Origin of the sequence: Soonwooa buanensis (assembly GCF_900167905.1) — a bacterium.
GTDB classification, from domain to species: Bacteria; Bacteroidota; Bacteroidia; order Flavobacteriales; family Weeksellaceae; genus Soonwooa; species Soonwooa buanensis.
This window is the reverse complement of record NZ_FUYZ01000011.1, coordinates 1-115,343: the sequence shown is the minus strand read 5'-3', so window position 1 is coordinate 115,343 and position 115,343 is coordinate 1. Positions and strand designations below refer to the sequence as shown.

Below are 115,343 nucleotides of genomic sequence, written 5' to 3'. Positions count from 1 at the left end.
CTAAAGCAATTAATTCGTTTCCTGTTATTTTCATCTTTTCTAATTTTTTTTTTGGGGCAACTTGAACTTCGTTCGTAAACTTCGATAAAAGCCTTCGCTTTTTTTCTCATTTATGCCTTCCGCTCCCAATCTTTTTTGCCTTGGCTAATCCATCCCAAAAAAAGGATTTCCGCTCAAGTCGGGCTGCAGTAATTCGACATTTATAACTTTCCTGTTAATTTGATGATGCAAAGTAAAAATCTAATTGCGCAATCTTTTTGCGTAGTAAAAAATATTTTAATTTTTTTTTGAAAAAAGTTTTCAATGAAAATATAATCTGCACAGAATTAAGAAACTATCGTTATTAATTTCTTTTATCGTATCTTTGTAACGCATTAGTAAAGAAAGCACTTGTTTTTCGTAAACTTAGAAGAGTTTATTATATTCATTACTTTCAGTTTTTCGCTGCTTTTACCAGCAACTTAAATACAAACTACGACAAACAGAAGAGAAATCTCTCGGGATTCTCGAACAATGAAGAGGTCAATTAAAGTAGGTTTTAACCGAAAATTGAACTCAAAATAACGTGTAATTTAGTAACATTAAAATAAAATTTTAAAATATTTATGGCAGATTCTTTCTCAAAAAAAGAAAACTTTAAAAAGAAACAACAGAAACAAAAAGAAAAAGCGGCACGCCGCGAAGAGCGCAAATCTGATAACAACAAAGGTAAAGCGCTTGACGAAATGTTTATGTACGTGGACGAGTTTGGTCAATTGACAAGCACGCCACCAGACCAACGTGAAAAAATTGAAATCGACCTAGACGATATTCAATTGGGCGCAGCTCCTATTGAGGTGGACGATACTGAAATCACAGGAATTATTACATTCTTGAGTGATAAAGGTTATGGTTTCATCACTGAAAACGGATCGAAAGAAAATATCTTTTTCCACATCAACAACTCGGAAGAAGAATTGAAAAAAGGTCACAAAGTAACTTACGAGAAAGAGAAATCTCCAAAAGGTTTTTCAGCAGTTAATATTAAAATTGTGAAGTAATCTTTACTTCAACTTAATATCTAAGCTTGTTTCGAAAAGAGACAAGCTTTTTTTGTACTCGAAAATTTATTGCGCATTGGAGTTGCGTAGATTGTTTAGGTTGATTATTTTTATCAGATAATTACAATTTAAAATGATTTTAGACCAGCTTAAAAACGAACCAGAAACTATTCAATTCAATGATGTTATTGAGCATATTGATGCGAATTATAATTTCACACCAACAAAATTCACAAATGGTGAAGCGCTAAACGAAGTCAATCAAAACAACGGTTCATGCAAGATTTTTAGTTTTGCTAAACTTAATAACCTTTCAAAAGATGAAACATTAAATCTGTTCGGAGATTTCTATCGCAAAGATGTTTTAGAACATCCGGAAACCGATGACCATCAAAATATCCGAAACTTTATGAAGTTCGGTTGGGACGGAATTTCCTTTGAAGGAAATGCCTTAGGACTTAAATCTTAGGTTTTAGAAATCAGAATTTCAAATCTCAAATAATAATTTTAAATCTATATGCCGTGTCTTCTAACAAAAACGCTTTAATTCGGTACAAAACCCTCGACAAATGCTTGAAAAACAAGTATAAAAAATATACGCTTGACGATTTAATCGATGAGTGTTCGGAAGCCTTGTTCGAATTTGAAGGTAAAGAATCCTTTGTTAGTAAACGTACCGTGCAATTGGATTTGCAGAATATGCGAAGCGAAAAATTTGGTTATGAAGCGCCTATTGAGGTTTACGAACGAAAATACTATCGTTACAGCGATCCCGATTACAGTATTCATAATATTTCAGTCACTGAAAGTGATTTGAAAGCGATGACCGACGCTGTGCAGATTTTGAAGCAGTTTAAGGATTTTTCGATGTTTAAGGAAATGAATGGAGTTATCCAAAAATTGGAAGATTCAATCCAAGCAACTCAACAAAAATCAATTATTCATCTCGACAAAAACGAACGTTTAAAAGGTTTAGAATACATTGATGTTTTGTATCAAGCGATTCTCAATAAGCAGGTTTTACGAATTTTGTATCAAAGTTTTACCGCTCGTGAAGCGCAAAATATGACTGTTCATCCACAATTATTGAAAGAATATAATAATCGTTGGTTTTTGATTTGCCTTCACAAAGGAAAACTTTATAATTTGGCTTTGGACAGAATGCAGGAAATTGATGTCGATGAAAATTCAACTTACATTGATTATAATTTGGATGCTGATCGCTATTTTGGAGAAGTCATTGGTGCAACAGTTTCAGAAACGCAGCGTCCACGAAATGTAGATTTTTTTGTTTCCAAAAAACATGCGCCTTATGTCAAAACAAAGCCTTTCCATCACAGTCAACAGATTTTAAATGAAGACAAAAACGGAACAATTTTTAGAATATGTGTTCAGTTGAATTTTGAGCTAGAGAGAGTGATCCTAGGAATGGGGGAGTTCTTAACTGTTCTAAAACCTTTGAAATTACGTGAAAGAATGGAAAAAACTTTAAAATTAGCTGTAAGAAATTACGATAATTAGTCTATCTTAGTAAAAATTTTCAACTTATAGAAAGCAAAAATAAATAAAAGATCATAGGTTTATCTTTTATTTTTGTAAGTATTACAATTGGCTGCTATATGCTTTTCACAGGTACAAACTATTTGAATTCGAGTATAATGATTATTGTATTGACGATTACTGTTGCAGTTTTTGTTGGTGTATTATTCGTTATAATTTCTCGTAATAACAAATCTAATCTTTCACGTTACAATTACAGAAATCAATCGGTTGTTGAAATTAAAATTCAACCTGTGCGCATCATTTTATTTGGTTCTGTCTTGGTTTTCATCGGTTGTTTTTTCAGTTTTTTATTTGTTGATTCAGTGACAAGTATGTTAGAAAACCACACTTTTTTTGATGACATTACTTTTCTAATTTTAAGTTTAATAATCACTGCAACATCACTTTATGGGCTTTATCTTGGTGTAAAACTCTTGTTACGAGCTAACAAAATCATCCAAGTTCGGTTTGATAATCAAGTTTTGTCTTATATGCCTGTTAACTATGATTTGACAGGAAAAGCTAGTGGTTGGGAAGTTTTGCGAATGTATTTCGAAGAACCTAGTAAGCAATTGAAGTTTAGTGATATTCGGACTTTAAAACTTGAGAAACCCAAATGGCGTAAGCATGTCATCCGAATATTTTTAAAAAATGGATCCAATTTTTCTTTACCTTTTCTGTATTACGATGAAAGTCAATTGGATGAACTTTACACGGCTTTAGTCTTTCGAGTGGGTAAAGTTTCTTAGATTTTCTCCGAGATTAAAGTTTTCTTTAATCCTTCCATAATACCTTTCCACAGCATGTTGAAGAACGAACGATCGGCATCTCTTTCTTTTTCGATTTGTACATTTTTGCCGCCATCTTTTGCATCGCTTTTCACTAAAACATTAACAGCTTTGCTCAAGAATTTGCGTTTTTCTCCTTTTTTGTTGAGGAAGTTAACTTTAATATTGTGATGATTTAGGAAGAAATCACCTTTAATGACATTTTTATTTCCGAAATAATCGAATTTCAAATAATTGATCTCACCGTCCAAAGTTAGGTTAAGATAAGGTCTAACAAAAAGATTGACCTCGTTGGCAGAAAGACCTTCAATTTTTCCATTGATCTTAAAATTGTCCATTTTATTTAACACATCAAAAGTCCAATTAACCTTCGTAGGAGCTGTCCCAAAAAACTTAAAACCTGCATTAACAGCCACCACGCTGGATGTTCCTTTTACTTTTCCGTTCCCGACATTTTTGATCGTTGCATTAAAAGCATCCATAAATAATTTGCCAGGTTTGTTGTTGTTAACCGCATCTTCTTCGTAAGAAACATAAGAGTTGCGAAGTTCAACAGTGTTAACAAACAAAGGAATCTTTATATTTCTCAGTTTTTCATTAAACATTGTTCTGGCACTTTTGTCTTCGGGTGGCGCTAGATCATGAAAAATGCTACATTTAACACCATCTAATACAACTTTATTTAAAAGAATTTGGTCATGATTTTCGAATAATGACACGCGATCAAAAATCTGAATACTATTCGCAGTAACATCGTATAAATCTTCTTGTTTCGAAATAACCCGAGAAAACTCTTTGCGATTATATTTCGATTTAAATGCTAAATTTTTGATGTTACTAATTTTATCATTATTTTCAAAGTTTTTAATGCGCAAAGTATAGTATTTATCAGCATCGACAAAGATTTCTCCTGTTTTAATATCATGATTAGCAATCGTAAATGCTGTCTTGGATTTTAAAGTCGTTTCATTGATTTTAAAATTGTTGAAAACCGCATTAATACTAGCAACTGAAGCTTTTTGTTGTCCTGTATTTGTTAGTTGTTTAAAGTTGGTATTATTCAGTTTTATAGCGCCAATATTTAAATTTAAATCCGAATTCTTATTTTCTGATTTTTTTGCAGATTTATTGGTTTTAGAAATCATCGCGATTTTTGCATCATCAACCGTAATTGAATTGAGATTTAAATTAATTTTTTGACCATCAAATTTTGGTTTAATATTCTGAATATTGACTTTTTTAATAAAACCTGACCAAAGATTTTGATTTGGGTTTGCACCTAGTTTCGCTAGCTGAATACTGTCTATCGCAAGGTTAGCATCTTTTGTGAAAATATGGCCAACACGCACTTCTTGGTTATTGTTTGCACGGAAATAAACTTTAGAAATATCAACATTATGCTGATCAAATTTGAAAGGAATTTTTTCTTTAACCGTGTTTTTATCAAATACAATTTTTGTAATATTAATATTGAATTTGTCAGCAGAAGCGCTCTTCGTTTTATCCGATTTTTGCACCAATAATTTCCCGTTTTTGAGATTGATATCCTTTAACGCAATTTTGAGATTCAGTTCTTTAGGATTGTCCTTTACGATCTTTTTGTTGGTTGAAGTTATCGTCAAATTTGGCTCGTCAATTAAAGTGCTTTCCGCAATTAGCGAATCACGGTTAATGTTGAGATTAGACGCCGTAAAATTTTTAGCTTTAAAATCGAAAACACTTTTCGCATTATATTCCGATGGCGATTGTGTCGGGTTAAGATGCAGATTTTGGATGGCTATTTCTTTATCAACCGTATTAACTTTATCCGCCAGAATTTGATAATAATCGTTAACCGTAACAACAAGATTTTCTGCATGAATGCTCAATTTTTTAAAACCAATCGGCAGACGCGTATTGTCATCATTATTGAGATCAATATCTTGAAGATCAACATTGATTTTGTTACCATTAAAAACCGATTTACCTTCATGATTGACAGCTTTTAGCTCACCATTTTCGATCAGTAATTCGCTGAGGAAAATGTCTGGTTTTTTGTTATTTTTTGCGGCATCTTTTTTCTTTTTTGCAAACCGAATATCCAAGTTTGGGTTTTTAATTTTAACAAGTTTCGCTTTGTAAGTTTTAGAAAACAGCGCTTTGAAAACGCCAAAATCAGCAACCTCTAATTCGCCAATAGTTCCAGATAATTGTGTAACAGCCGTATCTTTAGGATTTTTAGTTTTTATTTTAACATCGTTGATATGAAGATTTCCCGAGATTAAATCAAAATTAAATTGAGCCATATCCACATGATAAGGTGTTTTTTCGTTGACTAAATCAGGGAGCTTACTTTTTAGATAAATGTTGAGCAGAAAAGGAAAAGTTACCAAAAGTAACAATAGAACAGAAATACTTGTCAAAATTATTTTCTTTCTTTTTGATGTCTTTTTAGTTTCCATCTGCTGCGTTTTTGTTAAAGATAATTAAAATTCAAAAGCTTCAAATCGATATTGCCCATCCAGATATTTTGCAAAAATGTGATGTAAGCCGTTGGACAAGATAATTTCTGGCGCTTGGATAACAGAATTGTACCGTGCAATTTGTTCGAATTGCTTTTCGGTCAAGTTGATATTTGGCGCTTTCAATTCCACTAAAATTTGGGCTTTTGTACGATGCGTAACCAGCATATCTAGACGCTTGGTTGTAGAATTGAGTTCCAATTTTTGTTCCAAAATAAGAGATGACGCATTTTTCTTCTTAATTTTCAGAAAATAAGCAACCCAATGTTGTCGCACCCATTCTTCTGGCGTCAACACCAACCACATCTTGCGCACCGAATCATAAATAAAAAATGTATCTTTGTCTTGCTTGATTTTCAAGTCAAATTCGGTATTGAAGTTTAGTTTAGGTAGTTGCATAAAGTCTGATGAAAGATATAGAAATTGTCCTCAAAAGTATTAAAAATAAAGAGTTTTTACCAATATATTTCTTACATGGCGAAGAGCCTTATTATATTGATGTAGCGACCAAACATTTCGAAAACGATGTTTTGGAAGAAGACGAAAAAGCTTTTAACCAAACCGTTGTATACGGAAAAGACACCAATTATGGCGAGATTTTGTCCTTGGCGAGACAATATCCGATGATGGGCGACAAGCAGTTAATCATTGTTAAAGAAGCACAAGATCTCAAATTAGAAGAGTCAGAATCCGACGCTTTTTTGGCTTATCTCAATGCACCAGTTGAATCGACAATTCTCGTTTTTGCCCACAAACACAAAAAACTGGACTCTCGCAAAAAAGTTAGTAAAGAACTGACAACCAAGAAATTTTTATTCTTAAGTGATAAAATAAAAGACTCACAATTAGCCACTTGGATACAATCTGAAATTGAAAAATTCGGTTACAAAGCTGCGCCTAATGTTAGTTTCCTTTTAGCGGAATATCTTGGTAGCGACCTTTCTCGTATTGCGAACGAACTTAACAAACTGAAACTAGTTTTAAAAGAAGGCGATGTTCTCGATAACAAAATTGTTGAAGAACATATCGGCATAAGCAAAGACTACAACATCTTCGAACTTCAAAAAGCTTTAGCAACAAAAAATAAAGAACGTGCTTTTAAAATTGCTTATTATATGGGCAAAAATAAAAAGTCAAACCCAATCCAAATGTCGATTGGCGCTTTGTATAAATTCTTCTCGGATTTGGTAATGTACCATACTTTAATTGGGCAATCGCCTTCGGTTATCGCAAAAGAAATTGGCGTAAATCCTTATGCTATTCAGAATTTTGCAGAGGCAGCTCGTTTTTATCCTTTAAAATTGGCGACCAGAATTATTTCTGTTATTCGCGAAATGGATTTAAAATCAAAAGGTCTTGGCGTACGTCAAATGGAAGATGATGAAATCTATGTCGAAATGACTTTTAAGATTTTAAACATCGACCAAATCAAAATAAATTAGTTTAATAACTTGATTTTAAAGGTTTTAAATTATTTAATACTATCAAAAACTGGTTTAAAACAAAAAAGCTTCATAAATAGATAAGATTATATAAACATCAAAATCGAAAAAATTAATTAGTCAAAATTAGCTTGAACTAAAATTAATTACGATTTTTGAAACTTTAATTTTAAAAAAAAAGAGAAAAAAGATATGGAAAACATTTTAGATTGTGTTATCGTTGGGTCAGGACCTGCAGGTTACACAGCGGCAATTTACGCTGCAAGAGCTAACCTAAAACCAGAATTATTCACAGGACTTGAGCCAGGCGGACAGTTGACAACGACGACAGAAGTCGAAAACTTCCCAGGTTATCCTGATGGCGTTACTGGTCCAGAAATGATGATGCAATTGCAAAAGCAAGCAGAAAGATTTGAAACCAAAGTACATTACGAAATGATTTCGAAAGTCGACTTTGCTAAAGAAAGAGGTGGCGTACACAAGATTTCTACTGGAAGTCGCGATATCTTAGCAAAAACGGTAATCATCTCAACTGGTGCTGCTGCTAAATATCTTGGGCTTGATGATGAGAAAAAATATGCTGGTGGCGGGGTTTCGGCTTGTGCAACTTGCGACGGATTTTTCTATAGAGGAAAAGACGTTATTGTAGTAGGCGCAGGAGATACGGCTGCGGAAGAAGCAACTTACTTGTCTAAAATCTGTAATAAAGTGACGATGTTGGTTCGTAAAGATCATTTCCGTGCGTCAAAAGTAATGGTGGATCGTGTGATGTCAACACCAAATATTGAAGTTAAATTCAATCATGAATTAATTGCTATCGAAGGTGAAAACTCAATGGTAGAAAGAGCTGTAGCAATTAATAACCAAACGCAAGAACAATCAAAAATTGAAGTTCATGGTATTTTTATCGCGATTGGACACAAACCAAATACGGATGTTTTTAAAGGACAAATTAATTTGGATGAGCATGGTTACATCATCACAGAAGGTAAATCTTCTGTAACCAATTTGCCAGGCGTTTTTGCTGCAGGCGATGTACAAGATTCGCATTACAGACAAGCAATTACAGCGGCTGGTAGCGGTTGTATGGCGGCAATGGATGCAGAAAAATACATCGGCGAACTAAGTGGCGAAAATCATACTTGGGTAGAACAAGACTAATGTTAAAAAACTTAGTTTTAATATTCATAGGAGGTGGGATAGGCAGTATTTTGCGTTATCTCATCTCTTTTTTTTCTTTGAAGTTTTTCAAAACTTCTGGCTTTCCCATTGCAACTTTAGTCATTAATTTGGTTGGTTGCTTTTTGATAGGCTTATTTTCAGCTTATTTTATTAAACAAGATTCAGGACTAAAATTCTTGTTTATCACTGGGTTTTGTGGTGGTTTTACAACCTTTTCAACCTTTTCTGCGGAGAATGTCACGCTTTATCAAAACGGAAACTACATTTCCCTTATTTCTTATATTTTACTAAGTGTCATTTTAGGATTTTTTGCAGTATTAATGGGATTATCCATTGCGAAAAACTAATTTTGAAACTACAGAAAATTTATTTTTTTTAAATTATATTTTAAGCTTAAAATTTACAAAGCATTAATTTTCAATAAAGTATAACTAATTCCAAAATATTTTGTTAATCGTGGATTTTAATTTCATCAAAAAACTTAAAAAATAATTTGGTCAATATATAAAAGCTTTATATATTTGCACCACTCAAAACAACGATACCATAGCTGTTTTGGAGAGATGGCAGAGTGGTCGATTGCGGTAGTCTTGAAAACTATTGACTGTAACAGGTCCGGGGGTTCGAATCCCTCTCTCTCCGCTTACTAAAAGTCCCGAACGAAAGTTTGGGACTTTTTTTATGTCTTTTATTCAGATTTATAAATTGACAATAGTTTGTTTTCAATATAGTAATCAACATTTTATTTTGGACGCCATTTCCAGCTGTCACTAGTCGCTGCGTTGCGCCAAAGCTTTTGCCAAAACATGCAACGCGAGCTCCAACAGGCCGTTCCATCTGGGGCGCAACATTCGACTGCATTAATAATTTGAATACTTAATAAAAAACTTAAAAATAATTTGGTCAGTAAGTAAAAGCTTTATATATTTGCACCACTCAAAACAACGATACCATCGCTGTTTTGGAGAGATGGCAGAGTGGTCGATTGCGGTAGTCTTGAAAACTATTGACTGTAACAGGTCCGGGGGTTCGAATCCCTCTCTCTCCGCTTTATAACGCAAAAAACCTTGAACTGTCGTTCAAGGTTTTTTTATTTAATTCCTTTCGTTAATATTTCAATGTTTGGGGATTAATATAGTAACACTCTCCTACCCGATTTGATTTCAAAACAACAACTCAACATTATTTGTCAAAATACACTGCAATATTCCTTCTATAAACAACCAATATTGATCCGATTATAATATTAACAATCGACGTTATAAGTTCTTGTTTTGACCAAACATCTTTAAAATATGGATTTTGCAACACTGACGAATCACCAGAAAGTAAATACAAATTGGAAATCAACGAACCTAAACTAGTTATAATGAAATAAACTCCAACTGTAAAAAGTCCAAGATTCAGCAACTTCGCTGAGCTAAAATCTCCAATAACTATTTTATCATCATCAAAATTTTTATCTAACTTAAAAAAGTTAATGATGAAATCCGGCTTAGTCACTACAAATCTTAAGAAAAATAATAGAACAATAATTACCAAAACATTGATGATTACACTGTATAAGAAAGTATCCGCAGATGTAATACCAGAAGACAAGACATTTAGTATATTTTTAACAACATTAAAAAAAGTTTGGATACAAGCTGAAAATACAAAAAGTTTGATAACAATTCTAAAAAAGTCCTTCTTAGTCATTTTTTATTTTTGCGCTAAAATATGAAATTTAAAAACGAAAATTTACAAACATAGCCGTGGAGCCAATACGCTTATCTAGCCTATCGATAGCTTTCCCTTTTTTTAATTTGAATATATTACAAAAAAAAACCGAAGAACAATCTTCGGTTTCATTTATTTAAAAACTAAAAATATTATTTAGCTTTTGCGCTTTCTAAAGTTTTGTTATAAGCATCTTTAACATCACCTGCTGCTTTTTTAGTAGCATCTTTAGTGTCTTGTGCCGCTTTGTTAACATCAGCTTTAACATCTTGAGCTGCTGTTTTAAGATCAGCTTTAGCATCTTTTGCTGCTTCATTAGTTTTGTCAACAGCGTTGTTTACACCATCTTTAACATCTTGTGCTGCAGAGTTAACCGCTGCTTTTGTTTGATCCCAAGCTGTGTTAGCGTCTGCTAAAGCTTTTCTAGCAGTTTCTTCTGCTGCTTTATCACCTTTTTTGATAGCCGCATCTAGATCTGCTTGCGCTTTATCAACTTTAGCTTTAGCCTCAGTTTCGCTAAGTACAGTCGTTTCTTCAGTATGTACAACTGCTACTGTATCTGTACCACCATCTGTTGTTACTACAGTGCTATTTTCTTTTTTACATGACACAACTACAGTTAATAATACAGCTGATGCTGCGAATAAAATCTTTTTCATAGGTTTAAAATTTGATATTGTTTTTAAAGTTTAATTGTTATTTAACTGCAACTTATTAGAAAATATTGTACCAAACATAAAATTTTTAAAACTATTTTCCTAAAACTTCAACAATTGGTTGTCCAATGTTACCGCTGGGGTTTTCAATTTTTAAAAATTGAGCCAAAGTCGGTGCAATATCTGTCATATAATAAGGACGATTGCTTTCGCCGTTTTTCACTTTCCAACCCATAAACATTAACGGAATATGCGCATCGTAAGAATTCCAAACCGAGTGCGTTGTTCCTTTTTTTGCATAATAAGCCAAATAACCATCTTTGGTCACCATTTGGATATCGCCGCTTCGCTTCCAGTTATAACCATTAATAGTTCTTGTCTTGATTGGTTCTGGGATTGGCGACTCTCCTATCTCTGTCATGTCAACCGCATATAATATTTCTGGTAGCTTCTTCAAACTCGAAATAATGTATTTTTTGATGTCTTCAGAATCTAGATTTTTTTCAGAAATCAATTTATCATTGGTATAAACTTGATAATTATCTACCGCCAAAACTAAATTAGCAACACCAAATTTTTTCTCCAAATCTGCATTTAAAGATTTTTCTAAACCTTCTCCAAAGAAGCCAGTTGGCATTTTGTTCTCTTCAAGAAAACCAACAGAATGCGCGCCACCATGATCCGCAGACAAGAAAACTAAATAATTATCCTTCCCTACTTTTTTGTCCAACATTTTGAAAAAGTTTCCTAAATCCTTATCTAATCTTAAATAAGTATCTTCAACCTCGATAGAATTTGGTCCAAAAGCATGTCCAACATAATCTGTAGAGGCGATATTAATGGCTAAAAAATCGGTGATATCGTCTGCACCCAATTGATAACCGTCAACAGTTGCTTCAGCAAATTTTAATGTATAAGTATTTCCGAAAGGTGTCGTTCTCAAAACGCCTTTCTTTTTTTCGTAGTCTGTCGCTAAATTATTGTACGGAAAAACTGGTTTGGTCGCAGAGCCAAGAAGACTTTCCCAAGGTACATCATCTCTCGTACTTTCGGAGTATTGATTAATAGGCAACAAGGTATTCCAACCTTTAGAAACTAATTCGGATGCATAATTTTTAGAATTAAAATCCTTCACCCAACTTGGCAAATCTTGCATGTAATACGTACTTGTAATAAAATTACCAGTCGTCTCATCAAACCAAAAAGCACCAGTCGGATTATGTCCAGCTGGCAAAATAGATGCTCTATCTTTTAAAGAAACGCCAACAACTTTCGATTGAAAATTGGTTGCAATTCCCAATTGATCTGTAATTGTTGTGCTCCATAAATTTCTTGGAGAATGTGCTCCAATTTTGTCAGAAGTTGTACCAACACCTTTGTAATCAGCATCTGTTGTACAATAAACACTTTTCCCAGTTTCTTTATCGGTCCAATCGTTACCCGCAATACCATGAATTGACGGCACCGAACCCGTGTAGATACTTGTATGACCAATCGCAGTAACAGTCGGCAAATACGGAATCAGCACATTGTTAAAAGAATAACCTTGTTTCAACATTCTTTTGAAACCATCTTCACCAAATTTGTCGTGATAACGGTAAAGATAATCCCAACGCATTTGGTCAATTACCAGTCCTACAACCAATTTTGGACGCTCCAACTTTGTTTGAGCAGAAGATTGAAAAATTCCTAAAAATGCAATTGCAGCAGCAATTCCTACACGTTTTAACATATCATTTACTTTTAAGTGATACAAAGCTAAGTTAGATTTTTAAAACATGAAAATTAATTTATCTTAAATAAAAAAACCTTCCAAAATCATTGAAAGGTTTTCTATTATTATTTTCCGCCGCCTTGGTTTTTCTCAACATCGGTTTTGGTATTTTCTTTAACTTTTTGATTTCCGAAACGTTTGGTAATCGTTAACGAAGCGCCGTACCAATCGGAAGTATTTATGTTTCTAAATGTTCCCGCTTGACTGTAAGTCGTCCTGTCAAATACTGGTCGCAAAAAAATGTTATTTAATTGTAAACTCGTTTCTAAACCAATTTTATCAAAGATTTTGGTAACAGATAAATTATGGAATACGTTGGTTGTATTCCCAATCGAGTTCCCGTTATTGTTTCTGTAGACGCCAGCCCATCCAGAAATATTGATATTTTTATCAAACAAATTGGTGTAGGTGAAGTTAGCAGAACCAGAGAAATTGGTGATGTAATCTTTCGTATTAAGACTATTTCTGTGGTTGAAATCACTATTATCTTGGTAGTTGATACCAACTGTGACATTAACATTAAATTTATTTTTAAAGAAAGTTTGGTTAGTATTCAAGTTAACCGAATAACGCTCGGATTTTCCAAGAAAATTATTTGGAAATGATACCAACTTATTACCTTCTGGGATATAATCTGTCCAATAATCTTGATTCGTAAAACTGTAACCTAACGACAAGAAATACTTTTTGTAAACCCCGAATTTCATTGTAAAACGATGATTCGGATTCGGCACTAGATCCATATTTCCGCGATAGAAATTACCATCACTCGTTGGTAATTCAAAAGGATTAAACTCCGAATACCAAGGTCTCCAAATACTGTAATTATACGATGTTGACACATTAAAATTAGGACTTACCGTATATTTTATCAATGCATTTGGCATGAGTTTTCCGTAAGATTCATCCCTTTTGATGTCGTCATTTTCTTGATGCAACTTATAGGTCATATACTCGTAACGAAGCCCAAAACGTACATCCAATTTTTCAAAAAATTTCGTACTATAATTGACATAGACCGCATTGAGATTATCTTTGTAACTAAATCTGTTTCGCAAAATATCCGACGAATAACCGAAATAATCTATCGGCATATAATTGTTATTAAAATCGAATTTAACACCAGTTTCTAAAGTGTTATTTGTTGATCCTAAATTCTGTGTGTAATCTAATTTTACGTAATAATTTCGCATCTGCGTATCTTCAAAAACGCGCGTGTATTCTGGCGTTGCAAGATCAGATTGATTTCGCAAATAATGTCTATCGCCACGATCACCGTTGTAATTAAAACCTACATTGACATCAAAAATCCTGTTTTTTTCTTTATCATAATATTTATAAAACAAATTAGAATTCAGCACCAAATATTTCGCAGCTTCATTTTGATTAATTGAATACGTGTTAAAAGGATTTCCGTTTTTGAAAACACTTCCGACACTATTATTTTCGGAATCACTTTTATGCTGAAAATACTCGAAAATAACACCGATGTTATTTTTATCGTTTAATTCTAACTCCGAAGTCGAAGATACCGACGGCATTTTTCCATGATAGACAGATTGCATGTCGATTAATCTTTGTTCGTTATCTTGAAAAAGATTGTTCTCAGTTTTTAATGACGAAACATTAGTATTATCGTTATAACTACCTGTTATAGTTTGCGTAAAATTCTTTTTGTGATAGTTAAGATTAAGATTAGAATATTGACTATTCTTTGTATTTTGAGTATTAGTAAAAGCTACACTTCCTTTGATGCCTTCGTCTTCCCGCTTTTTAAGAACGATATTAATAACTTGTCCTGTCGTTTCGTATCTTGAAGACGGATTGGTGATCACCTCGATTTTCATCAAATTATCTGCAGGAAGTGATTTAAGATATTCTTTAAGTTCTTTTCCTGTAAAAACAGACTTTCTATCGTTGATATAGACTGTTACATTTTCACCTTCAGATTTTACAACATCATTGTTATCGATGCTCACCAAAGGCGTCATTCGAAGGACATCCCAAGTCGTATTACCTGCTAGAATAGAACTGTCCGCCACATTGAAAACCGTTCTGTCAACCTTAGTCTCAACAGTTGGTTTTTTCGCAACAATTGTTACAGCTTCTATGTTTTCTGATTTGATGGTATCTTGCTTTACTTGAGCTATGAAAAAGTTGGAACAAAGTAAAACAGCGCTGGTAATAATTAACCTCATGATTTGTTTTTTCAATAAGACAACCAGAACCACCAACTTGTTACACCGAAATTAAAAAACAGTACTAAAATATAGCTTAATGCTGAAAATCAAACTAATAAATTTATTTATGAACAAATTTTTGCAAGCAAATTCTATTTTTTAAAAGCTTAAACTCCATTAAATACCAAACACCAAATACTACAAAGTAAAACCAATCAACTTCCGCCCAAATTCCGTATCTTTGCCCACGAAAATTTAAAGAGTTTAAATAATTTAACGTACTCAATACGGAGTACAAAAGACATTTTTTATGAGTGCACCACAAGCAATCACTGAGCTGATTACTCTTGCAGACGGAAGAGAAATTACGCTTGAAACAGGAAAATTGGCGAAACAAGCCGATGGTTCTGTTGTTGTAAAATTGGGCGGAACAATGCTTCTTGCAACCGTTGTAGCCAATAAAGAAGCCAACCCTGGCGTTGACTTTTTGCCTTTAACAGTAGATTACAGAGAAAAATTCTACGCAGGTGGAAAAATCCCTGGAAACTTCTTCCGTAGAGAAGCAAGACCATCGGATCAAGAAATCTTGACGATGCGTTTGGTTGACAGAGTTTTGAGACCTTTATTCCCTGAAGATTTCCACGCAGAAGTTCAGGTAATGATTTCCCTAATTTCTTATGATGGACAAACAATTCCTGACGATTTAGCAGGTTTAGCGGCTTCTGCAGCGATCGCGATTACAGATATTCCTTTCAACGGACCAATGTCTGAAGTTAGAGTTGTAAAATTGGACGGAAAATTAGCAATCAACCCGAAATATGAAGATTTAGCAAACGCTGAATTGGATATTATGGTTGGAGCAACAAAGTCTTCTATCGTAATGGTAGAAGGAGAAATGAAAGAAATTTCTGAGCAAGAAATGTTGGAAGCTATCCAATTTGCGCACAAAGAAATCATCAATCAAATTGAAGCTCAAGAAAGATTGGCTGCAAAAGTAGCTGGTTCTTCTCCAAAAAGAGAATATTCTCACGAAACTCACGACGAAGAAATTCGTGAAAAAGTGTGGAAAGAAACTTACGATAAAGTTTATGAAGTTGCTAAAACGCCTTCTGCTAAAGAAGAAAGAGGTGAAAACTTCAAAGCAGTTCTTAACGATTTCTTGGCTCAATATACAGACGAAGAGGAATTGGCGAGAGTTACGCCTTTCGTAAAAGTTTATTACCACGATGTGGAAAAAGAAGCGATGCGTCAAATGATTTTGAACGAAAAAGTTCGTCTTGATGGTCGTGACCCACAAACGATTCGTCCAATCTGGTCAGAAATCGATTATTTGCCAGGAGCGCACGGTTCTGCAATTTTCACAAGAGGTGAAACTCAGTCTTTAACGGCGGTAACTTTAGGTTCGGTTAAAGATGCAAACATGGTAGACAGCGTTGTTACCAACCACGACGAAAAATTCTTCTTACATTATAATTTCCCACCATTCTCAACAGGTGAAGCTCGTCCATTAAGAGGAACTTCAAGAAGAGAAGTTGGTCACGGAAACTTGGCTCAAAGAGCTTTAGCAAACATGATTCCTGAAGAAAATCCTTACACAATCCGTGTGGTTTCTGATATTTTAGAATCTAATGGTTCATCATCAATGGCAACAGTTTGTGCTGGTACATTGGCTTTGATGGATGCTGGGGTTCAAATCAAAAAACCAGTTTCTGGTATTGCAATGGGATTGATTACTGATGAAAAATCAGGGAAATTCACAGTTCTTTCTGACATCTTAGGAGACGAAGATCACTTGGGTGATATGGACTTTAAAGTGACTGGAACTGCGGACGGAATCACAGCTTGTCAAATGGATATTAAAATCCAAGGTCTTTCTATGGACATCATGGAGCAGGCCTTAATGCAAGCAAAAGAAGGTAGATTACACATCTTAGGAAAAATTAAAGAAACAATCGCAGTTCCTAATGCAGACGTGAAACCTCACGCTCCGAAAATGGTGATGATGGAGATTCCTAAAGACTTCATTGGTGCGGTAATCGGACCTGGAGGAAAAATCATTCAGCAAATGCAAAAAGATACGGATACGGTTATCGCAATTGAAGAAATTGGCGAAATCGGTCGTATCGAAATTTCTGGTGTTGACAGAGAGAAAATCAACGCGGCTGTTGCGAAAATCAACGAAATCACTTTCGTTCCAGTTGTAGGTGAAGTTTACAAAGGAAAAGTGGTGAAAGTAATGGATTTCGGAGCTTTCGTAGCTATTGCAAAAGGAACAGAAGGTCTTCTTCATATTTCAGAAATCGAATGGAAGCGTTTGGATAAAGTTCCTTATGCTGAAGGCGACGAAGTTGAAGTGAAATTCATGGGTTACGATGATCGTAAGAAAATGAAACTTTCAAGAAAAGTTCTTCTTCCAAGACCTCCAAAGCCAGAACAAAAGCCAAGAACTGAAGGCGATGCTCCAAAACCAGAAGGAGACAAACCAGCAGAACAAGCTTAATCGAGCTTAACATAAATACAAAACCACCGAGATTTCGGTGGTTTTTTGGTTTAAAAAAGTTTCAAAAAAAAAGCTGAGTTTACGGAAAACCGTAAGGTAATTAAATATTGTGGAAGTAAATTTCGTGCTTGTAAACTTACAAAACAATATCTCTATGGAAAAACATCAATTAAAGCAACATTTTATAAACCTATATCTTATTGCACTGAGCGACGGTGTTTTTGATAAGGAAGAACTCGATGTAATTCTAAAAATCGCCTCGGAGAAAGGAATTACTGAAGAAGAATTTAAAAGTTTCATTACGAATCCAATAAATGTTGAAACACATGTTCCTGAAGATTTTTTATCGAAAATTAAATTATTGTACGACTTCACACGGGTAATTTTAGCTGACGGAAAAATTGATGACGATGAAAGAAAAATCTTTTTAAAACTTTGTAGTAGTTATAGTTTTAAAACAGATGAAAGCACAGAACTATTTGAATGGCTAGTTAGCTTGGCAGCGAAAAATCTTCCAACCGAAAGCATAGAAGATGAATTAGAATCTTTAATAAACTAAATCTATGACACTTACAAAACTAAAAGAATTAGTAAATACTAATTTAAGATCTAGCTCCAACAATTTCAACGATGCAACAGCAGAGATAAACAAACAGACCGAATTTAATATTGAACCGAGTAAAATTACTTATCAAGATTGGGGGTTTGAATCAGCAGGTAATCACAAAGGAAGGGAAATTCCATTTATAGGAATGCTAAATTTAGTAAGACAGCATTTTCGTAAACAGGCTTTAGAAAATGAAAATGAAACTAAAAAAGCAATTAATGATGCCCAAAATGAGCTTTCAAAGAGAGAAATGCAAATTTCCTCAAAAGAAAATGAAATTCTACAAATAAAGGATAACAAAATTTCTCTTTTTAAAGAGAAAATTGAGAACTTAAAAAAAGAGATTATCAGAATTAAAGAAAATCCTGAAGAATTACTCAAAGACAAATTGGGAAAAGTAGGGTTGATAATTGGTATTTTAATACTTTTTGCGTTAACCATTTACCTTTTTATTTTTTATAGTTCCGCAAGTTATTCTGCATTTTTCAAACAATTTACAATTGATACTAATTTAGGTACGGCAAGTTCAATATTTGATCCAAAAGCAATTGAAGTAGCTTTTCAGGAAGGTATTACTGAATTAATATTGATACTTACAATCCCATTTGTTTTCTTAGGATTAGGTTACTTGATTCATAAATTTCAAGAGAAGAAAAATTTTAAAAATTATTTCAAAATATTTGGACTCATCGTAGTCACATTTATTTTCGACTTCATACTTGCGTATGAGATTACAGAAAAAATCTATAACATCAAAAAAGAAGGTTCATTTCATGATATGCCAGATTATTCCGTTTCATTAGCGTTTCAATCTGTTAGTTTTTGGTTAATCATTTTTGCGGGTTTTGTGGTATATCTTATTTGGGGATTTGTATTTGATTTTGTAATGGAATCTTATGATAAACTAGATGTTGTAAAGCAAGCTATAAAAGCAAGAGAGACCGAAATAAAGTTATATGAAGATGATATTTTAAAAAATCAGAATACAATAGATTCAATTACAAAAGAAATTGATTCTTTAAAAATAGAATCCAAAAATTTTGAAAACATTATCAACGGAAATACCATAATTATTAATTGGGAAGGATATGAAAAAAGTATTTTTGAGTTTGTTTCTGGTTGGGGGCATTGGATGTCCGCCAATCTAATAGCTCAAAATCACATAGATTCAATTCATATCGTTGCTAAAGACTTTGTAAACAACGAAAAAATAAATACCGAACCTCAAATCGCTTAATAATGAAAAATATAATTACAGTTTTTAGTCTCCTTATATGTGCATTGCTTTTAATACAATGTGGCAAAAAAGAGGAAACAGCCACTCAAAAAAATGATGATAAAAATGTCAATAATACTGAAAAGCAATTGAATATCACCTTTCTTCTCGACCTTTCTGACCGTATCGAACCCACAAAATATCCCGAAGCACCTGAGCATTTTGAACGTGATCAAGCCATTGTTAAGGATTTTGTAGATTATTTTAAAAACGATATGGAAAAAAGAGGAGGCTATAAAGCAAAAGGAAAAATGAAAGTAATTTTTAGTCCGCAACCCAGCGATCAAAATATTAATAAAATCGCTTCAGAAATAAACATTGATTTGTCTAAAATGAAGCCACAAGAAAAAAAGAACGTCTTTACGACAATTGATCAAAAATTCTCTGGAAACCTTGCAGAGATTTATAAATTAACGCTATCTCAAAAAAATTATATTGGTTCAGACGTTTGGCGTTTTTTCAAAAACGATGTTATAGATTACGCAATTTCTGATAACCCTGATTATAGAAATATTCTGGTTATTATAACAGACGGATACTTATATCACAAAGATTCCAAATCAAATGATAAAAATAGAACCACCTATTTAACACCAGAGAGTATTACACAAAACGGGTTTAGAACAAATAACTGGAAACAGAAATTTGATGCTGGCGATTATGGTTTCATCACATCAACAAAAGATTTACAAAATTTGGAAATATTGGTTTTAGAGGTTAATCCAGAGAAAAACAGTCTAAAAGACGAAGATATTGTTAAAGCTTATTTATCCAAATGGTTTGACGAAATGGGAGTGAAAAAATATGAAATTTACAATTCGGATTTACCAGTCAATACAAAATCTAGAATTGAAAAATTCTTAAATAATTAAACCATGAAAACTCAAAAACTAATAATATCACTATCGGCACTCTCTCTATTTGTATCTTGTGCGAAGAGTGAAAGCACCAACACGTATTCAATTGCAGATTCCACAGCTATTGCGGCAACAGATTATTCAGCTATTAATTTAGCTAAAACTCCGCAAACACAAGAATTTGCAACTTACGAAGAACCCATAGTTGAAGAAAATCCCTATTTTAATAATTCTTTGCCAACAGGTGCGACACCATATTCAGAATACTATGGTAAAAATTCTAGCTGCAATAGCAATGGATGCTCACAAATTAAAGTGAAAACACCGAATAATTCAGATGTGTTGGTTACAATTAAGCAAAATGAGAAAGTAGTCCGACATGCATATATCCAAAAAGGAGATTCCTACACTTTTTCTTTTCCTAATGGGAATTATCAAGCATTTTTCTATTATGGAAAAGGTTGGGATCCTGAAAAAGAAATGAAAAATGGAGAAATTAAAGGTGGTTTTTTAGCCGATGAAAGTTTTGGTAAAGATGATGAACAATCACTTTATAATAATGTTTTAGAATATGAGCTTATTTTGCAACAAAATGGCAATTTTAGCACTAGACCAAGTAATCCAGATGAAGCATTATAATGGAAAAAATTATTAAAATTGTATTATCTATCCTTTTCATATTATGTTTAGCGAAAATGCCTTATGGATATTATGAATTGGTAAGATTTCTCGCTTTAACGGGATTTGCATTTCTAGCTTATGATGCGAAGAATAATAAGAACGAAACATTAATGATTGTTTATATTTTACTAGCAATATTGTTTCAGCCATTTTTTAAAATTGCTTTAGGTAGAACCATTTGGAATTTCGTAGATTTTATTGTTGCAGTATTTTTAGTGCTCACTTTATTTGGAAATCATAAAAACAAAAATGCCTAAAATAAAAATCCTTATTCCATTTTTTTTTTATTTTTCAGTTGCACACATCCTGAAAGCAAAGATTTTGGAAAACAAAAATTACAGCTTGAAAATGAAAAATTAATTTCATCTGAAGATGCAACTTATAAAGTAATAGGAGTAAAAGATGGTGATACTATCATTCTACTAATGGATGGAACAGAGCAAACTGTAAGATTGGAGCTTATCGATTGTCCCGAAAAAAAGCAAGCATTCGGGAGCAAGGTAAAACAATTTGCGTCTGATTTATGTTTCGGTACTAATGTTTCACTTATTTTTAACGGAAAGAAAAAATATGACGGAAAGAAAAAATATGACAGAAACAAAAGATTAATTGCCGAAGTGCTTCTTCCAAATGGAAAAATTTTGAATAAAGAATTGGTGAAAAATGGTTTGGGTTGGCATTTTAAAAAATACTCTAATGACGAAAATTATGCACAATTAGAAGTTGAAGCTCAAAACAATAAAATTGGAATTTGGAGTGAACCAAACCCAATTGCACCTTGGGATTGGAGAAAATCTAAAAAGAAATAAATATCCCAACAACTTAAAATACAAAACCACCTCAATTTGGGGTGGTTTTTTGGTTTTCCGTATCTTCGGAATAATTTAGTTTTTAAAACAGAGTCTATGAAAACCTTACTTTTCCTTCTCTCTTTCGCAAGTGTTAATGCTTGCTCATCAAATTTTAAAAATTCTCAAATAGAAAATGTTATGCAACAATCCGATATCGTTAATTTAGTTCAAAATAATAAAATTGAAGCCGTAAAATTTGCATTAGAAAAAGGTGCAAATGTCAATACCCAAAACAAAAACGGACAATCATTGTTGCTAATTGCGACGCTCAATCAACAAACCGAAATGGCGAAATTATTGGTTTCTCACAAAGCAGATGTCAATCTACAAGCCGAAAATTTAGATAGCGCTTTTCTATATGCAGGCGCGAGCGGACAAACCGAATTGGTGAAATTATTCCTCGAAAATGGTGCAAAATTCGATGTTTTTAATCGATACAACGGAACGGCTTTAATTCCAGCTTGTGAACGCGGTCATGTGGAAACCGTAAAGGTTTTGGCGACGACAAAAGGTTTTCCCATAAATCATGTGAATCGATTGGGTTGGACAGCATTAATGGAAGCGGTTGTTCTCGGAAATGGAAGCAAGAAATATCAAGAAATTATTCAGATTTTAAAAGACAATAAAGCAGATTTATCGATTCCTGATAAAGATGGAATTACCGCTCTACAACATGCGAAACAAAAGGGTTTCAAAGAGATTGTTGCCATTTTGGAATCGTAGACTACTTTAATGAAAATCCTATGCCATACAATATTGAGCTTGCAGATCGCGTTCGTGAATATCTAGCGAAAATCCCAAATCTAAACATTACAGAAAAGAAAATGTTTGGAGGTTTGGCTTTTCTGGTTGATGATAAAATGTGTGTCAATGTAAGTGGAGGAAATTTAATGCTGCGTTACAATCCGAATTTGGAGGACGAAGTTTCCGCTAAAGTTGGCTTTTTACCAATGATTATGAAGGGGAAAAAAATGGACGGATTTTGTTATGTTGAACCAGAAGGTTTTCGAAAAGTTGGCGACTTTGACTATTGGATGAAGATTAGTTTGGAATATAATAAAATAGCCAAGAAAGCAAAGAAGAAATAAAAAAATCCACCTCAAATTGAGATGGATTTCATTATAATACTAGAATTTATTATTAATCCAAACCCTTTTCCAACGCACGAATGTATTGAAAAACTTTATCACTCCAGCCGTTGATTTCCGCGGTCCAATGATTGGTTTTTATTCCATGGGTGTGCGACGAAATATCAATGATATACGACGATTGATACGGTTTTGTGTCAGGAATTTTTGCCGAACCATAATGTGCGTCGATATCTTGGCTATCAGAAATAACCACCAATCGATCCGCATCTTTTGCGTAACCTTCGTTTTTCAACCATTCGCAAAGTTGGTAGGTGAAAATTCCACCGCCGCCTAATTTCCCGAAAATATCATTGAAATGATCGAAAAGTCCAAGTCCATAACCGTTTTTCCAAACGAGATGTGCACCTTTACGTTCTGCATCGCTCCCTGCGGTGAAAACCAAGATTAAGTCTTCAAAAACATAAGTTCCTACGGCTGCCATCGCAAAAGCCAAATCCATTCTCGAAAATTTAGAATTAGAACTTGTAATTCCGCCCATACTTCCCGAAACATCAATAGCAAGAATGGTTGTTCCCGAGATTTTCTCCTGAGAAAAACAGTTTTTCATCGCTTTATCAATATCTGAAGTAAATTCTGGTGCATTTCTTTGCGCAGCCAAAAAGTTTAACGGCGTCAACCAGCCACTGTTCACTTGAGAAATCGCATTTTGAATATCTTTTCGAGAAAGATCAGCTTCAATCATATTTCTAAGATTTCGTAAAATAGCCAAAGAACCCAAACTTTTTTCAGAAATCATTCTTTCGAAGGTTTCTTTTTTGCCTGAACCTTGTGACAAAGCAACTTCCCACGTGTTTGCAGGTTTTAATTCATCATTAACTAAAGCTTTTAAAGCCGCTTCATTTTTTGCCGTCGGTTTTGGGTGAACCAAATTCACAACATCAACTAAAGATAAGTCTAAATTGCTTTTTTTATATTTTGAAATTTGATATTCATCATAGTTGTCAAACGCTTTAGCCAAGCCTTTTTTCACGGATTTCGACATTTTGTAAGAACCATTTCTCACCTTCAACATTTGCAAAAGATCCATGGTCATATCTGGTCGATTCGAAATTTTCGCAATCGCGTCTTTCACAGGCGTATCGTGAATTTCATTCGCTAAAATCAATAACCAAAGCGGTGTATGTCGCAATTTTTGCTCAAAACGACATTCCAAAGCCAATTCTACAATTTGCTCACCCGAAACTTTTGAACACAAATTTTCAATCTGCGTCATAATTTCGTCGGCAGGTTGATAGTAATTAGATTCAAATAAAAGATTGGCAAGCGTTACACGTCTTAATAACTCGTAATCTGTATATTTTCCAGCTTTTGCAGTGGTTTCGCCTGCAATTTTTCCTGTTCCGAAAATTGATTTTTTTAAGTTGAATTTTGACATTTTTTTCTTTTTTAAAATTAAAAATAAGAAGTGGTTAAATCTGAATATGGTGTTTTTTCCATTGAACGAAGTAACCAGTATCCTCACACCGCTTCCATTTTGGGAGATTGGCTGGGCTCGAACCAGCGACACACGGATTAATAATCGAAGTAACTTTACTATCACACCTCTTTGAGAAGGTTCAAACTTAATAAAGTGTTTTACGTTGCTCTACCAACTGAGCTACAATCTCCTTGTTTGATGATGCAAAGTAATTGCCTTAGTGCGCAATATATTTGCGTAGTAAATATTAATTTTAAATTTATTGAAAAAACTTTCAATTTCTCGAAAATCGTCAAAGTCTATTTTAAAATTGAATTAATCTAAAGTTTGAACGCCGCCGCCATTTACGAAAATCGTTTGCCCGCTCACCCAACTAGAAATAGGCGCTGCAAAATAAAGAACCGCGCCAGCAATATCTTCTGGCTCGCCGAGACGCTCTAAAGGGGTATGGGCTAACATTTTCTTTTCAATTTCTGGCGTAAGAACGGTAGATAAAGCATGCGTTTTTATCGCTCCAGGTCCAACGGCGTTAATTCTAATTTCTGGTCCAAAATCGAAAGCCAAATTAGCCGTCATGTGATTAATAGCGGCTTTGGAAGAGGCATAAGCGCTAATTGCAGGACTTTTATTGATACTCGCCATGGAAGTGATGTTTACGATGCTACCATATTGCGCTTTTTTCATATGCGGCGCCACCAATTGACACAAACGCCACATGGAAAAGACATTCATTTCAAACACTTTTTTGAAGTGAGACACATCAATGTCAAACGGACTTTCTTTACCAGCGCCACCGCCGCCAACATTATTTACGAGAATGTTGATGTTTCCGTACTTTTCTAAGGTTTTATCAACCAAATTCACCAAAGCTTCATCTTTCGTCACATCACAATTTAATGCAATTGAGTTACCTCCGTTATTATTGATTTCTGTTGAAACCGCTTCTGCATCTTCAGTTTTGTAATCCGAAACAACGACATTAGCACCAAAAGCTGCTAAAATAATCGCACTTGCTTTTCCAATGCCGTTTCCACCACCAGTGATAATGGCTGTTTTGCCACGAAGATCAAATAATTTTTTAGTGTCCATATTTTTAAAATTTGAAAAGATAGCGACATAAACTATGCCACCGAAGACTTATCAATCCTTAAATTTCAGTTAAATAAAATAGCAAAAATCGACCTAAATTAATAAGTCGATTTGGATAATTTGGAAAGCATTCTTATTTATAAGTACAAAAGTTACTTTATTAATTATAATTTCATACTACTAATTTGAAAATATAATAGGTAGCACCTTGTGTTTCGCTTATTGTTTTGTTGAATGTAATAACTATCAGATTTTTTATTAGCTAAAAAATACATCTACTATCTTATGTAATTCTTTTAAGAAAGATTTAAAATTTAAAAATTTTGATCAAATCATGAACAATTTTAGGCTCGTATCATTTGTAATATCACTACATATTTTCTGTTAATTTAATCAACTTTTTATATGGGAATTATAAAACTTTTCAGAAATTTGCATGATGCATCCACGAGAACTGAAAATCGAAAATTTTACTTACGATTTACCCAACGAAAATATCGCTTACAATCCTGCAAACCCTAGAGATTCATCCAAGCTTTTAGTTTACAAAAAAAACGACATCTCAACAGATATTTATCAACATATCTCGGACTATTTACCAAGTGATGCAGTTTTGGTTTTTAACGATACCAAAGTTATCAAGTCTCGATTGTTTTTCACGAACGAAACTGGCGCAACCATCGAGGTTTTTTGCCTAGAACCCTATGGCGAAAACATCAATTACGAAGATTATTTTCAGAAACAAGGAAGCGTGCTTTGGACTTGCCTTATCGGGAAAGTTGCAAAATGGAGAACACCAAAGCTTTCTAAAATTTTAGAAATTGATAATCAAAATGTAGAATTAACTGCCGAAATTATCGAAAAACTTCCCGATTCTTATGTGGTAAAATTATCGTGGTCTCCTGAAGAAATTCCGTTTGCTGATGTGGTTAATGCTGCAGGTGTTACGCCACTTCCACCCTATATCAAACGAGTTGCGGACAAAACCGATGAAGAAACTTATCAAACAGTTTACTCCGAACATGATGGATCAGTTGCCGCACCAACAGCTGGCTTACATTTCACTAAAAGGATTTTGGATGATCTTCATAGTAAAGGCATCGAAACACTTTTCACAACTTTACATGTCGGCGCAGGAACCTTCAAACCCGTGAAATCTGAAACAATGGACGAACACATCATGCATTCTGAATGTATGAATATCACTGTCGATTTTTTAGAACATCTTTTAGAAAATATTAATCGTCCCATTATTCCTGTTGGGACAACATCCATGCGAACTGTCGAAAGTATTTTTTGGATGGGAAATAAAGTGACAAACAATCCCAACATTCTCTTTGAAAACCTAAAAGTTACGCAATGGGAACCTTACGAAACCGAAATTATTAATTCTGCTGAGGTTGCTATTTCAGCATTAATTAATTGGATTAAAAAACATGAGCAAAGCCACATTTCTGTCGAGACAGAAATCATTATTGCACCAAGCTATACTTTCCGAATTGCAAAAGGTCTTATCACCAATTTTCATCAACCGCAATCTACGTTGTTACTGCTAGTTTCGGCATTAATTGGGGAGAAATGGCATGAGCTTTATGATTATGCGTTGAAGAATGATTTTAGATTTTTAAGTTACGGTGACGGTAGTCTATTGTTGCCATAATTTATTTGAAAACCGAAACTTATTTAATCCCATAAAAAAATCCTCGCAAGCTAACTTACGAGGATTTTTATTTAATAATATTTTTAAAGAGGACTCACCAAATCTAAGAACCAAGCTTTAATATCACCATCCAAATGCGGACCGATTTTTTCTTCACATTGTTTGTGATAAGCATTTAACCAATCGATTTCATCCTGCGAAAGCATATCTTTCACAATAATATCTTTAAAGAATGGGCAGAAAGTCAAAGTTTCAAAATCATAGAAAGTTCCGAAATCTGTCGCTTCAACTTCTTTAACAACAACAAGATTTTCGTGACGAATTCCGTATTTGTTTTCCAAATAGAAACCAGGCTCGTTAGAAACCACCATTCCTGGAAGCAATTCTTGCGGATTTAGATCTTTACGAATATTTTGAGGACCTTCGTGTACATTCATAAAACTACCAACACCGTGTCCAGTGCCGTGCGCATAATCTTTGCCGGCCATCCACAACGGAAGTCTCGCAATAGCATCCAATTGTACACCACGAGTACCTTTCGGGAATTTAACCATCGATAATCGGATCATGCCTTGTAACACCAAAGTCGAATCTATTTTGAACTCTTCCGACACTTCGCCAATCGCCAAAGTTCTTGTAATATCGGTTGTTCCTTCCAGATATTGACCTCCCGAATCCACCAAGATAATTCCTTTATTAGTAACGTCAAAACTTCCCTCTTTTTTCGCAGAATAATGTGGTAAAGCGGCGTTGCCTTCGTATCCGACGATACTTCCAAAACTTTCGCCGACAAAATTATCAAGACTCGCACGGAATTCTCTTAGTTTAAGTCCAATCGAATATTCTGTCATCGGTTCTTTACCAACATTGTGTGTCAACCAATATAGGAATTTCACCATCCCAACACCATCGCGTTCCATCACCGTTCTGAAACCCGCCAACTCAGCTTCGTTCTTTTGCGCTTTCATAAGATTACCCGGAACCGCAGCTTTTAATAAGCTATTATCGCTAACCAAAGTATGAATAATGGCTTGATTCGTATTTGGAGAAACCAAAACTTTTTGATTTTTTATCGATTTTAAAAATGAATAAAAATCTGCATAAGGCATCATTTTAACATTAGATGCATCCATTAGATTTTTGGCTTCATTATTAAGTTTATCTAGATCTACAAACAAAATTGCTTCATCAAGAGATAAATAAATGTAACCTAAAAATACGGGGTTAGATTGCACGTCGCTTCCTCGTAGATTAAGCGTCCATGCGACATCGTCCAAGCTAGAAATGATATGAGCAGTAGCTCCCATTTCGTCCATTTTTTGACGAATATCCGAAAGCTTGTCGGTCACAGATTTGCCAGCACGTTCCACTGGATGTACAAAAACTTCATTTTTAGAAGGCGTTCCCCTATCTGTCCAGATACTATTTAATAAAGCTAAATCTACTAAACTAATATCGGCTTTCTTTAATTGATTTTCGACCAATTCCCAGTTAGCATTAGACGTTGCAATTGCGTTAACGGCTACTTTTCCAGCTTTTGGAATTTCAGAAATAATCCAATCTACAAATTGCGGCGTACCTTCTACACCTTCCTTCATCAAATCGATTGTTGAATCTTTTAGTTCTGCATTAGCTTGTACGAAATATCGTCCATCTGTCCAAACGCCCGCTTTGTCTTTAGTAACGACTGCAAAGCCCGCCGAACCAGTAAAGCCAGTTAACCAGCTTCTCTCCTTCCATTCGTTAGGAAGATATTCGCTCATGTGAGGATCTGCGGAAAAAATAATGTACGCATCAATATTTTGCGCTTGCATTGCTTCGCGAAGCTTTGCTAATTTATCTTGTGTTGTCATAATAAGTTTTGAAAATTTCAAGAGATAAAATTAGTCAATATAAAGGACTAGACCAATTTTGAAATCTTATAAAAATGCTAAATTTTAGCACAAACTTCTTAAATCTTATAAACCAGTAAACGTCAAATAAAGTAAGTATAAATTTAATATAAGGATAATTCCGCTGATGATAATTACTAAAATTTTTAACCAAGGTTTGTTAGCAAAACGACCCATTTTTAATTTAGAATTTGTAAACATCACTAAAGGAATAACAGCAAAACTTAATTGCATTGACAAAATAATTTGGCTGAAAACCAACAATTGCGACGTTCCTCTTTCACCATAAAGAATGGCTACAATTAATGCTGGAATTACAGCAATAAGTCGCGTTATTAAACGACGAACCCAAGGTTTTAATCTGATATTAAGAAAGCCTTCCATAACGATTTGACCAGCTAAAGTCCCTGTTAATGTTGAGTTTTGTCCAGAAGCCAATAAGGCAACACCAAAGAAAATACTTGCGAAAGTTGTTCCTAAAAGCGGTGTCAAAAGTTGATACGCATCATGAATATCTGCGACACCATGATGTCCACTTGTGTGAAAAGTTGCGGCTGACAAAATCAAAATGGAAGCATTTATAAAAAACGCCAACATCAGAGAAAAGCTACTATCAATGGTCGCAAATTTAATCGCTTCTTTTTTGCCTTCTGTGGTTCTTGGATAATTTCTAGTTTGGACAATACTACTGTGTAGATAAAGGTTGTGCGGCATAACAGTCGCACCAAGAATTCCGATCGCGATATACAACATGTGAGGATTGGTTACCACTTCTTTTTGTGGAACTAAACCATGAAGAATTGGAAAAATCTCAGGTTTACTAACGATTAATTCATAAATAAAACAACCTAAAATAATAAAGATTAAACCACCGACAATACTTTCTATAATCCGAAAACCTTTGGCTTGTAAAAATAAAATGATGAAAACATCAACAACGGTGATGACGACGCCCCAAGTCAACGGAATACCAAAAAGCAAATTAAGCGCAATCGCCGTACCGATAACTTCGGCTAGATCACAAGCAGCAATTGCAATTTCGCAGAGAATCCAAAGTACAAAATTAACTGGCGGACTAAAATGATCGCGACAAGCTTGGGCTAAATCTCTTTCGGCAACGATGCCGAGCTTTAGAGATAGATGTTGCAAAACAATCGCAAAAAGGTTTGAAATCAAAATAACAGACAACAATGTATAACCGAAACTGGCGCCACCTTCGATGTCAGTAGCCCAATTTCCGGGATCCATATAACCAACAGCAATCATTAATCCTGGTCCTGTAAAAGCCAAAAGCTTCTTCCAAAAACCAGCATCCTGCGGAACTTTTATTGATGAATAGACTTCTTGAAGAGAATGTTGGTGCTTCTCTCTTCGCCAAGCTTCTTTAGATTTTTTGAACATTAAAAATATTTTGTTAGAATAATCTAACAAAATTACATAATTAATTCATTTCCACAAAAAAAGTGAAGCCAAACTCCACTTTTAAAATTATTGTTAAAACAATTATTTCAGATATTTTGTGATTTTATCACTGTTTGGTTTTGTTGTACTTACAAAACTATCGATGATATGACCATCTTCATCCAGAAGAAATTTCGTAAAATTCCACAAGATCGAAGTATTTTTAACACCATTTTCTTCCTTCTTTGTCAAGAATTTATAAATTGGCGCCATGTCATCTCCCTTCACCGAAACTTTCGCAGCCATAGGAAAAGTCACGCCATAATTCTTCTCACAAAAACTTGCGATCTCTTGATTACTTCCTGGTTCTTGACCTCCAAAATTATTAGCAGGAAAACCAACTATCACCAATTTGTCTTTATAAGTTTTATACAAAGCCTCAAGCTCTTTATATTGTGGCGTAAAACCGCATTCTGACGCCGTATTCACTATTAAAATCTTCTTCCCTTTAAAAGCCGAAAAATCAATTTTTCCACCATCCAAAGCCTCAACACTAAAGCTATATATCGACTTCGCTTGCGAATTTCCCTTCGTACAACTAAACAACCCAAATAACATAATCAATAGATATTTCATAATTTATAAAATTTTGGGCGTGCCCACTTGCCGCCATTAGGCTCGCTTCGCTCGCCCCACGCTACAAGCGGTCGGTCTCCGCGCAGTCGCTGTTTTTTGCCATTTCTAATTCCATTCAAAAAAACGAGCTCCAACAATGCGCTTCGCCCTCACGCAAATCCAGTGATAAAGATAGCTATTTCAGCAGAATATTCTACTTTGCTTTAATAATTTTGTCGAAAAGCCTCAAAAAAAACTGATCATTTATCATAACGTTAAAAACTGAAACTGACAAAAAGCTTATATAATCTAAACACGTAGTTAATGCTTGTTCCTATTGCAGGCTATTCAAAAACTGCAGTTTCTAACATAACAATTACCATTTGATCAAGTTTACCGAATTACAACTTTAAACATTTCCATAGTCCATTGCCGCAATCAGACTCACAAAACATAATTATTACTGATAATTACACTAAAAAAACGAATGTTAAAAATTTATATCATTCACTTTTTTTATATCTTAGTCACATTTAAAAAAAAGCATCATATTACATGTTGCTCGAACAAAAATTCGAATGTAAGGCTTTGCTTCATTAGTAAATCCTCCAAAATATTATTTTAATAAAATCCATTTAATAAATGAAGAAAATATCATTTCTTGTTATTCTTTTTAATTCTATTTTTATTTTTTCACAAACAACAGCAGTTATAGAATCTTATAATTCTAGTTTAAAACACGCTCATCTAAAAGGCTTTATCAACATGAAGTTAAATTACGTGGAAGATTTAAATTATGATATTAAACCTTACATCGATTCTTTATTTATAGAAAAATCAATTCCATATAAAAAGTTAACGAACATAGATTTCAATATTTTCGAAAACTTTTCACCTAAATACGGTAATGGGAAAATTGAAAAATATCTGTCACAGCTATGCGATGAAGGTAATTTTGATTCAGTTATTATAATTAAAGCATTTGGAGACAAAAATAACAAGTATAATATTCTTGCTTCTGATCTAAGTCCAGATCTTGACTTCGGAATCGTTTCTTTCGAAAATCCCAAGAATAAAATTATGTACTATAACAACATAATATTTTTGTATTATTCAAAAAAAGAAGGAAAACTTAAATATCCTATTTCTGGAAAAAAAGAGAATTTATTTTATGATTTAAATCCTATTAAGTTTGAAGATGTAGTTTTTGATGCAAGTACAAAAAATTTAATCGATGCAAATACAAAGAAAAATAGCTTTCTAATTGACCTAAAAAATAGATTAAAACTAAACTTTAATAAAATGATTGAAAGTCTAAAAGATTAGTCAACATTACTGCAATGCATTTTACAGAAAAAATTAACGAAGTCTAGAATTTGACATTTTCTCATAATTTAGAAGCTACAAAAAGAAACATAAACGCATTTGATCCAAGCCTTAAAAACCAACACCGAACTACAAAAAGCCATCTTCATCGTTTGGCAAATTTCAGGGCTTATTTCAATTCTGGTTTTATCACTTGTATTTTTCACAAATCAGGATTTCTTGCTAAGCAAAATACCGACTTGTCCATCGCAATTAGAAGGGAAAACATGTGTACTTTGTGGCTCGTCACGCGCCTTTTTCGAAATTAAAAATCTTAACTTTCAGAAGGCTTTTCAACTAAATAAAGCTAGTATTTTTATATTCTTCGGACTGTTAATTAATGCAGGACTTTTAATAACCTATCACACTAAAAATTTAAGAAAATAAATATTTATGAGAACAATTGCATTAATTCTTGGTATCCTCTCCATCTTCGGTATGTTGCTTGGTTTTATCCCATGTTTAGGCGCTTTTAACTGGATCAACATTCCGTTTGCGTTAATCGGATTAGTTGTAAGTATCGTTGCACATGGTAAAGAAGACGGCACATCAAAATCCAACGCAATGGCAGGTATTATTATGTGTTCTATTGCAATGGTTTTAGGATTTGCAAGACTTATCGTTGGCGGCGGAATATTCTAATAGTCAACCAACTAACAATAAAAAAGCAGTTTTTAATTATTTTAAAAACTGCTTTTTTATGTATGATAAATTTTTTAAGGATTTGATTTCACAATATTATATAAAATCGAATCTCTTTTGGCTTGTGGTAAATCATTTTTATAGTCAAACACCGCAGATTCCCAATCGCCATAACCAACATTTGGAAGAACAATAAACTTCTTTCCAAATTCATTTTTAAGTGTTTGTACAGCTTGAGCACGCTTTTCCTCACTTGGATGATTATCAAACAAAGACGAAAAATCTGTCAAACTATCACCTAACAACATCACGATGTCATAATTTTTTGCAACATCTTGACGACGGTTTTCCTTACTACTTTCTTTGCTTCGCAAAATCACATTTTTAGGACTTTGGATAGGAAACTTATAACGTTCTAAATTGGCAACCGTCCCAGCACGCTCGTCTTCGTTTCGGTTGGTGATATAGAAAATCTGAACACCTTTTGATGCCGCATAATTAAAGAAATCTAAAGACCCAGAAAGTGGCTTTGCAATCCCTTTTGACGTCCAATTTTTCCAACTTTGTAAGTCATAGATTTTTCCCTCTTTAGCCATTTCCACAGCATAATAAGAATTGTCCATAAAGGTTTCGTCAATGTCGGTTACAATCGCTAAAGGTTTAGCTGATTTTTTTGCTAAGGCCTCATCCAATCGGAATTGTGCAACATTATAAGCTTGTTGGCACAAGGCTTGGTATTCGGCGGCTCTCTGCTGAAAAAATGCTGCATAAAGCTTTCCATCAACTTGTAAATTTTGATAAGCTGGTTTTGTTTGTTGTGTGTATTCTACAGTCTTGTGTGTTGTTTGACAAGCACTTACTCCCAACAACATTGCGCCACCAACAATCCAATTAAAATATTTCATTTAAAAATTATTTTCCACAAAATTAAAAAGAAGAATTTGGTTCTTCTTCAAAAACTCAAAAAAATGCAAAATTTATTTCTGAAGATATTTCACCAAATACTTTGGAACATCCAGATAGCCTTCTCGGAAATAAAATCGGTGCGCCGCCTCACGCGTAAAATTACTATGCAATTCTATCCTATCACAATTTTTTTCCACCGCTAGTTTTTCACAATAATCAAGTAGTTTTTTGCCAATATTTTTACCACGTGTATTTTCGTCAACCACCAAATAACTGATTCTCGCAAAATCACCTTCCACCGCAATTTGAGGAATAAAATGCATGGAAATAAATCCCAAAACTTTTTCATTTTCTTCATAAACCAAACTATTTTCATTCTCATCTTTAAGGAATTTTGAAATTTTAGAAGACATAAAAGATTCTGTATTTGGATATCCCATTTGTGCTAAAAGTTCAGAAATTCGACTGGCGTCATTTGCTTGTACTGGTCTTATCATTTTTAAAATTTAAAGAACAATACAATTTAGCTTTTTTTGTCTTAAATAAAAAAAACATCGCCCAAGTCAAAAACTCGGGCGATGCAACAAACTATTACTTAATCTATTAATTTTTTTAATGGAAAAAATGTCTCATTCCTGTGAACATCATTGGGATTTTGTGCTCATTAGCAGCATCAATACTTTCTTGATCCTTCATACTTCCGCCAGGTTGAATAATTGCTGTAATACCTTCCTGAGCGCAGAAATCAACAACATCTCTGAAAGGGAAAAACGCGTCAGAAGCCAAAACCAAATCACCAGAGAATTTCTTTTTTGCTCTTTCAATGGCTTGTTGTGTTGCCCAAATTCTGTTAACTTGACCACCGCCAATTCCGAACGCTTGGATGCCATTTGACACAACAATTGCGTTTGACTTTACATATTTAACAACACGTTGCGAGAACAATAAAGCTTTTCTTAGTGCTTCAGTTGGTTGCGTTTCTGTAACAACTTTAATATCGTTAGAAAACTGATTATCATTGTCTTGAACCAATATTCCGCCATCAACCTTAACCCAAGTTTGCTTGTCAGAAACAGCATTTTTGATTTTGATAACGCGAAGATTTTTTTTCTTATTTAAAATTTCTAAAGCTTCTGCTGTAAAATCTGGCGCCATAACAATCTCTAAAAAAGTCTTGTTAAGCTCTTCAGCAGTTGGCGCGTCAACAGTATAATTCATCGCTACGATTCCTCCAAAAATTGAAACTGGATCGCACTCAAAAGTCTTTTGATAAGTTTCTAAAGCCGAAGTACCAATCGCAACACCACAAGGCGTCGAGTGCTTAACCGCACAACAAGCCATCTCTTCTTTAAATTCTGTAACAACCTTCCAACAAAGATCCATATCTCTCAAATTATTGAAAGACAACTCTTTACCTCCAAGTTGTTCAAAATCTTTCATCGCGCCATTTTCGATAGTCGAAACATAATAAGCAGCCGATTGGTGTGGATTTTCTCCATAACGAAGGTCAGCAACCTTTTTGTAAGAAGCATTTAGATATTGTGGATATTCTTCATCCAACAACATCTTTGCAATCGCCGCATCATAAGCAGATGTCAAGTTGAATACTTTACCAGCAAGCGTTTTTCTAGTTTCTAAAGTTGTATCACCAGAAGTTTCCATTTCTTGCTTTACCAAATCATAATCTTCAACATTGGTGATAACTGTAACGGATTTAAAGTTCTTAGCAGCAGAACGAAGCATAGAAGGTCCACCAATATCGATAAATTCAACTTTTTCGTCTAATGAAATATCTTTGTTAGCGTTTTCGAAAAATGGATAAAGATTAACAATAACCATATCGATAAGTCCGATTTCATGATCTTTAACGGTGTTCATGTGTTCTTCATTATCACGAACCGCAAGAAGTCCACCATGTACTTTTGGATGTAATGTCTTTACACGACCGTCCAACATCTCAGGAAAATCGGTCACTTCATCAATCTGAATTGGATTAAGACCTGCGTCTTTTAGATGTTTAAAAGTTCCTCCTGTAGAAATTAATTCCCAGTTGTTTTGCTCTAGAAACTTTGCAAAATCTTGCAATCCACTTTTGTCTGAAACACTAATTAATGCTCTTTTTTTCATTTCAATATTACTTTTTACAGCTATTTCAAAACTGCAGTTTACCGGTTCTTTCACCTCCGGATTTATAAATTTATTACTTTCTTCTATTTTTAATTTTACTTAAAGCTTTAATTTAATTAAAATACACTTTAACAACTAATAAACATATTGTTATACATTTTAAAATAAATTTACTTTAAATAAAATACTTACGGATTTAAGACTTTATTGATTGCTTTAGGAAAAATTTCATATTCAACAAGGTGAATCTTTTGAGCTAAACTTTCGGCAGTTTCCTTTTCATCTAATGCAACTTTTCCTTGCAAAATAATATCGCCTTCGTCAACACCAGAAGTCACATAATGAACAGTTGCACCACTCTCCTTTTCTTTAGCTTCAATAACCGCTTCGTGAACATGATGTCCCCACATTCCTTTTCCTCCAAATTTCGGCAACAACGATGGATGAATATTAATCATCTTTTTATCCCACTTCTGACAGAAATCTGATTTAAGAATTGACAGAAAACCCGCCAAAATAATCAAATCTGTATCTTTCGGAATTATCTTATCCAACTCATCAGAAAAAGCTTTTCCTCTAGGGATTAAAACATTGTCAATCTGATGTTTAGCCGCTCTTTCTAATCCAAAACATTCGCGATCAGCAACAACAAGGTTGATTTTCGCATTTTGTATCTCGTTTGCCTCAATACAATCAATAATTCTTTGCAAATTGGTACCAGAACCAGAAACTAAAATTGTAATCTTTTTCATACTTGTACAATGTATAATGTACAGTGTAAAATGTATATTAGCTCCATCTTACGTTGTACATTATACTTTTTACATGTTACAACAAAACGATTTTCTCGTTTCCTTCTGTGATTTCTCCAATTTCGTAAGCGTCATCAAGAAGTTCAAGAACTTTGTGTGCGTGATCTGCATCAACAACAACGATCATCCCAACGCCCATATTGAAAGTCCCGAACATCTCTTCTCTTGCGATGCCTCCACGTTTTTCTAATTCCAACATTATACTTGGAATTTTGATTTTTGAAGCATTAATAGTTGCACAAAGTCCATCACCAATAATCCTAGGAATATTCTCGTACAATCCGCCACCAGTAATGTGTGCGATACCATGCAAAGGCACTTCATTTAACAATTTATGAATATCTTGATAATATAATCTTGTCGGTACCAAAAGCGTTTCGTACAAAGGTTTTCCTTCAAATTCTTCTTCAAAATTTGGGAATACTTTTCTCACCAAAGAAAAACCATTAGAATGGAAACCAGAACTCGGCAAAGCGATAATTTTGTCTCCAGTTTTGATTTTTGAACCATCAATAATTTGATCTTTTTCTACGATACCCACGCAAAATCCTGCAACATCGTAATCGCCTGGTTGATACATTCCTGGCATTTCTGCAGTTTCGCCACCGATTAAGGCACATTCGTTGTCTTTACAAGCTTTCACCATTCCTAGAACAATCTCGGCAGCAATGTCAGAATCTAACTTACCACAAGCCAAATAATCTAGGAAAAATAAAGGTTTTGCACCATGACAAAGGATGTCGTTAGCACACATTGCAAAACAGTCAACACCGATAGAATCGTATTGTTTGGTATCCAAAGCCACTTTTAACTTTGTACCAACGCCATCTGTACCCGATACCAAAACTGGATTTTTATAGTTTCCAATTTCATAGAAAGCACCAAAACTTCCTAAATTATTAAGTACGTTTTTGTTATGCGTTTCTGCCACAGCAGATTTTATCTTGTCTACGGTTTTGTAACCTTCTTCTTTGTCAACGCCAGCTGACTTGTAAGTGTTGCTCATGATTCTTTTTACTTTTTAGATTGTTTTGGAAAACCAAAGACGCAAAATAGATTAAGTCTTACGCCTTTAGCTCCAGGTCGAAATCCGACAATGCCGTATTTCATTTTCACTTTTCATTTTGCCTGCAACAATTTGCTAGGACTTTCAGATTTATTTCAAACTATATTGTTTGCTAGCCAATTATCATCCAAAAAAGGACAATAAAAAAGCCGACAATCTTTCAGATTATCGGCCAGTATTTTAGTTCAGGATTTCAGAGCCCACAACTTTCCCTTTATTGGAATAATAGCTCGGCTTCAAGAAATTGGTCTGAATATTCACTTTCGTTCTTTTTGACAAAATTAAAACTTTTTGAATAAATATCCTAAACAAATTTTAATTCTACTTTTCTAAAATTGTTTCAAGTTCTTTAATTTTCACAATTTTTTCTTTTAACTCATTGATTTTATCGGCGTTAACAAGACCTTCATTTTTGTCAATATTATCTTGATAAAAAGGCACCGAAAATGTTTCAACAACATTACCACCATGGAAAGGGAATCTTTTGCTAGCCGCTTCTAACACACCTGCACCACCTCTCGCACCAGGAGAAGTTGACATTAATAACATTGGCACTTCGCTCCATACGGTTCTGTCCTTAATTCTAGAAACCCAGTCAAATACGTTTTTGAAAGCGGTTGTATAAGTCCCGTTATGTTCTGGCAACGATAACAAAATAACGTCTGAAGCATCGATTTTGTCAGCTAACTTTTGAGCTTCTGCAGGAACACCAGATTTAACTTCGATTTCATGTTTGTAGATTGGCATTTCGAAATCGTTCATATCAAAGAATTCTACTTCGTTATTTTCTCCGAATTGTTTTGCTGCATATTTAACCAAAATGCTGTTCATCGAATTTTCTGCGTTACTTCCAGAAAGTGCTAATATTTTCATTTTTTATTGTTTTAATAATTTTACTCTGCAAAGATAGAAGACTTTTGAAGCGATTACATTGATGTATCGTAAGATTTTTAGTTTTGATGCTAAAAATATCATTTAGAAAAAGTATTTTCGAACTTTAAAAAAATAAATCTCAATGAAAATTTTAGAAAGCGCTTCGCTTCCAGCTCCAGCAGGGCATTTTTCGCCTGCTATCGAACATAATGGTGTATTATACCTATCTGGTCAACTTCCGAAACATCCAGTAACGAAAGAAGTTCCTGAAGGGATTGAAGCACAAACAAAACTGTCTCTAGAAAATGTTGAAAACGTCCTAAAAGCTTTCGGACAAGATAAAACCTCGGTTATCAGAATGGTGGTTTATATTACAGATATTGCTTATTGGGCGGACGTTAATAGAGTCTACACCGAGTTTTTCGGTGATCATAAGCCAGTACGTTGTATCATCCCAATTGGTCCACTAAATGGTGGTTGCCTTATCGAAGTTGAATGTACAGCTGAGAGAGTTTAAGTTAAAGTAATAATATAGAAGCCTCAAGTAGTTAAATTATTTGAGGCTTTTATATGTATTTTTTTAAACTCGATTTATAAGATTGGAAGCATTTAAGAAGTCTATTATTGATTACTAATAAATCTTAAAAACTAAGATATCGACATTAAGTTTTAATCTATTAACATTACAATTAAGTTTAAAATAAAAACAAATGAAGTTTTTAACAATTCTTATTTTATGCCTATTACTTCTACAATGTGGCGTAAAAACCAAAGCTGTTGATAATACACCCTACGCTACTAAAATCGATACCATTACTTATTTTGACAACGTCAGAAGTCGTCCAATTCCTGTTGCAATTTATCAACCTAATAATCCAAAATTGGCTAACGGAGTTCCCATTATTTTTAGTCATGGTTATGGCGAAAATCGTGGCACAGACTATATTGACGCTTACAATTATCTTGTGGAATTTTTAGCTTCGAAAGGTTACTTTGTTGTTAGTGTTCAACATGAGTTAAAAACCGACGAACTTTTAGCAATGACCGGAAAGCTAAACGAAACCAGAATGCCAAACTGGGAAAGAGGTGTGCAAAATATACTTTTTGCTCTTAACAAAATAAAAGAAAATCATCCGCAACTTAATTATAAAAAATTGGTATTAATAGGCCATTCTAACGGTGGTGACATGACTGTATTATTTGGGCACAAATATCCTCATTTAGTTGACAAAATGATTGCAATGGACAACCGTCGAATGAAATTACCACTCACCTCGCAACCCAAAATATACACTTTACGATCAAACGATTATCCAGCAGACGAAGGCGTACTACCAACTGATGTCGAAAAGTCAAAATATAAAATGACTGTTGATTTTACTAACATCAATCACAGTAGTATGGACAATGATGCTACTGCAGAAGAGCGAGAATATTTAACACAAAAAATCCTCCAATATTTGAAGGATTAATATCTTATTCGAAATCATAACATTTACTTTTTATCCCAAAATTTAACAATCAGAAAGTTACTATTTGTATCATTTTTAACTATATTTGTTGGTATAAATAATAACAATGTCAATTTTATCAGATAACATTCGCTTTTTAAGAGCCCGACAAGAATACTCGCAGCAGAAGTTAGCAGACTCCCTGTTTATCACGCGCGTTCGATATGCAAAATACGAAGATGGAACCTCAGAGCCACCTATAGAATTGCTACTTCGGATTTCTAAATATTTCCAAATTAGTATCGATCTTTTGGTATCTGTTGATATTAGAAAATATCCTTTGGAGAAAATGCTCAACTTGCCAGACAATCGTATTTTGATCCCAATTGCAGTTGATATTGCAGGAAATAACCAAATCGAAATTATCCCTCAAAAAGCATCAATGGGTTACCTCAACGGTTATAGCGATCCAGAATATATCGAGGGTCTCCAGACCATATCTCTACCCTTTCTTAGAAACGGAAAATACCGCGCTTTCCCGGCAAGTGGCGACTCGATGCCTCCATATAAAGACGGTACCTACATCGTTGGCAAATATGTCGAAAACCTTTCCGATCTCAAAATTGATAAAACCTATGTCTTTATAACCACTAATGATGGTATACTTTATAAGCGTTTTCAGTTTAATGAGGCCAATTTCATTTGTGTTAAATCAGACAATAACTTCTACGAGCCACTACAAATCCCGCTAACGGATGTTAGAGAGATTTGGGAGTTTGCCTGTTCTATCTCTACACAAGAGTTTGATGCAGACGAGTTTTCTGGACAAAATGTTAAAGATCTCTTTTTAGAATTAAAACAAGATATTAAAGACATGAAAACGAAGTTGCCATCAAAAAAAACTGCTAAATAATAGATTGATAGTTTTTTCTTTATCTTGTAACTCAACATTCTACAACAACAATAAGCAATCCTCATGTCAAGACTCATACTACTCTTACTTTTTCTTAAAACTTCAATTGTATTGGCTTGCAGTTGTGTACCAACTTCTTTTGACCAAAACTACATAGATGCAAAATCTGTTGCAGTGGTCAAAGTTTTAGAAACCAAAAATATTGAAAGTACTGATAGTTTTCGCCGTTACATTGCTAAAGTTGAAACAATTAAAACCTATAAAGGTCTTCCAACTTCCGAAATAAGAATATCAGGTACGGTAGAATATGCTTATTCTGGGGCTTGTGAAGTTAGTGTAAAACCTGGCGAAGTGTTACTAATAATGAGTAATTCTTTAGATTATAAAGTTGGCGCATTCAGTTCTTGTAGTAGTATGTTTAGTATTGATCCTGATCTAAAATCCAAAACTAATTACAGTCTAACCTACTACACCAATTACTTTTCTGTGCTGGATAAAGTTAAAGCAATGAATCTCCCTTATGAATTCAGTCTTTGGCGTAATGGGATAATTCTAGATAAAGAAGCTAAAACAATTACCAACTATTTTAATGCTTTCAAGCTTCCCAAAAACAAAAACAGATTTGGAGTTTTCCTATTTGACTTAGATAAAAATGGTGTTACAAAAACGATTGATGTCGTTTATATGAAACAAAAAAAGCTTGATCCAAAAATAATTGAGCAAATGAAAAAAAGTATCTTGATTTACGATGAAAACGAAACTCCAGCTAATAAGAAGTATCTTGTTTTTATTGATTTTAATAAAGATTTAACCGCAGAGATTAATGGTTTCCGACAACTCCCCTAACCTGCAAAATCGTTAAGCATATCAATACTTGGCACAAAATACAAAGTCCCCGTTTTTGCCGTGCTAAAGTCTAAAATTCTGTCATAATTGCCCTTCGGCTCTCCTACAAACATCCTAGTCAACATTTCTTTAACGGTGCTAAAACTACTGGCATAAGCGATAAAGTAAGTCCCCATTTCGTTATTGGCAACATTCCCGAACGGCATATTATCGCGCACAATTTTCTTATCATCACCAACATTAGCCAAGGCCGAATGCGAGTTGCTAGGTTTAACATCGTCGGTCATTTCGATGTCTTGTTGCTTAGATCTACCAATAACTTTCTCTTGTTCTGTCACTGGCAAGGCACGCCAAGCAGACATATCGTGGATATATTTCTGTACAAAAAGATAGCTACACCCTTCATAGGCTTTATCCTCTTTACCGATAAGTCCAAAGTGTGCACGTTTCTCACCTTGCGGATTTTCGGTACCATCTACAAACCCCAAAATACTACGCCCATCCCAATATCGGAAACCATGCACTTCCTCAATACAATCTGCAACAGGTGTTAAGAAATCTGACAGAATAGTCGCCATATCAATACAATAGCTGTACATCTCACTTCGGATATGGAAATGCAGGTCGCCATCCGTCGCCACCGCCGTATGCTTCTCTCCCACTATGGCTTCAAAATCCGCTAACTCTTTGGGAGGTGGCGTTGTTAGACCAAGTCGATCCCATGCTTTTCGGCTAATCCCCATCACGATATTAGATTTAGCATTTGGGAATCTAGTAGCTGCCGAGTTGTCAAGATTAACAATCAATGCACAAATTCTTTGGAAAACCTCATCAACTTTATCACTTGTTGAGAATTTCCATACCATAAATATTGTATTCTTATTTGGTGTATCTAGGACATCTTGGGTCTGTGCACTCATGCTTTTATATTTGTAACCAAATATACTAAAACAATCGTTTTTAAACTAAATTTTCACACAATTAATTGGGACTAAATAAACTGAGTTCGGGATAAGAAAATTAACGTCAGTTCGAGTAGATTTCGCAGAAATCGTATCGAGAACTTTTTAAATATTAATGAAGACTAAACTTCTCAATACAAAATTTTTAAGATTTTTACTCTAAGTGACGACTCATATATAGAAAAGTGTTTTATCTAGAGCTGACGTTAGATAGTATTAAAACTAAGATATTAGAAGCTTGACAGATTATTTTGTCATTAAAATAAGTGTGATGTAAGGATTTTAATTAACTTCGTTCAAAGCTTAATAATTGATGCTAGAATGAACGATAAAAATAACGAACGCGTTTTCAAAATGTCATTTGCAAGTGTATATCCACACTATGTTACCAAGATTGAAAAGAAAAATCGTAGCGTCGAAGAGCTTCATCAAGTTATTTTTTGGTTAACGGGTTACAACGATGACCAACTTAAAAGCATTATAGAAGACAACATCAACTTCCGTGACTTTTTTGATAAGGCACCTCAACTTAATCTCAATGTCGGTTTGATAAAAGGTGTTATCTGCGGTTATCGTGTCGAAGATATCGAAGACCCGCTTATGCAGAAGATACGTTACCTTGACAAATTGGTGGACGAGCTGGCTAAAGGAAAAAACATGGACAAAATATTGAGAAGTTAATTACATTTAAAATCTCGAGTTTAAGGTTAAACATTAAACTTTAGACTCGAAACATAATAAAAATAATTATATGAAAAGAGTTACAGGCATTGGAGGATTGTTCTTCAAATGCAAAGATCCAGAAGCGGTGAAAGCTTGGTATCAAAAACATCTAGGTTTCCCAGTTAACCAATGGGGATGCACTTTCGAGTACGACCCCAAAGCCGAAGATGCAAAAGCAAGTGCGATACAGTGGAGTCCCTTCAAGGAAGATACACAGTACTTCTCCCCTTCGGACAAGCCCTATATGTTCAACTATACCGTGGACGATTTGGTGGCTTTGGTGGAAGAACTAAAAAAAGAAGGTGTAACCATCCTAGACGACATCGCCGAATATGAGTATGGCAAATTTGTACACATCCTCGATTGCGAAAACAACAAAATAGAACTTTGGGAACCTGCCTAGCTAGACCTTACAAAATACGTTATTAGACTATCGATTAGTCTATACAATACAAAAGAGACAAATACTTTGCTACTAGCAATAGATTTTGTCTCTTTTCTGTTTTAAATAACCTGAATTCGGGATAAGAAAATTAACGTCAGTTCGAGTGTTTTTTCGCAATGAAATGGAGAAAAAATGTATCGAGAACTTCTTGCAAATCTTCTCTACACAAGATCCTACAGATTTTTATTTTAAATAACGGTTTATTTAAAGAAAAATGTCATAATCCAAACTGACGTTAAATATGATTATTATAACAATCCTCTTTGGGCATAGTTCGAATATACTTCGCTAAAGACCCTATTTTTCCGAAGTACATACGAAGCATTACCGAAGCAGAATAACAGCATAACAGAACAATACGCCTACCTCATGCGACAGTCTTGCGACATATACGCGGCATAAAGGCGACATAGATGCGGTAAAGATTTAGGAATAAATAAGAGATTTTTAATAAAATAAGCCAACTTATTCTAGAAAAAGAATTATCTTTAGTTAACTGAAGTTTAACAAGTTAAAGATAAGTATTATGGCACAATCTGACAACTTTTTTAACCTAAAAGGTAAGCTTGGCAACCTCATCTTTTGCGTTCGTAATGGTAAGACTTATGTTAAGCCCTATTCTGGCGGATTTGTGAATGGCAACTCGCAGGCGCATCCCAATGTAAAGGCTTCTCAGTCCAAGTTCTCCGAAGTTGCACACTTTATCGGGAATTTTAAGAAAGCCATACTGCCACTACTTTGGCGACAAAAAGATGGCAGCTTCCACAATCAGTTGGTGTCGTTATTCTACAATATCAAACGTCACTTTCCCGATGATAGCTTGTATAACAGTCTCAAACGCCCTGAGACTCTTAAGTTCTTAAAACAAGAATCTTTTAATAAACATCACAAACTTCCTGCCCATGCAGTCTATTTTGATGCCGAACACAATCGTTTAGAGATTAAAACCTTTCTCCTCAAAAGCTTTGAAAAAAAATATCCCCACACCCTGCTAGAAGTTGCTTTTTGCTGGCTCGAGATAAAGCCCGATACTGGTGTTATCCCACATAACATCCAAACGCAGATGCTGGAGGTTAACTATCAAGATCCGTCTGATATCGAAAAAATAGAGCTTGCACCTCAGCCATCCGATCCAGATGTTATCTATTGGCCATTTGTATGTCTTAGCCTGCTAGACCAAAACGATGCTTTGCTTCGCATCCATCATCCGCAACAAAGTATGTGGGCTGGCGTGGTATAGCTAAAGGCTATTTTTGTATTTTTGCTCGTATGAAAGGGACATTATACCTACTTATCGCCATCGCTTTCGAAATTATTGCGACAACCTACCTCAAAAAATCTGAGGAGTTTACCAAGCTCGCGCCTTCCATTGTAACAGTTGTTGGTTATGGGGTGGCATTTTACTTCTTAAGTCTTTCTCTGCGGACTATTCCTGTTGGTATAGCCTATGCGATTTGGTCAGGTGTTGGTATTGTGCTTATTACTTTGGTGGGGATATTGGTGTTTAAACAAACGCCCGATTTACCAGCTATTATAGGTCTTTTATTTATCATTATCGGTGTTGCGATTATCAATATTTTCTCGAAGATGAATGCGCACTAGGACCTCTTTTGTACTCTAGGTATTAAAGTCAATTTAATATTTTTAATCATGTATTAGATTCATCAACTATAATAAAGCGTATGGATACTAATAGTAACAATCATCAACGGATGTAATGTGTTGTTTTTTAAGCATTTATTTAAGCTTGTTTTTTATAAAACTTTATGTATTTAGAATTAAAAAATAATCTACTAATTATAGATTCTTTTTAATATTAAAACTTGTTAAGTATTCTAAAGACTTTATCTTTTTCTCTATTTTTAGACATATAAAAAAGACTGTATTTCACCGTTTGTAATAACAGTAACACATCTCTAAAAATAAAAAATGAACAAGTTTATAAAAAGCATCGTCTTATCAGGATTCGCTCTTATTAGTATTGGTTGTAGCACTCAAAAAATAGAAACATTCACTCCGAAAGTTCTTTATAAATCAGATGATTTAGTTATTACTGAAGTTTCTCCAAATGCTTTTCAACACACCTCTTATTTGCAAACCGAGACTTGGGGGAAAGTACCTTGTAACGGACTATTAGTGAAAGATAAAGACGAAGCAATCGTGTATGATACGCCAACCACCAACCCAACTTCTGAAGAACTTATCCAATGGATAACGGACAATCTACACACCAAAATAAAAGCGGTCGTTCCTACGCATTTTCATGACGATTGCCTTGGCGGTCTCAAAGCTTTTCACAATCATCAAATAGCATCTTATGCCAGTACAAAGACCATAGAGCTAGCAAAAGAGAATCACTATGAAGTGCCACAAAATGCCATTATAGATTCAATTAGTCTTAAAGTGGGTAACAAAACAAGTACTGCAAAATACTTTGGAGAAGGTCACACCAAAGATAATATTGTAGGCTACTTCCCTAGCGAAAATGTCATGTTTGGCGGTTGTCTCATTAAAGAACTAGATGCTAACAAAGGTTATCTAGGCGATGCTAATGTTGATACATGGTCCAACACTGTCGAAAAAGTACGTGCACAATACCCTGATGTAAAGGTCGTGATACCTGGTCATGGCGATTTCGGAGACAAAAAACTACTTGACTACACGATTAATCTATTTAAAGTGAAATAAAATAAAACCTTTGATTATAAGGCTTATCATGACATCATGAGAATTTTATAAAACCAAATAAGGCTACGCAATAAGTCTATATTACCATAAAATACAAAACTAATGACAGATACTAACTATCAACTAAAATTTCCTATTGGAGAATTCGTAAAACCTGATGCAATAGACGAGCATCAAATTAAAATTTGGATCAACACGATTAAAAACTTTCCATCGAAGATACAAGCAGAAACCTCTAACTTATCCGACAACGAGCTAGAAAAAACCTATAGACCTAATGGCTGGACAATAAGACAAGTTGTTAACCACTGCGCTGATAGCCACATGAATAGCCTAATAAGATTTAAACTCGCTTTAACCGAAAATACACCAACAATAAAAGCCTATCGAGAAGATGCTTGGGCAGAATTATCCGATTCTAAGCACTTCCCAATAAACAGTTCTATCAAAATCCTAGAAGGTATCCACGATAGATGGACCAATCTACTAGAAAACTTAACCGAAGAAGAATTACAAAAAGATTTTCAACATCCCGAATCAGGAGAGATTATCTCTCTAAAAACTAATATCGGCATTTACGCTTGGCATTGTGACCATCATTTGCAACATATCATTAATGCAAAAAAGAAGGTTTAATTTTAAAACTTATTAAAAAGCGAAAAATGCGAAATCCTCTAGTCATATTTTTTGATATTACCTTCTTAATTATTTTACTGTTTTCATATTCTCCCATTCTTTATTTAGTATTTGATCACAGAATTGATTCCGAAAAAATAAAAAAGATTAAACTAGGCATGTCGGCTAAAGAAGTCACTTCAATATTGGGACAACCACTTGATATTAAAGATACATATCTCAAAGATGGTAAAACATATACCTACACCCAACCTATTGACTATGCAATGACCTATCCTATGCTTTGGGTTCATTTTGACTTAGAAAACAAAGTCAATTGTGTGTTTGCGAAAGAGTATATATTTTGGGGTACGGATGACGAAGTCATTTACGCTATTGATGAAAATCACAACTATAAAAATCCAGATACAACTCGATTAGACTCTGTTTTTAGATAAAACCTTTACAGGTAAAAATCTATAAAACTAAAGCATCTAGAACTTCTAGATGCTTTTTTATATGATTAAGGATGACTTTTAGTATCAGTAGTTTTCTTGATTCCAAACTTTACTTTTTGAAATCTCTGATAGCTAAATACTTTTTCCTGTTCATTTACAAGACTCGAATCTGAACTGTTCTTCCAAGAATTGCTGATAATTGGGATGGTGTCGTTTTTAGAAATATGAAGTTGAACAGCCATTTTGGGAGCTAAATTATCTAGAGCCAAATTTTGATTGGAGTCGAACATCAAGAAGACTTTCTTTTCCTTACTATCATACTTATAAGAACCTTGATAATGACGTGTCCAATAGGCGCCGCCAGAATACCACTCGGTATATTCAAAACGATTTTTTGGGAAAAACTTCCAAATCTTTCCACTACCAATGCTTGGTGCTATTTCGCGACCATAAGCCCATTCTTGCCCTTCCAACGAGCTAGAATCCTCAGGCTTAACTGGTGAAACACAAGAATTACCCATGACTAGGATTATTAATATGCTTAAGCTATTCCTAAGATGCATCATCAGATTTTACTTTATTATTACAATTATCGCTTTAGATTTCTATATTACCAATCAATACAAATTGCTTGCTTAACAGATTTAAAAATAAAGATTAAAATGTTCTATTTATACATTTTGAATTAAAATATATTGTTATCGTGGGTTGCTTGTAAAGAAATGTTTACTTTAGAGAAAAACAAAATGAGACTTTTAACGCTATTCATATTATCGTTTTCCGTATTTGCTTGCACCGATACCAAAAAGTCCTTTATTGAAGCAATTAGCGACAAAAATCCTGTCGATCCTTCTTGTGACTGCCAATATTTCAAAGAACAAAATATGCCACTTTATGCAACAAATATTGCAGCGAATCAAAAAAACATCAACTTTAATTGTGCACAAATAGAAGTTGCTATCGCTGAAAAAGCAGATGTTAACGGCGTGCCACAAGGTTGCGAATATCTATACACTTTACAATGTGTCTCATCGAAATCTCAACAATTGATTTTAGCTGATCAGTTTAGGTATAGCAAAAATGTAAATACATCTTCTACACAATCTGATTTTTATAAAGATTTAAAAGAAAACCCAAAAGCTATTTTTGAATTTAGCCTCAATGCACAAAATCAAATTATCGAAATTGAAAAATTAGAATTATGAAAATCATCCTTTGCTTAATATTAATTTCAGGAATGACGAGTGCGCAACAATCTTCCAAAGGCCAAAATAAGGACAGCCTTTTTAAACTAAATATTATTAAAGGAAAAAACAATGTCGTCATTACACCTCCTAGAAGTTCTGATTTCACATTCCCTGAAGATGCTTCAAAGGCAGATTTGATAAAACATCTGGACTTCAATGCGGACGGGAAAAAAGATGTTTTGATAAACTTTGGCGCCTGCGGAACTGGCGGTTGTATGCTAGGATTATTCCTGAATAAAAGTAACAAGCTCTACAGTTTAGCTTTCTTTGATTACCTTAAAAACCCTGAATTTATCAAGTCTAAAAGCGGACAAATTACCATAAAATCTAGTCAAGAAGTTGAAGCTTACAATCCTTCAAAACTTGAAGTCTCCATTTATAAATACGATTCGAAAACATCTATTTATAAATTAGTTTCCAAAAAGATTGAAGTCGATAATTAAAGTATTTTTGATGCCTTTAGAAGTTTCCATAATGCTTGGTTCATTAAAATCTTAACTAAAAATAGGCTTTTAAACTCAATAAAACTTTCTGTTATTAGATCTTAATTCATAAAAAGTGAACCTATCCTTTTTTGATTTAATTATAAAAAAAAATCCAAAAATGTTCGTACTAAACCTGTGAAGCTTTATAGTCTTAATGAAAATGATAGTATTTTTGTTTACAATTACGAAGATAAAATGTAATTTATAATTCTCTAAAATAATTTAATCCATAATTTTATAAACATTATTAAAACTCCAACTTCCTTGAAAAAACTTTCATTCCTTTTTAGCGTGCTAATTGCAACAACGCTTTTTGCACAAAAGACTTATGTGTTTTTTGGTTCCTTCAATTGGGATAAAACCAAACCCGGAATCTACGTTTATGAACTTACTTTAAAAACTGGAAAACTTAAAAAAGTAACCACTGCTACAGGCATTAAAAATCCATCTTACCTCACATTATCTCCCGATGGTAAATTTGTTTTTGCTTGTACGGACACCAAAACTGAAAATGGCGGCTCCGTAAGTAGTTTCGAATTTAATCCGGAAAATAAATCTTTAAGCTTTATCAATGCACAAAAAAGTGGCGGCGAAAATCCCGTTTATTTAACAGTTCACAAAAACGGAAAGTGGCTTATCAATGCTAATTATACAGAAGGAAGTGCATCAGTTTACCCTATTTCAGACGCTGGAATCATTGGCCCGTATGCTCAAAATTTTCAGTTCTCAGAAGGAAGTGTTAATCCAAAACGTCAAGATCGCGCGCATATTCATTCAACGGTTTTTTCACCGAATTTTGATTATGTTTTTATGCCTGATTTAGGAGCGGATAAAATTAGAATTTTCAAATTTGATAGTGATAAAAAAGAGCCGTTATTAGAAGCTGAACCCAATTTTAATCAATCTGTTTTGGGAAGTGGTCCAAGACATTTCACGTTTCATCCCAATGGAAAATTTGCGTATTGTATCGAAGAAATGGGCGGTGCTGTAAGCGTTTACGATTATGAAAACGGCAAGTTGAACACCATTCAACGAATCTTCACCCATCCCGAAAATCAATCCGGTGATTTCGAAAGCTCAGATATTCATATTTCACCTGATGGAAAATTTCTATACGCCACCAATCGCGGCACCGAAAACAATATTGCTATTTTTTCAATTAACGAAGACGGAAAATTAAAAAATGTCGGCTATCAATCAACTTTTGGGAAGCATCCAAGAATTTTCGCACTCGATGAAACAGGGGATTTTCTAATAGCAACAAATGTCCAAACTAGTAATGCAACTGGTTTTAAAAGAAATAAAGAAACTGGTTTATTACAGAAAATATCAAAAGTAAAAGGACTGAAAAATGTGTCTTGTGTTCAGATTAAAAATTATTATTAAAAATTATCCTTTTTTGATTAACTTTAGAAAAACACTGATATGAAAAAAGCTTTACAAATACTATTTTTCCTTGTATCTCTTTTTAGTTTTAGTCAAAAAACTTACAATTTTGATAAAGAGCTTGTTTACTTACTTTATAAAGGTGATGAGAAAAAAAATCTCTTTGAGGAATCTGTTTTTATAAATTCAGAAGACAATTCTTATTTTATGAAGATTTTTGGTAGTGAAGGTCAAAAATTTGCACTCCTTTATGATATCACCTACAATGTAAGACATGATTTTGATCTAATTAAAAATAAAGAAAAAGGAGAAATCTATTTTGATTTTAAATTTGATAGAAGTATAAATCTTAACTTGAAACAAAAAGCTAAAAACCCGAATTTTGAATTTAGTTCCTTTGCTAATAAGCGTCAGTTAATTATTTATAAAAATGATAAAAGAAAAAGTCTACGAGAAATAATTACTTATTCTACAAAGCCCACAGATAAAAACTTATTTTTTGCTTTTAGAGCAATAGCTTTACATCCGTTTGAGTTAAATCAAGATTTTGATTCTAATGAAAATATTTTAGTTGAAAATGCAAAAATTGTAAAAGAAAAACAAACTTTAAATTATGAATTAAAATTTACTAAAGATGTGGATTTAACGTTAGAAATACCAGCGAAAAATTAACTCAATACCTTCTCAAAAGCCTTTCTAACACCACCTCCAACAAAAACTTCGCCACAATATTGGTAACCAAGTTTATCCATAATACGCAACATCGCAAGATTATCGAAATTGGTATCGACCTTCACACTGAAAATATTCTTAGACTTCGCAAGCGCTTCAACCTCATTAAAGAATCGAGTTGCAATGCCCATTCCTTTCGAACGTTCAGCCGCCGCAACGCGGTGTATCACGACATAATCGCCGTTGGTCAACCATTCTCCTTTTTGAATGTCATTATAGGCCGGCTCTACATCAAAAATTGCAGCACCGTAAGCTAAAATTCCGTGTTCGTCTTCAATCACATAAGCGGAGCCGGTTTCTAAATCTTCAGTAATAGAAGCCTGATTTGGGTAGCCATTTTGCCATTGTTCGCTACCATCATTTTTTCGACTTTGAATGGCGAATTGTAAGATTTCCCAAATCTCATCAACGTCTTGGTATGTTGCTTTTCTAAAATTCATCAAGTAAAATTATTTACAATATTTCTCAACCTTTTCCTCCAAATCCTCTAGATTAAATGGCTTCGCGATGAAATCATCTGCTTGTGCTTCTTTGGCTAGAGCAGAAATATCGTTGTTGGCGGTTACATAAATAACGGGAATCGATTTAAATTCGTCGTGAGCTTTCAAAAGTTTAGTTGCTTCGACACCACCGATATTCGGAATCCAGTTGTCCATAAGGATGACGTTGGGCTGAAACTCCGCTACTTTTTCGATAATATCGTGCGAGGTTTCGGAGATTTTCACCTCGTAACCTGCATCTTCAAAAATGATGCTCACCACCTCCAAAATAATGGCATCATCGTCAAAAATTAGTATTTTTTTCTTACTCATTTTCTTTATTTTCAAAAATATTTCTTGTTGTACAATCCGTCAATTCGAGTAAAATTCTGAACAGAATTTGGATCGAGAATTTATTTTTCAAATCAAATTTCTCGATACATTTTTCTTCGCTTCGCTTCGAAAAACACTCGAAATGACGTTCGTTCTTTTTAATTATTCAACTTATTAATTTCCCTTAATTCATTAACAATATCTGTCATTCCGACGTAGGAGGAATCTCTATAAACAAAAAGATTCTTCATTCCGCTACGCTTCATTCTGAATGACAAAACATAGTGACTTAAATCTTTAACTTATTAATTTTCCCAGCCAAGTCTTTCGGATCAAAAACACAATCGTAATCCACTTGTGCCATCGCATGTTTCGGCATATAATCCACTTCTGCGGTTTCAGGATTCTGAATCCAAACTTTACCACCGTTTCGCTTAATATATTCTAAACCTTCTACGCCATCGGCATTTGCGCCAGAAAGTAAAATCGCGACTGCATTTTTTCCAAATAGTTCAGCAACCGATTTAAAGGTTACATCAATCGACGGACGCGAATAATTCACCTTTTCTGAGGCATCCAAAGATACTCTATTTTTAGATTCAAAAAGCATGTGATAATCGCCTGGCACAACGTACATTTTATTGATTTCGATTTCCGTTTTGTCTTCAATTTCGAGGACTTCCATCTCTAAAAACTGTTGCAACAGATACGGCAAAACGTTGGTTGCTTGCGCTTTTCGGTGAACAACAATGATAATCGGAAATCCAAGATCAGAATCCAAAGATTTAATCATGTCGAGAATGACCTGCAAACTTCCTGCAGAGCCACCTATAACTACGATTTCCGTCTTTTTGTTGTTCATTTTTTATTTTCGTATTATCATTTCGACGAAGGCGAAATCTCACAATAAGAGATTTTTCATTTCATTTCGTTTCATTCAAAATGACAGACTTTTATATAAATTTAAAACTTTAATGATGCTCCACTTTTTTCCAAATCTTTTGATCGTCAACTTGGTTGTAGTTTTTATCCAAATTTGAAAACCTTAACGTTTCTTTGGAACCCAACGCCAAATAGCCCAAATTCTCCAAACTTTCATCAAATAATTTGAAAACGCGCTCTTGCAAAGTTTTATCAAAATAGATCAGAACATTGCGACAAATAATCAACTGAAAGCTGTTAAAAGATGAATCTGAAACCAAATTATGCGTTGATAAAATCAGTTTTTCTTTTAAACTTGAATCAAATCTTACGCTGTCATAATTCGCTGTATAATAATCTGAAAACTCTTTTTTTCCGCCCGAAAGAATGTAATTTTCGGTGTATAATTTCATTTGTTGGATGGGGAAAACGCCTGCTCTGGCTTTCTCCAAAACCGACGGATTGATGTCGGTTCCGTAAATCAAACATTTATGATACAAACCTGCTTCTTTCAACAAAATAGCGATGGAATAAGCTTCTTCGCCTGTTGAACAACCCGCAACCCAAATCCGAATCAGCGGATAAGTTCCCAATTGCGGCAAAATATCTTCGCGCAACGCCTTAAAAAAACTTGGATCACGAAACATTTCGGTGACGTTTACAGTGATTTCTTCCACAAAACGCTTCAAATATTCGGGATCGTTCATCACCGTGTAACGCAATTCGGCGTAACTCGTGAAGCGATCGATCAAACAAATGCGATTAATACGACGTTTGAACGAGGCGCGACTGTACTGCGAAAAGTCGTAACCATACAATTCGTGGACATCTTTAATCAGATATTCAACCTCTTCATCTTTTACAATACTCGGTTCTAGCATCAAAATAGTTTTTCCATGGCGTTCATCAAAACATCAACATTTATCGGCTTCGAGACGTAATCTTGCGCTCCCGCATCCAAACATTTTTGCTTATCTTCAGGCATCGCTTGCGCCGTCACTGCAATAATCGGAATTTGCTTTATATCCTCCGATTTTCTGATGATTTTCGTGGCTTCATAACCGTCCATTTCGGGCATCATCATGTCCATCAATACGACATCAAAATCGTTTTGAGACTTCAACATTTGGATGGCTTCTTGCGCAGAAGTTGAACTTTCCAATTGAAAACCTCGTGATTTTAAGGTGAGTTTTAGGGCAAATATGTTGCGTGGATCGTCGTCCACGATGAGCACTTTCTTATTCATAATTCTAAAAGCAAATTAACTTTCGTACATCCAAACGCGGAGTAACGATAACAATTGGTCGGTATCCACGGGCTTAGAAATGTAGTCGGAAGCGCCGGCTTCAATACATTTTTCGCGTTCGCCAATCATGGATTTTGCCGTGATGGCAATCACCGGAAGTCGCATGTATTTTGGTTGTTTTCGGATTTCGCGGATGGTTTCGTAGCCGTCCATTTCAGGCATCATCATATCCATTAAAACCACGTCGATATCAGGGTTTGCAGCCATTTGTTCTAAGGCTTGCTTGCCGTCCATCGCCAAAACAACTTCCACTTTATATTTTTCTAAAACCTTGGTGAGTGAGAAAATGTTGCGAACATCATCATCGGTAATTAAGATTTTTTTACCACTCAAAACCTCTGTCAATGAGCCAAGCGTCGAGTTTTTTCTGTTTTCTTCGGTGCTATTTTTTTCTTCCACCAAATGTAAAAACAAACCAACTTCATCCAAAATTCTTTGATACGAATGCGCCGTTTTCACAACGATAGAATCGGCGTATTGCTTGATTTTTAACTCCTCAGATTTCGACAAACTACGATCAATAAAGATAATAATCGGTAGATTTTCTAAACCTTCATGACTTTTTATCGTTTCAATAATTGAATATTCTTCACCACGCGAATTTTCAACATTCAAAATCACGCAATCTACGTTCTGATCGATGAAAGCCGACACACAATCCTCCGCTTTATCTTCCACAGAAGCCGAAATATTAAAGTTGCTCAAGAAGTACGAAAGCGCTGTAGCATGCTTTGCATTTTCCTCTACAATAAGCACTTTTTGAAGGGTTTTACTTAAAGCTTCTTCAATTTTTTTGAAAACATCCGCCATTTGTTCCAACGCCATTGGTTTGTTGATGAAATCGATGGCGCCTTTCATCAAACTTTCCTTTTTCACGTGAAGTGAGGACATCATGTGCACCGGAATATGCTTGGTTTGAAGGTTTCCTTTCAATTCGTCCATGACTTGCCAACCGTCTTTTACAGGAAGTTGAACATCCAATAAAATCGCTGACGGACGGTATTTCAACGCGGCAGGAAGCGCATAATCGCCGCGAACCATCGCTATTGCTTTGTAATTTTGAGTGTGCGCGTATTTCACCAAAGCTTTTGCAAAATTAACGTCATCTTCAACAATCAAAATCACCTTATCGTCTTTTGTGATGGAATCTCGATCGTCGGGAACGTCTTCTGGAATACCCAAAATTTCGATTGGTGCAGGCAACTCGTCGTCAAACGCAATAATTTCTTTGATTTCTTGAACGTCTTCTTGAATCGTTTCAATTAAATCTTGTTCCTTATTCACATATTCCACCTTCAGTTTTGAAGTCATCGGAATCACCAAATTAAACTCCGAACCTTCATCCACTTTCGAAGTCAATTGAAGTTCGCCGCCCAATAATTTTGCAATTTCACGGCTGATGGAAAGTCCAAGTCCAGTCCCGCCAAACTTACGTCTGGTAGAGCCATCCGCTTGTTGAAACGCCTCGAAAATAATGCGTTGTTTGTCTTCTGGAATCCCGATTCCCGTATCTTTTACAGAGAAAATAACGAATCCTTTTTGAATAGGATCTTTCTTAATATTTAAACTAATGCTGCCTTTAGACGTGAATTTCAGGGCGTTTGACATTAAATTTCTCAATACTTGATCGACGCGAAGTCTATCCGTTTCGATGGTTTGACTTAAATCTGAATCGATATTAATATTGAAATCCAAACCTTTTTCTTGCATCATTGGATTGAACAAATTGCGCAAATCCTTCACCACATCGTCGATTGGAACGTGTTGATATTCCAAATTCATTTTACCAGACTCGATTTTTGCTAAATCTAAAATCTCGTCAATTAAGGTCAATAAACTGCTTCCCGAGCTTTGAATCACTTTTGCAGATTCAATTTGATCTTCGGTTAAATTATCGTCTGGATCTTCCGCCATTAAACGAGAAAGCAACAAAATTGAATTTAACGGTGTGCGCAATTCGTGCGACATATTCGCCAAAAATTCCGACTTATATTTCGTACTTAAAGCTAATTCTTCAGCCTTTTTCTGAATTTCGATGTTACGTTCTGCAATCAAATGATTTTTCTCTTCTAATAACTTCGAACGCTCTTCCAATTCGGCATTGGTTTGCATTAATTCTTCCTGCTGAACACGTAATTCCTCTTCCGAAGCTTGTAATTTTTGTGTTTGCGCTTCCAATTCGGTGTTCAAATTCTCTAATTCCGAATGTTGAACTTGCAATTCCTCCGACTGCGCCTGAGTTTCTTCCAATAATTTTTGCTCTTTTTCACGACCTCTTGCTGCGCTTAACGCAATCCCGAGAATTCGACAACTTTCTGCAAAGAAATCCACATCATCTTCTTGGAAATTGTTACCAGAATTTAATTCGACAATTCCGATCGCTTGTCGACCAACCATAATCGGAACCAACAAAATTCCGTTAATATGCAATTTGCTGCTCGCAAAACTTGCCACCACATCTTTTTCTAAAATATCATTGTAAACACGAGGTTTTTTCTGCACAAAAACTTGCCCAACCATGCCTTCACCTTGATTAAAGTGGTTTTTCATGGAGCTTTCTAAACCATAAGAACTTTCAAGTTTTAGCACTTCATCATTCAATAAATAAAGTGCACCACTGATGCAATTTCCGTACTCCACCAAATGCGTCAAAGCCTTTGCAGTAATCTCTTTGATGGATTTATTCCCAACCAAAGATTCGTTGAGAACCGCCAAACCTTTTTGTCGCCAATCGCTTTTATTAATGGTATCAAAAGAGGTTTTCAAGGAATCGGTCATGTGATTCAAAGAACCGACTAATTCTCCCAAATTATCAGATTCAGAATCGTCAATTCGTAAACTGTAATCGCCTTTGGCAACGCCGTTTGCAATCTTTTGAATCGCCGAAACACGCGCCGTCATTTGTTCATCTTTAGAAACCAAGGCTTTTTCTAATTTGTCACGACGGAGAATGTCACTTCGAAGTTTAAAATAAAGAAAAGCCGTAATCCCAATCGCGCCAAGCGACGAAAATAGAAGGAAAATCTTGGTGATCAACGCAGATTCTTTGAGATCGACATTTTTAAGTTCTAAAACATCTTCTTCATGCTTCACAAAATCGGCCACCAATTTGCGACTTTTGTCCATGTAAGTCTTGCTACGAAGCATATCGGATTGCGAAACATCCTGATTTTGACGTTTTTTATCAATCATACTTTGCAAAACCCCAATCCGGCTCTGCACCGAACTTTGAAGACTGTCAACTCGATCTTTTTGAATTTTATCGTCGTTACCCAAATCTTTTAAACGTGCAATCGCCTTCGGAAATTCTTCCAAACCACGATTATACGGCTCCAAAAACTCTTCTTTGCCCGTTATTTGAAAGCCTCGATTTCCTGTTTCAGCGTCTAAAAGCGCCACCAAAACATCTTTTATCGCGGTTATAGATCGTCTGGAATTGGATAAACTTTCACGGTTTTCCATTTGTTTTTGAATGCTTAAATACGACGCAATTGAGGTCGCAATAAGCAACAAAAGCGACATTCCGACGCCAAATTGTAGATTTCTGATTGTTTTTCCTGCCATAAATTTACTTTATTGGTAAGGTGAAATAAAAAGTTGATCCTTCATCAATTATGCTGGAAAGACCGATGCTCCCGCCATGTTGCTTGATGATTTCTGCACAAATATAAAGCCCAATTCCCATACCTTGAAATTGCAGGGAAGATTCTTCAACACGATAAAATTTATTAAAAACCGCATCTTGCTTGTACTCGGGAATCCCGATTCCGAAGTCGGTTACACTGATCTTAACATCGTTTTCGTCCACAGAAGTGGTTACGATAACTCTATTATTTTTTGGTGAATATTTTATGGCGTTGGTTAAGAAATTGATTAAAACTTGCTCCACACGAATTGCGTCAAACGGCATTAAGAAATCTGGCTTTTGGCCGTGTCTTTCAATGCTTACGCTGTTTTCGTCATGGGTTTGAATAATCGTTTCAATCGCGTTATGAATTACATTTTCCAAATTGGTTGGTTGTAAATTCATCTTCAATTTTCCATTTTCAATTTTGGAAACATCGAGCAAATCGGTGATCAAATTATTCAGTTTATCAATTTGATCCTGAACTTTTGCCACGTAATTGGCTTCAGGACTTTCTTTGTCTAATTTTAACTTACGATCTAAAAGTTGAACGTATGCTTTAATGCTTGTTAACGGCGTTTTCAGTTCGTGACTTGCGATACTCAAGAATTCGTCTTTTTCTTTCTCAACCCTTTTCTGATCATTGATATCCGTAAAAGTTCCGACCCAATTTTTCGCTTCCGAATTTTCTAAAATCGGAGACATTCTCAACAAATGATACCGGTATTCGCCCGTTTCGATATTTTTAATTCGAGCCTCAAGTGCGATGGCTTCTAGATTTTCTCGTTGACGACCAAATTCATCCACCAATGCTTTATCGTCGGGATGAACTTCTGGAAAGGTTTTATCCGACTTCGAATATTGGAACCATCTCCGGTTAACAAACTCAATTTCGCCCGTATTGCTCAACGTAAAAGCAATCTGAGGTAGCGCTTCCAACATTTGCTGGAAATGATCGAGCTGCGATTTCATTACAACTTGTGTTTCACGACGGCCTTTTACTTCAAGTTCAAGGCTTTGTTTCGTTTTCTTCAACTCCGCATTTTGTCCTTGAATATTATAGTAGGTTTTCACCTTCAACATCAAGATATCTGGATCAATAGGTTTGGTCACATAATCGATTCCACCAGAAGCGTAACCCTTTGTAATAAAGCGTTTGTCGGTGTTCACCGCAGAAAGAAAAATAATCGGAATTTCTTTGGTTTTGCTATAACCAGCAAAAGTTTCGGCCACCTCAAAACCATCCATATCGGGCATTTGAACGTCCAAAATTATCAATTGATAATCGTTGCGAAGCCCTTTTGCAAGAGCTTCTTCACCCGAACTTGCGGTATCCACAGGGAAATCCTGAGATTCCAAAAGCCTTTTCAGCGAAAATATATTGGATTGATTGTCGTCTACAATTAAAATCATAAATCAAATTAAACTATTATTTTGTTAGTTTACATTTGTGTTTTGCAAATCAAATTTAATTAGAAAATAATGAAAATTAGCGATTTGCTATACTTTTTTAAAATAAAATATAAATATTTTAGGAGTATATAATTTACTTAGGATGCATAAATAATTGCTCATTTATATAAGGTATTCAAAATACAAAAGCTAAAAATGAATATTTATTAAAAATAAAACCAATTTAACATAATTTTTTAAAAAATATAACAAAAATAAAGTTAATTTTGTAAAAAAACTATGACATGACCGAAAACAATCCTATCCTTCAAACTGAAAGACTCATTATAAGACCTGTAGAAGATTCTGATATTGATTTTGTTTACAAGGCTTTTTCTAACCCCAAGGTTACAAAATTTTTAACTGTTAGTTATCCCGATTTGGAAGCCACTAAAGAACAAATGGAATGGTACAAACATTTAAAAAACAAGAAGCTTGGCTATTGGTGGGTTATCTGCGATAAAAATTCAGAAAAAAAATTGGGTGCTTGTGGCTTTAGTAATCACCAAAAAAATCATCAGAAAACAGAGGCTGGCTATTGGTTATTGCCTGAAAATTGGGGCAAAGGATATATTGCTGAGGCATTTGGCGAAATTTGTAAATATGCTTTTGAAAACCTAAGCCTCAATCGTATCGAATGCATTATTGAACCAGAAAATAGCAACTCTAAAAAGATAATGGATAAGTTGAATTTCCAGCTTGAAGGTCGATTGCGTCAAGCCGAAAAAGTTGACGACGACTTTGTTGATATAGAATATTATTCTCTATTAAAACAAGATTTTCACTAATAAAGGCAATTTAAATAGATGACCTTAGCGTTCTGAAATGTTGACAAATCATTTTTAAAGTATTTTAAACTTATAAAAAAGGAATGAATCAAAAAAAAGGCGTATCAAAAATGATACGCCTTAATATTTTGAAGACAGAAATTCTTAGAATTTCAAATCACCATTAACTTCTCTTACAGCTTGTGCAGCTTCAGCGAATTTTGCTTTTTCAGCATCCGTTAATGTAATATCAACGATTTTTTCAACACCATTAGCACCGATAATCGCAGGAACACCAAGACAAATATCTGACTGTCCGTACTCACCGTCCAACATTAACGAACAAGGGATCATTTTCTTTTGGTCGCAAAGGATAGATTGTACCAATACAGATACAGCCGCACCTGGCGCATACCAAGCAGAAGTTCCTAATAATTTAGTTAATGTCGCACCACCAACTTTAGTTTCTTCTGTAACGTAAGCAACTTGCTCATCGTTAAGGAATTCAGTTACAGGCACACCATTTCTTGTCGCCTTGCTAACCAATGGAAGCATTCCTGTGTCTGAATGTGCTGCGATAACCATACCGTCAACGTCAGAAATTGGACATTCTAAAGCCTCTGCCAATCTGTATTTGAAACGTGCAGAATCTAACGCACCTCCCATACCGATGATTCTTTCTTTAGGAAGACCAGACGTTTTATGTACCAAATAAGCCATTGTATCCATTGGGTTAGATACCACAATAATGATAACGTCAGGAGAATGTTTTACCAAATTAGCAGTAACTTCTTTAACGATACCAGCGTTAATACCAATAAGTTCTTCTCTTGTCATCCCTGGTTTTCTTGGGATACCAGACGTGATAACCGCTACTTTTGACCCAGCAGTTTTGCTATAATCACCAGTTGTACCAGTAATTTTTGTATCAAAAGCGTTAAGAGATGCACATTGCATTAAGTCCATAGCTTTACCTTCCGCAAAACCTTCTTTAATGTCAACTAATACTACTTCTGATGCGAAGTTTTTCATCGCGATGTACTCTGCACAACTTGCACCTACGGCACCTGCGCCAACAACAGTTACTTTCATTTATTTTTCTATTTAATAATTGTTAAAATTAATGCTTGTAAATATAATAAAGATTAGGCACATAGAAAAAATTTGAAAACCTAAAAATTATCATTTCTTTATTTTTTTAAACGTGATTAAAATCAAATTTTAATAATTGTTTATTATTCAAAGAAATACCTATTTTTTTGTAAATTTGCGTACTAATTTTGAGACAATGTCAAATCAAAACATAAAAACAGTCGCTGTTTTAACTTCGGGAGGTGATGCACCTGGGATGAATGCTGCTATCCGTGCGGTTGTAAGAACTGCTAATAGCCTTGGTCTAGAGTGTTATGGTGTCCGCGAAGGTTACAACGGTCTTATCCATGGTGATTTTACCAAAATGGGACCGCGATCTGTTAAGAACATTATTAATGAAGGTGGTACCATTCTAAAGTCGGCCCGTTCATCAGAATTTAAAACACCTGAAGGTCGTGATAAAGCTTTTGAAAATTGTAAAAAACACAATATTGATGCATTGGTTTGTATCGGTGGAGACGGAAGTTTTACAGGAGCTAAAGTTTTTAATGAAGAATATGGACTTCCTGTAATTGGTGTTCCGGGGACGATTGATAATGATATTTTTGGTACAGACAACACTATAGGTTACGATACCGCACTTAACACTGCGATGGAAGCTATTGACAAAATTAGAGATACGGCAACTTCTCATAACAGAGTATTTTTTGTAGAAGTTATGGGACGTGATGCTGGTTTTATAGCGCTTAATAGTGGTATCGCAACGGGTGCACTAGATATTTTGATCCCTGAACAAAAAGATAGTATGGAAGAGCTTTTCGGCACATTTAGAAAAGCTGAAAAAGTTGGAAAATCTTCTAGTATTGTCGTTGTTGCAGAAGGTGAAAAACTGGGTAATATTTATGATTTAGCAAAAGCAACTAAAGACGAGTTCCCGAATTTTGATATTCGTGTAGCGGTTTTGGGACACATCCAACGCGGTGGTTCTCCAAGTTGTGCAGATCGTGTATTGGCTAGTAAAATGGGTTATGGTGCCGTAATGGGACTTGTGGAAGGTAAAAGCAAAGTGATGGTTGGGGTTAAGTCTAATCGATTGATATACACGCCTATTGAAGAAGCGATTAAAAAGCATAACGAAATAGACAAAGACTTGCTAAAGATTTCGGAGATATTAGCAATGTAGTTCATTAAAAATTTTGTAATTTTAGAAACAATATATTATCAAATTTAAAAAGTAAAATATGTCAACAATTAAAGTAGGAATTAACGGATTCGGTAGAATCGGACGTTTAGTTTTCAGAGCAATGGCTGAAAGAAGCAACATCGAAGTAGTAGGTATTAACGACCTTATCGATGCAGAATACATGGCTTATATGCTAAAGTACGATTCAGTTCACGGTGCTTTCAACGGTGAAGTATCTGTACAAGGTAACAACCTTGTTGTAAACGGTAAAACTATCCGTATTACTGCTGAAAGAGATCCTAACAACCTAAAATGGAACGAAATTGGCGCTGAGTACATCGTAGAATCTACAGGTCTATTCTTATCTGCAGATACTGCTAACGCACACATCAACGCTGGTGCTAAGAAAGTTGTTCTTTCTGCTCCTTCTAAAGATGATACGCCAATGTTTGTAATGGGTGTTAACCACAAAGAACTTACTGACGATATCAAAATCTTCTCTAACGCTTCTTGTACAACTAACTGTCTTGCGCCATTAGCAAAAGTAATCCACGATAACTTCGGAATCGTTGAAGGTCTTATGACAACTGTACACGCTACAACTGCAACTCAAAAAACAGTTGATGGACCATCAGCTAAAGACTGGAGAGGTGGTAGATCTGCACTTAACAACATTATCCCTTCTTCTACTGGTGCTGCAAAAGCTGTAGGAAAAGTTATTCCTTCTCTTAATGGTAAATTGACTGGTATGTCTTTCCGTGTACCAACGGCTGACGTTTCTGTAGTAGATTTAACAGTAAGATTAGAAAAAGCTACTTCTTATGATGAGATTTCTGCTGCTATCAAAGCTGCTTCTGAAGGTGAACTAAAAGGTATTTTAGGTTACACTGAAGATCTAGTAGTTTCTCAAGATTTCGTTGGAGATAAGAGAACTTCAATCTTTGATAAAGATGCTGGTATTATGTTATCTCCTAACTTTGTAAAGTTAGTATCTTGGTATGATAACGAAATGGGTTACTCTAACAAGTTAACAGATTTATTAGTTCATTCAGCTTCTTTGTAAGTCAAGAATTAATATCAACAATAGAAACTCTCCTACTTTGGAGAGTTTTTCTTGTTTTAAATTTTAATTATTTGCTACTAATACTAATTGTTCAACCATTTTTTTTAAAAATTTTAATTTAAAAATAAAACTCCTTCGACTTGGCCAAAGGAGTTCATGAAAGAATAAAAAATACTGAAACATTCCAGTAAAAAAACTATGAAAAACTAACCTATAAAGGTATTATGATTTAAAAACGATAACCGAAAGAAAGCCCAGATCGTAAACCAGCCCAAGGTCCATCCAACTTAACGGTTCCGCCGTTGGCATTAATTTCTGTTTTGTGCTTTACAAGCGGGATTTCTAGATCATTAAGTTCATCTTGCAATTCTTTTTGTTGGTCAGGCGTTAAGGTATATTGGGTTTTGCCAACTAGATCTCCTGAAGCTGAGCCATAATGTCCTCCAACAATCCAAAAGTCTAACACCCAATTATCTTGGCTCCCTAACAACCATTGTACACCAAGCATTAGTCCAAAACTATTAGCAGAAAATTTACCGTTGAGGTCAATAGGATTATCTACATCTGTATTGGTAATGTCGTCGTGCATGACGTAGTTGTAACGTAATTGATCAACTTTAACATTAGTGTAACGATAATATGGCGCAAGGTAAAATCCACTGTTGTACTTTTCGCCAAAATAAAAACGAGGTTCTATAGTAATTGCAGTTGTACCTAATTTTACATCGCCAATTTCTTTACGATCATCCCCTTTTATGAAGGTATCCATAAACGGAACACCACCAGTTGGCATCGTCGCAAAACCAATATTCAAAGCAATGGTTTTAGAAAATGATCTTTCGTATGAGAGATTAATGTTTCGGAAAGCGTAAGCTGTGACATTAGTTTTAATCGTATTTTTTTTTTCGGAACTACCACCAAAATTTTGTGCTGATAACAAACTTGAAGCCAGTAATCCGATAAGAAGTAAATGAGTTTTCATGGTTATTTTAATTTAGTTTTTAATGATTTTTTCGGTATAGATATTTTCACCAATATATAATTTAATAATGTAAGTTCCTGAGTTTAATTTTTTAATAGAAATAGTACTAGAAGGATCTTTTTGTTCTTCAATTATTTGGCCTGACAAATTATAAAGCTGATACTTACTAATACTTTCGTTTGGTTCAAGTTTAATATTAATAAAATGACTTGACGGATTTGGATAAATACTAACAGATTTTGATTTAATATCTGCAACAGCTAAAGAACCTCCCATTTTGTAAAGTCCATATTTTGCACCTACGTTGTCAGAATTATCATACTTTTTTGTTAACATCAATAAGTTATTGTCGGTCGTTTTAATTACATCAATAAAAGCAACAAGACCATTAAAAATCTCATTTTTATAAGAATGCTCCCAAACAGTATTGCCTGCGTTGTCTATTTTTTTCAAATAACCAACTCTTGTGCTACTGTCATCTCCAATCGACTCAAAGGCTAACGTATATTCGTTTGGAGAGAATTCTATCAACTTTAGAGCGGTGATATCCATTAATCCTAGACTATAAATTTTTCGCCAGACTTCAGTCCCACCACTGCTTATTTTTGAAACAAAATAATTTTCGTTACCATTATTTAGTTCATAAACTCCCGCTATCATCAAATCACCATTAGTATTTACGATTGCATCATAAAAGTAAGTGTCATTCACGGTATTAATGTCAATTTCTTTTTCCCAAAGTTGATTACGTTGTGCATCAAATTTTGCAATGTAGCCCACTTCGTCACCATCGACTTGCGCCGTTGATCCAACGATGAAAAAACCACCATCCTTAGCAGAAATAGCTGCACCATAACTATTTGGAATATTCTGATACTTTTTAGTTTTTATCCATTGCTGATTACCATTGGTATCATATTTTGCAAATGAAAATCCTGACTCGTCACCACTACCATCTTCGCTTTCAAAATCTAAGCTCATTAAAATACTATTATCCGAAAGCGCTTCTAATCTAGAAATATAGGTGTCGTAATTTTCTATTATGACATTTTTTTTCCAGATAAAATCCCCTGACGAATTTAGTTTAACGTACGACGCTTCGGATGAGCTTGCACCTTCTAAAACCGCAAAAATATTTCCGTTATTATCAACAATTCCAGAAAATATGTAATAGTTAGACAAGTCAGGATACGTCTTTTGCCAAATTTTTTCTCCCGTGGAAGATACTTTCGTTATTTCTGGGATAATACTACTATCGCCAAATATGTTACCTATAATTAGTATACTCCCATCGCTTAACTTGACAATACTATCAGGATTAAAAGAAGAGCTTACACTTGCAGCAATATCCTTATTCCAAATAATACCAGGAGGTTCAGATTGTGCATTCGCATTAATTGTACATACCAATGCAATAGTTAGTAAAAGTGTTTTCATGATTATTAGTTTTATTTTTCAAATATATTATCATCTTTAATAAAAAATATACCTAATTCTAGGTATTTTTAAAGTATTTTATTTTTGATACAATTTGTATCAAAATATAGATTCATATACTAAAGATTTTCCGTAATTTTGAAATTATTAAAATTTACGATGAGCAATATTGACGATAAAAAGAAAGCACTCCAATTAGTGCTTGACAAACTAGATAAAACTTACGGAAAAGGTACTGTAATGACTCTTGGAGAGGATTCTGTTGACCATACAATTGAAGTTATCCCGTCAGGATCTTTAGGTCTTGACCTTGCTTTGGGTGTTGGTGGTTATCCTCGTGGTAGAATTATTGAAATCTATGGACCAGAATCTTCGGGTAAAACAACCTTGACACTTCATGCCATTGCTGAAGCTCAAAAACAAGGCGGTATTGCTGCATTTATTGATGCAGAACATGCGTTTGACAGAACTTATGCTGGAAAGCTAGGTATTGACCTTGACAATTTAATCATTTCTCAACCGGATAACGGAGAACAAGCTTTAGAAATTGCTGATAACCTAATCCGCTCGGGAGCGATTGATATTGTAGTTATCGACTCGGTTGCTGCCTTAACACCAAAAGCCGAAATCGAAGGCGAAATGGGTGATTCTAAAATGGGATTACACGCTAGATTGATGTCTCAAGCTTTGAGAAAGTTAACAGCGACAATTAATAAAACTAAATGTACTGTAATTTTCATCAACCAGTTGAGAGAAAAAATCGGTGTCATGTTTGGAAACCCAGAAACAACAACTGGTGGTAATGCTCTTAAATTCTATGCTTCTGTAAGAGTTGACATCAGAAAAGCGAGTGCACCAATCAAAAATGGTGACGAAGCTGTTGGTAGCCGTGTTAAAGTGAAAATTGTTAAAAACAAAGTGGCACCACCTTTCAAGATGGCCGAATTTGACATCATGTACGGCGAAGGTGTTTCTAAAGTTGGTGAAATCCTAGATCAAGGTGTTGAGCTTGGTGTTATCCAAAAAAGTGGATCTTGGTTCAGTTACGAAGGTACAAAACTTGGTCAAGGTCGTGACGCTGTTAAAGATGTCATCAAAGATAATCCTGAATTAGCAGAAGAACTTGAAACAAAAATTAAAGAAAAAATAAAAGGAGAATAATTTTATTTGAATTTTAAAATATAAACCGTTACAAAATCTTGTAGCGGTTTTTTGTTTTTAATTGTACTTGTAAATTATTTTATTTATTATCAAAAACCATATCAAGACTTCGTAAGTCAATCCATTGCTTATACATTGGAGAATTCTTGTCCAGCGCAATAATGTTAAGACCAGATCCAGAATGAATTAAAAAATATACTGCATGTGATTTTGCGTCATTCCATTGATAAAGATTTTGAAAAGCATCTTTCTTCGCTTCACCGTTTTCATCTAAGAAAATTGTTCCAGTCTTGCTAGATTCTTGCTTTGAGAAAACGGGTTTCCCATATTGTTCTTCAAATTTTTTAATGACAGATTTTGAAGTTTCTTGGTCAGTAATTGACAATTCGTAACAAAATATTTTCTGATCTTTTTTCGGATAGAATATCGAAAATTCTTTAAACTTCTTACTTAAATCAACACCAAAATACGCTACTTCTTGCGCATCTGGAACAACAAATTCTTCATAATCCATATTAAGATTTGTCGTTTGATTTTGATCCTGATAAAGACTTAAACCTGATGAATCAAAAAACTGTTTCAAAGTTTCATCAAAATTGATATTAGCAACATCAAAACCTTTGTAAGTCACCATTTTTTTTGATGTCACAGTCTCGGATTTAAGTTCTTCTTTTGGTTTTTCTGCTTTTCCATTGCAAGATATAATGCTTGTCAATAGAAGTACGTTTAATAATAATTTCATCTTTATGTTTAGTAGTTAATTTTGAAAAAAAATAAAAAAAAGGAAATATTACAACTCAATCAACGGATCCCAAAATAGGTTTTTAAAATCTTTGATCCTTTGATTATTAAATTCTAAACCTTCCTTTTCAAGTTTAACTTTAAATTCGGGGACTGATAAAATACCACAACTTCCTACGACACGATGCGCAGGGACATCCGCTGGACAACCGCCCATCGCACGACCAACATGACGCGAATGATTGGGATAACCAACTGCTTTTGCAATCGAACCATAAGTCGTTACACGACCTTTCGGAATAAGTCTTGTGATTTCGTAAACCTGATTTTTAAAAAGCTCGTCCACTTATTTTTTGTTTAAATTTAAATAAAAAAGACCTAATCGCTTAGGTCTTTCAATATATTTTTTAATTCCAAATATTAGTAAATCGCTGGATATTTTGTAGGATTAACTTCATGGAACATTGCGTAGATTTTTTCTACCATATCATCTGCAGATGGCTTAGAGAAATAATCTCCATCCGTCGCATAAGCTGGACGATGATCCTCCGCCGAAATACAAATTGGTGCAGAATCTAAATATCTAAACGCATTTTGTTTTTCAATAATTTGTTGAAGAATAAATGCCGAAGTTCCGCCTTCTACGTCTTCGTCGATGACAACAAGACGATTGGTTTTCTTAACGCTTTCTGCAATCTCACTTGACAAGTCAAACGGAATTAAAGATTGAATATCGATAACTTCTGCGTTGATACCTAGCTTTTCAAGCTCTTTAGCCGCTTCCATCACAATTCTCCAAGTCGATCCGTAAGTAACCAAAGTCACATCACTACCCTCTTTTGTCACTTCAATTTTACCAACAGGAACCGTGAATTCGCCTAAGTTATCAGGTTGTTTTTCCTTCAAACGATATCCGTTAAGACATTCCACGATAAGAGCAGGCTCGTCCGCTTGTAACATCGTATTATAGAATCCAGCTGCTTTTGTCAAATCTCTCGGCACCAAAACATTGATACCTTTCACCAAGTTGATAATACCTGCCATTGGCGAACCAGAATGCCAAATACCTTCTAATCTGTGACCACGAGTTCTGATGATAACTGGCGCTTTTTGACCACCTTTTGTACGATATTGCACTGTCGCCAAATCGTCGCTCATACCTTGTAAACAATACAAAATATAATCTAAATATTGGATCTCAGCGATTGGACGAAGCCCACGCATCGCAAGACCGATACCTTGACCTAGAATTGTCGCCTCACGAATACCAGTGTCAGCAATTCTCAATGCACCATATTTTTCTTGAAGACCTTCTAGACCTTGGTTAACGTCACCAATGTTACCAGTATCTTCACCAAAAATCATGGCTTGAGGATATTTTTCAAAAATTTTATCAAAGTTATTTCTAACCACCATTCTGCCATCAACCGTTTCGGAAGCGTCAGAATAAACTGGCTTTACTTCTGCAATATTGGTGGCTTTCCACTCACTTTGAGAATAAAGATGAGAAGAATAATTATCTTTTTCAACAGCGAAAAGGCTTTCGTAGGCTTGCTTTAAAGCTTGTCTTTCTGCAGAGCTTGTTCCTCTTGTTGCAAGTAAAGTTTGACGAATTAAATGGAAAATATCTTTTTTACCAACAGAAATTAAAGCTTTGAATTTACTTACAAAATCAACAATTTCTGAATTTTGAGAAGTCATCGCTTCAACCAAAGGCAAAGCTTTGTTTTTTAATTCTGTAATCGTTGTTTGATAGTTTTCCCAAGCTTGTTTTTGACCATCTTTTACAATTTTCTTAGCCTCAGCTTCAATTTGGTCAAGCTCTTCTTTGGTCGCAATAATTTGTACATCACCACCTTCCTCGAATTGGAACGAATAAGTCTCGATCCACTCACGGAATTTATTTAAACAATCAAATTCTGTTTCGAATGCAAGACGCTCTTCATTTTTGTAACGCTCATGCGAACCTGAAGTTGAGTGACCTTGCGGTTGCGTTACTTCGATAACGTGAACAACAACTGGCACACTTTCTTCTCTTGCAAAATGTTCAGCTTTCGCATAAGCATCCATCAAAGCTGGATAATCCCAAGCTTTAACTTGGATAATTTCGCAACCTTGATTTTCGCCTTCTTGTCTTTGGAAACCAGAAAGCATTTCCGTGATATTCGCTTTAGCTCTTTGGTTTTTAGTTGGTACAGAAATCCCGTAGCCATCATCCCAAATCGAAACAATCATCGGAACTTGCAATGCACAAGCTGCGTTAAGTGTTTCCCAGAAATGACCTTCAGCCGTTGACGCATCACCAATGGTTCCGAAAGCTACTTCCTTCCCAGAATCTGAGAATTTTTCAGCGCCATCGAATTTTATTTCTTTATAAAAATTAGAAGCTTGAGCCAAACCTAACAATCTTGGCATTTGTCCTGCAGTAGGCGAAATGTCCGAAGAAATGTTTTTAATCTTTGTTAAATCTTTCCAACTTCCGTCTTCATTAATAGTTCTTGTTGCATAGTGCCCATTCATCTGACGACCGCCTGAAGCTGGTTCTCTATCAACATTGGTATCTGCATAAAGTTGTGCAAAAAAGCTTTCTACAGTTAGCGCATTAATCGCCAAAGCAAAAGTCTGATCTCTGTAATATCCTGAACGGAAATCGCCATCACGGAAAACTTGAGCCATTGCTAATTGTGGCAACTCCTTCCCGTCTCCGAAAATACCAAATTTGGCTTTTCCGGTTAATACTTCTCTTCTACCCAAATAACTCATCTCACGAGAAATCCTCGCTAGCTTGTAATTTGCTAAAATATCACTCTTAAAATCTTGGAAAGAAAGTTCCTCTGTATCTATGAAAGTCTCTTGCATTTTTATACATTTTCTACAAATATAACATTTTAAATTAAATGCGAAAACAATATTTTTATTAACTTAATTTTTCTTGAATCAGAATATTTTAATTCAAAAACAATAATATTTAATAATAAATCATAAACAAAATTATTAAATTCTCAAATTAATTAAAACATAACTGAATCTTAATAAGATTTAATAAAACAAAAAATCCTAAGTCAAGACCTAGGATTTTTATATTTTGCATTTAATTATAAATTAAGCTTCGAAATTTTCTACGCTAAGAATTTCGATTTTTCTGTCACCCGTTGGGAAAGGATATTCGATAACATCCCCCACTTTGTAACCAACAGTTGCTAGTGCCATTTCTGATAAAATTGAATATTTATTTTTCTTTGGTTTAGCCTTAGTTGATGGTACAAAAATATATTCTGCTTCCGTATTATCGTTATGTTCTTTAATTTTCACGATTCTGTTAACCGTTACAATATCTTCTGGAAGCTCTCTTCTAAGAACTTGCTTTGCATTTTTAAGTTGATCTAACAACAAAACTTCTTCTTGTATTGTTGTTCTTTTTCTTCTTAAATGATCTTTGATTGCGTCATATATTCCGGTTGTAACTACGATAGGTTCTAACATTTTTTTTAAAGTTTTAAATTGAAATTCTCAATGTATACATAACAAAATCGGGTATGCAAAATTCTTATGAGAACCTGCATACGTACAATACATTGAAATGAATAGTTGATTAAAAACGGTCATCAAATACCCCTGTCCCGATTAACGACAGGGCTTAATCGATAAACTCTTTAGAACTTTGTAGAAAGACGTCATCACGAAGATAGGACAAAGAAGCAATAAGTCTTTGGCAATGGATAACTTCATATTGAAATCTATAACTCGTCATATCTTATTCGTGAGAACTTTACGAAGTTACGACTATATTATGGCAAAAGCAAATATCTGTCTCTTTGTAATAAAAAAGGGCCCCAGAAACTATTGCTTCGTGGGACCTTGGTAAAAACACAAACGTTGTTTTTTTATTTAATTGAACTTAAAATTTTTCGCAAACCATGGAGTAATTGACATTTCCACCGCCAGCATTTCTGGCCAAAAACGTAACACGGTACATATTAGTATCTCCTGGATATGTTATATAATATTCATCAAATGTATTATTGGTAAAATTTCCAGTACTATCACTGGATGCCCCAATATTTTGCCAAGTATTCGCTCTAGGAATCGTTACATATTGATTTGAATTAAAGCTGCGTCCAGTTTCTGTGGTAAATCCATTTGCTGAACTGTCTCTTTTCCGTATTCTGTTATAATAAATTCTTGTTGAACCTGTTCCTGCAGTGGCAAGTCTTATCTGTGGCATTACAGGCGAATTGTATCTAAACTCAAATTTTCCACAAGCGACAATTGTTGCAGGATCTGGTCCCGTTTTAGAAGCTGTGAATTTTTTATTAACCACATAAAGAGCTTCAATTTTATTAAGCACTTCTTGTTTTGTCCAATAGTCGACCTTACCATCTACATCTTTTACAAGAACACGATTGTATGCAGGGTCTGTTGCTTTATCTACTGTTGATCTTAAGCGTAAATCACCATTAACATCCAAAGTCCTAGTAGGTGTCGTTGTATTGATCCCCACTTGAGCATTTAGTACCCCAATTGTTAGTAAGAGTACAAAACTTTTTAATTTTTTATAAAGCATCTTGTAGATAAAATTTTTCACAAATTAAACTATAGGTTCTTGTAGTCGAAGAATTGCTAAAACGTCCCATCGTTATCCTATAGAGATTATCCTGTTTTGGCAAGACCAAAGTATAAATCCCAATCATACTGTCAGTAAAATCTATATCATCTAGATTTCTATATTTATTATAATAGTCTAAGGCTTGATTGTTAACATTTTGGAATGCGACATTAGTTTTATTAACATACGAATAACTAGATCCACTAAAGCGCTTTATACCATAAGATAAGTTAAAATTTGTTTCTCCATTACTCGTAAAAACATCAGTAGTTTTTAATTTAAATTCAGCTTTGTTACCGTTAAAACGTACAATAATATCACCGCAGCTACACTCTTTAGCTGTATCTGCCGTCGTTGCATTATATATAGAACGCCCGACTTCCATATTGTTTTTACCAGATTGTTGCAAAGATTTAATATCAATATAGTCGACATTCCCATTTTGACGATTAACTGCTATTAGATGATCTGTTCCGGCAACTGCAGATTTATCAACGATATTGGTAACTCTTAGATTCCCATTAACATCCAAAGTCCTTTGAGGATCCGTATTATTAATACCTACTCTTTGTCCTTTGTATAAAAGTGCTAAAAAGCACATATTAAAAAAGATAAAACTTTTCTTCATTTTTTAAAATTTTTCGCAAGCTGATACAAAATCATAACTAGTACCTGTATGTTGTACTTTATAAATTGTTAATCTATAAATATCTGCATCACCAGGATACTGGAAAGTCATAACATTCTGCTCGTAAGAGTCGAGTCTTGCACTTTTAAACTCTTGTGCAACATCATAATTAGAAGTTGTAAAAGTAAAAGGCGCATCAACACCATTAGTAGCATTAGTCCCTTGATAAAACTGAAAACCATTATTCCAATTCTGCTCCATATTCATATAGATATTAACACTCGCAGCCGGCTTCTCATTAAGACCAAGTTTAACATTAGAATCTGTACCAGTGTCAAAAATGAAAAAGAATTTTCCACACTTCAGACGTCGATCTGGCAAACCATTTGCGCTCGTATTATTATAGATTTCACTATAACTTTCTTTGTCTACAGCCCCAACACCAGTATTTGGTAGAAAGCTACTACGCGATGCGTAATCGACATTACCATTGGTATCTGACACAAGAATTCGATCAAATGCCGCATCCTCAGATACGTTTTGCAAATTCGCTACTCTAAGATTACCTTGTACATGTAAAGTCCTTGTTGGACTGGTTGTATTAATACCAACTTGTGCATCAATATAGGTTAGTGATAGGATACTTGTCACTACAAGTAATTTTTTCATGATTTGAATTCTTAACTTATTATTGTTTTGAAAATAAATCAGTCTTCATCATATAATTGTGTTGAGGCAAAATTACACAACATATAAAGCAAGCCTCTTTTTCACTTTTAAAGGAAAACGGAATTCTAATACAAAAAAAATTAAAAAAACTAAAGACTACAAAACGACTACATAAATATCATATTGATTTTCAATGTTTTAAACATAATTCAAAACTCAAACATAAGTTTTCTTCACAGCTTTACAATTTCCTGAAATTAACAAATGTTAAATTTTCCTCTAAAAAGAAAGCTTATTCAAAATGTATTTTTTAACTTTGCAGAGTAAATAATCAATTATAAATATCAATTTTTCTTATATTTATTGTTATTTATGAATTTAATTCAGATTTAGATTATAAAATTTATTATTCTTTCAAAAAAGGCTATATATTTCATTAAAACTAAGCTTAATCGCATTTTATTTACACATATAATTATGCATACAACTTTATTCTTCACGTGCCTTATACTTGCAATTTTAGTAGGAATTCTTACTGGGATTATTGCAACTTATTATTATCTAGTGAAGAAAAAAAAGGATCAAAATCCACTAATTTTTACTACATTCAATGACGAAACGCCTCCTAATGTTAAATTAGAGGAAAAAACGAGTGCTAATATTAGCCCAGAAATACTGTCTGAAGAGCGTAACGAAGATCAAGAATTAATGACGGTAGAAACTCGTGTCAAAATCATTCAAAAGCTTGAAAAATTCGAGAAAAGCGGACTTTTTACGAACCGAAATTTATCTCTACCATATCTTGCGGCTTATCTAGAAACCAACACAAAGTATCTTTCTAAGATTATAAAAAATTATAAACACAGCGATTTTAACGCGTATATTAACAAACTTCGTATCGACTATATTTTGAAGCAACTCAATGAAAATAAAGAATATAGACACTACAAAATCAGCTCCTTAGCCGAAGAAGCAGGCTATTCGTCACATAGTAAATTCGCGACAATTTTTAAGCAAGTGGTTGGCATCCCGCCTTCCCTATATATTCAGCATTTAGAAATTGGGAAAATCCCGAGAGATATTCCCAACATGAACATTGATAATAATATTGCTGTTTCCTCGTAATACTATTCAAAAACCTTCAACAATTCGGTTTGTTGCATGACATCAAATTTACTGTTAATAAGATTGTAATTCGCTTGTAACCAATTATTTCGAACTACGAAAAAGTTATACGCATCGATTAAACCTTCACGATATTTTTCTTCAGAACGTTCGAAAGAGAGTTTTTGATTTTCAAAATTTTCGTTGAGAAGTCGATTTTTTTCGGTGGCATTTGAATATTGTTCCGCAATGATATTCAATGTTTTATAAAGTTCGGTTATCTTTTTCTGATTGTCGTATTCGGTGTTGAGTTTATCCAATTTTGAAATTTCAACATTGTTTTTTACGTGAAATTGTTGAAAAATCGGAATATTCAAACCTAAATAGACTTGTTGATTTTTATTTTGCGAAAATTGATCGGAAAAATTGGGAGCAATATTTCCTGAATTCAAAACTTTAGAATAAAATGTTGACCATTGATATTGTCCTGAAATAGATGGTAAATAACCAGATTTGGCGATTTTTAAACGTTGATTAGCGATTTCAATATTCTTTTGTGTTTCGGCATACACAGGATTTTTCTTCACCAATTCTTCAATTAAATTCTCTTTTGAAATAAAAGGAAAGGCTTCAGCTTCGCTTCCATTCATCACAAAATTGATGGAATCCTGATTGATATTTAACGCCGAAAGCAGATTTATTTTTGAAATATTGACATCATTTTGAGCCGAAATCCATTGCTCTTGAATGGTTCCAAAATTGGCTTTAATATCGTAAACATCGCTTTTTGCACGATTTCCGATTTCCACTTCTTTTTCCGTTCTTGCGATTTGTTCTTTCATCCCCGAAACTTGCGGTTCTAGAACTTCCAACCAAGATTTGTTTTTTTGATACTGAAAAAACAGATTGATGATATTCAGTTTCACATCGTTCAAAATGCTTTGCGAACGGTATTCGGAGCTTTCTTTATTAAGTTTTGACAAACCGATATTCAAGTAATTTTTCCAATTGAATAAATCAACATTTGCTTGCGCCGAAAATTGATCGTATTGAACATTCAGCGCTTCCCTTGCGTTGTTGCTGGGATTAATGGTCGAACCAAAACTGTAGCTATGACCAACATTTGCGTTAACCGAAGGCAATAATTTCCCAGTCGCCATGTTTTTCTCACGGATGTTTTTGTTGACTTCCAAAAGCCCTTGTCGCACGTCTGGATTCGTTTTTTGGGCGTAATCCAGACATTGCTGCAAAGTCCAATTTTCTTGTGCAGAAAAAAGGTTAACAATTAAAATTAGTAGGAATGAATATTTTTTCATTTTAGATTTTTGTTTTGGATTATGCTTTTTGCGAAATTAATTTTAGCTCGCAATTCATAATATTTTTTACAATTTATTTCGTCCCTTCGAGTAAAAATTTAAAAAATTTTGTATCGAGAAGTTTCGTCCTTATTAGTAATTAAAAAGTTCTCCATACGATTTCTGCGAAATCTACTCGAACTGACGATTTATTTTAATTTATTAGATTTCTCCTTCCTTAAAATGATAATTCATAATTCATAATTATCAATTAACAATTCTATTTATTCGTATTTCAAGAATTTAACAAGGTTAAGTTTTGTGGCTTTAATGGCTTTGATACTCACAACCGCAAAGGTTAATAAGAGTAAAAGAATCAAACTCAAAACGTACGGAAACCAAGGCATATCGATTCGATATGCGAAATCTTTCAACCATTCGTTCATGGCGTAATATCCCAAAGGAAAACTCAAAATAACTGCTACAACCGTGATGATCAAGAACTTTTTCGTTAAATCCCAAACGATTGTTTTTTCATCAGCGCCAAGTGTTTTCTTAATAGCGACATCTTTTAGTTTTTGCTCGATTAACAATGATGATAAAGAGAATAATCCCAATAAAGCAACCGCTAAAACAACGATATTTAGGACTGAAAACAATATTTTTTGGTTTTCAAATTTTTGGAAGGTCTTTTGGAAATTTTTGTCAACAAAAGAATAATCAAACGGATAACCTTCATCAACTTCTTTCATCCAAAAATCACGAATTCTAGTGATCGTTCCATCAATATCATTTTTAGAAAGCTTTATTTGAACACCATCCATTTGATTTTTTGCCCAATTTCTATTGTAATTAAAGAAAACTGCTGGTGTAACTGGCTGACTAACGCCATTAATGTAAAAATCCTTGACAACGCCTATAATTTTATAATTTTTATTTTCTTCCCAACCCGTTTTCAGTTCTTTTCCTAAAGCTTGTTGATCATTCCAACCCATTTTTTTAGCGAAAATTTCGTTCACAACCGCTCCATTAATGGTATCAGAAGCTTTTTTCCAATCTAAATCGCGACCAGAAGCCATTTTTATTTTATAGAAATTAAAATAATTTTCATCAATTCCGCCAACCATCACATTTTCTAACATTTTTGTTGTATCAGCCGCATATTTTGTAATCGACGTATTTCTCATACCAATCCCAATTTCCGACATCGATCCTGTAACATCCACAACGCCAGCAATTCTTTTAAGCTCGTCTTTCGTTCGCAGATATTTTTTGAGATTAAAATCTTTTTCTTGACGATTTTGCTTTTTAAATTGCACCGAAAGCACTTGATCACCTTTAAAGCCTAACTCTTTATTCATCATGTGTTTCACTTGAGAATGAATGATAACCGAACAAATGATAAAGAAAGACGAAATAATTAATTGAATGGTCAAAATAGAATTTCGCAACCAAACACCGCTTTTGCTTCTCGCAAAATTTCCTTTAAGCGTATTAATCGGTTTAAAATTGGACAAATACAAGGCTGGCAAAACCCCAGCAAACAAGGAAAAAACGAATAAAAACAATCCAGACAGCAGAAAAATTCTGAAATCGTCTAACTTAATTTCTTTGTTTAAAAATGTATTGAACTTCGGCAACAGCAACTCGATCATGCAAAAAGCAACAAAATAAGCCACCAAACAAATGACGAAGGTTTCTAACCAAAATTGAAAAACCAATTTTCCTTTTGAAGTTCCTAAAGCCTTTCTAACACCTACTTCTTTCGCTCTTTGAGCAGCTTGTGCCGTTTTTAAATTAACCAGATTAATCGCTGACAAAACCAAAATAAGAACAGAAAGACCCAACATAATTAGGATCGATTTTTTATCGCCTTTTTCTATTCCAAATCCAGCTGCGTCCAATCTCATTTTATCAATTCGTGTCAAAATAACTTTCAAACTATTATCGGCTTCATAACCCCATTTTTTGGCTGTTATTGCATCTTCACGCAGCATATCTTTGGTTATTTTATCCTCTACTATCTTAGGATCTGTCCCAGGTTTAAGCCTAAAAAAACCTGTGTAACTATAATTCGTCCACTGATTGGCTTCCTTCAAACCTGGCATTCTAATCATAAATTCAGGTTTAAAAACCGTTTTCTCCGCAGGCATTTTATAAATTGCACTTACGGTAAAAACTTTACCGTCATCATCTTTTTTAATGGATTTTCCTAAAGATTTCAGATATTCGTCACCAAAAAGTTGCTTTGCAGTTTGTTCAGAAAGAGCGATTTGGTTTTCGTTGTCCAATGCATGACTTAAATCGCCTGCAATTTTTTCAATAGCCAAAAAGGAAAAAATAGAACTTACACTCATTCCTGAGCTTACATACACCGATTTTCCTTCGGAAGAAATTTTCATTTTTCCCCAATTATTTAAAAGGGTGTAATCTTCAATTTCGTCGTATTTCTGTGTGGTTACAGACAATTCGGGAAAACTAGAAACGGACATTGTACCAAACACCTTCCCCGAATTTTCCACCAAATAGATGTTTTCTTTATTCGGAACCCATTGTTCATAGGATTTTTCGTCTTGCCAATTGATGAATACCAACAAGAAAATACACAAACCAAGGCTCAACCCAAATACATTGATTATCGTGGAAAGCCAATTCTTTTTATAGTTGATGAATGCTATTTTAAGCCAATTTTTAAACATAACTTTTCTTTTTTAGATACTAGAACCGAGATTCTAGACATGAGACTTTTCTTGATTCTTGATTCTTGGTTCTTGACTCTAGAATCTTTACTACTCGTATTTCAGGTATTTTACAAGGTTTACTTTAGTTGCTTGATAGGCTTTGATGCTTACCACAACGAAGGTCAAAATCAGTAATAAAACCAAACTCAACACGTATGGGAACCATGGCATATCGATTCGGAAAGCGAAATCTTTCAACCATTCATTCATGAAATAGTACGAAATCGGAATGCTCACCAAAACCGCTACTAAAGTGATGATTAAAAACTGTTTTGTTAATCCAACAATCAACTGTGAATCACTTGCTCCAAGTGTTTTTCGAATGACCACAGTTTTTAATTTTTGTTCGATCATTAACGATGACAAAGCGAATAATCCCAATAAGGCAACCGTTAAAACCATCGCATTGAGAACGGTAAACAAGGTTTTTTGCTTTTGATATTTTTCATAGGATTCAGCAAATTTTTTATCCAAGAAAAACGATTCTACTGGATATCCCGGTTCAACATTGGTTTCCCAATATTTTTTAAGTCGAGAAACAGTTCCATCAATATCATTTGGATCAACTTTCACTTGAATATTAAAGACTTGAAAACGTTTCCATTGCGTTTCTTTATAATGAAAAAACACAACTGGATCTATTTTTTCTTGTAAGCCTCGAACATTAAAATCCTTAACAATTCCAACAATATGATATTTTTGATAATCGAAACCAGGTTTTATATACTCTTTCATCGCTTCATCATCCGTCCAACCCATTTTTTTAACAAAAGCCTCATTCACCAAAACATTTGTCATCGTATCCGAAGCTAAATTGGGATCAAGCCATCTTCCCTTCTTCAATTTGGCACCAATAAATTGCAGATAATTGAAATCCATAGAACCATGCTGACCTTGGATACTTTTGTCCATATAATCCATGTTGGAAGTGGACGAACTATTAAGCCCTGGAACCGCCTCGCCATAGGAAATCTCATCAACGCCTTGTATTTTTTTCATCTCTGTTTTTAGACGTTCGTATTTCAGCCAAGGTTTAGGTGAGTTTTCGTTGAAAAAAAGTAGAAATATTTGCTTTCCATTGTAACCTAAGTCTTTATTCATCATGTATTTCACTTGAGAATTGACGATAAGTCCACCGATGATAAAAAAGGATGAAATGATTAATTGTAAAGTCAAAATTCCGTTACGCAACCAAGAACCGTGTTTGCTTCTTGCGAAGTTTCCTTTTAAAGTTTCTATCGCTTTAAAGTTCGATAAATATAGCGCTGGAATAATCCCCGCGATTAAACTTACCAACGCCATCATCCCAAAAGAATAGATGAAAATCATTGGATCGGTCATTTTCAATTCTTTTCCCAGATATTTATTAAATGAAGGTAAAACAAGTTCTGTAAGCCCTAAAGCCAAAATAAAAGCCGCCAAACAGATTAAAAAAGTTTCTAATAAAAACTGAAAAATCAAACTCGCTTTTGTACTTCCAATCGCTTTTCTAACGCCCACTTCTTTCGCACGTTGAGACGCTTGAGCGGTTTTAAGGTTGATAAAATTAATAGCGGATAAAACCACGATAAGTACCGAGAATATAAACAAAATCAAAATTGTTTTAAAATCTGGAGCACCAAACCACGACGCTTTTGCATGCAATTTCATTTTATCCAAAGGCGTTAATAAAACATCGTTCGGACCGTATTTATCTTGGTACTCTTTTACTGAAATCCCAGCTTCTTTAGCGCCAAGTTGCGCTCGTAGTTTCAGAACTTCATTTTTAAATTTTTCTTCTACCAATCGAGGGTCCGCACCTTTTTTCAACATGAAAAAACAACCGTAATTGAAATTTCCCCATTGATCTTTATCATTTTTAATTTGATCATACGCCAAAGCAACATAGTCAGGATTAATCTGTGTATTTTCTTTTGGAAGCTGATAAACCGCCGTTACCACATAGTTTTTACTATTAATAGTTAAAGATTCGCCCGCAACATTGGTTCGTCCAAAAAGATTTTTTGCCGCTTTGTCAGACAACGCAATTGAGGATTCATTTTTCAACGCGTTTGTATAGCTTCCCGAAATTAACTTGAATGGGAAAAAAGTAAAAAACTCTTCCGAAACTTGAAATCCACCATCCTGAAAAACAGATTTTCCATTGGCGATCATTTTTGTTGAATACCCAGCACCATTTTGTAATGCGAAATGACTGATTTCTGGAATTCGCTTTAAAGCTTCTTCCGCCATCGGATACGAAATCGTGCTTCCATAGCCTTTCTGCGCATCGAAATATGCCTGAAATGAATAAATATCATCCTTCTTAGGATTCCATTTTTCGTAGGATTCTTCGTCATTCCAATGCATTAAGATTAAAATAAATCCCGTTAAACCAATGGTTAGACCGAACAAATTAATGCAGGTGGAAAGCCAATTCTTTTTATAATTGATGAATGCTATTTTAAGCCAATTTTTAAACATAACTTTTCTTTTTTAGATACTAGAACCGAGATACTAGATTCTAGATTTTTAACTTTTCATGATTCTTGATTCTTGGTTCTAGAATCTTTATTACTCGTATTTCAGGTATTTAACAAGGTTTACTTTGGTTGCTTGATAGGCTTTGATGCTGACCACAACGAAGGTCAAAATCAGTAATAAAATCAAACTCGCGATGTACGGAAACCAAGGCATATCGATTCGGAAAGCGAAGTCTTTTAGCCATTCGTTCATAAAGAAATACGAAATCGGAACGCTTATTAAAACCGCCACCAAGGTGATGACTAAAAACTGTTTCGTTAAGACCATTATCAACTGCGAATCGCTTGCACCAAGGGTTTTTCGGATGACGACGGTTTTTAATTTCTGCTCAATCATTAAGGATGACAACGCGAATAATCCCAATAAAGCAACCGTTAAAACCATGATATTTAAAACTGAAAATAAGGTTTGCTGCTTTTTATATTTATCAAAAGTTTTTGCAAAAGTTTTATTAATAAATTCGCCTTGTAATGGATAGCCAGCTTCAACTTCGGTTTCCCAATATTTTTTGATTCTCGCTAAATTTTCGTCCATATTTTCCGGTGTCAATTTTATCTGAAGATTCATCAATGCATTTTTTGTCCAAAATCGATCGTAATTGAAAAACATCACCGGACTTACTTCTCGCTGCACATCTCCAAAATTGAAATCTTTCACCACACCGATAATTTCCAAGTCTTTCGCTTTAGCATCGGTTCCGCTGCTCATTTGCTTTCCAACCGCTTCTTGATTGGTCCAACCAATGTCTTTCACAAAGGCTTCGTTGACGATAATTCCGCGAGTCGTATCACTGGTTAATTTTGGATTAAAATCTCGTCCCGCCGCAAATTTTATCTTGTAGAATTTTATAAAGTTTAAATCAATCGCGCCAACACCAGCATCCACATATTTCGTTGAATCTCGTTTGTATTTAATAGCAGTTGATCCTTGCACGCCATTACCAATAGTTTGAAAAGAACCCGTAACATCTATTACTCCAGGAAAATGTTTGATTTTTTCTTTATATAAATTGTATTTTCGATAGTTAAAATCATTCGCCCAAGAATCTTTCATAAAATCCAACTGATACACTTGTTCACCATTAAATCCTAAATCTTTTTCCATCATGTGATTCACCTGTTTGTTGATGACCAATGACGAAATAATGAAAAATGAGGAAATGATAATTTGTATTGTGAGTACTGAATTCCGTAGCCAAATACCGTGTTTGCTTCTTGAGAAATTCCCTTTTAAAGTTTCTATTGGTTTAAAATTGGACAAATAAACCGACGGAATAATCCCTGAAATAAATGCGAATACAACGACAATTAGAAACGTATATAAATACAAAATTGGACTTCCTATTTTGATGGTTTTACCCAAAAACTTTCCGTAGAATGGCAGCAAATATTCCAACAAAACGATGGAAATGATGAACGCTAAAAAGTACAATATAAAAGTCTCGACAAGGAATTGGAAAACCAAGGATTTTTTTGAACCGCCTAATGATTTTCTAACGCCAACTTCTTTCGCTCTTTGCGAGGCTTGAGCTGTATTTAAATTGATGAAATTAATTCCTGAAAGCAACAAAATCAGTCCAGCCAAGGATAATAAAATAACAATTGCTTTTTTGTCAACACCTTGCAAACCACCAGTTTTTGACTCCAAGCGCATTTCTTTTACATTCACCAACCGAATCTGAATTGGTCGCTGCAACAATGGCCAACCTTCTTTTTTCAGCGCAATATTCAGTTCTTTATTTTGTAATGCCGATAATTTATTTTCTAATTCTGCTATATTGGTGTTTGGTTTCAATCGATAAAATCCGAAAAAACCGTGATTACTCCAAGTATTTTTATCATATTTAATACCTTCATGACGCATCGCATAACCTGGTCTGAAAATCGTATTTTCCGACTCAGAAGGCAATTTATAAATCGCTTGTACCACTACTTTTTTACCCGTATCATCCTTGGTAATTGTTTTTCCAATACTTTGTTTATAATCTTCTCCAAATAATTGTTTTGCAACATCTTCGGACAACGCAATAGAGCTTTCATCCACAAAAAGATTATCATAACTCCCTGCAACTAACGGAAAAGGTAAAACTTTAAAAAAGTCTTCCGAAACATCCGCATACGTAGCATAACTAGAACGTCCATCCGCCAACAATCTCGATTTACTAGAGTCCCAATAATTGATCACCGAAAAATTCTGAATTTCAGGAAACAACTTTTTAGACGTATCTAAAAACGGATAACTGCTAACCGAATTATAGTTTTTTGGACCTAAAATCCTTTCAATATAAAAAACATTATCACCTTCTGGAATCCACTTTTCATAAGATTTTTCGTCTTGCCAATTCAGAAAAACCAACAAGAAAGCCGTTAATCCCAAGGACAAACCCAAAAGATTAATGCAGGTCGAAAGCCAATTCTTTCTATAATTGATGAATGCTATTTTAAGCCAATTTTTAAACATAACTTTTTTTAGATATTAGAACCGAGATTCTAGATATTAGACTTTTCTTGATTCTTGATTCTTGATTCTCCGTCCTAGCCTTCTACTACCGCTGATTTTTCAAAAACATCTTTTCGTTGCGTTGCGTGTTCTTCGCTGAAAATTTCGCCATCTTTCATGTTCACAATTCTTGAAGCAAATCCTGCATCATACGACGAGTGTGTTACCATCACAATGGTTGATCCCTCTCTGTGAAGCTCTGCCAAAAGGTTCATCACTTCGTTACCGTTGGATGAATCCAAGTTTCCTGTCGGTTCATCGGCAAGAATTAATTTTGGTTTCGTTACCAAAGCTCGCGCAACGGCTGCTCTTTGTTGTTGACCACCCGAAAGTTGTTGTGGATAATGCTTTGCACGATGAATGATGTTAATTTTCTCCATAATTTCTTCTACTCTTTTCTTACGATCCGCAGAAGAAACACCATTATAAATTAAAGGAAGTTCGATGTTTTCGTATACCGTTAATTCATCAATCAAGTTGAAGTTTTGGAAGATAAATCCAATGTTTTTCTTACGAAGTTGTGCTCTACCACGCTCGTTGGTTCCAACAATTTCGTGGTCTAAAAACTTGTACGAACCTTGTGACGCATCGTCCAAAAGTCCAAGAATATTCAACAATGTTGATTTTCCGCAACCTGAAGGCCCCATAATAGCGACAAATTCGCCTTCTACGATTTTCAAATCGACTTTGTTAAGCGCCGTAGTCTGCACTTCCTCCGTCTTGTATATTTTCGATAATTGAGTTGTTGTGATCATATTTTTATTTTTTTGTTGTATTATATTTTTTGTTTCAAGTTTGAAGTTTAAGGTTTAATGAAAAACAATTGATAATTGATAATTGATAATTGATAATTGATAATTCATAATTCATAATTCATAATTACTTTGTTTTAAACCTTACCACATAATCTTGCAACGGATAACCGTCAAAAGATTCGAACTTTTTACCAACAAGGATAAATTCATATTCGGTGTTAGGTTTCATTCCTAATTCAATTTTTAAAGCATTATTATTGTCGATATAAACTGGTCTATTTTTTATCGGAACGCCTTCTCGTCCTAAACTTCCGATATTAATGGACATTTGATTTCCGATTAAGGTTTTGTCGAAATAAATAATCATTTCTTTTAAATTTGGGTCAACATCATTTTTACCATTAATATTGGGCAAAACAGAATTCACTTTTGGAAGTTTTACTTCATAATTGCTAACCATTTTGTTGACATTCATCGCAACCAATTGAAAAAACGCGACGATGTTTGGATAAAAAGATTCCAAACTTGGATATTCCTTTCTGTTAGCTTGATATTGCTCTAGAAGTTCGACCAATTCAGGAGTCCAAACAAATCTACGTTTGAACTGTTCTTTCATTTCGGCTTTAATTTCCTTTTCCGAAAAATGATTTTCCTTCATGTAAACAATCACCGCAGCACGAACAATCGATTCGTTAATAAGCGTTTTCCAGTCTCCATAAGCTTGGTCTTTCATTGGCTGTCGAACCGCTTCCAAAATTTGATTAGCAGGCTTCTCCAATTTCTTCTGATATTCTAGATTTTCCAGCAAATAATTAACAAAAGAATGGTTGAATTCATGAATCAAAGTTGGTGCGTAACTGCTTGTATAAATCAAAGTTCTTCCATCAAAATTCCCACCGCTTACAATCGCATAGACTTGATCTTTTTCGTTATCTTGGCTCACTCGTGGACCATAATTTCCGCCGCCATTTCCGTAACCAATCACCACTTTAAAGTCTTCATTAGGCTGTTTTCCGTAAAATTTCGGATACCATTCTTGATTTAATTTTACCAAAACCGAATCACTAAAAGCTTTCCCAGCTTGTAGATAATCCGCTTGATGATCTTTATAAAACTGATTAAACTTCGACGCCTTATAAAATTGGTTCAAATCTTTTAAAAACGAAGGTAACTTCTCTGTTTTCCAACGTTTGTCTAGACTTTTACGTTTTGGATCTCGTAAACTTAAAGTTCCTTTTTTGATATTTAAATTCACCGCCATCGACATTACTGCATCATAACCCAAACCATCTTCATTACGTTCTTTTTTAAGCTTCGTTAGAAATTCCGAATTCTTAAAAGATCCAAAGTGCTTTTCGATATCTTCCGCATACAACGCATTGTTCTTATCGCTGTATTCATCGGCTTCTATCAGCCTAAAAATCGAACTCAACAACTCCACTCGTTCATCCACATAAGGTTCAATTTTGCTTTGCGCTTGCCCCAAATTTCCAAGAGCGATCAAGCTAAAAGCGGCATATAGTTTTGTAATTTTCATTTAGTTTTTCAGGTCTAAAATTTCATATTTTTTGTAATCGCTGTAATCGGATACAATCACTTTCTCTCCTTTTTTCAAGCCCGAAGTCACTTCGTAATACATCGGATTTTCACGTCCTAGACTAATGTTTCGCTTCTCTCCTTTATTTCCATTAACCACAAAAATCCATTTTCCGTTGGTGTCTTTGTAGAAACTTCCTTTCGGAATCATCACACTTTGCGTGTCTGCCGACAATTTCAATTTCACACCGAACGTCATCCCAATTTTTAAATTCTCAGGTTTTTCATTGTCCGAGAAATTCAACTCAACAGAAAACTGTCCGTCTTTCACTTCTGGAAGGACTTTTGTGACGATTACATTGTAGTTTTTTCCGTTGTTATCCAAAGTTCCTTTAATTCCGATTTGCAATTTGTTGATGTAATATTCATCCACTTTTGCAATGAGTTTATAGCCGTCCATCAAATCTATATTTCCGATGCTTTCACCCGACGTTAGATTCTGTCCCAAAGATAAAATGAAAGACGACAATCTCCCAGAAACAGGCGCCATAATGAGGAAATTATTTTTGTTGGATTTCAAAACCAACAAGCTTTTTTCCATTTGATTGATTGATGTATTAATCGCCGAAATTTGCTGATTTCGAGAGCGATTTTCATTCACAATGCCTTGTTCAGTAATTTGCTTGCGTTTGGTTTGATAATTCAAATTTTGTTGAGCCAATTCAAACTCCGATTTTTTCCCAATTTCAGCGTCATACAAACGTTTTTGAAGATTAAAAGCTTGTTGCGCTGTATTGTAATCGTTCTGACTTTGCAATAATTCTTTGTTTTGATTGAATTCTTGATTTTTCAATTCTAAAAGTGAACTTCGCATATGGCTAATTTGCTGCATAATTCCCGTTTCCTGATTCAGATAATTGAATTCCGTATTCGGGTTATACACGCGCGCCAAAGGTTGTCCTTTCGTCACCATTTGTCCATCTTCTGTGTAAATTTCTTTCACCATTCCGCCTTCCAAAACATTCACCAAAGATGAGTTTAGAGATTGCGTTTGTGCGGTAATCATGAGCATATCTTCGAATTTCCCTTCCGTTACATCCCCAAATTGAAGGTCTTCCGTTTTTACATTATAGGTTTTCTTTTGCTGCAAAAAGTACGTCGCAAAAGCCCCAACTCCGATTACCGCCAAAAGTGCAATAAGTATAATTTTGATTTTTGATTGTTTTTTTTCTACTTTCGTATCCATGATATCAGATTGATTCACAGTTTATTACACGAAGATAATGCCACGAAGTTTATAAACCTGTAAAATACTGATAATGAGAATCCAATTGAAAATATGTACTTTTAAAACTGTTCGAAATTGAACACTTGTTGTCCGAAAACGAACATTAAAAAACGTAGAAAGAAGCTATGAGAAAAAAAGAAGCCGGAATTTTGATTGTTGATGATGACGAAGATATTTTGTTTTCGGCTCGTGTGTGGCTTAAAAAATTCTTCACCAATGTGATTGGAATTAGTGCTCCGCAAAAGATTTTATCAACATTAAATGAAAACGAAATCGACGCCATTTTGCTCGATATGAATTTCCGTCGTGGTTTCGAAGATGGCAAAGAAGGCTTGTATTGGCTTTCCGAAATTAAAGAAGTCAATCCCAATATTCCCGTGATTTTGATGACGGCTTATGGCGAAGTAGAATTGGCTGTGGAAGCTTTAAAGAAAGGCGCTACCGATTTTATTTTAAAACCTTGGAACAACGAAAAACTCTACGCTTCGGTGAATCTTGCAGTTGATATTTCGCGAAAAAATAAGAAGTTATCGCAATGGGAAAACCTGCAAGAAAGTACGCAGAATTATCGTCTAGAAAGTCAATCGCCAACTATGATTTTGGTGATGAATACGTTGCTAAAAGTTGCTAAAACAGACGCTAACGTTCTACTTTTGGGAGAAAATGGAACTGGAAAATATGTGATGGCAGATTATATTCATCAGCATTCGCAAAGGAAAAACGAACCTTTTGTACACATTGATTTGGGTTCGATTTCTGAGAATTTGTTCGAAGCCGAATTATTTGGTTACGCTAAAGGTGCTTTTACTGATGCAAAAACTGATAAAGCTGGGAAGATTGAAAACGCCGATGGTGGAACGGTTTTCTTGGACGAAATCGGAAATTTGTCTTTGCCACTGCAACAAAAATTGTTGACTTTAATTCAAACCAAAAAATTATCGAGAATTGGCGAAACCAAAGAACGTTTCCCAAATGTTCGATTCTTGTTTGCAACCAATGCCGAATTAAGAAAACTCGTTGCTGAAGGGAAGTTTAGAGAAGATTTGTATTTCCGAATTAATACCGTGGAAGTTAATTTACCGCCACTTCGTGATCGAAAAGAAGATATTCCAGCTTTGACCGAGTTTTTCTTGACTAAATTTGAAAAGAAATATAACAAAGAAAATCTTGAAATCGAAAACATGGAAGAGCTGGTCAATTACGGATTTCCAGGAAATATTCGCGAATTGGAACACAGCATTGAACGTGAAATAATTTTGTCGGATTCTTCGAAAATTCAACTTAAATTTGATTCTTCAAAACCAGAAAACGAAACCGTATCGTCTTTAAATTTGGAAGAAATGGAAGAAAAACTCATCAAAAACGCGCTCAAAAAATACCAAGGAAATATTTCGGCAGCAGCTGATGCTTTGGGACTTTCTCGCGCTGCTTTGTACCGTCGAATGGAAAAATTTGGCTTATAATGATGTTTAAAAATTTCAATTTTCTGTGGCTGATTTTTAGCATTCTGAGTTTGGTGGCTTGTTTCGTCGCTTTCGATGCTTATTTTCATCAAAAATATTTCACCTCCGTTATCTTTTTTTCGGTTGCTGTTGCTTTGCAAATCGCTTGCTGGATGAAGTTTTCGACCAAAATGAATGACGCTGAAAAAATCATTAGTTCTATCAGAAATAAAGATTTTTCTCTTTTCCCAGAAATGGATGCGAAAAATGACTTAAAAGCCAACGTGGTTAAGTTGTACTATCAGGCCAAAGAAGAGCACAAAGATCTTTATTCCTACAAAAATCTGTACGAATCGATTTTAAATAAAATGGAAATCGGTTTTTTGATTTTGAATAAAAATCAGCAAGAAGAAAATTGGAAAGTTTTCTATTCCAATCCGAGTTTTTCGAATATTTTGAAAGTTCCAAAATACAACGAATGGAGTTTTTACAAAGATAAATCGCCCGATTTTTTTCAATTGATTGAAAGTTCTGAATTTCAGGATTCACAAGAGTTTATCGACATATCAATTCAAGAAAGTACGGCGCAATCCTACTCGATTCGTACGTCCAGAATCGCCACATACGGCAATGAATTTTGCGTCATTTCTTTAGAATCCATCCAACGAATTATCGACAAAAAGGAAAAACAAGCGTGGAATAATTTGATGAAAGTGATTTCGCACGAGCTTCTCAACACGCTAACGCCCGTGAATAGCTTGATTTATAATTTAGAATATTTGACGGCTCAAGAAGAATTGACGCAAGAAGATCAGGAAGAAATCAAAGATTCTTTGAAAATTATCAATTCTAAATCGCAGCAATTGCTCCATTTCATTGATAGTTATCGACAAATTGCAGAACTTCCAAAACCTAAAAAAGAGAAAATAAATCTTAAAACTACAATCGAAAAAGCCACAAAAATTTTCGAAACAGAATTTAAAACAAACACTATTCAGTTGGAAATTTTGGCTCAAGATTATTTTATTCAAGCTGATGAAAGCATGATTGAACGCGTTTTGGTCAATCTTCTAACCAACGCCCAATTGGCTTTACAAAAACAAGATTCTAAGAAAATAAACATTCAAATTTCAGAAGTCAACAATCGGATTTTACTTTCCGTAGAAGACAACGGCTCGGGAATCGATCCACAAATTGAATCTAAAATATTTCTTCCTTTTTTCACCACACGTCAAAACGGCTCTGGAATTGGCTTAACGCTTTCCAAAGGCATTATGGAAGCGCATAACGGCTATCTCATCTATCGTCGATTGGAAAAAGGTTCCGCGTTTGAGATGTGGTTTGTTTAGATAAAACATTCATAACAAAAAGTTATAGACTATAAATTTTTACAATTGGTTTTGTAATATCATATTTTAGAAATTTGTCAAAAAAAAGAACATGCAAGTTTTTAAAATAAAGCATTCGTACCAAATCATCATTTTCGTCATTCTTGCAACGCTAAGTGTCAGTGGATTAATAAGTTCGCCAATTGCATTGTTATTAGGTTTAATAATGGCAATTTTTCTCGGAAATCCTTTTGAAAGCAAAGTTTCTAGTTATATTCACAAGCTTTTGCAAATTTCGATTGTTGGTTTAGGATTTGGTTTGCACCTTGATGAAGCGCTAAAAGTCGGTCAATCTGGTTTTCTATTGACGATTGCTAGTATTTCAATTATTTTTATTCTAGGATATTTTTTAGGAAAACTTTTAAAAATAGAACGACCTCTCGCCTATCTCATTTCTGCAGGAACAGCGATTTGTGGCGGTAGCGCCATTGCAGCAGTTTCTCCGATTATTAAAGCCGACACCAAACAAATTTCTCTAGCTTTAGCCATTGTTTTTTCATTAAATTCGATTGCATTGTTTATCTATCCAAGTGTTGGACATTGGTTGATGATGACGCAACATGACTTTGGATTGTGGTGCGCGATCGGGATTCATGACACGAGTTCGGTGGTTGGGGCTGCGAGCAAATTTGGTGATGAAGCCTTGAAAACTGCGACAACAGTTAAGCTGGCAAGAGCATTATGGATTATTCCTGTTTCGATTTTAACAATGTTTTTGTTTAAAACAAAAGGTACAAAAATTAAAATTCCGTGGTTTATAGGTTATTTTATTCTTGCAATTTTATTGAGCACTTATTTTCCGATTTTTGATTCGATAAGTCCAACTATTACTAAAATTTCGAAACTTGGATTAAATTTAACCTTGTTTTTAATAGGTTCAACCTTATCATTAGAAGCTCTAAAATCAATTAGTTTCAAACCATTATTACTTGCAATTATCTTGTGGATTGTTATTAGTATCGGAAGTTTAATGATAATTTTAAACTAAGAACCTGTTTAAAAATTTTAGCAATAAAATCTAAATATGCTCTAAAAATATCTAAATTTATCTTTCAAAAATTAAAAAAAATGTCAAAGCCAGAAAGAAATCCAAAAGTTGATGCTTACCTTGATAAAAAATCTAAATGGAGTCAAGAAATCTCGGCTTTGCGAGAATTGGTTTTGGAATTTGATGTTCAGGAGGATTTTAAATGGTATCAGCCATGCTATAAAGTTAATGGCAAGAATATCATTATCCTTGGACCTTTCAAAGATTTTTGTGTTTTGAGTTTTTTCAAAGGCGTTTTGCTGGAAGATCCTAAAAATCTGTTGGAACAAATGGGTGAAAACTCGCAGTCTAGTCGTGTGGTGAAAATTACAAGTCTTGACCAAATTGCTTCGCACAAAAACGACTATCGAGATCTTATAAAACAAGCAATTAACAACGAAAAAGAAGGTAAAAAAGTGGCAATGAAAACGACTTCGGAATATGAAGTTCCAGAAGAGTTAAAACTCATGTTTAACGAGAATCCTGATTTGAAAACTGCTTTTGAAAAATTGACACCTGGACGCCAACGCGGTTATCTACTCCACATTTCGGCTGCAAAACAATCTAAGACACGATTTGCAAGAATTGAGAAGTTTATTCCGAACATTATGCAAGGTAAAGGTTTTCAAGAATAAAATGATTTTTGTGCATTTTCAATAAAATTTACTAACTTTAAAGAAAAAAATATGGAAACGATAAAAATTGACATCACTATTTTGGCTCCGGCTTCCAAGGTTTGGGAATTGTATACACAATCTGCGCACATTGCAAAATGGAATGTCGTCGATAACCGATGGAAATGTGGTGCGTCGAATGTCGATTTCCGTGAAGGTGGCGAATTTAAAAATACAATGAGCCTAAAAGATGGTAGTTATTCTTTTGACTACGCTGGCACTTTTGAAAGTATCGTCCCTGGCCAAAAGATTATCTATCGTACAAAAGATGGTCGAACTGTGGTTGTCGACTTCGAAACGATTGATCCGACGACGACGAGAATTTCTCAAGACATAGAACCTGATAAACTTAACTCTTTTGAGAGTCAACGTCAAGAATATTATAACATTCTCAATAATTTTCATAAATATGTTGAGAATCATTAAAATAAAAAACGCTTCGAAATTTCGAAGCGTTTTTTTTATGCCTTTCTATTTAATCATTCTTTGCACGACTAAATTATAATCTAATAAATCGAGATTTTTTTCATCATAAAAAAGTTCCCATTTGAAATTAGGAATCAAAATTTTTGTGGTTGGAGATTGGTTCCATATTGTTTCAAATCCATGTTTATTAAGAATCTCAACAAGCTTTCGTCCAACAGAAATTGTGACCTCATCATCTTCATTATCAACTTTTTGGAAAGCTATATATAAACTTGAATCCTCTTTCGAAATTGCCCTTGACAAATCTTGTTCATGATAAAAACAATATCCATCCGATATGATATTGTGTTTTCTCAATTCTCGCTCCACTTCTACCACTTCATATTCCCCATCGCTTGTGGTATACCCAGCATTATGAAGCGCAATGATATTATGATCGCAAAGGTCATTAAAAGCAGCGACCAGACGCTCGGTATCAGTTGGATTTTTCCAAGTTTTACTTTCTTCTAATCGTTCTTGCCATTCGGTTTCGATGTGTTTGTTTGCCCAATCTTCCGAGATTTCATTTTCGAATTCGTTGTCTTCAATCTCATCTAAAATATTGTCTTTAATTTCGTCAATTGATAAAAATCCCATTCGAACTTGGTTTTCTATCGATTCAAAAATAAATGCTTCGTTCTCTGTCATTTTTCAAAATTTGTAACTCATTAAAAATATGAATTTTGATTAAATCTAAAAGAGTTTATAAACAGTTTTAAAACAAATTTAACATTGATAAAAATAAAAAAACATCCTATTTCTAAGATGTTTTCTCAATTCTCATTCCATATCTATCACTTAATAAGCTAGCTCTCTTTTTATCAATAAAATCATTCTACAGTAAGGTTTTTAGTATAGATATCAAACTCATGATAATGACCAAAGTACCTACAACTACAAACATTTTCTTTGTCGGCAGTTTGGAAGTGAGCATCGCTGAAAAAGGAGCCGTGAAAACCCCTCCAAGCAGAAGCCCTAATACAATATTCCAGTGATGAATACCAATGGTAAAAATAAATGTAGTCGCGCTTGTTATCGTCAGCAAAAATTTGGCTACAGTTGAACTTCCGACCACATATCTTGGTGTTCTTCCTTCTTTAATGAGTGTCCCAGTAACCAATGGTCCCCATCCACCTCCAGCAAAAGAATCAATAAAACCTCCAACAAAGCCTAATACTCTAAGATTCGTTTTCTTTTTAGTTTTGAAAGAATTTTCCTTTTCGCCTTTAAAAGCATTTCTCAGAATATTAAGCCCCAAGTATAAAGTATAACAGGCGATAATAGGTTTTACAATATGTGCATAATATTCGCCATAATGCGATAAAGTTAAAGCTCCAACAATAGAACCTATAATTGCCAAAGGAAATAATATCCAGACCATTTTTCTATTGACATTTCCTAATTTGTAATGACTAAAACTTCCAGCTGCTGTGGTAAAAGATTCAGCAGAATGAATACTCGCACTAATTACTGGAGGAGGTACATTTAATAGTAACAAAATGGTTGTACAAATTACACCGTATCCCATTCCCATTGATCCGGCCACGATTTCTGCAAGAAAACCTACCAAAAGCATCCAATAAAAAATATGACCATCCTTATTAAGAAAAACCTGAATATCCTCAGAAAGATTGAAATTATAAATAATAATACCCAATACTCCAAAAAGGATCATAACGCCAATTACCGCTAAGTAAATATTAGCTCTTTTCTGAACTTTTTTTGTAACCTTAATCAATTTCTCTATTTCAAGGTCGGATGGTTTCGCTTTTTCTTTATTATCGTCCAAATATTGAGTCGTTAATCTGTTGAGTTCTTTTACTTTATAATTAAAATCTCCTTTTAACTGATTTCGGATATCCTGCATATTATCCAATACCTCATCCATTTCGTCAGGAATACTGTCCATTAGAATTTCTCGAACTCTTTTGGCAATTGTCGGGGATTTTCCATTGGTGGATATCGCTATTTTAAGATTTCCTTTTTTAACAATTGATCCTAGATAAAAATCACATAATTCGGGTTTATCTGCAATATTGACAAGTAAGTTACAATCATGAGCATCTTTTTGAATTTGTTCTGCTAAAGCAATATTATTAACCGCCGCAATCACAAGATCAACACCATCAAAGTCATTTTTTTCATAAGATCTTTCGTACAATATCAAGTCAGGAAATGTTGTTTTTAATGCTTTAACTTCTGGAAGAATTTCTTTAGCTACAAGCTTTATCGAGACTTTAGGAGAATTTGTAAGAACAGATTCTAATTTTTCAAAGGCAATATTTCCACCTCCAATGATTAACAATGAGAGTTTTTCAAGTTTTAAAAATACTGGGTATAAGGTATTGCTCATTTTAGTTATTGTTTTTAAATCATAAGTGAATGCCACATAATACAAACCCCCAATTTCTGGACCTGCCGCATATTGAAAGTAAGGTCGGTTAAGAAGATTGGTTGCTCCTACTTTTATTTGAATTTTATTTTCTGGTATGCTTCGTTTAGCCTAGGCATCAAATAGTAACTTCTATTACATCACTCAGTTGTTGCTGAGCATAAAATTGAGCAAATAATAATGTAGTTATTTCGGGCAAAAGAACATCCTGTCTTTTAGGTTTCATTGACAATTGTTTTAGGTTAATATAGATGTGAAAGTGATGTTTAAAAAACAACGCATACACATTCGGAATCCTAAAAGCTGAGAATCAAATTTCTTGAATTTTGTCCGTCGATATAGAATAAGATCCATGTAATTTCGATTTATGTTATAGTTTGTAAATATCTATAAGAAAAGTCGCCAAAGCTTTCTTCACCATGTCTGTCTTTTACATATTTTTCGAAGAGTTTATCCAATGTTTCTAGGATTTCTTCTTCACCAATATTTTCTTTAAATTTTGTATTGAGACGCATTCCTAGACGGTCTCCTCCAATGTGAAGGTTATATTTTCCATAGGCTGTACCTACAAATCCTATTTCAGCATTAGGAGATCTACCGCAGCCATTTGGACATCCTGTCATTCTAATTGTGATATCTTCTTCGAGCAAAGCATATTTCTCAAGGATGGGTTCAATTTTAGTTACCAAAGAAGGCAAATAGCGCTGAGCCTCGGCCAAAGCTAAAGAACAGGTATTCAAAGCAACACATGCTACAGAGTTTTTGCGTAAGGCACTAGCTCCGTTTGTATAGTCTGAAATTCCGAATTCTGTTAAAATATTTTCAATGTCAGATTTATCTTTTTCATCAATATCAGCAAGAATCAGGTTTTGATTACATGTAAAGCGGAAATTGACCTTACCTGTTTGTGCAATTTTTAATAACCCTGATTTTAAAGGATATTCTGAAGTATTAAGAATTCTTCCATGCTCTACGAATATTGTATAGAAGTATTTTCCTTCATGATTCTGAGTCCAACCATAGCGGTCTTTTCTTTGCTCAAACTTGAATTCTCTTGCAGGTTCAAAACTGAAACCTGTTCTTTTCTCTACTTCGGTTCTGTATTGCTCAATACCGAGTTTATCAATTGTATATTTTAGTCTTGATAATTTTCGGTCGCTTCTGTTTCCGAAATCTCTTTGAACCGTAATAATTTCGTAGACTGCTTTTAATACTTTTTCTTCTGTATCCACAAATCCAAGAATTGAAGCAAGACGTGCGTATGTTGTTTCGTTTCCGTGTGTTGCTCCTAGTCCTCCTCCTGCAGCAATATTATAACCAACTATTTTATCATTTTCGATAATAGCAATCAAGGCAATATCATTGATGAAAACATCCACATCATTATTAGGAGGAACTGCGATTCCTATTTTAAGCTTTCTTGGAAGATACCTGTCCTGATATAGAGGATCTTCTTCTGCTTTTCTATCTATTAGAAGTTCATCATCTATCCAAATGTCATAATAAGATTGGGTTTTGGGCAGACACATTTCACTGATTTTCCCAGCGAGTTCGTAAGCTTCCTTGTGCAAAGGTGATTCCGATGGATTGGCTGTACAAGTCACATTTCTGTTGACATCTCCACAAGCGGCTATAGAATCTAGATGTTGCAGATTAAAAGCCTGAATAGTTGGTTTTAAATGAGATTTTAAAATACCATGCAACTGAATCGTTTGTCTTGTTGTTACTTTAATGGTTCCCGTAGAATGATCTTCTGCTATTTCATTAAGTCCTACCCATTGTTCAGGAGTTAAAAATCCACCTGGAAGTCTTAATCTGATCATATAAGAATACAGCCATTCCAGTTTTTTAGAGACACGTTCTTCTCTTCTGTCCCTGTCATCTTGTTGATACATTCCATGAAATTTGATCAAAGTCTGATCATCTTCTCTTATCGCTCCAGTAAAGTTATCAGCAAGGCTTTCTTTCAAAGATCCCCTAAGCCCGTTACTACTTGTCTTTATCCTTTCTACTGATGAAAGGTTTACTTTATCATTGTTCATTATAATTTTCTTTGATTTTTATAAATATCTCTTCGTCACATTTAATAAACATCTTTGGCGTATCTGCCACTCAGCTCCATTTCTTCCAAATAAAGGGCCGCCTCTTCTTTACTTCTTTTTCCTTCATTCTGAATAATTGTAAGAAGTGTTTGCTCTACATCATAAGCCATCGGTTCCTTGGCTCCGCATACATATACAGATGCTCCACCTTCCAGCCAGTAAAATACTTCCTGTGCTTTTTGTTGCAATATGTGCTGAACATATACTTTTTTAGCCGTATCCCTTGAAAAAGCAAGATCTAAATGAGTCAGACTGCCAGTTTTAAGAAAATCCTGAAGTTCTGCTTGATAAAGAAAGTCTGATACGAAGGTTCTATCTCCGAAAAACAGCCAGTTTCTTCCTTCTCCACCTGTTGCATCTCGCTCCCAAAGGAATGATCTAAAGGGCGCTATTCCGGTGCCAGGACCTATCATAATCATATCTTTGTCCGGTTGAGGAAGCTTGAAGTGTCCACTATCCTGAATGTAAAACTCAATATCTTCTCCTTCCTTGAATTCACTTAGAAAACCACTACATAATCCGGTATGTTTCTCATCATCGATAAAGAACTCTGATTTAGCAACAGTAATATGAACTTCGGTATCACCATGCGTTTCTGGAGAAGATGAAATCGAATACAGACGAGGTGCCTGAGCTGTCAATACCTGAATAATTTCTTCAAACTCATCTGCATTTTTAACTGGATAAATCCTAAGCAGATCAAGAAGACTTAATCTGACTTCTGGAATAGTATGTCCCGTTATTTTTGCATATTGGGCAACCACAGATTTGAGCAGATAACTGATGTTAAGATGTTTGTATAACAGTTCTTCAGCGGTCGCTGTAACTTTTGCAGTTTCTATCTGCTTTTGTGGATCAATCCCGGTTAGCGCAATAATTTCATCTACCATAGATTTTGAATTAATAGGAATAATTCCTAAAGCTGCACCAGGTTGATAGACGATTGATTCCTCGGTTTCAATTTCGATGTGATAGGTTTCTTTTTCGGAGGTAATATCATTCAGATTAATTGTTGTTGAAACTTTTCCTTGATATTTTTTTCTTCCAATAGAAACCTTTGGAGCTGAAATACTCTTTGTAGTCTGATCGATATTTTTATTAACGGTTTCAAATACATGTTCTATCCAATGTTTAGCTTCCTGTTCATAATCAATATCACATTTTTTTAATGGAATAACACGTTGGGCTCCCAATATTTCAAAACGTGAATCTACATCTTCTCCAGCTTGGCAAAACAAAGGATAGCTACTGTCTCCCAGTGCTAGAACTCCGAATTTTAGTCCGTTAAGATTTATTTCATTTTCATAAATATAATCATAGAATTTTTTGGCAAGAGCTGGTGGTTCGCCTTCTCCTTGCGTACTTATAACAACAAAGAAAAATTCTTCTTTAGCCAAATCTTTGGGCTTGTATTGGGAAAGATCTGCCAGCTTTACCTGAAGTCCTTTTTTCTTGACAATACCCGCTAAATTTGTAGCTAATTTTTTACTATTTCCGGTTTCTGTTCCGTAAGCCAGCGTTATTTTTTTAACGGCATTCTCAACAAAAGTGTTCGTTTCCTGTGTTGGCACAACGGCTGTGACTGATGATCCTCCCGCAATACCAGCCAAATATCCGCTTGCCCAGACGGCTTCATCTCGGGACAGTTCTCCTGATATTTGTTTTAATACATTTAATTTAGTTTCAGACAGCATAATCAAAGAAATTTTGAGTTGTAGGAATTAGGCTTCCATTTTCCACTGATTTAAAATAAAGACCTTCTTTTTGTGCATTTTCAAGCCAAGAAAACTCTTCGTGGAGATTAACAATCTTTCCAACAACAACTAACGAAGGTGAAGCGAAGTTTTTGTCTCCGATTTTTTCATTAAAATCATCAAATGATGATGTGTACACCTTTTGAAAAGGCGTTGTAGCCTGTTCAATAATTGCAATTTTTTTATCGGCAGAAATATCTAACTGTTTCAGTTTTTCAACAAGAGGCGAAAGATTTCCTTTGGACATATAGAAAACAAGTGTATCATTTGTAAGAGCAAGTTCTTTCCAGTATTCTTCAGTTACGATCTCCGATTTATAATAGGTTAGAAAACGTACAGATGTAGAATATCCTCTTGCAGTTAAAGGCATCCCAGCAAATGCGGCTGCACCTAAAGCGGCTGTAATTCCTGGAATAATTTTGTAAGGAATTTTATTCTGTTTTAAAATTTGCAATTCATCCAAAATATTAGAAAATATGGAAACATCTCCTCCTTTGAGCCTTACAATAGTTTTATTTTGCTTTGCATGCTCCACCATCAAAGTATTGATATGAGACTGAGGTATAGAAGCATTTTTGCTACACTCTTTTCCTACGTAAATGATTTCGGTATTTTCATTAACGTAAGTTTCCAAAATTTCAGGACTTACAAGACGATCACATAGAATAATGTCAGCCGTTGCAATAGCCTTTACTGCTTTTACAGTGATAAGTTCGGGGTTGCCAGGTCCTGCACCGATAAGGTAGACCTTTGGTGATTTTATATTTGTTTTCATTAAAGTAGTTGTTAGTTAATAGTTTAGAAGAGACCTTCTACAGACAGATATCTTTCTCCAGTATCATAATTAATGGTAAGAATTTTAGAATTAGGTTGTATTTCGGGTAAATATTTTTGAATAGCGGCTAATGCTGCTCCTGTCGAAACGCCCACAAAAAGTCCTTCTTTTTTTGAGGCATCGATGGCATATTCATAAGCTTCTTCCTTAGTTACTGTAATCACGCCATCCAAAAGAGAAACATCCAAAATACTAGGAACAAAACCGGCTCCCAGTCCTTGTAATGGATGTGGAGCTGGACTTCCTCCGCTTAATACAGGCGATAACTCGGGTTCTACAGCAATTACTTTTATGTTTGGAAATTTTTCTTTCACCGTTTTTGCGATTCCTGTAATGTGTCCTCCAGTTCCTACTCCTGTAATGATGTAATCTAAACCGTCTGGGAAATCTTTTAAAATTTCTTGGGAGGTGGTTTCCACATGTGCTTTTACATTAGCAGGATTATCAAATTGCTTCGGAATCCATGAATTGGGTATTTCTTCAGCCAATTCATTGGCTTTCTCAATAGCACCTTTCATACCTTTTTCTCTTGGTGTAAGCACGAATTCTGCGCCGTAAGCCTCCATAATTTTACGTCGTTCTATACTCATACTTTCGGGCATTACAAGGATAAGTTTGTATCCCTTTACCGCCGCAACCAATGCAAGTCCGATACCTGTGTTTCCGCTAGTAGGCTCTATGATCGTACTGTCTTTATTTAACAATCCTTTTGTTTCTGCATCTTCAATCATTGCTAGTGCAATTCTGTCTTTGATGCTTCCGCCAGGATTGCTTTTTTCAAGTTTAATCCAGATTTCATAGTCGGAATTAAAAAGTTTATTAATTCTTACGACGGGCGTATTCCCAATTGTTTCTAATGCATTTTGAAATTTCATATTTTATAATTTTTATTTATCCTGTTTTATTAAATCACAAAGCTTAGCGATTCTGGTAATGACGTATTATCTTTTATTTTTATTTCACTTTTATGATAGACCAAGGAATTGGCGGGTACACTTTGCGTAATCCATACATTTCCTCCAATAATGCTATCTCTTCCAATAGTAGTTGCTCCTCCCAAAATAGTTGCTCCCGAATAGATAATTACGTCATCTTCGATATTAGGATGTCTTTTCTGATGTGCTTTTTCTTTAGAAACATTTAATGCTCCCAAGGTGACTCCTTGATAAATTTTGACATTGTTCCCAATAACAGATGTTTCGCCTATCACAATCCCAGTTCCGTGATCAATAAAAAAAGACTTTCCGATGCTTGCACCAGGATGAATATCAATTCCGGTTTTACTGTGTGCATATTCTGAAATGACACGTGGTAGAATTTTCACTTCCTGAAGCCATAACTGATGCGAGATACGGTAAACATAGGTGGCAAAAATTCCGGGATATGCCAAATACACTTCTTCTAGCGAATCAGCTGCAGGATCGAATTCTAAAATAGATTTTGCATCCAGCACCAGCTGATTATAAAGTTCTGGTAAAGCATCAAAAAATTGATTAACCTGTGATTCTGCAATATCCTTATTGACTGCTAAAGAGAGGATCAACACAAAAAGCGTTTCCTGAATTTCTTCAAAACTTCTTTTAAGCTGATCTTCAGTATTGCTTTTTTGAGGTAAGAAAAGTGTTTCATACAAATCTTTAACCCATTTTTTTGTCATTCTTTTATCAAAGAATCCGTGAATACTGTTTTGTTTCGTGTGATGAATTCTTTCAATCAATTGGTCCAAAATTGCCATTGTACTATTGAATTATGCAGGCTGCTACCGTTGAATTAGACGTCTCATCCACCAAGATGGCAGAGCCTGTTGTTTTATTATGGGTAAAGCTATCATAAACCAAAGGTTGCGCTGTACGAAGCCTAACTTTTACAATTTCATTTAGTTTAATTTCATCATCAGCTTGTTCTCTGATAAGGTTATTGACATTAATCTTGTAATCGATCTCTTTGACAACCGCTTTTACAAGTCTATTGTTTTGTTGCAAAAGATATTTGTTCCCTAGTTGTAAAGGCTTCTGATCTAGCCAGCATAAAAGAATTTCAAGGTCTTTTTCAACAGTCGGAAGATGTTCTTCAGTCGCAAAAATATCTCCTCTGCTAATATCTAAATCATGAGCAAGATGTATCACTACTGGCTGACCTTCAAAAGCTACTTCTTTTTCAAGACCATTGATTTCAATTTTAGCGATTTCAGTAGTAAGATCTGCTGGAAGAATGCGGATTTTATCTCCTTTTGTCAATTTTCCACTAAGTATTTGTCCGGCATAACCTCTGTAATCATGTAGTTCTTCCGTCTGAGGTCGAATCACATATTGCACCTGAAAACGACTTCCTTTATTTTTATCATCATCTAATGCTACTTGTTCAAGATAGTCTAAAAGAGAATCGCCTTCATACCAATCTGTTTTGGAAGATTTTGAAACAATATTATCGCCTTTTAATGCAGATATTGGAAAATAACTTACGTCATTTAGTTCCAAATTTTCAGCAATTTTTGCATATTCTGATTTAATATTTTCAAAAACTTCTTCAGCATAATCTACCATATCCATTTTGTTGATCGCTACCGCAACTTTCTTCAATTGTAATAAAGAAGCGATGATAGAGTGTCTTCTTGTTTGCTCGATTACACCTTTTCTGGCATCGATAAGAATTATCATGAGATCAGAGTTGGATGCTCCAGTAATCATATTACGTGTATATTGTACATGACCGGGCGCATCAGCAATGATAAATTTTCTTTTTGTTGTTGAAAAATAGCGGTAAGCAACATCGATGGTAATCCCCTGTTCTCTTTCAGCACGCAATCCGTCTGTTAAAAGAGCTAGATCTACCCCGTCTTCATTTTTGTTTTTGGAGTGTTTTTCAAGAACTTCCAATTGATCCTGTAAAATACTTTTGCTATCGTAAAGCAGTCTGCCGATAAGGGTACTTTTACCGTCATCTACACTACCTGCGGTAATAAATCTTAATATATCCATTTGATTTTAGTAATAAGTGATAAATTATTATTGATGAAAATAAACTGTGAGGTCGCGCATCAATTATTTTTTATGATTAATTAAAAATAACCTCCTTTTTTTCTGTCCTCCATTGCAGCTTCGGTGACTCTGTCGTCAATTCTGGTTTCTCCCCTTTCTGAAATTCTGGTGGCCATTATTTCGTCAATTACAGCATCAATGCTTACAGCATTAGATTCTACAGCCGCAGTGCATGTCATATCTCCTACGGTACGATAGCGTATTTTTTTTGTGGTGATAATATCCTCTGGCTCCAACAAAATATGTGGGGAGTTAGCAAGCCACTGTCCATCAAAGTCGATCACTTCTCTTTCATGCGAAAAATAAATGGAAGGAAGTGCAATTTTCTCTCTGCGGATATAATTCCAAATATCAAGCTCAGTCCAGTTACTGATAGGAAAGACTCTCACATTTTCTCCTTTGTGAATTTTTCCATTGAAGATATTCCACAATTCTGGACGTTGAAGTTTAGGATCCCATTGTCCAAACTCATCACGGACAGAAAATATTCTTTCCTTTGCACGGGCTTTTTCCTCATCTCTTCTAGCTCCTCCGATACAGGCATCGAATTCAAACTCTTCAATTGTATCAAGAAGTGTATAAGTCTGTAGCCAATTTCTACTAGGAAATTTACCTTTAGCCTCGGTTAATTTTCTACTTTTTATTGTGTCTTCGACTTTCCTAACAGCTAGATTTACATCTAATTGTTTTACCAATTGATCACGAAAATCTAAAACTTCCGGAAAATTATGTCCTGTATCTACATGAACAAAGCTAAACGGGATCTTCCCGTGGAAGAATGCTTTGTTAGCCAGATGAGCCAGTACAATACTATCTTTTCCTCCACTGAATAATAAGGCAGGGCGCTCAAATTGACCTGCAACTTCTCTTAATATATATATAGATTCGGCTTCTAACTGATCTAAATAATTAAACTTATGTATTGACATTTTTTTCTATTTTTTATTGATGAATATGTAGACCGCATTCTTTTTTGTTGGCTTCTTCCCACCACCAACGTCCAGCTCTGAAATCTTCTCCTTCTTTGATCGCTCTGGTACATGGTTCGCAGCCAATGCTTACAAATCCCATTTTATGAAGATGATTGTATGGCAAATGATGTTTCTTTACATACGCTATCACCTGCTCCGAAGTCCAATGAAGTATTGGATGAAATTTTATAATCTTATTGTCTGGATCCCACTCCAATTGAGGCACATTTTGTCTGTTGGCAGAATGTTCTGATCTAAGGCCTGTTACCCATACTTTATTCCCTTGCAATGCTTTTCTTAAAGGATGTAACTTTCGTATGTTGCAACAAGTCATTCTTTTTTCTACAGATTGATAAAAAGAATCAGGACCATTTTCTGTTACAAATTCTTTTAGTTCATCTGTATCAGGATAATATGCCTTAATGTTTTTTTGAAAGAAAGCCTTTGTGGATGTCCAGGTTTGGTAGGTTTGTCCAAAAAGCCTTCCTGTATCCAGTGTGAATATTTCTATATTTAAATCTTTTATCAAATGTGTAATCACCTGATCCTCGTAGCTAAAGCTAGTAGAGAAAACAACTTCATTTGGAAATTTTTCTATCAAGCTTTGTAAAAAATCGGTTGGAGAAGACTCTCCTACAAGCACTTTATTAAGTTTTTCGAATTCAATTTTCAGACTATCTTCCATTGATTTATGAATTAATTGCTGCAAATATATATATTAATTCTATAACTCCCATCAAAATAGTAGAATTTAAATAAAAAAAATATAATTTTAATTAATAAACTTAGTTAGAGTAGCCTCCATCATGCTTTTTCTAGTCTTTTCACGAACGATCATTAATTCTTTTCTCAAATAACAAACGGCTTCATCTACACAATCATCACATGCCTCATAAAAATTTAACGAAGCGCACGAGGTGAGCGCAATAGGACCGTCGAAAATACGGTAAATATCAGCTAGAGATACATCATCAGGAGATTTTAGCAGGTAATAGCCGCCTGCTTTACCTTGTTTACTATTGACAAGTTTAACCCTTTTAAGTTCGAGAAGGATTTGCTCTAAAAATTTCTTTGGAATGTTCTCATCTTGTGCAATAACAGAAGTAGACAGAAAGCCTTGATTGTAATTTCTAGCTAACCTGACCATTGCTTTTAAAGCATATTTGCAACGTTTTGACATCATAATAAATGCAAGGTAAGATAATTTATTTAAATAAAAAATATTCGATAGTAACTCCTGTATTACATATTTTTTTCTAGTCTAAATTATTATTAAACACAAGATTTAAAAGCATATTGATTCTCTTTAAGTCAACAGCTAAATAATAAAAACTAAAGCAGGTCTCATCTTGAAAACTTAATATTCGCTAGCATTTAAAAAAACTCGTTAATAACAAAAAAACATCCTATTTCTAAGATGTTTTCTTGTGACCGCGGAGGGATTCGAACCCCCAACCCTCAGAGCCGAAATCTGATATTCTATCCAGTTGAACTACGCAGCCGATATTTTTAAAATTTTTTAAAAGCGTTTTATTTAAAAAGAAATTTTAACACCTCCCATAACTTGAGCGCCTAAAACTTTGTATCCATAGAATGTCTGATACTTCGTGTTTAGAAGGTTATTTCCGAGCACGAAAATACTGAAATTTTTGTGGACTTTATATTCCGCAGACAAGTTTAGATCAACATAACCGCCAACTTTCTGATTTTCATTTTCTTTAATATCATAAGTCGTTGGATACGTCGCCATATTTTCTGTCAATTCGTAGCTGTTAGCCGTTCTATCCGTTACAAAAATCCCTTTAAAACCAAGATTTAACTTCTTCCCTAGCATAGAATATTTCGCACCGAAAGTTGTTTGTACCAAAGGTTTGTAATAGGTTTCTTTAAGATTATCCAGTTTATATTTCACGAACTGAAATTCGCCATCCAAAACTAAATTCTCTAAAGGAAAAAACTGTACGCTTGCTTTAACTTCGCTGGTTGTTCCATTGTCATAGATGGCTCCAAAAGTATTTGCAAAATCATAAGCTTTGCGCGTGTCTGCCATCGTTGGATCGATCAAACTATTGTTATTGAAGAACAAAATGTCATTCTGTTTGCTAAATCCAGCGCTAATGTTATACTTCAAAGTTTGGTCTACATCGCCCTTTATTCCAACATAAATTCGGTATTTTGTTTCGGTTGGTTTTAAGTATAAATCCGAAATCATGTAAGGATTTTCCTCTAATAATTGATTGTAAGAATTTAGTTTTAAACCACCTTCAACACCTCCAAAAAACTTGAATTGATCGGTTGCAGAGATTTGTAATTCAGCTTTTGGAAACCAATAAAATTTGCTATTTTTTTCTTGTTCTAAAACTAAACTTTCATGTTTTTGATTAAAAAATGAGAAATCGGAACCAATCGTTAAATAAGAATTCCCTTTATAAAACGTCAACTTTGGACCTAAATTAAAATTAAACAAATTGCTTTCATTCTTATCCAAAATTCCGAATTTAGAATTCACCAAATCTAAACCAACGCCCAAATCAGCATTCATTTTTGTATCTGTATACACGTCAACATCGTGCATAGAAAGATTTGCTAAAACTTCGGCTTGTGTTTCTTTAGAATCGAAATGATCGCTAAGAATTGACGATTTTACACGAACATTATTAAGATATTCATTAGAATAATGATCATAAAACGCATTGATTTTGAAACGATTAACTTTCTGTTCCAAATCAACATCAGCGTTCGGCGTTAACGCATAAATTCCATAATAATTATACTTATCCATTCCGAAATTAGCATCAATATTGAATTTTCCAGTTTCGGTGTAAGCATTAAGGAACAAACCAGCGCCCAATTGACTTTGTTTAGAAGACCAATCATATTCTTTCTTCAAGCCGCTTGTCGACAAATAATGAACATCGGCACCAACTTCCACATTATCATTAACTTTTCCCGAAATATTAGCATCAGCCAAGAATTTCCCATAATTGCCATAACCAATCTGGAAATAGTTATTTTGCTTTTCGAAATCGAATTTTGGAGAAATATCTTCCGCTTGGATTTCCGAAGTTTTAAAATCCGAAACTGGCGGAACGTCCGTTACATCGTACTTTACAACTTCATTAGCTTTGGCTTCTGGTGGATAATTTTTCTCTTGTTGCACCGAAGTTTTCTTTTTTTCGATACGTTTAACTTCTGGCTCACGCTTTCTATCCAAAACCAATTTTTCTTCCTTAAGCTGTGCAAAAGAATTTTGGCTTCCGAATCCGCTCAAAAATGCAATAACTGCTATGTATTTTAGTTTGTTCATTTTTTATTTTAAATGATTAAAAAATCGAATAATCGTCTTTAGTAAATGTATTTTCTAATAATTTATTTTCGGTTTTTTAATTAATTTTGAGTTTTATTTCTAAATTTTATTTCGAGTAATAATCGAAACTCGCCTTTGCAATATCAGCGATAATTTTCTCATTAGTAGCTTCCTTCTCGTAAGAATCGCTCACAAAAACACTGACAATAACATGTTCTTTATTAGGCAAAGTAATAACGCCAACGTCGTTAGTAGCCGCAGTTTTTCCAGTTGCATCGGTGTAGGAAGTTCCTGTTTTGTGCGCCACCAAAGTCCCTTGTGGTAATTCACCTTTTAGACGCTTAACGCCAGTATTGGTTTCTTCAAGAATCTTAATCATTTCTTTTTTTGAAGCTTCTTTTAAAATAGGTTTTGTATAAAGCTTTTCTAAAAGATCATTCGCAGAATTGGCGTTCCAATAGTTTTGATATTGAAGTTCTGTTACGACATGCATTTCTTGCTCATTGGTAGCAATCTGGAAGTCTTTAATTCCGATTCTGTTCATGTATTTTTGAACAACATCTACGCCTCCAATTCTGTCTAATAAAATATCACAACCATTATTATCGCTGTTTGCTACGGTGTATTTTATCATTTCAAGAAGTGTCAATTCGCCACCATTTGGGTTAGCATCACGCAGCGGACTATGTGTATTTGGTAGCAATTCTTCTTTAGTAAATTTAATTTTTTGATCGATTTTAAATTTTCCTTTATCCACCAAATCTAAAATTGCTAAACCAATCGGAAGTTTGAAAACACTTTGCATAGGAACATGTCGATGTCCATTAACACTCAAAGTATCTTGTTTTTCGAGATGCCAAACTGCAACACCAATATTCGCTTTTTTGTTTTTAACAATCTCTTGAATTGAGGTTCTCAAATCTTTTTGTGCAAATAAAAACGGCGATGATACAACAACTGCTGCTGATAATATTTTTGTGATGTGATTCATTTTTTCTTTGAATATAATAGGACTTCGTCCTATTCTTTGTTAAATTATCTCTTCTTTCCCCTAGGATTCCATCCTAGGCTATGGTTATTCGTCCCTTCGGGACGTTCTTCTTTGTTTTAATATAATAGGACTACGTCCTATTCTTTGTTAAGTCGTCCCTTCGGGACTTCTCGTATTACTTTTTAATTTGAGCTTTCACCTCTTTTGCTTCAGCCACAACATCTGGGAAATCACCATAGTTATTGATAATTTGGTCACAAGTATAAGATGCTTGATAATTGTCTTTCAAGGCTAAATAATTTTTCGCCATGATCACCAAAGCTTTTGCACCCCAATATTCTTCGGAAGCGTAATTGTTTGCGAGTTTGAAAATCGTTTCGTTACTACTTTTGAAAGCTTTTCCTTTATTTTGATAAAATGCTTTAGCATAAAGTGCTTCCGCAGCAACAGCCGGATTCGAAGATTTCTCTAACGCTGCAAATGCCGTCTGAGCCTCTTTATCTTTTCCATTTTGCATCGCGCCTCTCGCTTTTACAATTTTGGCTTGTTCCAAAACTGCCGCAGAGTTTTTAGTATTTTTAAGAACGATATCTGCATATTGTTCCGCTTTCGAAAACTCTTTTTTATCAGCATAAATTTTCATCAATTCTAAAGACGCAAAGTTTTTAATATTCGCATCGTTAGAAGTTGCAACCGCTTCTAGATATTTTTGTGCATCCGCAGATTTACCCTGGTTGATGTAGATTTGCGCCAATCTAACTTGCGCATCTTGCTGATAATCATTTTGGAAATCAGCAACATTTTGCAGAATTAACAAAGCTTTGCTCAAGTTTTTAGTTTGATAATAACTTTCGCCCAACTCGTATTGCGCTTGATAAAAACTAGAACCTGTCGGATCGTTTGCTAGATATTTCTCGTAATAAGTAATAGCTTTTGTAAAGTCTTTTTTAGCATAACTATCTTGCGCCAAGGTCAAATTAAGTTGATCTTTTTCGGTGCTCGAAATATTAACGCCAAGACTTTTTGCAAAATTTTCGTAACCTGCAACGTCTCCATTTTTAACAAAAGCTGGACGCGAAGCCGCAACAATTTTATCAGCATAAGCCGAATTTTTGTATTGCGTACCAAGTTGTTTTAATTCTGTTAAAGCTTTGTCAATTTGATTTTGTTCAATGTAATTTTGGGCACGATAGATCTGCGCATTTCCTACTAAATCTTTGTCCGAACTCGATTTAATAACTTGATCAAAATAAGAATTTGAATTTGCAAAATCGTCATTTGCAGTATAAGCAGTTCCTATTTCGTATTGCGCATCGTCTTTGTAATCGCTGTTTGGATAAGACGAAATCAACTTTTTAAGCTCCACAATTTTAGCAACAGTATCACCTTTGAAACCTAAAGCCATCGACTTTTGGAACAACACATAATCTGCTGCACCTTCGGCTTTATTATAAATATCAATCGCTTCGTTTAACTTGTTATCAGCGTAGTAAGTGTCCGCCAAACGCAATTCTGCATCCGCCTTAAATTCGGGTCTCGGGAATCTCAAATATTCTTTAAAATGCTCCTGAGCTGACTCGAAGTTTTTATTTTTAAAATAGGCATAACCCAAATCGTAATCCAATTGTTCGCGCTCTGGGAAGTTTTCGGCAGTTTCGTTTTCAAGTTTTAAATATTCAATAATTGCGGAACGATAATCTGATTTTTGATAGTAAGTTTGACCTAACCAATATCTTGCTTTTTTAGCGAAATCTTTATTTAAATTATATTGAAGACTTTGTTTAAAATATTGCTCTGCTGCGTCATAATTACCTTTATTAAACTCTTCTGTACCTAAAAGATAAGCAACTTCTTGCTCTATTTTGTTAGTTTCTGGCGTTTTGGAATCCATCTTTTTTAAGACATTTAAAGTCTCTTGATAGTTGCCAGAATACAGATAAGATTTCACCAAAAGATTCTTCATTTCTGAAGATTTTGGAGAATTTGGATATTTATCAATATAACGCTGAATAACTTTAGGCGCCGTCTCAAAAGGATTTCCAATATCGTAACTCAATTTTGCATATTGCTCTAAAGCCAGTTGTTGAAGCTTAGCATCGTACTTCATTTCAGCTGCATTTTTGTATGCAGAAAGTGCTTCTTGCTTTTTGTTGGTTTGCAAATAAGCGTTCCCTAATTGATAGTAAGCATTCTGCGCCAATGGCGATTGACTATTAATCAATTGGTTATAATAACTAACTGCTTCTTCGGACTTTCCAGCTTTAGCTGCAACAAATCCCATTTCATAAAGATCACTTTCCGTGGCGTTACTCGATTGGTCAATATATTTTTTAAGATAAGGATAAGCGGACTGATAGTCGCCTTTCATAAAGTAGCTCTCTCCTATTATCTTTTGGATTTCGTTTTCGTAAGCCGACGAAGTTCCTGATGCTAAAAGATCTTTGGCTTCAGAAATCGCTTTATCATAATCTTTGTTATTAAAATACATCTGAACGTAATATGGACGCACCATAGCCGCATATTGTTCATTGAATTTCACTTGGTCAAAATACGTGAAAGCCTTATCACTCTCATGATTCGCATAATACAAATGCCCCAACATATACGCCATTCCCGCTTTATCATTTTCGTTAGAAGCATTTTTGTGCGCCTCTTCCAAAGCCTCAATTGCGCCAGCAGAATCACCAGTCATAAATTTGGCATAACCCAACTTCATGATATATTGCGTGTTTTCTTCCTGACTCAATTGGTATTGATTAATCTTTTGCAAAGTTTCCAAAGCTTTCGGGAAATCTTTCTTCGCTAGATAATAATCCGCCAAAGGTCCATTAGCTTGCGCAAAAAATGAAGAATTGGGATATTCTTTCATAAACGCTTCAAAACCTTCTTCCGAATGATTTTGTTGAAGAATCATCGAAATAACTTGGTTAAAAAACAAAGCTGCTTCCTTTTTGGACTCCGACAAAGTTTGGTTATAAAAATACTGTCGAGCATACTCGTACTGAGATGCGCCGTAGATTTTTGATTGATAAAGGTTTTCGGCTAGATTGTAGCGATAAGCCTCTTTGTCGTTAAAGTATTTTGATTGTTGCGCTTGGGAGATTCCGTAGAAAGAAATCAACGACGCAAGAATTATTTTTTTTGAATTCATCTAAGTCTTAAACTTTTTTGCTGAAACTGATGTTATTAGTTAGGTAACGAAAATAAGGAAAACTTATTATCTAAGCAACTTACAAAAGCTTTTTATATGATTAAAATTTAATAAAAAATCACTTTTTTCTGTGTTAAACATTTCCAAAAATCTAAAAATAAAAAATCCTCAAAAACCAACTAAAAAATCTTCATCCAAATTATTTTTAAAAACAAGACAAATTCTCTGTTTAACAATGTTTAAAAGATTTTATAATTAAAAAAGAAAAACTTAATAGTTAATTCTTGAAATATCTGAACAAATCGAACTTTAACAAAGTTTAAGTTTATTAACATAAAGCTAACAGCCTATCAAAATTTTGTTACATTTGTTTTTATTTTCAAAAATAAACGACTATTAATGAATTCACTTTTTAGAAGAAAACAATATTCATCCGATCCTAATCAAGGTCAACTGAATCGTGTTTTGGGCACTTGGGACATCGTATTTTTCGGGATTGCAGCCATCATCGGTGCTGGGAGTTTTAGCAGTTTGGGCGAAGCGATTTTCCGTGGCGGTCCTGGTGTTATTATATTATATCTAATCTGTGGATTTGCTTGTGCTTTTACAGCCATTTGTTACGCAGAATTTGCGAGTAGAATACCAACAGCTGGTAGTGCTTACACCTATGCCTACGCCAGTTTTGGAGAATTAATCGCTTGGGTTATTGGCTGGGCGTTGATCATGGAATATAGTTTTGGAAATATTTATGTCGCGTTTTCGTGGTCCGATTATTTCACAAGTTTCATGAGTCGAATTGGCATCCATATTCCTGATTATTTGACCTGTAGCTACACCGAAGCCAAAAAAGCTGTTGCTGGTGGATCTCTCAATAAAGAACTTATCAATGCATGGAATACTGCTCCAGTTATAGGAAACCTTAAAGTTATTTTCGATTTACCAGCTTTGATGATCAACGGCATTATCACTTGGCTTTGTTATCAAGGGATAAAAGAAAGTAAGAATTTCAATAACTTTTTTGTATTATTAAAACTATTCGTAATCCTTTTGGTAATCGCAGTTGGTGTCGCCTATGTTAATACAGGCAATTGGTTCCCAACCAATAACGAAGGTGTCAAAAGCATGATGCCTAATGGTTTTTCTGGTGTTATGAGTGCTGTTAGTGGTGTATTTTTCGCATATATCGGATTCGATGCGTTGAGTGTTTTATCAGAAGAAACTAAAAATCCGCAACGTGACTTACCGCGAGGAATGATGATTTCGTTAGGACTTTGTACTGCTATTTATATTGTTTTAACCTTAACATTAACAGGATTAGTGGATTATAGAAAATTTGATGGTGTTGGCGATCCGTTGGCATTTGTATTTCAAAAAGAAAATCTTAACATCCCATGGATGGAATTTGTCGTGGCTTTAATTGCGATTGTTGCGATCACAACGGTGCTTTTGGTATTCCAAATGGGACAACCAAGAATCTGGATGGCAATGAGTCGCGATGGTTTGATTCCGAAAAAATTCCAAGAAGTACACAGCAAAAATAAAGTACCCTCTTTTGCAACAATTGTAACGGGTATCGTGGTTGGAATTCCGATTTTTTTCACCGACAAAACCTTCATTCTTGACTTCACAAGTATTGGGACGATTTTCGCATTTGTACTGGTTTGTGCTGGTGTTTTAACGCTTCCACCGAAAGAAAAAATCAAAGGAAGATTCCACATGCCGTACATTAATTCGAAGTATATTTTCCCAATTGTTTTCCTTGGTGGATTGATATTCTTCTACTTTTGGCAGCCCGATTTTTTCCATACTTTGCTCAATTGGGGCGATCCGATTGAAGGCGAATTCCGACTGTCAATGACCATTTATATTATATTAAATTTTGTGCTTTGCTATTTAGCTTTTAGCAAAAATCTATCTTTAATTCCGCTTGTAGGCTTAAGTTCTTGTCTTTATTTACTAACAGGAATGACACATAACAACTGGTTTTGGTTCGGACTTTGGTTCGCAATCGGTTTAGTAATTTATTTTACTTATGGTAGAAAACATAGCAAACTGAATAAAGCTTAACACGTCTCATAAGCAATCCATAGAGATATTTGATTATCTATAGCAATTACCTAACAAACCACTCTAAATGCAATCGGTTTGTTAGGTAATTTTTTTGGCTATAAAATACTCGTTTGTATTAATTTTGAGTAGCGAGTCTTTTAATACAAACCTTCCTTATTAAACAAAAAAAGAAGACCTACTCGCCTTCTTCTTTTTCCTTTTCTTTAATTCTGTCGATGAGACTTTCAAGTTCCGAAATTTTATCTCTCAATTGTTTTATTTCGTAACGATTAGATGAGACTTTACTTTTTAACATGACTGTTCTAGCACGTTCGCCGTGATCTTCGTCTTCTTCATCTTCATTAATTTCCTCAATATCTTCTTGGATTTCGTCGATATCTTCATTAATCTCCTCGATGTCTTCACTGATATCTTCTATATCTTCGCTAATCTCCTCGATATCTTCACTAATCTCTTCAATATCTTCTTGGATTTCGTCGATATCTTCCTGAATTTCTTCTACATCTTCCCTCAGAACCTCAATGTGTTCACTACTTTTATTAACTGACATCTGAATAAAAATCGCTAAATAAATCGCTTCTAACGACAATAAAGTTGTTAATACCAACAACATGTGATCCCAATCTACAAGACCAATTATCGGTAATGCGAAACATAAAATAAAGAAAATAGTATGCACAACCAAAGACGGTATAGACCCAATCCACCACATAATGCCGTTAGCAATATTCTCTAAAGCGCTTAGTTTTTCTTGATTTTCATCCGTTAATTTCATGCTTCTTATTTTTCTATTTGCAAATTTAAAGATTCTTATTAAAACTAAATATCAACAAAAAAGCAACTCTTTAGGAGTTGCTTTATGTTTTTTCTTAGCAAGAAATTATTTTCTAATTCCAAGTTCAGCGATAATCGCTCTATATCTTGCGATCTCAACTTTCTTAAGATAATCTAATAATCTTTTTCTCTTACCTACCAACATCACTAGAGAACGCTCTGTGTTGTAATCTTTGTGATTAGCTTTAAGGTGTTGAGATAAATGATTAATTCTGTAAGTGAACAATGCAATTTGTCCTTCTGCGCTACCAGTATCTGTAGCTGACTTACCATGCTTTGCGAAAATTTCCGCTTTCTTTTCTGCTGTTAAATACATTCCAATATTGTTTAATGATTATTATGTAATTCGGGTGCAAATATACAACTTATTTTAGTTCTAGCGACATTAGTTTTAATTTATTTACCAAATTAGATTCTATTCCTTAACTTTATCATCTCAATTTTCTACTAAAACTATGCAAATCTTCATCAAAAATATGGTCTGCAATCGTTGTATATCAGCGGTTGAAGGAGTTTTTAATCAATTAGAAATTCCAATCGATGATATTAAATTAGGTGAAGTAAATACGAAAAATTCTATTTCGAATGATGAGTTATCACTTTTGGAAACCAATTTAAAAGGTCTTGGGTTTGAAAGAATTAAAGATTCCGCACATCAATTGAATGATAGAATAAAAACATTTATCATTCAAAAAATATCGGATTTGGATATTAGCGAAAACTTTGTTCTTTCTGAGTTTTTAAGCAATAATTTGCATAAAGATTATTCTGCGCTTTCTAAGAATTTTTCTCAAAATGAAAATTTTACTTTAGAACAATATTTTATACTTCAAAAAATTGAAAAAGTAAAAGAACTCCTCCTCTACAACGAATTCACATTAACCGAAATTGCAGGAAAACTCGGATACAAAAGTGTTCAACATCTTTCGACACAGTTCAAAAACAATACAGGATTTACACCTACAGAATTTAAAAAAGCCAAAGATCATAATCGTAAAGCGCTGGATCAGTTATAAGTTATAAGTGATGAATGATAAGTGATGAGTTGTTTAACACGGATAATTCATAATTCATAATTCATAATTCATAATTCATAATTCATAATTCATAATTCATAATTCATAATTCATAATTCATAATTCATAATTCATAA

At 34.4% G+C, this 115,343-nt stretch carries 106 protein-coding genes and 4 tRNA genes (1 of these 110 running past the window's edge); 48 read left to right on the top strand and 62 right to left on the bottom strand.

The genetic code is table 11. From position 1 onward, the window contains the following. A protein-coding gene (locus B5X62_RS13495) for an RtcB family protein (protein ID WP_079667967.1) crosses the window boundary here: on the bottom strand, positions 1 to 34 show its start. Its footprint begins 1,346 nt before the window's first position; the window shows 34 of its 1,380 coding nt (coding positions 1-34); its start codon is at positions 32 to 34; the stop codon falls past the left edge of the window. A gap of 571 nt (positions 35 to 605) precedes the next feature. On the opposite strand from B5X62_RS13495, the gene B5X62_RS13490 reads away from it, so the two are divergent. The 4 genes from B5X62_RS13490 to B5X62_RS13475 all read left to right on the top strand — a co-directional run bounded on the left by B5X62_RS13490 (position 606) and on the right by B5X62_RS13475 (position 3,331). Further along, a complete protein-coding gene (locus B5X62_RS13490; RefSeq protein WP_079667966.1) occupies positions 606 to 1,040 on the top strand; it encodes a cold shock domain-containing protein in 435 nt (144 codons plus the stop codon). A 133-nt stretch (positions 1,041 to 1,173) separates the two neighbouring features. Further along, positions 1,174 to 1,509, top strand: a complete 336-nt coding sequence (locus B5X62_RS13485) for a HopJ type III effector protein (protein WP_079667965.1) — start codon at positions 1,174 to 1,176, stop codon at positions 1,507 to 1,509. A gap of 53 nt (positions 1,510 to 1,562) precedes the next feature. Next, positions 1,563 to 2,561: a helix-turn-helix transcriptional regulator gene (locus B5X62_RS13480; protein WP_079667964.1), complete on the top strand. Its 999-nt coding sequence runs from the start codon at positions 1,563 to 1,565 to the stop codon at positions 2,559 to 2,561. A 137-nt stretch (positions 2,562 to 2,698) separates the two neighbouring features. Further along, positions 2,699 to 3,331 (top strand): hypothetical protein, encoded by a 633-nt coding sequence (locus tag B5X62_RS13475; protein WP_144038396.1) that lies wholly within the window; start codon positions 2,699 to 2,701, stop codon positions 3,329 to 3,331. Here B5X62_RS13475 and B5X62_RS13470 read toward each other — a convergent pair. Both B5X62_RS13470 and B5X62_RS13465 read right to left on the bottom strand, forming a co-directional pair. Then, positions 3,328 to 5,811 carry a hypothetical protein gene (locus tag B5X62_RS13470; RefSeq protein ID WP_079667962.1) on the bottom strand — a complete coding sequence of 828 codons (2,484 nt, stop codon included), beginning with the start codon at positions 5,809 to 5,811 and terminating at the stop codon, positions 3,328 to 3,330. The two genes, B5X62_RS13475 and B5X62_RS13470, sit on opposite strands and share 4 nt — an antisense overlap. Before the next feature lie 24 nt (positions 5,812 to 5,835). Beyond that, on the bottom strand, positions 5,836 to 6,270 hold the full coding sequence (locus B5X62_RS13465; RefSeq protein ID WP_079667961.1) for a type I restriction enzyme HsdR N-terminal domain-containing protein: 435 nt from the start codon (positions 6,268 to 6,270) through the stop codon (positions 5,836 to 5,838). A gap of 8 nt (positions 6,271 to 6,278) precedes the next feature. On the opposite strand from B5X62_RS13465, the gene holA reads away from it, so the two are divergent. From holA to B5X62_RS13440, 5 genes are all read left to right on the top strand, one after another. Beyond that, the gene (gene holA, locus B5X62_RS13460; protein ID WP_079667960.1) at positions 6,279 to 7,313 is read left to right on the top strand and encodes a DNA polymerase III subunit delta; all 1,035 of its coding nucleotides are present in this window, start codon (positions 6,279 to 6,281) and stop codon (positions 7,311 to 7,313) included. 192 nt (positions 7,314 to 7,505) lie between these two features. Next, on the top strand, positions 7,506 to 8,474 hold the full coding sequence (trxB, locus tag B5X62_RS13455; RefSeq protein WP_079667959.1) for a thioredoxin-disulfide reductase: 969 nt from the start codon (positions 7,506 to 7,508) through the stop codon (positions 8,472 to 8,474). Continuing rightward, entirely contained in the window at positions 8,474 to 8,842 is a 369-nt protein-coding gene (gene crcB / locus B5X62_RS13450) for a fluoride efflux transporter CrcB (RefSeq protein WP_079667958.1), read from the top strand. Before trxB ends, crcB begins: the two co-directional genes overlap by 1 nt. A gap of 210 nt (positions 8,843 to 9,052) precedes the next feature. After that, positions 9,053 to 9,137, top strand: a tRNA-Ser gene (locus tag B5X62_RS13445). Positions 9,138 to 9,458: 321 nt separating this feature from the next. Continuing rightward, positions 9,459 to 9,543: transfer RNA gene (locus B5X62_RS13440), tRNA-Ser, on the top strand. Positions 9,544 to 9,677: 134 nt separating this feature from the next. Here the strand turns inward: B5X62_RS13440 and B5X62_RS13435 are convergent. The 4 genes from B5X62_RS13435 to B5X62_RS13420 all read right to left on the bottom strand — a co-directional run bounded on the left by B5X62_RS13435 (position 9,678) and on the right by B5X62_RS13420 (position 14,842). Next, positions 9,678 to 10,193, bottom strand: coding sequence for a hypothetical protein (locus B5X62_RS13435; protein ID WP_079667957.1), 516 nt, complete (start codon positions 10,191 to 10,193; stop codon positions 9,678 to 9,680). A 173-nt stretch (positions 10,194 to 10,366) separates the two neighbouring features. Further along, positions 10,367 to 10,873, bottom strand: a complete 507-nt coding sequence (locus B5X62_RS13430) for a hypothetical protein (protein ID WP_079667956.1) — start codon at positions 10,871 to 10,873, stop codon at positions 10,367 to 10,369. Positions 10,874 to 10,964: 91 nt separating this feature from the next. Then, positions 10,965 to 12,602, bottom strand: coding sequence for an alkaline phosphatase PafA (gene pafA / locus B5X62_RS13425; RefSeq protein WP_079667955.1), 1,638 nt, complete (start codon positions 12,600 to 12,602; stop codon positions 10,965 to 10,967). A gap of 107 nt (positions 12,603 to 12,709) precedes the next feature. Further along, complete coding sequence (locus B5X62_RS13420) at positions 12,710 to 14,842, bottom strand: outer membrane beta-barrel family protein (RefSeq protein WP_079667974.1); 2,133 nt, start codon at positions 14,840 to 14,842, stop codon at positions 12,710 to 12,712. 292 nt (positions 14,843 to 15,134) lie between these two features. On the opposite strand from B5X62_RS13420, the gene B5X62_RS13415 reads away from it, so the two are divergent. The 9 genes from B5X62_RS13415 (at position 15,135) to B5X62_RS13375 (ending at position 22,684) form a co-directional block, all read left to right on the top strand. Next, on the top strand, positions 15,135 to 17,324 hold the full coding sequence (locus B5X62_RS13415) for a polyribonucleotide nucleotidyltransferase (RefSeq protein WP_079667954.1): 2,190 nt from the start codon (positions 15,135 to 15,137) through the stop codon (positions 17,322 to 17,324). Between the two features lie 154 nt (positions 17,325 to 17,478). Continuing rightward, entirely contained in the window at positions 17,479 to 17,883 is a 405-nt protein-coding gene (locus B5X62_RS13410; protein ID WP_079667953.1) for a TerB family tellurite resistance protein, read from the top strand. Positions 17,884 to 17,887: 4 nt separating this feature from the next. Continuing rightward, positions 17,888 to 19,168, top strand: coding sequence for a hypothetical protein (locus tag B5X62_RS13405; RefSeq protein WP_079667952.1), 1,281 nt, complete (start codon positions 17,888 to 17,890; stop codon positions 19,166 to 19,168). A gap of 2 nt (positions 19,169 to 19,170) precedes the next feature. Continuing rightward, complete coding sequence (locus B5X62_RS13400) at positions 19,171 to 20,079, top strand: hypothetical protein (protein WP_144038395.1); 909 nt, start codon at positions 19,171 to 19,173, stop codon at positions 20,077 to 20,079. 3 nt (positions 20,080 to 20,082) lie between these two features. Beyond that, complete coding sequence (locus B5X62_RS13395) at positions 20,083 to 20,703, top strand: hypothetical protein (RefSeq protein WP_079667950.1); 621 nt, start codon at positions 20,083 to 20,085, stop codon at positions 20,701 to 20,703. Beyond that, a complete protein-coding gene (locus B5X62_RS13390) occupies positions 20,703 to 21,002 on the top strand; it encodes a DUF6804 family protein (protein ID WP_079667949.1) in 300 nt (99 codons plus the stop codon). The genes B5X62_RS13395 and B5X62_RS13390 overlap by 1 nt, the downstream gene beginning before the upstream one ends. A 168-nt stretch (positions 21,003 to 21,170) precedes the next feature. Continuing rightward, positions 21,171 to 21,554 carry a thermonuclease family protein gene (locus B5X62_RS13385; protein ID WP_079667948.1) on the top strand — a complete coding sequence of 128 codons (384 nt, stop codon included), beginning with the start codon at positions 21,171 to 21,173 and terminating at the stop codon, positions 21,552 to 21,554. Positions 21,555 to 21,650: 96 nt separating this feature from the next. Then, positions 21,651 to 22,319, top strand: coding sequence for an ankyrin repeat domain-containing protein (locus tag B5X62_RS13380; protein WP_079667947.1), 669 nt, complete (start codon positions 21,651 to 21,653; stop codon positions 22,317 to 22,319). A gap of 20 nt (positions 22,320 to 22,339) precedes the next feature. Then, entirely contained in the window at positions 22,340 to 22,684 is a 345-nt protein-coding gene (locus B5X62_RS13375; RefSeq protein WP_079667946.1) for a TfoX/Sxy family protein, read from the top strand. Between the two features lie 52 nt (positions 22,685 to 22,736). Here B5X62_RS13375 and B5X62_RS13370 read toward each other — a convergent pair whose 3' ends face one another. The 3 genes from B5X62_RS13370 to B5X62_RS13365 all read right to left on the bottom strand — a co-directional run bounded on the left by B5X62_RS13370 (position 22,737) and on the right by B5X62_RS13365 (position 25,253). Then, positions 22,737 to 24,122, bottom strand: a complete 1,386-nt coding sequence (locus B5X62_RS13370) for a TROVE domain-containing protein (protein WP_079667945.1) — start codon at positions 24,120 to 24,122, stop codon at positions 22,737 to 22,739. A 102-nt stretch (positions 24,123 to 24,224) separates the two neighbouring features. Continuing rightward, positions 24,225 to 24,354: transfer RNA gene (locus tag B5X62_RS15535), tRNA-OTHER, on the bottom strand. 125 nt (positions 24,355 to 24,479) lie between these two features. After that, entirely contained in the window at positions 24,480 to 25,253 is a 774-nt protein-coding gene (locus B5X62_RS13365; protein ID WP_079667944.1) for a glucose 1-dehydrogenase, read from the bottom strand. 436 nt (positions 25,254 to 25,689) lie between these two features. On the opposite strand from B5X62_RS13365, the gene B5X62_RS13360 reads away from it, so the two are divergent. After that, on the top strand, positions 25,690 to 26,913 hold the full coding sequence (locus B5X62_RS13360; RefSeq protein WP_221405232.1) for an S-adenosylmethionine:tRNA ribosyltransferase-isomerase: 1,224 nt from the start codon (positions 25,690 to 25,692) through the stop codon (positions 26,911 to 26,913). Between the two features lie 83 nt (positions 26,914 to 26,996). On the opposite strand, the gene B5X62_RS13355 is transcribed toward B5X62_RS13360, so the two are convergent. The 3 genes from B5X62_RS13355 to B5X62_RS13345 form a co-directional block, all read right to left on the bottom strand. Then, the gene (locus B5X62_RS13355; protein WP_079667942.1) at positions 26,997 to 28,766 is read right to left on the bottom strand and encodes an aminopeptidase P family protein; all 1,770 of its coding nucleotides are present in this window, start codon (positions 28,764 to 28,766) and stop codon (positions 26,997 to 26,999) included. 105 nt (positions 28,767 to 28,871) lie between these two features. After that, positions 28,872 to 30,206, bottom strand: coding sequence for an Nramp family divalent metal transporter (locus tag B5X62_RS13350; RefSeq protein ID WP_079667941.1), 1,335 nt, complete (start codon positions 30,204 to 30,206; stop codon positions 28,872 to 28,874). A gap of 102 nt (positions 30,207 to 30,308) precedes the next feature. Continuing rightward, positions 30,309 to 30,842 carry a glutathione peroxidase gene (locus B5X62_RS13345; protein WP_079667940.1) on the bottom strand — a complete coding sequence of 178 codons (534 nt, stop codon included), beginning with the start codon at positions 30,840 to 30,842 and terminating at the stop codon, positions 30,309 to 30,311. A 744-nt stretch (positions 30,843 to 31,586) separates the two neighbouring features. Between B5X62_RS13345 and B5X62_RS13340 the strand changes: the two genes are divergently transcribed. After that, complete coding sequence (locus B5X62_RS13340; RefSeq protein WP_144038394.1) at positions 31,587 to 32,147, top strand: hypothetical protein; 561 nt, start codon at positions 31,587 to 31,589, stop codon at positions 32,145 to 32,147. 432 nt (positions 32,148 to 32,579) lie between these two features. Further along, a complete protein-coding gene (locus B5X62_RS13330) occupies positions 32,580 to 32,828 on the top strand; it encodes a hypothetical protein (RefSeq protein WP_144038393.1) in 249 nt (82 codons plus the stop codon). A 74-nt stretch (positions 32,829 to 32,902) separates the two neighbouring features. Here the strand turns inward: B5X62_RS13330 and B5X62_RS13325 are convergent, their stop codons facing one another. From B5X62_RS13325 to B5X62_RS13300, 6 genes are all read right to left on the bottom strand, one after another. Then, complete coding sequence (locus B5X62_RS13325; protein ID WP_079667936.1) at positions 32,903 to 33,733, bottom strand: 5'-nucleotidase, lipoprotein e(P4) family; 831 nt, start codon at positions 33,731 to 33,733, stop codon at positions 32,903 to 32,905. 72 nt (positions 33,734 to 33,805) lie between these two features. Beyond that, the gene (locus B5X62_RS13320) at positions 33,806 to 34,231 is read right to left on the bottom strand and encodes a GNAT family N-acetyltransferase (protein WP_079667935.1); all 426 of its coding nucleotides are present in this window, start codon (positions 34,229 to 34,231) and stop codon (positions 33,806 to 33,808) included. Positions 34,232 to 34,346: 115 nt separating this feature from the next. After that, positions 34,347 to 35,861: a bifunctional phosphoribosylaminoimidazolecarboxamide formyltransferase/IMP cyclohydrolase gene (gene purH / locus B5X62_RS13315; protein WP_079667934.1), complete on the bottom strand. Its 1,515-nt coding sequence runs from the start codon at positions 35,859 to 35,861 to the stop codon at positions 34,347 to 34,349. 188 nt (positions 35,862 to 36,049) lie between these two features. Then, positions 36,050 to 36,613, bottom strand: coding sequence for a phosphoribosylglycinamide formyltransferase (gene purN, locus B5X62_RS13310; protein WP_079667933.1), 564 nt, complete (start codon positions 36,611 to 36,613; stop codon positions 36,050 to 36,052). Positions 36,614 to 36,689: 76 nt separating this feature from the next. After that, the gene (gene purM / locus B5X62_RS13305; protein WP_079667932.1) at positions 36,690 to 37,679 is read right to left on the bottom strand and encodes a phosphoribosylformylglycinamidine cyclo-ligase; all 990 of its coding nucleotides are present in this window, start codon (positions 37,677 to 37,679) and stop codon (positions 36,690 to 36,692) included. Between the two features lie 381 nt (positions 37,680 to 38,060). Next, entirely contained in the window at positions 38,061 to 38,612 is a 552-nt protein-coding gene (locus tag B5X62_RS13300; protein WP_079667931.1) for an NADPH-dependent FMN reductase, read from the bottom strand. 142 nt (positions 38,613 to 38,754) lie between these two features. Between B5X62_RS13300 and B5X62_RS13295 the strand changes: the two genes are divergently transcribed. From B5X62_RS13295 to B5X62_RS13280, 4 genes are all read left to right on the top strand, one after another. Beyond that, positions 38,755 to 39,129, top strand: coding sequence for a RidA family protein (locus B5X62_RS13295; protein WP_079667930.1), 375 nt, complete (start codon positions 38,755 to 38,757; stop codon positions 39,127 to 39,129). A 193-nt stretch (positions 39,130 to 39,322) separates the two neighbouring features. Then, positions 39,323 to 40,084 carry an alpha/beta hydrolase family protein gene (locus tag B5X62_RS13290; protein ID WP_079667929.1) on the top strand — a complete coding sequence of 254 codons (762 nt, stop codon included), beginning with the start codon at positions 39,323 to 39,325 and terminating at the stop codon, positions 40,082 to 40,084. A gap of 106 nt (positions 40,085 to 40,190) precedes the next feature. After that, positions 40,191 to 40,976, top strand: a complete 786-nt coding sequence (locus tag B5X62_RS13285; protein WP_079667928.1) for an XRE family transcriptional regulator — start codon at positions 40,191 to 40,193, stop codon at positions 40,974 to 40,976. A gap of 63 nt (positions 40,977 to 41,039) precedes the next feature. Further along, entirely contained in the window at positions 41,040 to 41,822 is a 783-nt protein-coding gene (locus B5X62_RS13280; RefSeq protein ID WP_144038392.1) for a hypothetical protein, read from the top strand. Here the strand turns inward: B5X62_RS13280 and B5X62_RS13275 are convergent. Then, positions 41,819 to 42,742, bottom strand: coding sequence for a Dyp-type peroxidase (locus B5X62_RS13275; protein ID WP_079667926.1), 924 nt, complete (start codon positions 42,740 to 42,742; stop codon positions 41,819 to 41,821). The genes B5X62_RS13280 and B5X62_RS13275 overlap by 4 nt on opposite strands. A gap of 363 nt (positions 42,743 to 43,105) precedes the next feature. Here B5X62_RS13275 and B5X62_RS13270 point away from each other — a divergent pair, with 363 nt between their 5' ends. The 7 genes from B5X62_RS13270 (at position 43,106) to bamE (ending at position 47,713) form a co-directional block, all read left to right on the top strand. Further along, positions 43,106 to 43,465, top strand: a complete 360-nt coding sequence (locus B5X62_RS13270; RefSeq protein ID WP_079667925.1) for a DUF2200 domain-containing protein — start codon at positions 43,106 to 43,108, stop codon at positions 43,463 to 43,465. 70 nt (positions 43,466 to 43,535) lie between these two features. Continuing rightward, positions 43,536 to 43,910, top strand: a complete 375-nt coding sequence (locus B5X62_RS13265; protein WP_079667924.1) for a VOC family protein — start codon at positions 43,536 to 43,538, stop codon at positions 43,908 to 43,910. Positions 43,911 to 44,478: 568 nt separating this feature from the next. Further along, complete coding sequence (locus B5X62_RS13260; RefSeq protein WP_079667923.1) at positions 44,479 to 45,192, top strand: hypothetical protein; 714 nt, start codon at positions 44,479 to 44,481, stop codon at positions 45,190 to 45,192. A 29-nt stretch (positions 45,193 to 45,221) separates the two neighbouring features. Beyond that, positions 45,222 to 45,554 carry a DMT family transporter gene (locus tag B5X62_RS13255; RefSeq protein ID WP_079667922.1) on the top strand — a complete coding sequence of 111 codons (333 nt, stop codon included), beginning with the start codon at positions 45,222 to 45,224 and terminating at the stop codon, positions 45,552 to 45,554. Between the two features lie 327 nt (positions 45,555 to 45,881). Further along, positions 45,882 to 46,640, top strand: a complete 759-nt coding sequence (gene bla, locus B5X62_RS13250; RefSeq protein WP_079667921.1) for a subclass B1 metallo-beta-lactamase — start codon at positions 45,882 to 45,884, stop codon at positions 46,638 to 46,640. A gap of 102 nt (positions 46,641 to 46,742) precedes the next feature. After that, a complete protein-coding gene (locus B5X62_RS13245) occupies positions 46,743 to 47,276 on the top strand; it encodes a YfiT family bacillithiol transferase (RefSeq protein ID WP_079667920.1) in 534 nt (177 codons plus the stop codon). A gap of 26 nt (positions 47,277 to 47,302) precedes the next feature. Further along, the gene (gene bamE / locus B5X62_RS13240; RefSeq protein WP_079667919.1) at positions 47,303 to 47,713 is read left to right on the top strand and encodes an outer membrane protein assembly factor BamE domain-containing protein; all 411 of its coding nucleotides are present in this window, start codon (positions 47,303 to 47,305) and stop codon (positions 47,711 to 47,713) included. A 65-nt stretch (positions 47,714 to 47,778) separates the two neighbouring features. Here bamE and B5X62_RS13235 read toward each other — a convergent pair whose 3' ends face one another. Continuing rightward, positions 47,779 to 48,234: a hypothetical protein gene (locus B5X62_RS13235; RefSeq protein ID WP_079667918.1), complete on the bottom strand. Its 456-nt coding sequence runs from the start codon at positions 48,232 to 48,234 to the stop codon at positions 47,779 to 47,781. A 225-nt stretch (positions 48,235 to 48,459) separates the two neighbouring features. On the opposite strand from B5X62_RS13235, the gene B5X62_RS13230 reads away from it, so the two are divergent. The 4 genes from B5X62_RS13230 (at position 48,460) to B5X62_RS13215 (ending at position 51,503) form a co-directional block, all read left to right on the top strand. Then, a complete protein-coding gene (locus B5X62_RS13230) occupies positions 48,460 to 48,918 on the top strand; it encodes a hypothetical protein (RefSeq protein ID WP_144038391.1) in 459 nt (152 codons plus the stop codon). Continuing rightward, positions 48,915 to 49,403, top strand: a complete 489-nt coding sequence (locus tag B5X62_RS13225; protein WP_144038390.1) for a hypothetical protein — start codon at positions 48,915 to 48,917, stop codon at positions 49,401 to 49,403. Before B5X62_RS13230 ends, B5X62_RS13225 begins: the two co-directional genes overlap by 4 nt. Positions 49,404 to 49,709: 306 nt before the next feature. Next, positions 49,710 to 50,831, top strand: a complete 1,122-nt coding sequence (locus B5X62_RS13220; RefSeq protein WP_245797201.1) for a lactonase family protein — start codon at positions 49,710 to 49,712, stop codon at positions 50,829 to 50,831. A gap of 39 nt (positions 50,832 to 50,870) precedes the next feature. Continuing rightward, on the top strand, positions 50,871 to 51,503 hold the full coding sequence (locus tag B5X62_RS13215; protein WP_079667915.1) for a hypothetical protein: 633 nt from the start codon (positions 50,871 to 50,873) through the stop codon (positions 51,501 to 51,503). Here the strand turns inward: B5X62_RS13215 and B5X62_RS13210 are convergent. The 7 genes from B5X62_RS13210 to B5X62_RS13180 form a co-directional block, all read right to left on the bottom strand. Then, positions 51,500 to 52,003 (bottom strand): GNAT family N-acetyltransferase, encoded by a 504-nt coding sequence (locus tag B5X62_RS13210; protein ID WP_079667914.1) that lies wholly within the window; start codon positions 52,001 to 52,003, stop codon positions 51,500 to 51,502. The genes B5X62_RS13215 and B5X62_RS13210 overlap by 4 nt on opposite strands. 9 nt (positions 52,004 to 52,012) lie before the next feature. Continuing rightward, complete coding sequence (locus B5X62_RS13205) at positions 52,013 to 52,375, bottom strand: response regulator (protein WP_079667913.1); 363 nt, start codon at positions 52,373 to 52,375, stop codon at positions 52,013 to 52,015. Between the two features lie 289 nt (positions 52,376 to 52,664). Then, on the bottom strand, positions 52,665 to 53,237 hold the full coding sequence (locus tag B5X62_RS13200; protein WP_079667912.1) for a chemotaxis protein CheB: 573 nt from the start codon (positions 53,235 to 53,237) through the stop codon (positions 52,665 to 52,667). A 109-nt stretch (positions 53,238 to 53,346) separates the two neighbouring features. Further along, complete coding sequence (locus B5X62_RS13195; RefSeq protein WP_079667911.1) at positions 53,347 to 54,177, bottom strand: CheR family methyltransferase; 831 nt, start codon at positions 54,175 to 54,177, stop codon at positions 53,347 to 53,349. Next, a complete protein-coding gene (locus B5X62_RS13190) occupies positions 54,177 to 54,542 on the bottom strand; it encodes a response regulator (protein WP_079667910.1) in 366 nt (121 codons plus the stop codon). The genes B5X62_RS13195 and B5X62_RS13190 overlap by 1 nt, the downstream gene beginning before the upstream one ends. Positions 54,543 to 54,557: 15 nt before the next feature. Then, the gene (locus tag B5X62_RS13185) at positions 54,558 to 58,166 is read right to left on the bottom strand and encodes a response regulator (RefSeq protein WP_079667909.1); all 3,609 of its coding nucleotides are present in this window, start codon (positions 58,164 to 58,166) and stop codon (positions 54,558 to 54,560) included. Between the two features lie 4 nt (positions 58,167 to 58,170). Next, complete coding sequence (locus B5X62_RS13180; RefSeq protein WP_079667908.1) at positions 58,171 to 59,640, bottom strand: sensor histidine kinase; 1,470 nt, start codon at positions 59,638 to 59,640, stop codon at positions 58,171 to 58,173. A gap of 284 nt (positions 59,641 to 59,924) precedes the next feature. On the opposite strand from B5X62_RS13180, the gene B5X62_RS13175 reads away from it, so the two are divergent. Then, on the top strand, positions 59,925 to 60,467 hold the full coding sequence (locus B5X62_RS13175; RefSeq protein ID WP_079667907.1) for a GNAT family N-acetyltransferase: 543 nt from the start codon (positions 59,925 to 59,927) through the stop codon (positions 60,465 to 60,467). Between the two features lie 144 nt (positions 60,468 to 60,611). Here B5X62_RS13175 and B5X62_RS13170 read toward each other — a convergent pair whose 3' ends face one another. Beyond that, the gene (locus B5X62_RS13170; protein WP_079667906.1) at positions 60,612 to 61,538 is read right to left on the bottom strand and encodes a malate dehydrogenase; all 927 of its coding nucleotides are present in this window, start codon (positions 61,536 to 61,538) and stop codon (positions 60,612 to 60,614) included. A gap of 196 nt (positions 61,539 to 61,734) precedes the next feature. Here B5X62_RS13170 and pfkA point away from each other — a divergent pair, with 196 nt between their 5' ends. Next, on the top strand, positions 61,735 to 62,721 hold the full coding sequence (gene pfkA, locus B5X62_RS13165; RefSeq protein WP_079667905.1) for a 6-phosphofructokinase: 987 nt from the start codon (positions 61,735 to 61,737) through the stop codon (positions 62,719 to 62,721). A 58-nt stretch (positions 62,722 to 62,779) separates the two neighbouring features. Continuing rightward, positions 62,780 to 63,784, top strand: a complete 1,005-nt coding sequence (gene gap, locus B5X62_RS13160) for a type I glyceraldehyde-3-phosphate dehydrogenase (protein ID WP_079667904.1) — start codon at positions 62,780 to 62,782, stop codon at positions 63,782 to 63,784. A gap of 229 nt (positions 63,785 to 64,013) precedes the next feature. On the opposite strand, the gene B5X62_RS13155 is transcribed toward gap, so the two are convergent. Continuing rightward, entirely contained in the window at positions 64,014 to 64,766 is a 753-nt protein-coding gene (locus tag B5X62_RS13155) for a DUF3575 domain-containing protein (protein WP_079667903.1), read from the bottom strand. 12 nt (positions 64,767 to 64,778) lie between these two features. Continuing rightward, positions 64,779 to 66,203 (bottom strand): T9SS type A sorting domain-containing protein, encoded by a 1,425-nt coding sequence (locus B5X62_RS13150; RefSeq protein ID WP_079667902.1) that lies wholly within the window; start codon positions 66,201 to 66,203, stop codon positions 64,779 to 64,781. Positions 66,204 to 66,362: 159 nt separating this feature from the next. Here B5X62_RS13150 and recA point away from each other — a divergent pair, with 159 nt between their 5' ends. Continuing rightward, on the top strand, positions 66,363 to 67,364 hold the full coding sequence (gene recA / locus B5X62_RS13145) for a recombinase RecA (RefSeq protein WP_079667901.1): 1,002 nt from the start codon (positions 66,363 to 66,365) through the stop codon (positions 67,362 to 67,364). A gap of 79 nt (positions 67,365 to 67,443) precedes the next feature. On the opposite strand, the gene B5X62_RS13140 is transcribed toward recA, so the two are convergent. The 7 genes from B5X62_RS13140 to B5X62_RS13110 form a co-directional block, all read right to left on the bottom strand. Then, a complete protein-coding gene (locus tag B5X62_RS13140) occupies positions 67,444 to 68,106 on the bottom strand; it encodes a hypothetical protein (RefSeq protein WP_079667900.1) in 663 nt (220 codons plus the stop codon). 48 nt (positions 68,107 to 68,154) lie between these two features. Then, positions 68,155 to 68,451, bottom strand: a complete 297-nt coding sequence (locus B5X62_RS13135; RefSeq protein ID WP_079667899.1) for an MGMT family protein — start codon at positions 68,449 to 68,451, stop codon at positions 68,155 to 68,157. A 74-nt stretch (positions 68,452 to 68,525) separates the two neighbouring features. Next, positions 68,526 to 70,964 (bottom strand): alpha-ketoacid dehydrogenase subunit alpha/beta, encoded by a 2,439-nt coding sequence (locus B5X62_RS13130; RefSeq protein ID WP_079667898.1) that lies wholly within the window; start codon positions 70,962 to 70,964, stop codon positions 68,526 to 68,528. Positions 70,965 to 71,207: 243 nt separating this feature from the next. Next, complete coding sequence (locus tag B5X62_RS13125; RefSeq protein WP_079667897.1) at positions 71,208 to 71,588, bottom strand: GreA/GreB family elongation factor; 381 nt, start codon at positions 71,586 to 71,588, stop codon at positions 71,208 to 71,210. 415 nt (positions 71,589 to 72,003) lie between these two features. Next, a complete protein-coding gene (locus tag B5X62_RS13120) occupies positions 72,004 to 72,669 on the bottom strand; it encodes a hypothetical protein (RefSeq protein WP_079667896.1) in 666 nt (221 codons plus the stop codon). After that, the gene (locus tag B5X62_RS13115; RefSeq protein WP_079667895.1) at positions 72,659 to 73,339 is read right to left on the bottom strand and encodes a hypothetical protein; all 681 of its coding nucleotides are present in this window, start codon (positions 73,337 to 73,339) and stop codon (positions 72,659 to 72,661) included. The genes B5X62_RS13120 and B5X62_RS13115 overlap by 11 nt, the downstream gene beginning before the upstream one ends. 3 nt (positions 73,340 to 73,342) lie before the next feature. Beyond that, positions 73,343 to 74,008: a hypothetical protein gene (locus tag B5X62_RS13110; RefSeq protein ID WP_079667894.1), complete on the bottom strand. Its 666-nt coding sequence runs from the start codon at positions 74,006 to 74,008 to the stop codon at positions 73,343 to 73,345. Between the two features lie 477 nt (positions 74,009 to 74,485). On the opposite strand from B5X62_RS13110, the gene B5X62_RS13105 reads away from it, so the two are divergent. Continuing rightward, positions 74,486 to 75,133, top strand: coding sequence for a helix-turn-helix domain-containing protein (locus tag B5X62_RS13105; protein WP_079667893.1), 648 nt, complete (start codon positions 74,486 to 74,488; stop codon positions 75,131 to 75,133). A gap of 2 nt (positions 75,134 to 75,135) precedes the next feature. Here the strand turns inward: B5X62_RS13105 and B5X62_RS13100 are convergent, their stop codons facing one another. The 7 genes from B5X62_RS13100 to B5X62_RS13070 all read right to left on the bottom strand — a co-directional run bounded on the left by B5X62_RS13100 (position 75,136) and on the right by B5X62_RS13070 (position 87,707). Beyond that, entirely contained in the window at positions 75,136 to 76,428 is a 1,293-nt protein-coding gene (locus B5X62_RS13100) for a TolC family protein (RefSeq protein WP_079667892.1), read from the bottom strand. 263 nt (positions 76,429 to 76,691) lie between these two features. Beyond that, on the bottom strand, positions 76,692 to 79,106 hold the full coding sequence (locus B5X62_RS13095) for an ABC transporter permease (RefSeq protein ID WP_079667891.1): 2,415 nt from the start codon (positions 79,104 to 79,106) through the stop codon (positions 76,692 to 76,694). A 90-nt stretch (positions 79,107 to 79,196) separates the two neighbouring features. After that, positions 79,197 to 81,611 (bottom strand): ABC transporter permease, encoded by a 2,415-nt coding sequence (locus tag B5X62_RS13090; RefSeq protein ID WP_079667890.1) that lies wholly within the window; start codon positions 81,609 to 81,611, stop codon positions 79,197 to 79,199. Between the two features lie 90 nt (positions 81,612 to 81,701). Continuing rightward, positions 81,702 to 84,131: an FtsX-like permease family protein gene (locus B5X62_RS13085; protein WP_079667889.1), complete on the bottom strand. Its 2,430-nt coding sequence runs from the start codon at positions 84,129 to 84,131 to the stop codon at positions 81,702 to 81,704. A 74-nt stretch (positions 84,132 to 84,205) separates the two neighbouring features. Further along, a complete protein-coding gene (locus B5X62_RS13080; protein ID WP_079667888.1) occupies positions 84,206 to 84,925 on the bottom strand; it encodes an ABC transporter ATP-binding protein in 720 nt (239 codons plus the stop codon). Between the two features lie 124 nt (positions 84,926 to 85,049). Further along, positions 85,050 to 86,462 carry a DUF4932 domain-containing protein gene (locus B5X62_RS13075; protein WP_079667887.1) on the bottom strand — a complete coding sequence of 471 codons (1,413 nt, stop codon included), beginning with the start codon at positions 86,460 to 86,462 and terminating at the stop codon, positions 85,050 to 85,052. Then, entirely contained in the window at positions 86,463 to 87,707 is a 1,245-nt protein-coding gene (locus tag B5X62_RS13070; protein ID WP_079667886.1) for an efflux RND transporter periplasmic adaptor subunit, read from the bottom strand. Positions 87,708 to 87,874: 167 nt separating this feature from the next. On the opposite strand from B5X62_RS13070, the gene B5X62_RS13065 reads away from it, so the two are divergent. From B5X62_RS13065 to B5X62_RS13045, 5 genes are all read left to right on the top strand, one after another. After that, on the top strand, positions 87,875 to 89,212 hold the full coding sequence (locus tag B5X62_RS13065; RefSeq protein WP_079667885.1) for a sigma-54-dependent transcriptional regulator: 1,338 nt from the start codon (positions 87,875 to 87,877) through the stop codon (positions 89,210 to 89,212). Next, complete coding sequence (locus B5X62_RS13060; RefSeq protein ID WP_245797200.1) at positions 89,212 to 90,540, top strand: sensor histidine kinase; 1,329 nt, start codon at positions 89,212 to 89,214, stop codon at positions 90,538 to 90,540. Before B5X62_RS13065 ends, B5X62_RS13060 begins: the two co-directional genes overlap by 1 nt. 91 nt (positions 90,541 to 90,631) lie before the next feature. After that, positions 90,632 to 91,567 carry a YeiH family protein gene (locus B5X62_RS13055; protein WP_079667884.1) on the top strand — a complete coding sequence of 312 codons (936 nt, stop codon included), beginning with the start codon at positions 90,632 to 90,634 and terminating at the stop codon, positions 91,565 to 91,567. 80 nt (positions 91,568 to 91,647) lie between these two features. Further along, complete coding sequence (locus tag B5X62_RS13050; RefSeq protein WP_079667883.1) at positions 91,648 to 92,241, top strand: YdeI/OmpD-associated family protein; 594 nt, start codon at positions 91,648 to 91,650, stop codon at positions 92,239 to 92,241. A 51-nt stretch (positions 92,242 to 92,292) separates the two neighbouring features. After that, entirely contained in the window at positions 92,293 to 92,706 is a 414-nt protein-coding gene (locus B5X62_RS13045) for an SRPBCC domain-containing protein (RefSeq protein WP_079667882.1), read from the top strand. 45 nt (positions 92,707 to 92,751) lie between these two features. Here the strand turns inward: B5X62_RS13045 and B5X62_RS13040 are convergent, their stop codons facing one another. From B5X62_RS13040 to B5X62_RS12970, 15 genes are all read right to left on the bottom strand, one after another. Beyond that, positions 92,752 to 93,393, bottom strand: coding sequence for a DUF6891 domain-containing protein (locus B5X62_RS13040; RefSeq protein WP_079667881.1), 642 nt, complete (start codon positions 93,391 to 93,393; stop codon positions 92,752 to 92,754). A 187-nt stretch (positions 93,394 to 93,580) separates the two neighbouring features. Beyond that, the gene (locus B5X62_RS13035) at positions 93,581 to 95,098 is read right to left on the bottom strand and encodes a TSUP family transporter (protein ID WP_079667971.1); all 1,518 of its coding nucleotides are present in this window, start codon (positions 95,096 to 95,098) and stop codon (positions 93,581 to 93,583) included. A 404-nt stretch (positions 95,099 to 95,502) separates the two neighbouring features. Continuing rightward, positions 95,503 to 97,179: an NADPH-dependent assimilatory sulfite reductase hemoprotein subunit gene (locus B5X62_RS13030; RefSeq protein WP_079667880.1), complete on the bottom strand. Its 1,677-nt coding sequence runs from the start codon at positions 97,177 to 97,179 to the stop codon at positions 95,503 to 95,505. A gap of 41 nt (positions 97,180 to 97,220) precedes the next feature. Further along, positions 97,221 to 98,933: a diflavin oxidoreductase gene (locus B5X62_RS13025; RefSeq protein WP_079667879.1), complete on the bottom strand. Its 1,713-nt coding sequence runs from the start codon at positions 98,931 to 98,933 to the stop codon at positions 97,221 to 97,223. Further along, positions 98,923 to 99,768, bottom strand: a complete 846-nt coding sequence (gene cobA / locus B5X62_RS13020; protein ID WP_079667878.1) for a uroporphyrinogen-III C-methyltransferase — start codon at positions 99,766 to 99,768, stop codon at positions 98,923 to 98,925. Before cobA ends, B5X62_RS13025 begins: the two co-directional genes overlap by 11 nt. Before the next feature lie 23 nt (positions 99,769 to 99,791). Further along, positions 99,792 to 100,703 (bottom strand): cysteine synthase A, encoded by a 912-nt coding sequence (cysK, locus tag B5X62_RS13015; RefSeq protein WP_079667877.1) that lies wholly within the window; start codon positions 100,701 to 100,703, stop codon positions 99,792 to 99,794. A gap of 29 nt (positions 100,704 to 100,732) precedes the next feature. After that, positions 100,733 to 101,563, bottom strand: a complete 831-nt coding sequence (gene epsC, locus B5X62_RS13010) for a serine O-acetyltransferase EpsC (protein ID WP_079667876.1) — start codon at positions 101,561 to 101,563, stop codon at positions 100,733 to 100,735. A gap of 4 nt (positions 101,564 to 101,567) precedes the next feature. Continuing rightward, positions 101,568 to 102,806: a sulfate adenylyltransferase subunit 1 gene (locus B5X62_RS13005; RefSeq protein ID WP_079667875.1), complete on the bottom strand. Its 1,239-nt coding sequence runs from the start codon at positions 102,804 to 102,806 to the stop codon at positions 101,568 to 101,570. An 80-nt stretch (positions 102,807 to 102,886) separates the two neighbouring features. Further along, positions 102,887 to 103,795 carry a sulfate adenylyltransferase subunit CysD gene (cysD, locus tag B5X62_RS13000; RefSeq protein WP_079667874.1) on the bottom strand — a complete coding sequence of 303 codons (909 nt, stop codon included), beginning with the start codon at positions 103,793 to 103,795 and terminating at the stop codon, positions 102,887 to 102,889. A 13-nt stretch (positions 103,796 to 103,808) separates the two neighbouring features. Then, positions 103,809 to 104,522 carry a phosphoadenylyl-sulfate reductase gene (locus B5X62_RS12995; protein ID WP_079667873.1) on the bottom strand — a complete coding sequence of 238 codons (714 nt, stop codon included), beginning with the start codon at positions 104,520 to 104,522 and terminating at the stop codon, positions 103,809 to 103,811. Positions 104,523 to 104,609: 87 nt separating this feature from the next. Beyond that, positions 104,610 to 105,020, bottom strand: a complete 411-nt coding sequence (locus B5X62_RS12990; RefSeq protein WP_079667872.1) for an RrF2 family transcriptional regulator — start codon at positions 105,018 to 105,020, stop codon at positions 104,610 to 104,612. Positions 105,021 to 105,265: 245 nt separating this feature from the next. Beyond that, a tRNA-Arg gene (locus tag B5X62_RS12985) sits at positions 105,266 to 105,339 on the bottom strand. Positions 105,340 to 105,371: 32 nt separating this feature from the next. Continuing rightward, positions 105,372 to 107,144, bottom strand: coding sequence for a porin family protein (locus B5X62_RS12980; protein ID WP_079667871.1), 1,773 nt, complete (start codon positions 107,142 to 107,144; stop codon positions 105,372 to 105,374). A gap of 106 nt (positions 107,145 to 107,250) precedes the next feature. Continuing rightward, positions 107,251 to 108,135, bottom strand: coding sequence for a class A beta-lactamase, subclass A2 (gene bla / locus B5X62_RS12975; RefSeq protein WP_079667870.1), 885 nt, complete (start codon positions 108,133 to 108,135; stop codon positions 107,251 to 107,253). 175 nt (positions 108,136 to 108,310) lie between these two features. Beyond that, positions 108,311 to 111,286, bottom strand: a complete 2,976-nt coding sequence (locus tag B5X62_RS12970; protein ID WP_079667869.1) for a tetratricopeptide repeat protein — start codon at positions 111,284 to 111,286, stop codon at positions 108,311 to 108,313. A 399-nt stretch (positions 111,287 to 111,685) separates the two neighbouring features. Here B5X62_RS12970 and B5X62_RS12965 point away from each other — a divergent pair, with 399 nt between their 5' ends. After that, entirely contained in the window at positions 111,686 to 113,353 is a 1,668-nt protein-coding gene (locus B5X62_RS12965) for an APC family permease (RefSeq protein WP_079667868.1), read from the top strand. 178 nt (positions 113,354 to 113,531) lie between these two features. Here the strand turns inward: B5X62_RS12965 and B5X62_RS12960 are convergent, their stop codons facing one another. Together B5X62_RS12960 and rpsO are read right to left on the bottom strand one after the other, a co-directional pair. Next, positions 113,532 to 114,131, bottom strand: a complete 600-nt coding sequence (locus tag B5X62_RS12960) for a DUF1003 domain-containing protein (RefSeq protein WP_079667867.1) — start codon at positions 114,129 to 114,131, stop codon at positions 113,532 to 113,534. 105 nt (positions 114,132 to 114,236) lie between these two features. Further along, positions 114,237 to 114,506 carry a 30S ribosomal protein S15 gene (rpsO, locus tag B5X62_RS12955; RefSeq protein WP_079667866.1) on the bottom strand — a complete coding sequence of 90 codons (270 nt, stop codon included), beginning with the start codon at positions 114,504 to 114,506 and terminating at the stop codon, positions 114,237 to 114,239. 139 nt (positions 114,507 to 114,645) lie between these two features. Between rpsO and B5X62_RS12950 the strand changes: the two genes are divergently transcribed. After that, complete coding sequence (locus B5X62_RS12950) at positions 114,646 to 115,206, top strand: helix-turn-helix domain-containing protein (RefSeq protein WP_079667865.1); 561 nt, start codon at positions 114,646 to 114,648, stop codon at positions 115,204 to 115,206. Positions 115,207 to 115,343 lie beyond the last annotated feature (137 nt).

Bases quoted from the DNA above. Each gene is read 5' to 3' on its own strand.
- gap (WP_079667904.1), top strand. From the start codon at position 62,780: ATGTCAACAATTAAAGTAGGAATTAACGGATTCGGTAGAATCGGACGT.
- B5X62_RS13475 (WP_144038396.1), top strand. From the start codon at position 2,699: ATGATTATTGTATTGACGATTACTGTTGCAGTTTTTGTTGGTGTATTA.
- B5X62_RS13490 (WP_079667966.1), top strand. From the start codon at position 606: ATGGCAGATTCTTTCTCAAAAAAAGAAAACTTTAAAAAGAAACAACAG.
- pafA (WP_079667955.1), bottom strand. From the start codon at position 12,602: ATGTTAAAACGTGTAGGAATTGCTGCTGCAATTGCATTTTTAGGAATT.
- holA (WP_079667960.1), top strand. From the start codon at position 6,279: ATGAAAGATATAGAAATTGTCCTCAAAAGTATTAAAAATAAAGAGTTT.
- B5X62_RS13195 (WP_079667911.1), bottom strand. From the start codon at position 54,177: ATGCTAGAACCGAGTATTGTAAAAGATGAAGAGGTTGAATATCTGATT.
- B5X62_RS13085 (WP_079667889.1), bottom strand. From the start codon at position 84,131: ATGTTTAAAAATTGGCTTAAAATAGCATTCATCAATTATAGAAAGAAT.
- recA (WP_079667901.1), top strand. From the start codon at position 66,363: ATGAGCAATATTGACGATAAAAAGAAAGCACTCCAATTAGTGCTTGAC.
- B5X62_RS12960 (WP_079667867.1), bottom strand. From the start codon at position 114,131: ATGAAATTAACGGATGAAAATCAAGAAAAACTAAGCGCTTTAGAGAAT.
- B5X62_RS13370 (WP_079667945.1), bottom strand. From the start codon at position 24,122: ATGTCAAAATTCAACTTAAAAAAATCAATTTTCGGAACAGGAAAAATT.
- B5X62_RS13415 (WP_079667954.1), top strand. From the start codon at position 15,135: ATGAGTGCACCACAAGCAATCACTGAGCTGATTACTCTTGCAGACGGA.
- cysD (WP_079667874.1), bottom strand. From the start codon at position 103,795: ATGTCAATACATAAGTTTAATTATTTAGATCAGTTAGAAGCCGAATCT.
- crcB (WP_079667958.1), top strand. From the start codon at position 8,474: ATGTTAAAAAACTTAGTTTTAATATTCATAGGAGGTGGGATAGGCAGT.
- cysK (WP_079667877.1), bottom strand. From the start codon at position 100,703: ATGAAATTTCAAAATGCATTAGAAACAATTGGGAATACGCCCGTCGTA.
- bamE (WP_079667919.1), top strand. From the start codon at position 47,303: ATGCGAAATCCTCTAGTCATATTTTTTGATATTACCTTCTTAATTATT.
- B5X62_RS13175 (WP_079667907.1), top strand. From the start codon at position 59,925: ATGACCGAAAACAATCCTATCCTTCAAACTGAAAGACTCATTATAAGA.
- B5X62_RS13350 (WP_079667941.1), bottom strand. From the start codon at position 30,206: ATGTTCAAAAAATCTAAAGAAGCTTGGCGAAGAGAGAAGCACCAACAT.
- B5X62_RS13030 (WP_079667880.1), bottom strand. From the start codon at position 97,179: ATGAACAATGATAAAGTAAACCTTTCATCAGTAGAAAGGATAAAGACA.
- B5X62_RS13155 (WP_079667903.1), bottom strand. From the start codon at position 64,766: ATGAAAACTCATTTACTTCTTATCGGATTACTGGCTTCAAGTTTGTTA.
- B5X62_RS12965 (WP_079667868.1), top strand. From the start codon at position 111,686: ATGAATTCACTTTTTAGAAGAAAACAATATTCATCCGATCCTAATCAA.
- B5X62_RS13215 (WP_079667915.1), top strand. From the start codon at position 50,871: ATGAAAAAAGCTTTACAAATACTATTTTTCCTTGTATCTCTTTTTAGT.
- B5X62_RS12980 (WP_079667871.1), bottom strand. From the start codon at position 107,144: ATGAACAAACTAAAATACATAGCAGTTATTGCATTTTTGAGCGGATTC.
- B5X62_RS13110 (WP_079667894.1), bottom strand. From the start codon at position 74,008: ATGAAAAAATTACTTGTAGTGACAAGTATCCTATCACTAACCTATATT.
- B5X62_RS13090 (WP_079667890.1), bottom strand. From the start codon at position 81,611: ATGTTTAAAAATTGGCTTAAAATAGCATTCATCAATTATAAAAAGAAT.
- B5X62_RS13285 (WP_079667928.1), top strand. From the start codon at position 40,191: ATGTCAATTTTATCAGATAACATTCGCTTTTTAAGAGCCCGACAAGAA.
- bla (WP_079667921.1), top strand. From the start codon at position 45,882: ATGAACAAGTTTATAAAAAGCATCGTCTTATCAGGATTCGCTCTTATT.
- B5X62_RS13050 (WP_079667883.1), top strand. From the start codon at position 91,648: ATGTCAAAGCCAGAAAGAAATCCAAAAGTTGATGCTTACCTTGATAAA.
- B5X62_RS13120 (WP_079667896.1), bottom strand. From the start codon at position 72,669: ATGCTTTATAAAAAATTAAAAAGTTTTGTACTCTTACTAACAATTGGG.
- B5X62_RS13395 (WP_079667950.1), top strand. From the start codon at position 20,083: ATGAAAACTCAAAAACTAATAATATCACTATCGGCACTCTCTCTATTT.
- B5X62_RS12970 (WP_079667869.1), bottom strand. From the start codon at position 111,286: ATGAATTCAAAAAAAATAATTCTTGCGTCGTTGATTTCTTTCTACGGA.
- B5X62_RS13235 (WP_079667918.1), bottom strand. From the start codon at position 48,234: ATGGGTAATTCTTGTGTTTCACCAGTTAAGCCTGAGGATTCTAGCTCG.
- B5X62_RS13055 (WP_079667884.1), top strand. From the start codon at position 90,632: ATGCAAGTTTTTAAAATAAAGCATTCGTACCAAATCATCATTTTCGTC.
- B5X62_RS13040 (WP_079667881.1), bottom strand. From the start codon at position 93,393: ATGACAGAGAACGAAGCATTTATTTTTGAATCGATAGAAAACCAAGTT.
- B5X62_RS13185 (WP_079667909.1), bottom strand. From the start codon at position 58,166: ATGGCAGGAAAAACAATCAGAAATCTACAATTTGGCGTCGGAATGTCG.
- B5X62_RS13330 (WP_144038393.1), top strand. From the start codon at position 32,580: ATGAGAACAATTGCATTAATTCTTGGTATCCTCTCCATCTTCGGTATG.
- B5X62_RS13290 (WP_079667929.1), top strand. From the start codon at position 39,323: ATGAAGTTTTTAACAATTCTTATTTTATGCCTATTACTTCTACAATGT.
- B5X62_RS13045 (WP_079667882.1), top strand. From the start codon at position 92,293: ATGGAAACGATAAAAATTGACATCACTATTTTGGCTCCGGCTTCCAAG.
- B5X62_RS13275 (WP_079667926.1), bottom strand. From the start codon at position 42,742: ATGAGTGCACAGACCCAAGATGTCCTAGATACACCAAATAAGAATACA.
- B5X62_RS13230 (WP_144038391.1), top strand. From the start codon at position 48,460: ATGAGACTTTTAACGCTATTCATATTATCGTTTTCCGTATTTGCTTGC.
- purN (WP_079667933.1), bottom strand. From the start codon at position 36,613: ATGAAAAAGATTACAATTTTAGTTTCTGGTTCTGGTACCAATTTGCAA.
- B5X62_RS13180 (WP_079667908.1), bottom strand. From the start codon at position 59,640: ATGATTTTAATTGTAGACGACAATCAATCCAATATATTTTCGCTGAAA.
- B5X62_RS13005 (WP_079667875.1), bottom strand. From the start codon at position 102,806: ATGGATATATTAAGATTTATTACCGCAGGTAGTGTAGATGACGGTAAA.
- B5X62_RS13320 (WP_079667935.1), bottom strand. From the start codon at position 34,231: ATGATAAGACCAGTACAAGCAAATGACGCCAGTCGAATTTCTGAACTT.
- B5X62_RS13465 (WP_079667961.1), bottom strand. From the start codon at position 6,270: ATGCAACTACCTAAACTAAACTTCAATACCGAATTTGACTTGAAAATC.
- B5X62_RS13070 (WP_079667886.1), bottom strand. From the start codon at position 87,707: ATGGATACGAAAGTAGAAAAAAAACAATCAAAAATCAAAATTATACTT.
- B5X62_RS13390 (WP_079667949.1), top strand. From the start codon at position 20,703: ATGGAAAAAATTATTAAAATTGTATTATCTATCCTTTTCATATTATGT.
- B5X62_RS13405 (WP_079667952.1), top strand. From the start codon at position 17,888: ATGACACTTACAAAACTAAAAGAATTAGTAAATACTAATTTAAGATCT.
- B5X62_RS13375 (WP_079667946.1), top strand. From the start codon at position 22,340: ATGCCATACAATATTGAGCTTGCAGATCGCGTTCGTGAATATCTAGCG.
- B5X62_RS13255 (WP_079667922.1), top strand. From the start codon at position 45,222: ATGAAAGGGACATTATACCTACTTATCGCCATCGCTTTCGAAATTATT.
- B5X62_RS13365 (WP_079667944.1), bottom strand. From the start codon at position 25,253: ATGGACACTAAAAAATTATTTGATCTTCGTGGCAAAACAGCCATTATC.
- B5X62_RS13080 (WP_079667888.1), bottom strand. From the start codon at position 84,925: ATGATCACAACAACTCAATTATCGAAAATATACAAGACGGAGGAAGTG.
- epsC (WP_079667876.1), bottom strand. From the start codon at position 101,563: ATGGCAATTTTGGACCAATTGATTGAAAGAATTCATCACACGAAACAA.
- B5X62_RS13125 (WP_079667897.1), bottom strand. From the start codon at position 71,588: ATGTTAGAACCTATCGTAGTTACAACCGGAATATATGACGCAATCAAA.
- B5X62_RS12950 (WP_079667865.1), top strand. From the start codon at position 114,646: ATGCAAATCTTCATCAAAAATATGGTCTGCAATCGTTGTATATCAGCG.
- B5X62_RS13260 (WP_079667923.1), top strand. From the start codon at position 44,479: ATGGCACAATCTGACAACTTTTTTAACCTAAAAGGTAAGCTTGGCAAC.
- B5X62_RS13065 (WP_079667885.1), top strand. From the start codon at position 87,875: ATGAGAAAAAAAGAAGCCGGAATTTTGATTGTTGATGATGACGAAGAT.
- B5X62_RS13295 (WP_079667930.1), top strand. From the start codon at position 38,755: ATGAAAATTTTAGAAAGCGCTTCGCTTCCAGCTCCAGCAGGGCATTTT.
- B5X62_RS13380 (WP_079667947.1), top strand. From the start codon at position 21,651: ATGAAAACCTTACTTTTCCTTCTCTCTTTCGCAAGTGTTAATGCTTGC.
- B5X62_RS13300 (WP_079667931.1), bottom strand. From the start codon at position 38,612: ATGAAAATATTAGCACTTTCTGGAAGTAACGCAGAAAATTCGATGAAC.
- B5X62_RS13355 (WP_079667942.1), bottom strand. From the start codon at position 28,766: ATGACAACACAAGATAAATTAGCAAAGCTTCGCGAAGCAATGCAAGCG.
- B5X62_RS13075 (WP_079667887.1), bottom strand. From the start codon at position 86,462: ATGAAAATTACAAAACTATATGCCGCTTTTAGCTTGATCGCTCTTGGA.
- B5X62_RS13280 (WP_144038392.1), top strand. From the start codon at position 41,040: ATGTCAAGACTCATACTACTCTTACTTTTTCTTAAAACTTCAATTGTA.
- B5X62_RS13150 (WP_079667902.1), bottom strand. From the start codon at position 66,203: ATGAAAACACTTTTACTAACTATTGCATTGGTATGTACAATTAATGCG.
- B5X62_RS13340 (WP_144038394.1), top strand. From the start codon at position 31,587: ATGAAGTTAAATTACGTGGAAGATTTAAATTATGATATTAAACCTTAC.
- B5X62_RS13470 (WP_079667962.1), bottom strand. From the start codon at position 5,811: ATGGAAACTAAAAAGACATCAAAAAGAAAGAAAATAATTTTGACAAGT.
- B5X62_RS13025 (WP_079667879.1), bottom strand. From the start codon at position 98,933: ATGCTGTCTGAAACTAAATTAAATGTATTAAAACAAATATCAGGAGAA.
- B5X62_RS13345 (WP_079667940.1), bottom strand. From the start codon at position 30,842: ATGAAATATCTATTGATTATGTTATTTGGGTTGTTTAGTTGTACGAAG.
- B5X62_RS12990 (WP_079667872.1), bottom strand. From the start codon at position 105,020: ATGATGTCAAAACGTTGCAAATATGCTTTAAAAGCAATGGTCAGGTTA.
- B5X62_RS13105 (WP_079667893.1), top strand. From the start codon at position 74,486: ATGCATACAACTTTATTCTTCACGTGCCTTATACTTGCAATTTTAGTA.
- purH (WP_079667934.1), bottom strand. From the start codon at position 35,861: ATGAAAAAAAGAGCATTAATTAGTGTTTCAGACAAAAGTGGATTGCAA.
- B5X62_RS13400 (WP_144038395.1), top strand. From the start codon at position 19,171: ATGAAAAATATAATTACAGTTTTTAGTCTCCTTATATGTGCATTGCTT.
- bla (WP_079667870.1), bottom strand. From the start codon at position 108,135: ATGAATCACATCACAAAAATATTATCAGCAGCAGTTGTTGTATCATCG.
- B5X62_RS13035 (WP_079667971.1), bottom strand. From the start codon at position 95,098: ATGAGCAATACCTTATACCCAGTATTTTTAAAACTTGAAAAACTCTCA.
- B5X62_RS13245 (WP_079667920.1), top strand. From the start codon at position 46,743: ATGACAGATACTAACTATCAACTAAAATTTCCTATTGGAGAATTCGTA.
- B5X62_RS13270 (WP_079667925.1), top strand. From the start codon at position 43,106: ATGAACGATAAAAATAACGAACGCGTTTTCAAAATGTCATTTGCAAGT.
- B5X62_RS13420 (WP_079667974.1), bottom strand. From the start codon at position 14,842: ATGAGGTTAATTATTACCAGCGCTGTTTTACTTTGTTCCAACTTTTTC.
- B5X62_RS13095 (WP_079667891.1), bottom strand. From the start codon at position 79,106: ATGTTTAAAAATTGGCTTAAAATAGCATTCATCAACTATAAAAAGAAT.
- rpsO (WP_079667866.1), bottom strand. From the start codon at position 114,506: ATGTATTTAACAGCAGAAAAGAAAGCGGAAATTTTCGCAAAGCATGGT.
- B5X62_RS13130 (WP_079667898.1), bottom strand. From the start codon at position 70,964: ATGCAAGAGACTTTCATAGATACAGAGGAACTTTCTTTCCAAGATTTT.
- B5X62_RS13170 (WP_079667906.1), bottom strand. From the start codon at position 61,538: ATGAAAGTAACTGTTGTTGGCGCAGGTGCCGTAGGTGCAAGTTGTGCA.
- B5X62_RS13190 (WP_079667910.1), bottom strand. From the start codon at position 54,542: ATGAATAAGAAAGTGCTCATCGTGGACGACGATCCACGCAACATATTT.
- B5X62_RS13485 (WP_079667965.1), top strand. From the start codon at position 1,174: ATGATTTTAGACCAGCTTAAAAACGAACCAGAAACTATTCAATTCAAT.
- B5X62_RS13210 (WP_079667914.1), bottom strand. From the start codon at position 52,003: ATGAATTTTAGAAAAGCAACATACCAAGACGTTGATGAGATTTGGGAA.
- B5X62_RS13435 (WP_079667957.1), bottom strand. From the start codon at position 10,193: ATGACTAAGAAGGACTTTTTTAGAATTGTTATCAAACTTTTTGTATTT.
- B5X62_RS13265 (WP_079667924.1), top strand. From the start codon at position 43,536: ATGAAAAGAGTTACAGGCATTGGAGGATTGTTCTTCAAATGCAAAGAT.
- B5X62_RS13325 (WP_079667936.1), bottom strand. From the start codon at position 33,733: ATGAAATATTTTAATTGGATTGTTGGTGGCGCAATGTTGTTGGGAGTA.
- trxB (WP_079667959.1), top strand. From the start codon at position 7,506: ATGGAAAACATTTTAGATTGTGTTATCGTTGGGTCAGGACCTGCAGGT.
- B5X62_RS13200 (WP_079667912.1), bottom strand. From the start codon at position 53,237: ATGAACAACAAAAAGACGGAAATCGTAGTTATAGGTGGCTCTGCAGGA.
- B5X62_RS13360 (WP_221405232.1), top strand. From the start codon at position 25,690: ATGATGCATCCACGAGAACTGAAAATCGAAAATTTTACTTACGATTTA.
- B5X62_RS13115 (WP_079667895.1), bottom strand. From the start codon at position 73,339: ATGAAGAAAAGTTTTATCTTTTTTAATATGTGCTTTTTAGCACTTTTA.
- purM (WP_079667932.1), bottom strand. From the start codon at position 37,679: ATGAGCAACACTTACAAGTCAGCTGGCGTTGACAAAGAAGAAGGTTAC.
- B5X62_RS13225 (WP_144038390.1), top strand. From the start codon at position 48,915: ATGAAAATCATCCTTTGCTTAATATTAATTTCAGGAATGACGAGTGCG.
- B5X62_RS12995 (WP_079667873.1), bottom strand. From the start codon at position 104,522: ATGGAAGATAGTCTGAAAATTGAATTCGAAAAACTTAATAAAGTGCTT.
- cobA (WP_079667878.1), bottom strand. From the start codon at position 99,768: ATGAAAACAAATATAAAATCACCAAAGGTCTACCTTATCGGTGCAGGA.
- B5X62_RS13100 (WP_079667892.1), bottom strand. From the start codon at position 76,428: ATGAAAAAATATTCATTCCTACTAATTTTAATTGTTAACCTTTTTTCT.
- B5X62_RS13205 (WP_079667913.1), bottom strand. From the start codon at position 52,375: ATGAGTAAGAAAAAAATACTAATTTTTGACGATGATGCCATTATTTTG.
- B5X62_RS13140 (WP_079667900.1), bottom strand. From the start codon at position 68,106: ATGAAATTATTATTAAACGTACTTCTATTGACAAGCATTATATCTTGC.
- B5X62_RS13430 (WP_079667956.1), bottom strand. From the start codon at position 10,873: ATGAAAAAGATTTTATTCGCAGCATCAGCTGTATTATTAACTGTAGTT.
- B5X62_RS13060 (WP_245797200.1), top strand. From the start codon at position 89,212: ATGATGTTTAAAAATTTCAATTTTCTGTGGCTGATTTTTAGCATTCTG.
- B5X62_RS13385 (WP_079667948.1), top strand. From the start codon at position 21,171: ATGGATGGAACAGAGCAAACTGTAAGATTGGAGCTTATCGATTGTCCC.
- B5X62_RS13410 (WP_079667953.1), top strand. From the start codon at position 17,479: ATGGAAAAACATCAATTAAAGCAACATTTTATAAACCTATATCTTATT.
- pfkA (WP_079667905.1), top strand. From the start codon at position 61,735: ATGTCAAATCAAAACATAAAAACAGTCGCTGTTTTAACTTCGGGAGGT.